We start from the raw sequence: 115,343 nt of genomic DNA, 5'->3' as shown, positions 1-115,343 counted from the left end.
GCGCCACCGAATGGGCATGCGCGATCCGGTCCTGCGCCTGCTGCGTCCAAATCGGGTCGTTGCTCAGCAGCTCAAGCGCGGCCCGCACGAGGCCTGCATTAAAGGGCGACGGGGCGGTGGCAAAAATGAACGGGCGCGCGCGATTTATCAAAGTGTCGATCATCACACGCGGACCGCAGATCAATCCGCCCGCAACACCCAGACCCTTGCCGCAGGTGTGCAAGGTCAGCACATCCGCGTCCAGCCCATGCGCCAGCCCCCGGCCCTGTGGACCAAAGACGCCCGTTGCGTGGGCCTCATCCACCACCAGCACCGCATCGTGGTCCCGCGCCAGCGTTGCGAAATCGACCAACGGGGCCAGATCGCCTTCCATCGAATAGACACTTTCGACCGCAACCCAAACTTGACCCGAACCACCGTCGGTGCGCCATTGCGTCAGAACCCGACGCGCATCGGCCACGTCATTATGAGCAAAGCCCCGTGTGTCGGCACGCCCGGTGCGCATCCCTTCGAACGCGCTGGCATGGATCAAAGCGTCATGCAGGATCAGATCCCCCGCGGCGGGGAGGCTGGAAAAGATGGCCTGATTGGCCTGAAACCCGCCACCCATGAAAAGCGCGGCCTCGGCCCCGAAAAAACTTGCGGCGAACTGTTCCAAAGCCTCGTGCTCGGGGTGGTTGCCGCGCAACAGGCGCGACCCGCCCGACCCCAACGGCACCCCGCGCGACAACGCTTGCTGCGCGGCCTCGGCCAATTCGGGCGACTGCGCCAGCCCCAGATAGTCGTTCGACGCGAAATCCAACCCCCGGCGCGGTGACAACACCCGCCGACGATGCCGGTTGTCCAGCACCTCAAGCATCGAGGACAAGCGCGCCGCAACCGTCATTCGGCCGCGTCAGCCCGGCTGTCCTGCGCCGCGACCTCGGCCTGAAGCCCCAGCTTGGCAAAAAGAACCGCGTCGGTGTCTTCCTCAGGGTTTTCGGCGGTCAGCAGCGTTTCGCCCACAAAGATCGAGTTCGCACCGGCAAAGAAACACATCGCCTGCAGCTCATCGCTCATGTCGCTGCGCCCGGCAGACAGGCGGACATAGGATTGCGGCATCATGATCCGCGCAACAGCGATCACCCGCACAAAGTCAATCGGATCAATCGGCTTGGCATCGGCCAGCGGTGTATCCTGCTGCGGCATAAGCATGTTGATCGGAACCGAATCCGGCACAGGCGCCATGTTGGCCAGCGTCACCAGCATATCCATGCGGTCCTGAACGCCCTCGCCCATGCCCAGAATGCCACCCGAACACACCTTGATCCCCGCCTCTTGCACCCGGTTCATCGTGTCGATCCGGTCGGCAAAGGTCCGGGTGGTGATCACTTCGGAATAATAACGCTCGGACGTGTCGATATTGTGGTTGTAGTAATCCAGCCCCGCATCACGCAGTTGCACCACCTGCGTGTCACTCAGCATGCCAAGCGTCATGCAGGATTCCATCCCCATGTCGCGCACGCCTTCGACCATGGCAACCAGCGCAGCCATGTCGCGGTCTTTGGGCTCGCGCCACGCGGCCCCCATGCAGAACCGGGTCGCGCCGCCCTCTTTCGCCTTACGGGCCTCGGACAGAACCCGCTCGACCTCGATCAGTTTCGAGGCCGACAGCTTGGACCCATTGCGCGCCGATTGCGAGCAATAGGCGCAGTCCTCGGCGCAGCCTCCGGTCTTGATCGACAGCAGTTTCGAGGTCTGGACCTTATTGGGATCGAAATTGGCGCGATGCACTGTCTGGGCGCGAAACAGAAGATCCATCAGCGGCAGATCATACAGCGCCTGAGCCGCGTCACGTGTCCACGAGTTTGGTTGGGTCTGCATTTTATCTATAATCTTTCGTGTAACCCGAGATTGCGGTCATTTTTTATCGATAACTTTTGTGGTTGCAATATTTTTCACTCAAACCAAGTCAGGGCAAATGGACGCGGGCATCGTAAAAATGCGAGCGCCCAATATGCGCACGGGCAGTCAAATCACCGCTGTTTTTGCTGATAAGCTCGTGAGGCTGAACGATCTGCATATTTTTCCGAATGATACGCAATTTGACGCCGGGCCGGCTTGGATAGGCTGGTGTCACATAAACCCGCCCCAAATTTCCGGGCGACGTAAATTTCCAAGCAAGAGGACATCAGCCATGAGAGTATTGAAAATCCTAACATTGGGCGCAGCGATGGGTGTTGCAGCGCTTGGGATCAGTCAGTTCAGCACATCGGTCAACGCGCAAGTGTCCGACGACTGGCAGCCTCAATGGACCGAGGATGGTCAACTGGTTCTACCGACAGGCTACAGGGAATGGGTGTTCCTGGGCTCACCCCTGACGCCGAACGCACTAAACGGCGGGCAGGCCGGGTTCCCGGAATACCACAATGTTTACATGCATCCGACGGCCTATGCTCAGTACAAGGAAACCGGGGAATTTCCCGAAGGCACTATCTTGTTGAAAGAGCTGCAACTGACCCAACCCGGCGAGGAAGCGGACGGATCGCGGCTTGAGGTGTCGGGACAGGGTTATTTCCCGGCCGGGTTCAACGGCATCGACATCGCGGTCAAGGATTCCTCGCGCTTTGCGGAAAGTAACAACTGGGGCTATTTCAACTTTGGCCACCATGCCCCACCCTATGCCGAAACCGCCGCCTCCGCCCCAATCGAGGCCTGCGCCTCGTGCCATATCGACAATGCGGACGAGGATATGGTTTTCACCCGCTTTTACGCGATCCTCAGCGCGAACTAAGCGGATCGACCTCTGAACGCCATCGCGTCAGGTCGGCGCGGTGGCCAATAGGTGGCCAAAACATTCGCACCCCAAAAACCTCTCTGGACTTTCACGTGTCACATAAGCTCATTCTCGTCGCCTGTTTTGCCGCCTGCCCCGCTCTGGCGCAGATGGGCGCTGTCGTCGATCACTGCGATGCCGAACCAGCGCCGCGAGTGGATTGGCACGGCTGTGATTTTGCGCATCAGGATTTCTCGGGCTTGGATCTCAGCCACGCCAACCTCAGCGGCGCAAAACTGACTGCAGCCAAGCTGCGCGGGACCAACCTGTCCCATGCCGATCTGACCGGCACCATCCTGATTGGCGCGGATTTGCAACAAGTCAATTTCGCGGGCGCGGACCTGCGCGGGGCCTTCATGACCAAAGCCCAATTGGGGGGCAACAATTTCGAAGGCACCAGATTTGACGGGGCCTATTACGACGACGCGCGACAATGCGCCGTTGGGTCCGTTGGCAGTTGCAAGTAAACAGACCGCCATGATCTCGCGCCGCCAATGGATGCGGGTTGCGGGCTGTGCCATGCTGTCGGCACTTGCCCGTCCGGCGCAGGCCGATGCGCCGCAACTCGACCGTCACCCGGCCCCAGAGGTCGGCTTTTTCGCCAATGCCTGTCTGATCGAAGGCCTTCAGAGCTGTGTGTTGGTCGACGCAAATCTGAACGTGAGCGAGGCGCAGGATCTGGCGCGTCTGGTCCGCGAAACCGGCAAACCTTTGACCCATATCGTGATCACGCACCCGCATCCCGACCACTATCTGGGCCTGCAATTTCTGGGGCCACAGTTTCCACAAGCAATTGTCGCAAGCGCAGCACAGTCTTTGACATTCATTGAAACCGCGGCCTTGGACTGGCCCAACAGGGGATGGCCAAATCCGAGCGGATTGCTGGCATGTTGACCCGCTACCCCGATCACGTCTTCCCTTTGGCTCTGCATAACAGCATCCTTGCCAACTAATCCTGACGCTATGGCAAAAGGCAAACGCGCAGGGACCGATAATGGTTTACTTGCGGGGCGGATGTGACAAAGGTCCGACATGACACCATCAGCCCCAACAGATTCGCACGACCAGGCCACAACTCATTCGTATCTGTCTGCGCTTAGGGCGACGCTGGGCGAAGCCGCCGTCCTGACCGGTTCAGATATTTCCGAGACCTACACCCGAGACTGGACCCGAGACCGGCACGGACAATGCCTGGCCGTTGTCAAACCCACCACTTCAGCCGAGGTGTCGCAGGTCTGTGCCCTCAGCCACGCCACAGGCATCGGTATCATCCCCCAAGGGGGGCATACCGGTCTGGTCGGAGGCGCGCAGCGCAATCGGGGCGATTGCATTCTGATTTCCACCCAACGCATGACCGCAATCGAAGAGATCGACGCCGACGGCATGACATGCACGGTGCAGGCGGGCGCCGTCCTTGAAACAGTGCAAACGACCCTAGGCGAGCAGGGTTTCCAGTTCGGTGTTGCCATCGGCTCTCAGGGCAGCGCTCAGATCGGGGGGCTCATATCCACGAATGCGGGCGGAGTGAATGTCCTGCGCCACGGCATGATGGGTGCTCAGGTTCTGGGGTTGGAAATGGTGCTGCCCCATGGGCAGATCCTGTCGTCGATCACAGGATTGCACAAAGACAACCGGGGGCCGGACCCGTTGCGGCTTGCTATCGGCGCCGAAGGGGTATTTGGCGTGGTCACCCGTGCCTGCCTGCGCATTCTTCCCCGCCAGACACATAGCGCCACCGCATATGCCGGCTGCGCCTCGATGCAGGGCGCGCTGGATCTGCTGCGGCATATTCGCAGCAACGGGCACGAGGTCCTGTCGGCCTTTGAAGTGATGTCCCAAAGCTGTATGCCATTGGCCCAATCCGTTGACCCCTCGATGATCCTGCCGGTCGATGCGCCCGTCCATGTGCTGATCGCGTTTTCATCCGCGATGGACCTACCGCTGCAAGACCATCTGGAGACACTTCTGGCCTCAGCATTTGAGCAAGGGGTGGTGCAGGACGCCGTCATCGCGCAATCGCGATCTCAGGCCGCCCGGTTCTGGTCCATCCGCGAAGGGCTGGTCGAAGGACAGATCAAGCGCGGCTACCACGTGCGCAGCGATGTGTCGGTTCGCTTGGGGCATGTGCCCCAAGCCGCGGTCGCGCTCGAAACCATGCTGGCTGAGGAGTTTCCGGGCTGGATACCGCAGACCTACGGCCATTTGGGCGACGGCAACCTTCACTTTAATGCCCTACCCCCGGAGTCCAAGTCCGAGGAAGAGGCGCGCGCCGTCGGAAAGACCATCGAAGCGCGCATATTTGACATTGTCACAGAGCTCGGCGGCTCATTTTCAGCAGAGCACGGCATTGGCCGCACCAAGGCCGGGTGGTTCCGAAAAACTCTTCCTGCACGTCATGACCTGTTGGCTCAGTTGAAATTCACGCTCGACCCTAAAGGCATCATGAACCCTGGATGCCTTCTCGCCGAAAACCCGACGCATCCGCCCGACCGGGAAGATCCTAAAACAACCGGCACAGGCAGTCCTGCAACAAGGTGAGGCCCTCCTGGGCCTCACCTGAGATAAGCACGCGATTGCGCTTTCGTTATTCCAACAGACCCTGCTCGCGGTAATATTTGAGCGCTCCGGGATGAATGGGCGCGGACAGGCCCGCTGAAACCATTTCTTCTTTGGTCAGATTTGCGAATGCCGGGTGGAACGTACGGAAGTCGTCGAAATTCTCAAAGATCGATGACACCAGCGCATAGACCGCCTCGTCCGAGACCTTGGCCGAGGTCACAAGCGTCGCGCCGACCCCGAACGTGTCCACATCCCCGTCGGTGCCGCGATACATGCCTCCGGGAATGGTCGCTGCCCGGTAATAGGCGTTGTTGTCGATCAACCCGGTCACGGCGTCACCGGTCGCCGGAACCAGTTTGGCATCGCAGGTCGTCGCGGCTTCGGTCAGGTTGCCGGACGGGTGGCCCGCAGTGATGATGAACGCGTCAATCTGGTTGTCGCAAAGGGCGCTGGACTGTTCCGCCGATTTCAGCTCGGCCGCCAGTGCAAACGTATCCTTTGTCCACCCTTTGGCGTCCATCAGCACCTCCATCGTGCCGCGCTGGCCCGATCCCGGATTGCCGATATTAACCCGCTTGCCTGCCAGATCATCGAAATGCTCAATCCCGGAATCGGCGCGAACCATCACGTTGAACGGCTCGGCATGGACCGAGAATACCGCGCGCAACTCTTCGAATGGACCGGCCTCTTCAAATTTTGAGGTGCCGTTCAGCGCGTGGAACTGCCAGTCGGACTGGGCCACGCCAAATTCCAGTTCGCCCTCGCGGATCGTATTGATGTTATAGACCGAGCCACCGGTGGATTCGACCGTGCAACGCACCCCGGTTTCCTTGCGATTCTTGTTCATCAGACGGCAGATTGAGCCACCGGTCGGATAGTACACACCGGTCACGCCGCCAGTTCCAATGGTCACGAATTCTTCGGCCTCAGCGGCCACGGTGCCAAGCGCAAGCGTCAGGGTCGACGCCAAAATCAGTTTCTTATTCATAATTTCCTCCCTTTGAGATTGTCTTGAGTGTCGTTTGGTCAGGTTGGTTCAAGCTGGTCCTGATAGCCGAACAGCGCGGGCAAACCGCCCGTGTGCAGCATCACGACCTTCTGGCCCTTGCGGATCGCGCCGCTGTCCAGAAGCCCCAAAAGCCCTGCAAAGGTCTTGGCGGTGTAGACCGGGTCCAGAAATATGCCTTCGGTCCGGGCCATAAGCTCCAGTGCCGTGCGGGTCCGGTCCCCAATTTGACCATAGCCGGGGGCAAGCGCACCGTCCCAGACGTGGATGTCTTCCTTCACCAAAGCCGGGTCAAAACCCATCAACGCTGCCAGCTTGCCAAGAACTTTCTCCATCCGGGTCTTCTGCTGGGTTTGGTCGCGGCGGACGCAGATGCCGTAGACTTGCGCGCCATGACCTGACAGGCGCAGCCCGGTCAGGAACCCTCCATGGGTCGCGCCACTGCCGGAAGGCACCACCGCCACATCAAATTCCGCCATCTGATCGGCCAGTTCCGCGCCGCCCTGCACATAGCCCAAGGCCCCCAGCGGTGGGTGATCGACGCCAAGATGAATGACATAAGGTGTTCGCCCTTCGGCCCTCAGGCGCGCGGCGCGATCGTGCAACGCATTGTCCGCTCCGACCTCGTCCTCGCCCACCGGAAAGTGCATATGCTCGGCCCCCAGAATCTGCGCCAGCAGAACATTGCCCGAGCGGTAATAGGCCGGCCCCATCCCCGGTACGCGTTCTTCCAGTTGCAGCACCGACGTCATACCCAACCGCGCCGCAGCGGCGGCGGCAGTGCGCACAAAATTGGACTGCACCGCGCCCGTGATCAAAACCGTGTCAGCCTTCTGATGCAGGGCTTCGCCAAAGTAGAATTCAAGCTGCCGGGTCTTGTTGCCGCCAAAACTCAACCCGGTCAGGTCGTCGCGCTTTAACCACAGGTCGATGCCCAACCGGTCCGACATCCGGTTCAGCCGCTCGACCGGAGTGACTTCAGTCATCAACCGGACGCGGGGAAATTCGGTCAGTTTTCGGTCAATCTGCATGTGCATGGTCATCCTGTGTCATCCCATCATCCAGGCCCGTCGAATGAGGGCCACGCAGGCCAGAACCGAGATCACCCGGATCGCCTGCCCAATTACGCGTTGCGGTAACTTCGGGCCAATCAAACGACCCAAAACGCTGCCCAATACCGTCGCGGCGGCAAAAGGCACCAACCACGGCGCACCAGCAAAGGCCGTCCAATCCAGCGCCAAATGCAGCGCAAAGGCGCTGCCATAGGCAACCAGAGCGACGGGTTGCACCAGTTTGCGGGCAGCTTGCGGCGACCGGCCCACCGCCAGCAGACCAAGCACCATCAACGGCCCCGGCGTGGCCGCCCAGACAGTTGCCAGGCCGGACAGACCCGAAATGGTGCGGAATCCTGATGGTCCGATGTTCTGCCCGAATGGGATCAACGAAGTTGCAACCCCAATCAGCAGCAGCGCGGCGGTCAAAAACAGAACCGCGCGTTCGGACAAAAGCGGATAGATCAGCAGCCCCAGCGCGATCCCAGCCAGGCAGGCCAGAACCGCGTCCCGCACAAGCCCCCGGTCGCGCCGCCAGACCTGCGGGTCGGTGGCCACAAGCGACACAAGCGTGTTCAGCATTAACAGCACCGGCACCGCCGTCGCCGTGCCCAGCAACACCATCATCACCGGGGCCACCACGATGCTGAAACCGATCCCGACCCCAACCTGAAGCCCGGCCCCTAAAACGATGGCAATCAGCAAGATCAGCAAATCAGCCGACACGGGGCAAGGTCCTTTCTGCGGTTCGCAGCGATGACCCTATCGCTCATCTACTATGATGAAAAATCATCTTATTGTATTTATTGATGCTCAAATGTTATCAATTTGCATGCGCATTACCGCCCGCCAGATTGAGCTGTTTCAGATGGCCTACCGCCACAGGTCCACCCGAAAAGCCGCCGACGCCCTACACATCTCGCAACCTGCAATCAGCCGCGTTGTGGCCGAGCTCGAGGTTGAGATGGGCGTGGCCCTGTTTGACCGCGCCGGACGAAAATTCGAACCCACCGCCGCGGCGCATAGTTTGCAGCAGGCGGTTCAGAAACACTATCAAGGGCTGGATCGCATCCGCGACACCGCCACCCAGATCGCCCTTGGGACCGGAGGGCATTTGCGCGTGGCAACAGTTCCGGCCGTGGCCGATACGCGGGTGGCCATTGCAGCCGGACGGATGATGGCCGAGTTTCCGGCCTTGCGCGTGGATGTGGTCGTTCTGAATGAAAGGGCTGGTCTTGCGGCCCTACGAGAAGGACGGGTGGATTGTGCGGTCGTCTCCTCGGACCCCGGAGACCCCAACCTCGCCTGCACCCGCCTGACCGATCTGGACCCGGTCGCAATCGTGCCGCGCACCGATGCGCTGGCCGACAGAACCGAGGTTTCGGCGGCTGAACTGGCGACAAGACCGCTGATCACGCTGACCCCGCACAGCCCATTTCGACGCGCGGTCGAGATGATGTTCGACCGCGCCGGCACATCGTTTCAGGTCCGGGCCGAGGCCGAGACACAGACCGCTCTGGTCCATATGGTGGCGCAAGGGGCCGGGTGCGCCATTGTCGATGCAAATATCCTGCGCAGCTCGGATACCGCGGCCGTTGCGACGTTGCGCCTAACATCGCCCCTAAGCTGGCCGACCCGAATTGCGACCTTGTCCGCGTCACAAGACATCCCCGGCCTGCGCCGGTTCACCGCAGCGGTTCTGGACACCCAAGCACCCGGATCGTCACCCTAGATTCCGATCATAGCGGGCTCGTCTTCGACGACGATAAAGTGGTTCGCATCCAGATCGGCAACATCGACCCCCTCCAGCAACAGGCTGGAATCATCGGCATATTGCAAAAGCGCACCCTCGCTGGTCTGGATTAAATCGACCATGGGGTCGTAGGTGTCCTGATACCCCACATTGATCACTACGGCGTCAAAGTTGAAGTCGAAATCATCCACCACATCATGACCAAATCCGCTGACCCCGTCCGCTGAGGCATTACGCGCAACACCAACCATATCGTTACCTTCACCGGTACTGATCGTGTCATTGCCCATATAGCCAGCAATCAAATCGTCCCCGGCGCCGCCCTCAAGGATATCATCCCCGGCGCTTCCAAAGATCAGATCGTTGCCAGCGCCAGCTTTGACCGTGGCCGCCGCGCCAGCGGACAGATCAATATGGTCGTCCTGCGCGGTCAATATGAGGGTTTCAAAATTGATGTATTGCGCCTCGGTCGCGCCCTGTTCGACCAGATACTGAGGGTCCTCGGGATCGAAAACGAAATCATAAGCCAATTGCACGCCTTGTGCCCTGCCCGAGAAGTCCAGCGTATCGACCCCGTCGCCACCATCTACCGTGTCCAGCCCGCTCCCGGCAAACGCGATATCGTCGCCGCCCAGCAGATCAACACTATCCCCGCCCGCAGTGCCGACCCAAACGTCATTTCCTTCGGTGCCCACGGCGGACCCTCCGATCAGGGTGACGTCTGCGGTGCCACTATTGTTAGACGAGTCCACCTCATTCTGGGCATCCGCCACCAGAATGACCTGATAGTCCCCGGCGGAAAGACCCGCATCCAAACTGGCCGATCCCGTGAGAGTCGCCGAACCTCCAGCCGTCAGAGTGGCCGAACCGCTCCAGATCACAATATCGTCGCCTGACACAGTACCGTCCGTCGACAGATAGGCCGTGAAGCCCGTATTGATTGCCGGGTCAGAGCCCAAGTTCGAGACGTCAAAGCTGAAATCAAGCTGCCCGCCTGTCGGGCCAGACAAATATCCCTCGGGTCCCAGATCCAGATCCGAGGACGCGGCGATGCTGAGCATTCCCACCGACAGGTCCACTACGGGCGCGGGCGGAGGGGTCAGGGTGACGGTATGCACAATGGTGTTGTTGTCAGGCTGCGTATCGGTCGATCCGTCATCCCATTCGACGACGCTTATCAGGTGATAGGTGCCCGGCGCGAAGCCTTCGGGCAGCCAATGCGTTCCAGTCACATTTGTCGTCATCTCGGGATCGGTGCCGCCAGTGATCACTGAAATACGCTGATCATCTTCGGAAATCGTTGCATCGGTCGAGATATAGGTGGCGACCGTATACCCCGACACATCCATGTTCGAGGCGTCCTGAATGACATAGTCGATCTCGATCCGCGCGCCGCCGTCCAAATCAAGGTCCGATCCGTCGCCAACCGAGGCCGAAAGCAGTTGCAAATCGGTGCTGGGAGCCTCGACTGTGATCTGAACCCACTCTGTCAGGTTGTCGGTCTCATCCTCTTCGGTCAGGGCGTCGCCACTGTCCACGCGTACCGCAACCCAATAGGTGCCGGGCTGCAACGCGCCGGGATCAAGCGTGAAGGAAACCGAGTCGCTGCTGCCGGTCGCCAAAGCACCCAATTGTACCGCGTCAATTGTGTCGATGATCGCCCCTTCGTCCGGAGCGGTGGCAATCACAAGGTCAACACTGGACGCAGTAGCGTCGATCACACCGTCGGAAGCGATCGAAACGCTCACATCCGTCACCTCACCCGGCGACAGCACGGTGTCCTCGACTTGCACCGCCTGCGCGCTCAGATTGGCAAAACGAGGCAATATCACATCAGAGGCTGTTTGGGTCATATCCGCAAACTCGAACAGCTCGACATCAGACAGGGTGTCTGTCCCCTCGGGTCCCGAGATCTGTATGCGCCCGTCATCCAGCAGCGTGACCTCATAAGCATCGCGCCCATAGGCATAGACCGCCGTGTCGGTCCCGCTGCCACCCAGGATCGTATCATCGCCACCGCCGCCTGTCAGACGGTCGTTACCACCTTTGCCGTCCAGCACCTCATCCGCGCTGGTTCCGGTCAGAGTGTTGTCGCGCTTGTTCCCCGAAATGACATTGCTGCCACCCTTGTTTGGCTTAGGCATCGAAAATCTCCTGCACAAATCACTTTGAGATTTTAGGTGCCAAGGAATTGCGTCAACAATTTGACGTTGTGTGATATGTAGATATGATTAATCTTAGATTGTATTTTGACATGCTAATGTCTGTGCTTTTTGCGCCTTCCCCGGCCCAAACAGTTTCTCTCATTCTCGGAAAACGCCTTGTTTTGTGCATGCATTTCCTTTGAACTGCTGAATAGACAGGCGACCAATATGACGGCTTCCCGGTTTTCTGGTCTCGCCACGTGGGAGAGCACATAAATGACCCGATCCGAGATCTTGCAGGTTTTGGCAGATTTAACGGCCCGGATGCAGGACGCCGACGATCTGACCACACGTCTGCAAGCCGCCGGGTTCAGCGAAGATGAGATCGCGCTGACCCAACAGCTCACCACCCAATGCGCGGGTATTAGCCCCAGCTCCGAAAATGGCGCGGCAGAACAGACGCTGGCCCGTCTGGTGGATGCGATCAACACCATCCCCGAGGGGTTCGCCCTTTACGATGCGGATGACAGGTTGGTGCTGGCCAATCAAACATACCGCCAGATGCTGTATCCGGGACATGAAGATGTAATCAAACCGGGAATGAAGTTTGAGCAGGTCGTCCGCAAAGCCCTTTCGCTGGGCGTGATACAGGACGCAGCCGGTCGTGAAGAGGAATGGCTGACCAAGCGGCTCAAGCGCCACTTCAACCCTGAAGGCACCCAGATGCAAAGCCGCGCCTCGGGCGGGTGGATCAAGATCAGCGAGCGCAAGACAAGCGACAACGGGATTGTCGCTATCTACAGCGATGTCTCGGACCTGAAGAAGGTCGAGGCCCGTAACGCCGAACTGGCGCAGATCCCCGAGGAAAACCCCAACCCGGTCATGTGCATTAGCAATGACGGGGTGCTGATCTATGCCAACCGCTCTAGCGACCCGCTGCTGGACGCGCTGGACCTTAAAGTCGGCCAGCGGGTCGGCCCCGACTGGCTAAAGCGGGTCGAGACAGGCCTGCGCCAGAACGAACGACAGGATTTCGAATGTCAGGCGGGCGGGATGGTCTATGCCCTGCTGCTCTGGCCCCTGCCCGATGCCAAACATGTCAACCTCTACGGCCGCGATGTCACCCAGTTGAAACAGGCCGAGAACAGGATGCGTGAACTGTCCCGCATCCCCGAGGAAAACCCCAACCCCGTTATGCGCATCAGCGCCGACGGCAAACTGATCTACGCCAACCGCGCCAGTGCGGCGCTGATCTCGGCGCTTCAGCTCAAGGTGGGCGACCGGGTCGGCACCGGATGGCGCAGGCGCGTTGCCAAGGGCTTGCAAGAAGATCAACGCCAGGATTTCGAGTACGAGGCCGGCGGCTTGATTTACGCCCTGCTTCTGTGGCCCGTGCCCGATGGTGGCTATGCCAATATCTACGGGCGCGACATCACCACTCAGAAACAGGTGGAAAGCGAATTGCGCGTAGCCCGCGACATCGCTGAGACGGCAAACAAGACCAAAAGCACCTTCCTAGCCAATATGAGCCACGAGCTGCGCACGCCCCTGAACGCGATCATCGGCTACAGCGAGTTGATGCTGGAAGACGCCATTGACCAGAATGATGAGGCCAACCTCAGCGATCTGACCAAGATCCAATCCGCCGGGAAGCACCTGTTGGCCCTGATCAACGACGTTCTGGACCTGTCCAAGATCGAAGCGGGCAAGATGGAGTTCAATCTGGAATCCTTTGACATCTGCCAGATGGTCATGGATGTGAGCACGACGGTGCAACCTTTGGCCGAGAAAAACGCCAATGCGCTGGAAATCTCGTGTCCCGAGGATATCGGCGAGATGGTATGCGATCTGACCAAGGTCCGGCAGGCCCTGCTGAACCTTCTGTCCAATGCCTGCAAATTTACCGAAGACGCAAAGATCGCTCTGACTGTGCAGCGCACGGATGATCCCGATCTGATCGAATTTGCCGTCACCGATCAGGGCATCGGCATGACACCCGAGCAAGTCGAGAAGGTTTTCGAGGCTTTCACCCAAGCTGATTCCTCGACCACCCGGAATTACGGCGGCACCGGGCTGGGGCTGTCGATCACCAAGGTGTTCTGCGAACAATTGGGCGGCGATATCGGCTGCACCAGCACACTAGGCGAAGGCTCGACTTTCACTATCCGCCTGCCGGGTGTCTGCCGCGATCCCGCAGCCAATCTGCTGCACGGGCCGGGCTATACCGGGGGCGATCCGAACAGTGATCCGACTGCGCCGCTGATATTGCTGGTCGACGATGATCCTACCGTGCATGATCTGCTTGGGCGGCGTCTGCGCCGCGAAGGATACCGGGTGCTAGCCTCGACCAGGGGTGAGGATGCGCTGGAATTGGCGCGCAAGACCCGGCCTGACGCGATCACGCTGGACGTGTTCATGCCCGAAATCGACGGTTGGGCGGTGCTGTCCAAACTCAAGGACGATCCCGAACTGGCCGAAATTCCGGTGATCATGCTGACCTTCGCTGATGACCGGTCCCGCGGGTTGTCGCTGGGCGCAAGCGAGTATCTGGGCAAGCCGATTGACACGGTCGAATTGCTGAACGCCCTGAAACAGCATTGCTCCGCCCAACCCTCCACCCGCGTACTGGTGGTCGAGGACGAAGCCGCCACGCGCGAGATGATCTGTCGTGTTCTGGCCAAAGAGGGCTGGCAGATTGATCAGGCCATAAACGGGCTGGACGCGCTGAACCAGATGTCGAAATCCACCCCGGATGTGATCCTGCTGGACCTGATGATGCCCGAGATGGACGGGTTCGAATTTCTGGCCGGAATGCGCAAGAATCCCGATTGGGGTGAAATCCCCGTCATCGTGGTGACTGCGAAAACCCTGTCGAACGAGGACCGCGCGCGGCTGAATGGCTCGGTCCAGACGCTGATCAGCAAGGACGGGGACGAGGTTGAAACCATCTTGTCCCAGTTGAACGCCATCCTGCCAAACGCGCGAACCGGGAACCGTTAGATCATGCGCCCCGAGCCCGACAATGAAACCCAGCGCGCCAAGGCGGCGTGGCTGGCCAATCTGCGCCAGAGCCTGATCTCACCGGTCAGCGCCATCGTGGGATTCAACGAGCTGCTTCAATCCGAGGTCGACCGGCAGGCGCTGTCGGACGTGGCCTCGGATCTCGACCGGATATCGAAGGCCACCGCCGATCTGAACACACAGGTGGATCAGCTTTTGCACCCCGAAACGGCGATGAAACTGACCGTAGGCGGCGATGAAAGCGTGCAGCGTTTGCGTCACGACCTGCGCACGCCCATGAACGCAATCAAAGGCTACAGTGAAATGCTGCTCGAGGATCTGGACGATCTGGATGCAAGCCACCTTCAGGGTGACCTGGTAGGCCTTTTGGACCATACCGACGCTCTTTTGCAGCAAATCGACCATCTTGCCGCCCTGTCCGATGATCCGGCAGGCAATTCGGCGGACATCCCCAACGCGCCGCAGGACACTGCCGCGATGTTCGCCAACTTGGCCGACAGCATGCGCTCGATCGACCCGATTGCCGAGACCGAGCTTTTAACTGGCAACATCCTTGTGGTTGATGACGTCGAGGCCAACCGGGCGCTGCTGGCCCGACGGCTTCAGCGCGATGGTCATCAGGTCTGGACCGCCGATGGCGGTTATTCGGCGCTGCAAATGGTGTCCATGCAACCCTTCGATCTGGTCCTGTTGGACCTGATGATGCCTGACATCAACGGGTTTGACGTGCTGGCCCGATTGAAAGAGGATGACGCTCTGCACGACATCCCGGTCATCATGATCTCGGCGCTGGACGAAATAGAAAGCGTCGCCCGCTGTATCGAAGCCGGGGCCGAGGACTATCTGCCCAAACCCTTCAACCCTGTTCTGCTGCAAGCGCGTATCAACGCCGCGCTGGAGAAGAAACGCTGGCGCGTACGCGAACGTCACTATCTGGATCAGATGGAGGCGGAAAAGCAGAAATACAAAGACCTTCTGCACAGCATCCTACCCCAGAAAATCGTGACGCGCCTGAACCAAGGCGAAGCGACCATCGCCGACCGACACAGCGATGTCACTGTCCTGTTTTCCGACATCGTGGGCTTTACCGAGATGTCGGCCAAGCTGCCCCCGGCCCATGTGGTGTCTTACCTGAACCGCATCTTCTCGGGCTTTGACCGGACCGCGACGGAACTGGGCGTCGAGAAGATCAAGACTATCGGAGATGCCTATATGGTCGCCGCCGGTGTCCCGGATCACCGCGATGACCACGCCGAGGTGATTGTCGAGATGGCCCACAGGATGCTGGCGCAAGTCGAGGCGCTGAATCGCGAGGTCGATCATCCAATGCATATCAGGATCGGCATCCACAGCGGGCCGGTGGTTGCGGGCATTATCGGCTCGCACCGGTTTCTCTATGACATCTGGGGCGACACGGTGAATGTTGCCAGCCGTCTGGAATCAACCGGTGCACCCGGTCAGGTGCAGGTGTCTGAAGACACCGCGTGGCGGATCGCACACAGGTTTCAAGTCTCGGACCCGATCGAGACCCGCATCAAGGGCAAGGGTCAGGTCAGAACGCACTTCGTCACGGGGCGCAAACCGCCAGCGAAATAGCCGGACTTGTCAGGAGGCATGCACCAGCTTGTCCATTTTTTCCAGCAGTCGGCTTAGCTCGACCGGTTTGGTGTCGAAATCATCGCACCCGGCCTCCAGCGCCTTTTCCCGGTCGCTGGCCATAGCATGCGCCGTCAACGCAACAACCGGAATCGCCGCCGTCTCGGGCGTGGCCTTGATGCGGCGCGTCGCTTCCCAGCCGTCGATCTCGGGCAAGCTCATATCCATCAGGATGATGTCAGGGTTTTCCGAACCCGCCATCGACACACCCTCTAACCCGTCTTTTGCAACCACGACCTCATAGCCCTTGCGCTGCAAACGGCGCGACAGCATATCGCGGTTCATCTCGTTGTCTTCCACCAAAAGAACTTTAGTCAAAATTTCCCCCCGCGCAGCCGCGCTTTTTGACTGTGAATAATGCCGGCCAGCCACAAAGCCCCCGTTCACTCGCCTCCCCCGCGGCTGAACTACCCTAACCTCGCCGGTGACTGCATTGTCTCATCAATTTATTTTCGTGCAACGGGTATTTCGGAGGAGATATTCAATCCTTTGCGACTATTGCTTTCGCAACGCGGATTTCGTCCACCAAAGGTCACATGCCTTCGCTGATAATTTGGTCGCCAGACCGATCCCGACCAACTGGCTTTGCGCCGGTTGTTCGATATCGCCAATGTCAATGTCGCGCCCGGCCACCTGCACCAAAAGACCCGACCCATCCAGGCCCCTCAACTGCCCTTTGACCCGGAATAGCCCCTCGGGGCGGGCACGCAGGGCGGCTTGCAACGCCGCCCGGTCAACAGGATCCGGGCCGGTGAACGACCATTTGGTATAGGCCGGGTGCGGAGTCTGCGGCAGATCAATCGGACCCTGCGGCGCGATCAGCACTTGTGTGATGTCCAGATCCTGCGTCCGGGTCAGCACCGCTGTGGTATTCAGGCCCGACAGGGTTTGTCGCAACGCAGGGGACGGGTCACATTTGCTGACGGCAATAATATCGCCGCAGGCGATCTGCCCTAGAACCTGAGGCGCAATCAAAGGATCAGCGCACAGCGCCTGCACCTGCTGACCGTCCACAACCGTCACGATCCCTGCATAGTCCAGATCAGGCTCCGCCTGCGCCACGTTTGCAATCCGCGCGGGGTCGGCGATGCCGCTGGCCTCGATGATCAGATGATCGGGCCTTGGGCGACGGTCCAGCACATCGCCAACCGCCAGAAACAGATCAGCGCCCATGGTGCAGCACACACAGCCATTGGCCAGCTCTATCGTGTCCTCTTTGGCCGAAACCAGCAGGTCGGCATCAATGTTGATCGCACCAAAATCATTGACCAGCACAAGAATGCGCAACCCGTGATCGCCTGACAGAATCCGGTTGATCAGCGTTGTCTTGCCCGCTCCCAGATACCCTCCGATCACCGTCATGGGCAGCGGCGTCATAGCCGATGCACCTCACCGCCCAGCACCGTGCCCAAGACGGCGACATCTTTCAACGCGTCCGGGGCCACTGCGGTCGGATCCGCGCCCAACAGTACGAAATCAGCGCGCTTTCCGGTTTGGATCGAGCCGATCTCGGCATCCATTTTCAACGTCTGCGCCGCGCCCTGAGTGATGGCATAAAGCGCCTCCTCGACCGAGATACACTGCGCCGGGCCCAACGTCTGGCCGCTCATGGTGCGGCGGTTCACGGCGCACCACGCGGTAAACAGCGGCCCCATAGGCGTCACCGGCGCATCCGAGTGAATGGCGGTGATCACCCCCGCATCCAGACAATCACGCACCGCATCCATCGACTGCGCCCGATCCGGGCCGATGGTCAGAGCCGTGTGCTGATCGCCGAAATACCACAGGTGATTGGCAAAGATGTTGCAGGCAACGCCCAGCTCAGCCGCGCGGCGAAACAGGGCGGCATCCATCATCTGGCAATGCTGCAACACGTGGCGCGCACCCGGCCACGGATGTTTGCGCGCCGCCGCCTCCAACGCGTCCAGCGTCACCTCGGCCGCCTCATCCCCGTTGACATGAATATGCATTTGCAGCCCCTGGCGCTGAATCTCTTCGCACAGCTGGAAAATCTGGTCGGGCGCGGTGTTCCACAGCCCGTTCGGCTGCCCGCCCACGTAACCCGGCGCCCGCACACGCGCTGTCCACCCCTGAATGGACCCATCCGTCATCAGCTTAACCGCGCCTAGCCGCAGCTTCTCGGTCGACCGGTCGCGCATCGCCCGCGCCTGTGCCGCAATCTCGGCCGGGGTGCCGCCCATCGCCCCCAGCGCAGGGACCAGACGCACCGGGAAATCCGACCGCGCCGTCGCAGCGGCCAAACGCGCTACATCCTCATCGCCCAGCGTGGCAAACAGATCGGTCACGGTGGTGACGCCCGCGCGCTTGCAGACCTCGCCATAAGACCGCAGTGCCGCATCGGTCTGCGTTAGGTCGCGAAAGTCAATCCCCGTCCGGCGCATGACGGGAAACATCGCGGCCATTTCCTGCAACTCTCCGGTCGGCTGACCGTCCGACCCCTTGATAACGCCCTCGACATTGGTGGCAGCGTCATAGCCCGCCAGCGCCAGCGCTGCGCTGTTGCCGCAGAGCAGGTGAAAATTCGAAAAGATGATAACGATGGCACGCGTGGTGCTGACTTGATCCAGATGATGGCGGCTGAGCCGCTCCGAGGTCAGGAAAATCGGATCGAACCCCCAGCCGATCAGCGGCTGATCCGGAGCCAGGGTCGCCTCGAACTCTGACAGCCGCGCAATGACCTGATCAATCTGCGTCATACCTTTGTGCATCTGACCCTGCGGGTCGATCCGGTCGTGATAGCCGCAATAGGCATAGTCCCACATGGCCCCGGCCATCATATGCGCATGGCCTTCGACAAAACCCGGCATCAACACCGTGTCAGACAGATCGACATGGGCCTCGGCCCCGCCCCACGGGTCCGCGCAATTCGGTCCGCCTACCGCCAGAACCCGCCCGTCGCGCACCGCCACATGGCTGGCGCGCGGCTGGTTTCTGTCCATCGTGACCACGGATTTCGCATGGAAAAGAAGCGTTTTGCCCATGTCCTCCTCCTCTCGGGTCTCCTACAGCTAGCCAAGCTTGGTCACTTGGAAAAATAGAATTAGTATCAGAGTATCATACAAAAAATACAGGAATTACCCGTGCGCTTTACCCTCAAACAGCTTCAGTATTTCGATGCGGCCCTGCGCACCGGTTCGATCGCGCGGGCCTCGGTCGAGATGAATATCTCGCAATCCTCGATCACGGCCGCCATCGACATGATCGAAAGCACGACCCAGGCCGAACTGTTGCGGCGGATGCCCGCCAAAGGCATTGTCCCCACCGACAAAGGCATCGAGATCGGTGCTCGTATCCGCACCTTTCTGGAACAGGCGCGCATCTTCGAATCCGATCTGCTGACCCTAACCGGAGATCCAGCTGGCACTCTGCGTCTGGGCTGCTATGCCCCCACCGCGCCTTATGTTCTGCCACCGATCCTCAAGCGCATTTCGCAGGATTTCCCCCAGATCAGGGTCGAGATTAAAGAGGGCGACATGCTCAGCATTGCCGAAATGCTCAACAGCGGCGTGGTCGATCTGGCCCTGACCTACCGTCGCGCCGCGCCCAAGGCGCAGCCCTTCTTGCCCATGTTCAAGGCGGCACCAATTGCGATGATCCCCGATGTCTCGCCCTTGGCCCAAAAGGACCAGGTGGCGCTGTCCGATCTGGCCGACCTGCCGATGATCCTGCTGGATCTGCCTGGCGCCCCGGATTATTTCGAGGCACTGTTCACCACCGAAGGGCTGCGCCCGCGTATTGCCCACACCACCAAAAGCTCCTCGGTTCTGCGCGGGATGGTCGCGGCGGATCTGGGCTATGCCATTCTGAACATCTGCGGGCCGCTGGACCGCAAAGGTCAGAACGGCTATGTCGCGCGGCCGATTTCAGGGGATCAGGATGCGCCTTTTTACGGGGTAGCCTATACCGGCGCGGGCAAACGCTCGGCCCTGGTGCGCAAGGTGCTGGAAACCTGCCGCGAGATCTCGGATCAGGGCGGGTTTGATCACCTCCTGACGCAGCCTGCGCCGTACGCGGCGCAATAAACCCAAAAAATGCAATAATACCCCCAGAAAACAACTGTTTTCTGCATCAATGAGGATTGGGTAGCGTTTCCCTGTCCCACTCACAGATCCGAGGGATCAGGCTTTAGCTGCCTGACACTCTTTGGCGCGCTGGGATTTGCAGAATTCTACCGCCCCGTAATAGGCTTACGGAATATCAACGAAATCGGGGCGGCAAACGGCAAGATCAAACAACAAGAACGCACCAACCAGGAGGACTTCATGAAACTTTGGAACTTGAAAACGGTGACGATGCCGGTACTGGCACTCGCACTCTCCGCCACATCCGCACTGGCCGCTGACATCACGATGAATGTCGGCTTTGGCGCGCCAGAGGAATCGCTCTATGGCCGGTTCGGCAAGATTTTTCAGGAAAAAGTGGCCGAGCACTCGGACGGTGCAATCGAAGTTAAACTGCGCTGCTGCAACCAGATCTCCAGCGAGGACGAGGCGTTCAAGGCCATGCAGCTTGGCACGGTTGATGGGTTCTTTATCACCGCCAACAACGTCTCGCCCCATTGGCCGCTGATGGATGTCACGGTGCTGCCCTATATCTTCCAGAACGCCGAACATCTGGACCGGGTGCTGAACGGCGAAGTCGGACAGCAGATGAAAGATCAGTTGCAAGCCGATACCAGCGTCCACCTGCTGGCCTTTGGTCCGGCGCTTTATCGGGACTTCTACAACTCGGTGCGCCCCGTGAACACCATGGCGGATATGGAAGGTCTGAAAATCCGCGTCCCCAAGAACGAGGTGATGATAGCCACCTTTGAAGCCTTTGGCGCAAACCCAGTGCCGCTAGCGTGGTCCGAGACCCCCACCGCGCTGCAAACCGGCACCGTGGATGGTGGCGACAACGGTACATCCTTCATTCGCGACATGAAGTTCTTCGAGTTTGAGCCGCACCTGGTCATCCTCGAGCATTTCGTGGCCTTCGCACCTCTGTTCGCGTCGGACAATTTCATGAAGAAGTTGAACGATGAACAGCGTGCCCAGATCATGGCCGCCGCTGCCGAGGCCGGGGCCGAATTTGCCGCTCAGGTCGCGACCGAAACCGAAGAGGTCCGCCAGTGGCTGGTTGACGAAGGCGGCATGGCCCGCACCGACCCGGATCGCACTGACTTTATTGCCGCGGCCCAAGGCGTGCAGCAGGAGTTCGCGGAAAAACGCGGTGATGATTTCATCGCCTTGGTGAACGCCATTCAGGCCGCCGCCCAATAAAAAAAACCGGGGCGCCACAAGGCGCCCTTTTTTCGGCCCGGCAAGCGGACGAGGGACAAAATGGCTGCACTCAAGTGGCTCGAACGGCATTTCGAGGAACTGATCTGCTGCACCTGTTTGGCGGTGATCGCCGTGGCAGTCTTTGCGCAGGTGGTGGCGCGCTACGTGTTTCAGGTGGCGCTGCACTGGACCGAGGAAACCGCCGCCATGTGCATGGTCTGGGCGGTCTATATGGGCGCATCGCTATGTGTGCGCGAGCGGTTCCACATCCGCATTATGGTCGCGGTACAGGCGCTACCCACCGGCTTCGGCAAGATCGTCATCTTCATCGCAGATATCTTCTGGGCCTTCTTCTGCCTCTTCATGCTGCGGATCAGTTGGGATTATCTGACCGTCTTCTGGCGCTTTCCCGAAACCAGCCCCAGTTTGGGCATCAACCAATTCTACCCCCAAACCATTCTGGTGATCGGCTATGGGCTGATGCTGATCCGCCTGGCGCAGACCTATGTCAATTGGTGGCGCGACGGGCGCAACGGCCTGCCCGGAATGCTGGATGAGGAATGGGAAGCAACCACCAAGGATCAGGAGCATCAGATATGAGCGCCCTGATGATCCTGGCCATCGCCTTTGTGGTGCTGACCGTCATGGGCGTGCCGCTCTTTGTGTCGGTCGGTCTGACCACGGCGCTGGCGCTGTATCTGATCGACATCCCATATACGCTGATGGCGCAGACCGGCTATGGCAGCCTGACCCCCTTCCCGCTGCTGACCATTCCGCTGTTTGTGCTGGCTGGACGGTTGATGGAAGTGGGCGGCATGGCCACCCGCATGATTTCGATCGCGACCAATCTGGTGGGGGCCTATCGCGGCTCGATGGGGCTGGTGACAGTGTTTGCCTGCATGTTGTTTGCCGCACTTTCGGGCTCAGGCCCTGCCACCACGGCGGCGATTGGGTCTGTAACCGTGCCTGCAATGAAACGCGAAGGCTATGACGTGCCCTTCGCTGCCGCCATCACCGCCAGCGCAGGCGCCTTGGGCAGTCTTATCCCGCCTTCGAACCTGCTGATCATTTACGGGCTGGTGTCTGAAACCTCGATTCCGCGCCTGTTTCTGGCGGGGCTCATCCCCGGTGTCATGGTCACGATCCTGCTGATGATCACCACCTATATCGTCGCCCGTAGGCGCGGATATGGCGGCGACGGCGAGAGGTTCTCATGGGGTCCATTCCTGCGCGCGGCTTGGGACGGGAAATGGTCCATCGGCGCGCCGGTTCTGATCCTGGGCGGCATCTATGGCGGGGCCTTCACGCCGACCGAAGCTGCAGGCGTGGCGGTTTTCTATTCACTGTTCGTGGGCTTCTTCATCTACCGCGAACTGACCCTGAAGAAGCTGATCGAAGCGCTGCGATTTACCTCGCTGCTGACCGGCATCCTGATCCTGCTGACGCCCACGCTGGCCTTCGGGCAACTGACCGCGTTCTATGACGTGCCCACGGCCGTGCAAGACGGCATCACCTCGATCACCGAGAACAAATTCCTCGTCCTGCTGCTGATCGGCGTGTTCTACATCTTCATCGGCACCTTCATGGAGTCGCTGGCTCAGATCGTCCTCTTCACCGCTGTGTTCCTGCCTTTGGTCAGCTCTCTGGGCGTTGATCCGGTGATGTTCGGTATCTTCACCGTCATCACTTGCGAAATCGGGTTCCTGACACCTCCCCTTGGCGCCAACCTGACGGTTGCGGCGCGGATCTCCGGGATATCCATCGAACGCATATCCGTCGCCGTCCTGCCGTTCATCCTCGCCTATATCATCGGCATGGTGATCCTGATATTCTTCCCCGACCTCACCACCTTCCTGCCCGACTGGCTGTACGGAGAAGCGAAATAGGAGGCACCCATGTTCGATCTTGTTCTCAAAGGCGGCACCATTGTCGATGGTACGGGACAGGACGGCTATTTGGGCGACGTGGCAGTCTCAGGCGAGACCATCAGCGCCGTCCTGCCCGCCGGTGAGTTGACCGGGCAGAAGTCCGCGCAAGAGATCGACGTCTCGGGCCTGGTCGTCGCGCCGGGTTTCATCGACATGCACACTCATTCCGATTTCACGCTGATCGCTGATGGACGCGCGGAAAGTCAGGTGCATCAGGGCGTCACGACCGAGGTGATCGGCCAATGCGGCATCAGCTGCGCGCCCGTTAACAGCCCCGGCGATATCAGCCGCGTGGCCCCGTGGTACACCGATCAGGCCAAGCATGACACATGGCTGGGTTTCGGCGACTATTTGGATGTGCTGGATCGCACAGAGCTCGGCGTGAATGTCATGGCCTTTGTCGGCCACGGCACCGTGCATCGCGCGGTTCTGGGCGATCAGCTTCATCCGGGCGAGGCCGAAGACGTCACCGAAATGGCCCGGTTGGTCGATCAATGCATGGACGAAGGCGCAGGTGGGTTCTCCTCGGGTCTGGAATATTTCCCCGGCAGCCTCGCCTCGCCGGAACATCTGGTGCCGATGTGTGAGGTCGCGGCCAAATACAAACGCCTCTACGCCACCCATGTGCGCAACCGGGATACGCACTACGATCTGGGCTTTGCCGAAGCTATCGCCACGGCACGCCAATCCGGCTCCAAGCTGCAGATCAGCCATATCCAGCCCAAATTCGGCGCGCCGGACTATGCCATGGACCACACACTGGAAATGATCGACCTGGCTCGCCGCCACGACGTGGACATCGCCTTTGACGTAATCCCGCATGACTGGAACCATACCCTCATGGCGGCGATCCTGCCGAAATGGGCGCAGGCAGGGTCCGTGGACGATGTGCTTGCGCGACTGGCTGACCCTGAATCCCGCGCGCGGATCAAGGCCAACCCCCAACCCATGTGGTTAATCGTCAAGGCCGAGAAATGGTCGGACATCGTCTTGCTGAACGCCACCGTCAACAAGGACATCGTCGGCGCCGACTTCGCCGAGATCGGCCGGATGCGCAATTGCCACCCCTATGACGCAGTGCTCGATATCCTGATGGAGGAAGGCGAGAACCTGATGGCCTGCATGTGGTCGTCCAAATCCTTCCGCAACTCGGATGTGGAACTCTGTCTGGAACAACCCGAATGCGCCGTGATCTCGGACACTGTCGCCATCGCCAATGAGGGCGTCCTGAAGGACCACATTGGCTCGCTATCGGGTTACGGCTGGGCCGCTCGGTTCCTGCAATACTACGTGCGGGACAAGTCGACGCTGTCTCTGGAACAGGGGGTGGCCAAGCTGACCTCGATCCCCGCCAATCGGTTGGGGCTCAAGAACCGCGGGGTTTTGGCCGCAGGGCAACAGGCCGATATCTGCGTGTTCGATCAGGTCAATATTGCCAGCAACGCAACCGCGAAACACCCCCGCCGCTATGCCTCGGGCATTGCACATGTGCTGGTGAATGGGGCATTGGCGATGCGGAACGGCCTGCGCACATCCAGCAATTCCGGTCAGGTTCTGCGTGATTTCAGTGCCTCTGGTTAGCCCTCCTGTTCAGCTGCTGGATTCGATCCGTACTTTTCTGATCTCGGGCGCGATGCGGCTATAGGCGGCCAGCAGACGCTCGGACCAGTTGCGATGGATATAGTCCGCCTCGAACCGCGAGGGGGCGACAAGGGTTACGGTCCCCCCTGCCCTCTCGGCCTCGATCAAATGGCGAAACCAGCTGGCCCAAAGCTCGGGATCGCGCCCGTGCAAAATGGCCTGAACCTGCGTCCAGATATCTCCATCGCTTTCCTCGGGCGCCGGAGGTTTCACTTTGAACGGCACCACATTTGTGCCGGGCTCGGGCGAGTGTGACATCCGCGCGACAAAATCCGCGCCAATCGTCGGCCAAACCTCGGACGTGTCGATCATCACCTGTTTGAGGTCCAGCTCATACACCGCCACCCTGCCCCGCGCGGCGGGGCGTTTGACCGCAATCCAACCCATAGACCGCAGCTTGGACATCTCACGTTTGACGGTGCGCTCATTCACCGACCATAGCCGCGCAATCTCTTCCCGCCCGATCGACAGCTCATTCGTGCGCCAGTTATACCGCGTGGTGATCAACGCAATGATGCGTAGTATACTGCGTTGCCGATGCTTGTCGCTTGACAAAGCGTGCACCGTCATCGCGGACAGGATATCATATTTTATGGCGGGCGCATTTAACCCAACCGGTTTTGCAACCTGCATTCCAATCTTACCGCTCTGTCTGCCTCGGGCGGAGTTTCCACCCCTGTTGCGCTGTTTGCCAACGCTTTTCGTCTTGATGCCCTGATTAGCGTCCAAAGCGACGATTCTGTCAAGAGAAGTTTGATTTGACCCGGTTTTTCAGCAACTCAAACCCAATTTCAAAAAAGAAAAATGGTGAAGTATTGGTGATGGGGGACATTCTGGTTGTCCCCTTAAGTAGCATATTTGTCCCCCCAAATCGACCGATAGAGAGTCTAACGCCCCCCTAAATATAGCGTCCTGCCCTATTTTCCAGAGGCACTGCGAATCACCGCGATTCGGGTCCTGAAGGACGTTGATTTCCCTTGTTTATGTTACCCATGGGTAAGATCGTGATCTGAGTATATTTTCTTTTGCTTAAAGTGCAAATAGGGCGTAAATAGTGAAATCATAAAAAATAGCGTCCATAATAGTGAGACCCGAGGCATGTATACGCACGAAGACCTGAACGCATTGCGGAACCAGTCCCTTAAGTTGCAGGGCTGGATTCGGCAGCAAACCTTTAGTCCTGAGATGGAGAAGACTCTTCGTCGTTTTTCCAGCTGGGAAGTGTCCGAGCTGATCTTTCGCATTAACCAGTCGACCTTTCGGGGCAAGCTGGCTGCGGATCCCTCGCTGCCGGGTGGTGAGGTGGAACCAGACGGCCGGCAACGCTGGTTCAGCCTGGAAGAGGTGAATGAGCTCCGCCGGCGGCTCAAGGTGAACCGCAAATCTCTTATGCCGCCCCGCCCCGTTGGTAAGCGCGCGATACGTGCGGCGGTGGCAAACTTCAAAGGCGGCGCTGGTAAGTCGACCGTTGCGCTTCACTTGGCTCATGCGGCGGCGCTGGATGGCTACCGCGTGTTGGTGGTGGATTTCGATCCGCAAGCCACTTTAAGCCATTCCATGGGCCTGACCGATGTGGCCGAAGATTTCACGGTCTGGGGTATTATGGCCCGCGATCTGATCCGCGAAACCGAGCGTATGAACAACCGCCCCGTCGCTGCTGAATCAGGCACCGCCCTGCCCCGCCGCGAATTGCCGCCGTCGATCACGGATATGGGCCTGGGCGATCTTCGGATTGGGGATTTCATCAAGCAAAGCTCGTGGTCGACCATTGACGTTGTCCCCTCCTGCGCCAACGCCGCCTTTGTCGAGTTCGCCTCGGCCCAGTATCGTCACTTGAACCCAGAGTGGTCATTCTTCGCGGCTGTGTCGCGTTATCTGGATCAGATCCCCGATGATGCCTATGACCTGATCCTGTTCGATTGCCCGCCTGCGATTGGGTATCAATCCATGAACGCGGTGTTCGCGGCAGACATGCTCTATATTCCCTCAGGGCCAGGCTATTGGGAATACGACTCGACAACTTCTTTCATTGGCCAGCTGGCCGAAGCGCTTGAAGACCTTGCCTACGGTTTCGACAAGACCTTACCCACGGGTAAGATTGGCTTGCCCAAGACATTCTGTGAAATGCGCTTTCTGCTGACCCGGTACGAGCCAGGCAATGCGCTGCATTCGGCCATGTTCGAGGCGTTCAAGAAAGTATTCGGTGAACATGTGGCCGAGCATCCGGTTGAAATGACCCGTGCGGTCGAACAATCCGGTCGGTTCCTGAGTTCGGTCTATGAGATGGACTACCGCGAAATGACGCGCGAGACATGGCGCAGGGCGCGGTCTACATTTGATAACGTGTACGAGGAATTCCGGGGCGTGATGCTTTCGGCCTGGGACCAATTGGAGGATGACGCATGAGCCGCAAACGCAGAATGTTCGACATCGACATGCCTTCCATGGAGGATATCCCGGTTGGCAAAGTTCCTGACAAGGTCTTGGAAAAACGCCGCGGCCCGATGGCCGCCGCGATCTCGGAAAACGCCGAAGCGTTGCGCGGGCAACAATCGACAGAGGACACCATACGCGCCGAAAACGATCGCCTGGCCCATGAGCTTGTTCGTCTGCGGTCCGAAGGTCTGGTGACTGAGCATGTACTTCTGGCTGATGTGGTAACTGAAAAGCTGACCCGGGATCGCAAGGACGGCCCGGATCCTGAATTGGACGAGTTGAAGGATTCGATCCGCGAAATCGGATTGTCGAACCCAATCCGGTTGGAGCGTCGGGCTGATGGTCGGTACGAGCTCATTCAAGGGATGCGGAGATTGTCTGCCTATCGAGCTCTGTATCAGGAAACCGGCAATGAAGTGTATGCGGCTATCCCGGCGGGCATTTCGGAAGGCGCGGATCTGAATGACAGCTACCGTCGCATGGTAGATGAAAACCTGATCCGCAAGGATATCTCATTTGCGGAAATGGGTGCATTGGCGCGGGCCTTTGCCGAGAACCCTGCGAATGAATGCCCGGACGTGGACAAGGCCGTTGCGCTTTTGTTCAAGTCCGCCAGCTACACCAAACGCAGCTATATCCGATCTTTCGCCAGCCTGCTGATGATGCTGGACAAGGTGCTGATACATCCTAACGATATTCCGCGCAATGTCGGCGTTGAGCTGAAACGTAAGTTGGATGCCGATCCCGGTTTGGCGCGTCATGTGAGCACCAGTTTGATGAACGAACCGGATCGCGACGGCGCGCGCGAGGTTGCTATTCTCCGCTCGTTTTTAGAGCCGACAGCTGACAACCCCAAGAAAGTGCCAGGTGCAAGCGGTGGAAAGACGCGGCGAGCGAAGACTACGTTTCAAGTTTCGGGCAGGGCAGGGGTGGCGAAGTGCTCGGCCTCAAGCGGGCGAATTGAACTGCGCTATAATCTGGACTTCACTCGGGTGAACCGTGCCAAGCTAGAGCAAGCGATCGCCTCATTGCTGGACGAGTTGCAGGAAGACGACGACCTTACCCACGGGTAAGGTCAGCAACATGCTAACAAACAGAAACGCCGGGCTAGTGTCTGGCGTTTTTCGTGCGCCATTTTTAGAGCGGGTTTTCCCATAAGCTGTTTTGGACTTGATGGTAGTTGGCAGAGAATCTTGTGGCCGAGCCCAGGCACATGATGCGAGCTTGGGATTGGATGCTTGGAACGCAATGACTGGGTCTGTCTACAAAGGAGGGGTTCGTGGACCCAGTAAGCACAGCGGTCGGTAGGGCAACGGCGCAACATGTAAGGGCAGGGGGGGGGCTGCAGGAGGTGGACACAAGGGGATGTATTGGAGTCAAATCCTTATTTAGTAGGCTTGAATGCCGCTTTGGCTGTCTAGTTCGTGACGAGGATAGATTATGTGCTCAATCATGTAGTGCGCAAAAAGTCTTTATTATGATCATTACAAGACTGGTTGGCTGACGCAAAACACAAACTCGATCAGGAGTATCAGGTGCATACTTATGGGTCTTGACGCTCATAAGAGCTACGAGTGCCAATCGCTGGGATCAGTTTCTCGTTGGCAAAAAGATTGCTATCAAATGAGAACGACTTAACGGTTCCGATCATCCGAATGTGGGAATAAATGCGCTTAGCTCTTTTCATTCTCTTTCCGATTATGTTTGTCGGTTTGGTTGTTTTTCTGATCTTTGGTTTGAAACCGCCCAACAATATTAAGCTGGCTGCTGGCATAAACGGCGGCGGATACTGGCAAGTTGGACAACTCTATAAAGCAGAACTTGCACGTGACGGCATTCAGGTAATTCTGGTTGAAACCGAGGGGTCCGTTGAGAACATTCAAAAACTTGTTTCCGGCGAAGTGGACGCCGCTTTTGTTCAAGGCGGTCTCGAACTACCTCAGGACGAAAACTTACAGTCCCTGGGTGCCATTTTTCTTGAACCCATGGTGGTGTTCCGTGGAACGTCTAGTTCAGTTGGGGCCAATGCAGGCGAATGGGGAGACATACGTTTAGCAGCAGGAACCAAGGCGTCTGGTACTCGCGCCGCTGCTTTATCGCTAATTGAGGCCGCAGGTTTGCAAAATGTCGGCATAACCCTAGTCGATGCCGGGGGAAACGATGCAATAGAGGCGTTGTATTCCAACGAAGCGGATGCAGCGTTGTTTGTCGCACCCCTCGATGCGCCTTATCTTATGGACGCAATTTTTGATCCAGAAATCGTTTTCGTTCCCATGGCTTTGGTCGATGCTCTGGCATTGAAACTTTCAGGCGCAAATTCGGTAACTGTACCGGCAGGATCAATCACACTGGACCCTCCGAGGCCGCCGGAGGATGTCAAAATCTTAGCGTTGAGGGCTTCACTTATCGCCGCTTCCGATCTTCATCCTGCAGTAACCGATAGGTTGGTGAATGCAGCGAAGAACATTCATAGCGAAGCCACTATTTTGCAAAGTGCGCGCGAGTATCCAAACACAGCTTCACCGCCTGTGCCACTAAACAAAATTGCGACAGAACTCATAAATTCTGGGCCAAACTTTTTGCATGGCGTCTTGCCATATTGGATCGCAGCGCAATTTGGCAGTGTATTGTTGTTGTTATTGCCTTTGTTGTTCTTAGTTCCTTTTCTGCGGATCGTCCCGTCTGGCTACGTTTGGTTTCAAAAGCGTAGGGTCTGGCGTTTTTACCAGCGCATCGCTGCGCTTGAGGAAGAACTCAGCAAGGCACAGACTTTGGCTGAGGTGGAAGAAGTCGCCAATAAATTCGAAGAAGTGGACACCGCACTTGCAAATCTGAACCTGCCGCTCGCATATCGCCAGGGGGCATATGATGCACGTTTGCACATAGACCTAATTCGACAGGAGATTACGCGCCGTCGAAACGCGAAATTGATGGGCCCTCAGCAATAGCAGGCAATGCGCTAATATTTCTTTTTGATTTGAGCTTTCGATACGGTCTTGCGCTTTAGTTAGTGCGGATATGGTTGCTTTGGGCTCACAGGTAGTACCCGAGCAAACGCGGCAATCCAGGAAAACCCCTTCGCACTCCGCTGAGGTACAGAGCCGAAGTTTAGAGCGTCGTTTCCGTTTGAGTGTCATCTCAACATTCGTGGTCGGACAAGGCACGGGCGTATACTATCGTCTACTGCGCGAATTGCTGAAACGGTAAGAGCCCGGACATAATTCGCCCGTTTTTGAGCATACTGGTGCGTGTTCATCGCTCTGTGACGCAGCGTAGGCAGAATTGCCCCGCAATCGTCTTTCCCGAATCGAGGAAAAGGCGCTATGCTGCGCTGCAGAAAAAGGCGTGCTATGTTTCGATTGGACGGATACAAAGCAGTTGTTATCGGTGTCGCAAACGATCAGTCGATTGCGTGGGGATGCGCGCGTGCGCTTCATGCACAAGGCGCAGAGATCGCGCTGACTTATGTAAACGAAAAGGCCAAACCATACGTCGTCCCGCTGGCTGAAGAGGTTGATGCAAAAATCTGTCTGCCGCTGGATGTGCGGGATGCAGACCAGACAAACGCCTTGTTTGATGCAATCCGGGCGCAATGGGGCCGGATTGACACTCTTGTGCATTCTATTGCCTTTGCGCCACGCGATGATCTGCACGGAAGGGTTATTGATACCTCGGCCGAAGGGTTTGGGGTGGCCATGGATATTTCTGTTCATTCGTTTCTGCGCATGATCCGCATGGCCGAACCGCTGATGGTGCGTGGCGGAACATGTATGACGGTCTCGTTTCTTGGGGCGACTCGGGTTGTTGAAAACTACAATATCATGGGGCCGGTGAAGGCCGCTTTGGAAGCCTCGGTGCGCTATGCCGCTGCAGAACTGGGGACCAAAGGCATTTCGGTGCACGCTCTGTCGCCTGGCCCTCTGAAAACCCGCGCGGCCACCGGGCTGTCCGATTTTGATGCACTGCTGAGCGCCGCTGCCGAGCGTGCACCCACCCATCAGTTGGCGACCATCGAAGATGTCGGTGCCTATGCCGCGTTTCTTGCAAGCCGCGAGGCGTTCAACGTGACTGGCGGCGTACACCCCATCGACGGTGGGTACAGCATCGTCTGAGGAAGGATTGACCTATGGCCCGGAATTCAATTGCGAAAGAAAATGCGTCGCACCCTTCAACCGGTGAAAAAACCACAGCGACCGTAAACAGCAACGTGCTTGATGCGATTTCTGGTGTGCTTGATCAATCTGGTATGCAGTACCAAATTTTGTCGCAAGCCGCTACTAATCAGGCACAGAAAATAACTGAGCACCATTCAAACCGGTCTACGAAATGGTCAAACGAACTGCGAGATCTTGCGGTGCAATTCGCGCAGACGAAATCCGTAGGTTCGGCATGGACGGACTATATCAAGGATGCAGGTCAGCGCGTCGCCCTGACGATGGACGTCTTGCGCGAGCGCGGAGACGTTTTCCTCGAACATGAAGCGGCCGGTTGCCCGCCAGTGCTTGTCTATGACTACGAAGTGATGGTTGACGGGAGGGAGCTCGACCGGCCCTGCAACTATCAGCTTTTGCGCATTGTTCCCCCGCAAGGGATCAACATAGACGATCACAAACGCCCCTACATCATTATTGATCCTCGTGCTGGACATGGCGGTGGTATAGGTGGGTTCAAGTCCGACAGCCAGGTCGGCGTGGCGCTGGCGAAGGGCCACCCGGTATACTTTGTGAGTTTTGGCCGTGACCCGGTCGAAGGACAGACACTGGCGGATGTGATGCATGCCGAAGCTGGATTTGTTCGCACCGTCAGCGCGCGTCACCCAAAAAGCCCGCAACCTGTTGTGACAGGAAACTGCCAGGGCGGCTGGGCGACCTTGCTGATGGCGGCCTGCAACCCCGATCTGACCGGGCCTCTGGTGCTCAATGGTGCGCCGGTCGCACCTTGGTCGGGTGAAGTTGGTGAAAATCCAATGCGCTACAATGGTGGGATGCTTGGCGGTACATGGCAGCCGATGCTCTGGTCAGATTTGGGGAACGGCAAATTTGACGGTGCCAATCTGGTGATGAATTTCGAGCAGCTAAATCCCAGCCGCAACTACTTTGGCAAGTATTTCGACCTGTACCGCGATCCCGAAGCCGGCCGTCAGCGTTTCATCGATTTTGAGCGTTGGTGGGGCGGTTTCTTTCTTCTGAACGAGGCCGAAATTCGATGGATTGTCGAACAACTGTTCGTTGGAAACCGGCTCGTCAAGAATACCGCACAACTGGAACCCGGAGTTCCCGTAGATCTTAAGGCGATCAAAGCGCCGATTTTTGTCTTTGCAAGTCATGGCGACAATATCACGCCGCCGCAACAGGCTTTGAACTGGATCGCTGAAACGTATGCGGACGAAGAAGAGATACGAGTACGCGGCCAGCGCATTATTTACATGCTTCATGATGAAGTGGGGCATCTGGGCATTTTTGTTTCCTCCAAGATTGCGCGCAAAGAGCACACAGGCCTCGCCTCTACACTTGAAACAGTCGAGGCAATGGCACCCGGTCTTTATGAAATGGTCATTGATAACATCGAAGGGGACGGGGTCGAAAAATCCTTCGAAGTTCGGTTCGTCGATCGAACGCTTTCAGATGTCGCTGCATTGGATGACGGTCGCCAGGATGAAACCAGCTTTGCCGCCGTGGCGCATATGTCGGAAGTGCAAGCGGGTGCCTATGAAACCTTTGGTCGCCCAGTCGTGCAAACAATGTCGACACCGGTGACAGCGCAGGCTTTGCGCGATGCGCATCCGCTGCGCGTACAGCGTTCGTCGATGTCTTCGAACACAGTTATGGGGAAAGGGATCGAGAAACTGGCGCAGGACGCCAGAGCGCAGCGCGCGCCAGCCGATGCTGACAACCCGTTTCTAAAATGGGAAAAACTCACCGGTGAATGGATCGAGCAATCGATGGATTTGGGCCGTGATTTGCGCGACGCATGGTATGAGGCAACCTTCTTCGCCACTTGGGGCGGGCCGTTCGCAACTTGGTTCGGGCAAGAGTATTCCAAGCGCCGAACCCTGCCGGACCCAGCGTCTTTGCGCAATTTGCCAGAGGTCAACACGGTGCTTGCGCATATACGGCAAGGAGGTCTGCCCGAAGCGGTCATTCGAATGCTGATCTTATTGGCCGACAGCCACAAAAGCTTTCGCGCTGAGATTCTGCACCGCTGGGCGCATATCTTTCGGCACGAAGCGCCGTTCAAATCCATTTCGGTTGTAGAACGTCAACGTATGTTGCACGAGCAGACTCTGGTCGCCACTTTCGATCCGAAGGGTGCAGTCGAGACGTTGCCTTATCTGTTGCCTGACGAGGAGCAGCGCACTGAAGCCGTTGATCTGGTCAAACGCATCATAGGGGAAGTCAAAACACCTTCCAAAGAACTTGAAGAGATGGCCAACTTGCTTGTGCGCGTTTTGGACTATCGTCCTGATGCTGAAACGGGGCCAAAGGCAGCGTCGCAGAGGTCAATGGCAAAGTCTTGAAAACGCATGGCGACACAAAATCCAATCAGAATTGAACTGATTTCATTGCTTTAGGCCTGCAATCTCTATTAGCTTGGAGGCAACCGGATTTACCAAATCAATATTAAACCCTCCGAGCGCACTGGTTCGGTGGGCAGTTTGAAGGTGAAAAGAAAAATAAACTCTTAATCATGCGACTTAGGGTAGGCGATGTCTCAGAGTCTCTTGAAATATACTCGTGTTCTGGAAATTGTTGGGGATACGATCAAAGTTAGGGTTCCGTTGGACGGATCGGCTGAAGCAACCGTTAGGTTCAACGATCTGGCGGTGATCGAAACCATCGACGGACACAAAACGCTGGCGCAGGCGATTTTCATCGACCGGGATGTGGTGACGCTGCAGGTGTTCTCGGGCACCAAGGGTATCTCGACCGAGGCGACTGCCACTTTTCTGGGTCATCCTATGCAGACGCCCTATTCGGCCAATATTCTTGGCCGCGTCTTTGACGGGGCAGGGGTGGCAATCGACGGTGGGCCGGATCTGTCATCCGAGCCGCGGATCGAGATTGGCGGGCCGACCGTAAACCCTTCGGAACGTGCAGTGCCCAACAAGATGATCCGCACGGACGTGCCGATGATCGACGTGTTCAATACTCTGGTCGAAAGCCAGAAAATCCCGATCTTTTCGGTCTCGGGCGAGCCGTTCAATGCCTTTCTCAGCCGGATCGGCATTCAGGCGGATGCGGATATCGTAGTCTTTGGCGGGCTGGGGCTGATCTTTGACGACTATCACACGTTCCGGACGTCGTTCGAGGATGCGGGCGTGTTCTCGCGCACGGTGATGTTCGTCAATCAGGCGATGGACCCGCTGGTTGAACGGCTGCTGGTGCCCGATATGGCGCTGGCGGTGGCCGAGAAATTCGCGGTCGAGGAAGGTAAGCGGGTATTGGTGCTACTGACCGACATGACCGCCTATGCCGACGCGATGAAAGAAGTGGGAATCAGTCAGGAACGCGTGCCCTCGCAGCGCGGCTATATGGGCGATCTCTATTCCCAACTGGCGCGGCGGTACGAGAAGGCATGTGACTATGCCAAAGGCGGTTCGGTCACTGTACTGACTGTCACGACGATGCCCGGCAATGACGTGACCCATCCGGTGCCGGACAACACGGGCTATATCACCGAGGGGCAGTTTTACCTGCATTCGGGGGTGATTGACCCGTTCGGCAGCCTGTCACGCCTCAAGCAGAACGTGATCGGAAAGACCACGCGTGAAGATCACGGGCAGATCATGAACACGATGATCCGGTTCTATTCCGAAAGCCGCGATGCGGCGCAGAAACAGGCGATGGCCTTTGATCTGTCGGATTACGATCATCAGTTGCTGAAATTCGGCGCGCTATTCCGGGCGCGGTTCATGGATATCAACGTCTCGATCCCGCTGGAGGACGCGCTGGATCTGGGGTGGAAGACGCTGGCCGAGTGCTTCCAGCCCGAGCAGTTGCTGATGAAGCAGGCCTTGGTCGACAAGTATTTCCCAAAGGATACCGATGGCGCGGTTGCAGCTGAATAAATCGTCGCTGGCCCGCCAGCAGACTCAGCTGAAAAGCTATGAGCGGTTCCTGCCGTCGCTGGACCTCAAACGCCAGCAGTTGATGGCGGAGCGTGCCAAAGCCCGCGAAGATGTCCAACGCCTTCAGCAAGAGGTGCATGATCTGGCGCAGCAGGTCGGGGAAAAGCTGCCGATGCTGGCGCAGCAGGGGGTCGACCTGGACGGGTTGGTCGAGTTGAAGGATTACCAGTTGAAAGAGGTCAACGTGGTCGGCGTCAAGATGCCCGATCTGGACCGAATCGAAGTTGCCGTGCGACCCTATTCGCTGTTGGCCAAACCACATTGGGTCGATGCCGCCGCCAACCTGTTGCATGACATGATCGAGGCGCGGCTACGCGTGAAGGTCGCCGAAGAAAGGGTGCGCATTTTCGACAAGGCCGTGGCCACGATCACGCAACGGGTCAACCTGTTCGAAAAGGTTCTGATCCCACGCGCCAAGGCCAATATCAAGAAAATCCGCATCTATCTGAGCGATGAGCAGATGCAGGCGGTTGTGCGCTCGAAAATCTCCAAACGCAAACATGCGCAGGAGGCGCTGACATGAGCGTCGCGCGGCTGAAGAAACTGTCCCTCGTCGGACCCGCCGCGCATAAGGGCGACACGTTAGAGGCGCTGCAAGGGCTGGGCTGTATGCATGTACTGCCGCTGGCGCCTCCACCCGCCGAGCCGGAAAAGATCAGCGAACGGGGTGCGCATGATGCCTATAAGGCGCTGCGCTTTTTGACCGACGTGGCCGACCCGCGCCGCCAGATACAACGTGACCCTGCGTTCGATATGGACCAGTTCGTGCGCGACGTGCTGGACCTGATGCAGCGCACCCGAGAGGCAACAGATCGGCGGGATTTTCTGGCGCACCGGATTGGGCAAGTGCGCCCGTGGGGGGATCTGGATTTTCCGCCCAATGACGTTCTGGCGGGCAATCGGCTGTGGTTCTACCAACTACCGGTGAAACACCGTGAGGCGCTGTCCGAGGTCAAACTGCCCTGGGCCATTCTGGAACAGGATCACCGATATATCTACGCGGTGCTGATCGCGCCCGACGATCCGGGCGACGATATTCTGCCGGTACCGCGCACCCATACCGGGTCACTGCCGATTCATGAGCTTGAAGCGCAGCTGGAAGAGGCCGAGATCGCCATTGAGGCGCTTGAGGCGGAACGCATCGCCCAGACCCGTTACCTGACCCTGATGCGCCGAAACCTGTCGGCGGCGGAAAGCGCGGCGGAACTGGCCCACGCCACACAGAAGGTCCGCGACGAGGGCGCGATGTTTGCCCTGCAGGGCTGGGTGCCCGAGGATCGTGTGGATGCGGTGCTGGAGATGGCGCAGGCCCAAGATGCTGCTGTGCTGATCGAAGAACCGGGCCCGGATGACGCCCCTCCGACGCTGTTGGAGCAGCCCGAAAACCGCAGCGCAGCGGTCGATCTGGCGCTGTTCTACCAGATCCCGGGTTACAGGGACTGGGACCCCAGCATCATCGTTGCGGCCTCGTTCGCGATCTTCTTTGCGATGATCGTGGCGGATGCGGGCTATGGCGCGGTGATCCTGCTGGGCCTGCTGGCCTTCTGGAAAAAGATGGACAAGTCCCCGGCGCAGCGGTCGTGGCGGCTCTATGGTGTGATCATCGCGGGTGCGACGGTAATTTACGGTGTCATGGTTGGCAGTTATTTTGGCGCGTCCCCGGCAGAGGGGTCGATCTGGGCGCGGCTCAAGATACTGGATCTGAACAATTTCAACGCGATGATGATGATCTCGATCGTTGTCGGCGTGTTCCATCTGGTGCTGGCCAACGCACTGGCCGCGCGGGCGGCGTGGGGGCGGCGCAGAGCCATTGCCAATCTGGGCTGGATTGCCGTGCTGATCGGCGGGTTCGTTCTGTGGCTGGCTTACATGAACGACGGCGCGACATTGCCCGGAGCGGTGCTGATGGGCGCAGGCTTTCTGGCGATCCTGCTGTTCACCAGCGAGCGTCAGATCACCAAACCCACCGATTGGCTGTGGCGTCTGATCGACGGGCTGCAGGGGCTGGCGGGGGCGATGGGGGCGTTTGGCGATGTTCTGAGTTACATGCGCCTGTTCGCGCTGGGGCTAGCCTCGGCCTCGCTGGCGATCACGTTCAACGATCTGGCGGTCCAAGTGATGCAGGCGCTGAAAGGGCCGGGCATCCTGTTTGGGCTGCTGATCCTGATCGCCGGGCATCTCCTCAACTTCGCCCTCGCACTGATGAGCGGCGTCGTCCACGGGTTACGTCTCAATTACATCGAATTCTTTAAATGGGGTCTGCCGGATGAAGGCATCGTCTTTCGCCCGTTCGCCCGCAAGGAGGTTCAGGAATGAATGAGCTTGTACTGACATTGGGTTGGCTGGGAATCTATGCGCCCATGGCTTTGGGTGCGGCGTCCAGCGCCATTGGTTGTGCCATCGCGGGGCAGGCCAGTATCGGCGCGATGACCGAGACCGAGGGCGGCTATGGCCGGTTCATCGGTGTCTCGGCCTTTCCGTCGACGATGGTGATCTATGGCATCGTGATCATGTTTACGCTGAACCGCGAAGTGACCCCGGAAAATGCGGGCGGGCTGTTCGGTATCGGCATCCTTTCGGGGATTGCGCTGATGTATTGCGGCATCTGGCAGGGCCGGGCCTGTGCGGCGGCGATCAATGCCACGAAGGAGAAACCTGAGATCTTCGGCCTGTCGCTGGCCCCTGCGGCGATCATAGAAGGCTTTGGCGTTTTTGCCTTTGTCTTTGCCTTGGTCATTAGCGCGGGGATCAGCTGATGGCACAGGACGGAATGATCTCGCACGGGGTCGATGCGCTGATCGACAAGCTGCGCAGCGACGGTGTCGCGGCGGGGCAGGCGGATGCGGACAAGTTGCGTTCTGAAGCCAAGGCCGAGGCGGCGAAGATCCTCGCCGATGCCAAGCGCGAAGCGGATGAGTATCAGAAAAAGGCGCGCACCGAATCCGACAATTACCGCGCCGCCGGGGAAGAGGCGCTGAACACCGCCATGCGCGATGCTGTGCTGACGATGAAGGCCGGACTCACTGACCGGTTTCGCGAAGATGTCGAACGCCTTGTCACCAAAGAAATGGCTGATCCCGAGATGCTGAAACAGATGATCCTCGAGGTCGTCGGGCGCGCTGCCGAAGGGGCCAAGCTGGACGGTAAGGTGCAGGTGATCCTGCCCGCTAAGGTGGCCACACAAGAGGATATCAAGCAGAACGCTGACGATATCCAGTCGGGCAAGCTGACGAAATACGTGCTGGGCCTGACCGCCGACATGCTGCGCGAACAGGTGGAGCTGCACGCTGCTGACGGCACGCAGGACGGTATCCGGGTGCGCGCCGAGGATCAGGGCGTGGTGCTGGACCTGACTGACAAGGCCGTGGCCTCCTTGCTGATGGAGCATCTTCAGCCCCGGTTCCGTGCCGTGCTTGAAGGGGTGATCCGCTGACATGTCGGACCCCGACGCCTATATCGCGCTAATCAGCAGCCTTCCCGGCTCAGAGCGGTTGTTTATCGCCAAACAGCCCCCAATCTCGCGCTTACGGCTAAACCGGCGGCTGCGCGCGTTGACGCCTGAGGATGCGCAGGTGCTGCGGGTGTTGGAGCATGCCCTGAATTGGGGCGACTACGATATGGACGTGACGGACATTCAGGCCGTCGAACGGTGCAAGGCCGCGCTTGCTGATATTCCGCAGCCGACTTTGCAGAAACTGTTTCAGGAGCGGATGGATTTGCGCACAGCCGTAGCCGCATTGCGCCTTCGCAAACAGGGTGGCAGTCCGCCTGCCGGAACCTTCGGCATGGGCCGCTGGGCCCGCCACATTCCGGCAAACTGGAGCGATCCGACCTTCAAGCTTGAGACCTCGATGCCGTGGCTCAAGGAAGCGCATCAACTGCTGGAGGCCGAAGACCCGCTGGGTCTGGAACGGCTTCTGCTGTCGGTCAGTCACAAGCAGCTCAAACGCCACGCCGCCCGCCATCTGTTCGATTTCGAGGCTGTGGCGATTTACGTGCTGATCTGGAATATTTTCGACCGCTGGGCGCAAAGCAATGCGCAGGATGCGGCAACGCGATTTGAAAAACTGGCACAACAGGCCATGGCCGACGTCGCCGATATCGACTTTGAGGGAGCCTACGCATGACCGCCGCAACCCCCGTCACGCAAACCGCCACTGCCCGCGTTGTCTCGGTGCAAGAGGGGCTGGTGCAAATTCAGGCCAACGCAGATGCCTCGGGCGCGCCGGGGCAATTGGTCAAGAACGAGGTGGTCTTCATCCTGCCCACGCGCCCAGGCCCCGGTGGTCGTCAGGAACGTCTCAAGGCCGAAGTGCTGCGCGTGCGCGGGGATACAGCGGATGTGCAGGTCTATGAAAGCACCGACGGCGTGGCCGTGGGCGACCCGGTGGAGCAATCTGGCCAGCTGTTGTCGGTCGAGTTGGGGCCGGGTCTGCTGGGTCAGGTATTTGACGGGTTGCAATCGCCGCTACCCAAACTGGCAGCGGATTTTGGTACTTTCCTGCCGCGCGGCGCGGATGTGGCCCCGCTGGATACGCTGGCGAAGTGGTCGTTTACACCTTCGGTCAAGGTGGGCGACACCGTGACAGCGGGCGACAGCATCGGCACGGTGCCCGAGGGGCGGTTCGAGCATAAGATCATGCTGCCGTTTAACTGGGTTGGCAATTACAAGGTCGTCTGGGTCCAGAAAGGGGCTGCCACGATCCACGACATCGTGGCCCGGCTTGAGGATGCGCAGGGCGGCGAACACACGCTGACCCTGTCACAGAAATGGCCCGTCCGGAGGGCGTTGCCGGAAAACATCCTGAAGCGCGCCTTGTCTGAACGTCTTTACCCGACCGAGCCGGTTCTGACCTCGCAACGCCTGATCGACACGTTCTTCCCTATCGCGCGCGGCGGGACGGCCTGTATTCCCGGCCCGTTCGGTGCAGGCAAGACCGTGCTGCAGAACCTGATCGCACGGAATTCCAAGGTCGATATCGTGATCGTTGTCGCCTGCGGCGAGCGGGCGGGCGAGGTGGTGGAGACCATCGCGGAATTCCCCAAGATGACCGACCCGACCTCGGGCGGCAGCCTGATGGACCGGACAATCATCATCTGTAACACCTCGTCAATGCCGGTCGCTGCGCGCGAGGCGTCGATCTTTACAGGCATCACACTGGGCGAATATTACCGCCAGATGGGCTATGACGTGCTGCTGATTGCCGACAGCACCAGCCGCTGGGCGCAGGCCATGCGCGAGACTTCGGGCAAGCTGGAGGAAATTCCGGGTGAGGAGGGCTTCCCGGCCTACCTGGAAAGCTCGATCAAGGGGCTGTACGAGCGCGCAGGCGCGATGAAGACCAATGACGGCGCGTTGGGCAGCCTGACGCTGATTGGCACCGTGTCCCCCGCCGGGGGCAATTTTGACGAACCGGTCACGCAGTCGACGCTGTCTACGGTCAAGTGTTTCCTCGGCCTGTCGTCCGAGCGCGCTTACAAGCGGTTTTACCCGGCGGTGGACCCGATGCTCAGCTGGTCACGATATCTGGATCAGCTGTCCGACTGGTATGACAAGAATGCCGAAGCTGGCTGGACCGGCAAGGTCCGCGATCTGCTGGCGCTTATCGAAAAGGGCGAACAGGTCGATCAAATGATGCAGGTGACGGGCGAAGAGGGCGTCACGATCGAGGACTTTGTCACCCAGCAAAAAGCACTGTTTGTGGACATGGTTTATCTGCAGCAGGACGCCTTTGATCAGGTGGACGCAACCGTCCCGCTGGAGCGGCAGAAGATGACCTTCAAGCTGGTCTATGGCGTGACCCAATCCACCGCAGATTTCGCCGATAAAGCCGAAGTACGTCAGGTGTTTACGCAGCTGACAGGCTTGATGAAGAACTTCCACTACGCGGCCGAAAATACACCTGAATTCAAATCAACTTGGGCACAGATTGAAAGCCTGTGCCGGGAAAAGTTCGAAGTGTGACACGCCAAAAGCCGGCCCCTTAGACAGCTACTATTGTGAGCGAGCCGGTGGCCGATGCCACCGTCAACGCAGCTGAGGTCGACGCGCGTGTCGATCTGTCATCGGGAACGTTCGATCCGGATAACGTGAACAGCTAGCCCGCAAAAAACGGCTTTTGTCTGCGCATGCAAAATTGCGAGGGCTAAATTTCACAAATCAGTTACATCTTTTTGGGTTTTTAATGATCCAAGTCAAAGTCCTGTTTGATTTTGCTTTGCACATTTCACGCAACAGCTTGCAACGAACCCGGCCGGACCGAACGGAAGATCATCGGGCACGCAGGCAGCTTAGCTTTCATTCTCGGTATTTTCAGAGGATCGTTTAAATGAAGTTCAAGTTCCCTACTGCATACACCATTCTCTTTGCTTTGATCGCAGTGGTTGCGATCGCCACTTGGTTCGTGCCCGCCGGTCAGTATGACCGAGTCGCAAATGAATAGCTGGGCAAGGATGTCCCGGTTCCAGGCAGCTATCAGGTAGTTGACCCGCAGCCGCAGGGCTTTTTCGACGTGGTTCTGGCACCGATTGCGGGGTTCTACAATCCCGCCACCTATGAGGCTCAGGCCATCGACGTTGCGCTGTTTGTTCTTGTGATTGGAGGCTTTCTGGGGATCGTGGCCCATACCGGAGCCATTGACGCAGGCATCGCCAAAGCGATGGCAAGGATGGAGGGGCATGAAAAGTGGATGATCCCCATCCTGATGGCGTTGTTTGCTGCAGGCGGCACCATCTATGGCATGGCTGAGGAATCGCTGGCCTTCTACACCCTGATCATTCCGGTGATGATTGCGGCGGGTTATGACGCCGCTGTAGGTGTGGCGATCATCATGCTGGGCGCGGGCGTGGGTACGCTGGGGTCCACCATCAACCCCTTTGCCACCGTGATCGCTTCGGACGCGGCGGGGGTACCGTTCACCAATGGGATCATGCTGCGCTTTGGACTGCTTGCGGTCTGCTGGCTGGCCTGTGTCGCGTTTGTCATGCGCTACGCGGCGCGGGTCAAAGCCGACCCTCAGCTGTCGATCGTCGCCGACAAACGCGAAAGCAATGAAACACATTTCCTCAAAGGCAAACGCGAGGGCGATGCGCCTGTCACCTTTACGGGCACCCATGGTGTAATCCTTGTGATCTTTGCAGCCAGCTTCGGCGTGATGATCTGGGGCGTATCCGTCGGAGGTTGGTGGATGGCCGAGATGTCGGGCCTGTTTCTTGTGGCCGCCATCGTCGTCGGGCTGATCGCACGGATGGGAGAAGAAGAGTTCACTTCGACTTTCGTGGATGGCGCGCGTGATCTGTTGGGCGTGGCGCTGGTGATCGGGATTGCACGTGGCATCGTTATCGTGATGGATGCTGGCAGTATAACGGACACGATCCTGTATTGGGCCGAGGGTGCAGTGAACGGGTTGGGTCAGGTGGCTTTCATCAATACCATGTTCGGGCTGCAGGGGCTGTTGTCTTTCCTGGTGCCGTCCTCATCGGGTCTGGCGGTTCTGACCATGCCGATCATGGCGCCACTGGCGGATTTTTCGAACGTGGACCGTTCTTTGGTCGTCACGGCCTATCAGTCCGCCAGCGGTCTGGTGAACCTGATCACGCCGACCTCGGCTGTGGTGATGGGTGGCTTGGCGTTGGGACGTGTGCCCTATGAACGGTGGTTGAAATTCACCCTTCCGCTGCTGGGTGTACTGATCGTGATCATCATGGTCGGTCTGAGCCTGTCGGCAATTGCGTAAGGCTGTCCGATGACCTCTTCTGATACCCCACGCGCTCTTGGGTTTTGGATGTGTACCGCCTTGGTGGTGGGCAATATGATCGGGTCGGGAATTTTCCTGCTGCCGTCGTCTCTTGCAGCGTTTGGGCCGATCTCGATGGCGGGATGGGTTCTGACCGCCGGAGGAGCCATCGTCCTGGCGCTGATCTTCGGACGGCTGGCGCGCCTGTCTTCTGATACCGGTGGGCCATATGCCTATGCCCGCGAAGGCTTTGGGGATTTTGCAGGGTTCATCATCGCGTGGGGCTATTGGATCGCCCTTTGGTCGGGAAATGCCGCCGTGGCCGTGGCCTTTGCTGGATATCTCAGCGTTATGGTCCCTGCCGTGGGCCAAAGCGCATTGGCCGGATTGGCCGCGGCACTGGGGTCGATGTGGTTGCTGACTTGGATCAACGTGCGCGGCGTGCGTGAAGCGGGGATCATTCAGGTCGTGACCACCGTGATGAAACTGGCTCCGCTGCTGGTGCTGATCGTTTTGGGCTTTGCATATGTAGACAGCGCTAATTTCAAACCGGTGAATGTCAGCGGAATGTCCAACATCTCGGCGATTTCAACTTGTGCTGCGCTGACACTGTGGGCCTTTGTGGGGCTGGAATCGGCGACCGTCCCGGCAGGTGAGGTCAAAGATCCCAAGCGCACCATTCCCCGCGCCACGATCCTTGGCACATGCGTGGCGGCTTTGATCTATATCGCGACAACCTATGTGGCGCTCGGTGTCGTGCCCTCGTCACTTTTGGCGGGAAGCAATGCGCCGCTTGCCGATGTCGCCACGGTCATGTGGGGCTTCGGTGGCGCTGTCTTTATCGCCATCGGGGCCTGTATCTCAACCTTTGGGACGCTGAACGGTTTTGTTCTTCTGACTGGTGCCCCTAGGCGCGGCCCGCGACGGGTTGTTCCCGGCCTATTTCGCGCGCCTGTCCCGCTCAGGTACACCGGCCTTTGGGTTGATCGTGTCCAGTCTTCTGGCCAGTGCCCTCATTGCCATGAATTACACACGGTCGCTGGCCGAGCAGTTCGAATTCATCATCCTGCTGGCCACGCTGTCGACCCTGATCCCCTATCTGCTATGCGCCCTGGCCGAGATCATGATCCGTGCGCGTCGGGGCGACCACATCCGGCTGTCACCCAACATCCTTATCCTTGCCACGTTGGGCTTTGCCTACGCGCTCTGGGCGATCTACGGCGCGGGTGAGGATGTGGTTTTCTGGGGCGTTCTGCTGCTTTTGGCAGGTCTGCCCATCCATGTCTGGCTGCGCTTGCAGTCCGGCAAAGCAACACCGAAGGAGACATCATGACTGGATTTGGAGCCCATTCCGAGATTGGCAAACTTCGCAAGGTGATGGTGTGCGAACCGGGCCTTGCCCATTCCCGCCTGACCCCGGGCAACGCAGCCGAGCTTTTGTATGATGACGTTCTATGGGTGCACAAAGCCCGTGCCGATCACGCTGATTTCCGCATGAAAATGGAAGAGCGCGGGGTCGAAGTGCTGGAATTCCACGCTTTGCTAGAGACGACACTCAAGGACAAAGATGCCCGCAACTGGGTGCTGGAACGGCGGATCACGGAAAATCAGGTTGGCGTCGGCATGCTGACTGAGTTGCGCGGATGGCTTGATGAAATGCCAGCCAAAGAACTGGCCAGGTACCTGATCGGCGGCATCGCGGTCGAGGATATGCCCTTCAAGCCCTCGGGCATGTTCGGCAGCTACCTTGGCCCTTTGGGATTTGTGATCCCCCCAATCCCCAACACGCAGTTTACCCGCGACAACAGCTGCTGGATCTACGGCGGTGTGACGGTGAACCCGATGTATTGGCCCGCGCGGCGGCCTGAAACGCTGCTGGTCACCGCGATTTACAAGTTCCATCCTGATTTCAAGAACGGGGATTTCGAAATCTGGTGGGGCGACCCCGACGAAGATCATGGCGCGGCCACGGTCGAGGGCGGCGATGTCATGCCCTGGGGCAATGGCAGCGTGTTGATCGGTATGGGCGAACGCACCAGCCCGCAGGCGGTGGGTCAGGTGGCACGCGCGCTGTTCGCCAAGGGTGCGGCGGAACGGGTTGTGGCCTGCCAGATGCCACGCAGCCGGGCGGCCATGCATCTGGATACGGTGTTTAGCCATTGCGACCGCGAAACCGCGACCGCTTTTGTGGATGTCTGTAACGAGATCCAGTGTATCAGCCTGCATCCGGGCAACAAAGAGGGCTCGATCGAGTTCCGGCGTGAGGACAAACACCTGTTTGATGTCGCGGCAGAGTGCCTTGGCATCAAATCGCTAAACATCGTGCAGACCGGTGGTGATGCGTTCAATCAGGAACGCGAGCAATGGGACGATGGCAACAACGTGGTCGCGCTAGAGCCCGGCGTGGTCGTGGCCTATGACCGCAACACCTATACCAACACGCTGCTGCGTAAGGCGGGTGTCGAGGTGATCACCATTTCCGGGTCCGAACTGGGCCGTGGACGTGGCGGAGGGCATTGCATGACCTGCCCGATCTGGCGCGACCCCGTAGATTATTGAGACTGATGACGAAAAGGAGACGAAGACGATGGCATTTAACCTCAAGGGCCGCAGCTTCCTCAAACTGCTCGACTTCAACCAGCGCGAACTGCGCTATCTTTTGGACCTGTCACGCGACCTGAAACGTGCGAAATACGCCGGATCCGAGATTCAGCACCTGAAGGGCAAGAATATCTGCCTGATCTTTGAAAAGACCTCGACCCGGACCATGTGTGCCTTTGAAGTAGCGGCGATGGATCAGGGCGCGGGCGTCACCTATCTTGGGCCCTCGGGGTCGCAGATCGGGCATAAGGAAAGCATGAAAGACACCGCCCGCGTGCTGGGCCGGATGTTCGACGGGATCGAATACCGTGGCTTCGGTCAGAATCTGGCCGAAACGCTGTCCGACTATGCGGGTGTGCCCGTCTATAACGGCCTGACGGATGAGTTCCACCCGACCCAGATGCTGGCCGACCTTTTGACCATGCAGGAATATGGCGAAAAACCCTTGCATGACATCAAATATGCCTATGTTGGTGACGGGCGCTCGAACATGGGTCATTCGCTGATGATCGCGGGCTGCATGATGGGTATGGACGTGCGCATCGGCGCCCCGAAAGAGCTGTGGCCCTCGGACGAATTCCGAGGTCCTGCCGAAGAGGCCGCCGCGCGCTATGGCGCCAAGCTGACCATCACCGACGATCCGAAAGAGGCGGTGGACGGCGTGGACTTTATCCACACCGATGTCTGGGTCTCGATGGGTGAGGCGGCCGAGGTCTGGGAAAGCCGGATCAAGGAGCTGACACCTTATCAGGTCAACAGCGATCTGATGGCGGCGGCAAACAACCCCAACGTCAAGTTCATGCATTGCCTGCCCGCTTTCCACAACACGGAAACCAAGGTGGGCGAGGACATCCATCAGAAATTCGGCATCACCGAAATGGAAGTGACCGAAGAGGTGTTCGAAAGCCCCGCCGGGATCCAGTTCGAGCAGGCGGAAAACCGGATGCACACCATCAAGGCGGTTCTGGTCGCCACATTAGGGAGCTGAGTCATGCGCATTGTCGTCGCCCTTGGAGGCAATGCGCTGCTGCGCCGCGGTCAGGCCTTGACCGCGGAGAACCAGCGCGAAAACACCGCCATCGCCGCCGAGGCGCTGGCCACCATCGCCGAAGGCAACGAGCTGATCGTGACCCATGGCAATGGCCCACAGGTCGGCCTGCTGGCGCTGCAAGGCAATGCTTACAAACCGGACGAAGCCTACCCGCTGGACGTGTTGGGGGCCGAGACCGAAGGCATGATCGGCTATATGGTCGAACAGGAGCTGGGCAACCGCCTGCCGCAGGAAACCCCTCTGGCCACGCTGCTGACCATGATCGAGGTCGACGCCAAGGACCCCGCCTTTGACAACCCGACCAAGTTCATCGGGCCTGTTTATGAAAAGGCCGAGGCCGAACGGCTGGCCTCTGACAAGGGTTGGGACATCCGTGCCGATGGCGACAAATGGCGGCGGGTGGTCGCCTCACCCCTGCCCAAGCGGATTTTCCAGATCCGGCCGATCAAATGGTTGTTGGAGAAACAGACCGTGGTGATCTGCGCCGGTGGCGGCGGAATCCCCACCGTCTATAACGACGCGGGTACGCTGGAGGGGATCGAAGCGGTGATCGACAAGGATCTGGCCTCGGAACTGCTGGCTCGCGAAGTGGGGGCGGACCTGTTCATTTCAGCCACCGATGCGGACAGCGTCTATTTGGACTGGGGCACAGATGATCAACGTGGCATCAAGACGGCAACACCTGATGCGATCGACGCCTATGATTTCGCCGCAGGCTCAATGGGTCCCAAGGTGGATGCCGCGGTTCAGTTCGCCCGCTTGACCGGCAAATCCGCCGCCATCGGCGCCCTGGCTGATCTGGCTGGGATCGTGGCCGGTACCAAGGGAACGACCATCCGCGACGACGCTGGTGAAACCGTGTTTCACTAACAGGGAGACGTCGCAAGCAAAGCAGAACGGGCCGTCGTGCCCGTCAATTGGCGTCCGAGTGTTTCGGCACATTCGGGTTTTCTTGCCAACCCGCGGCTTTCAATTGCGACAGCACAGCGCTCGCGTGATCGGGATTGATGTATAGCCTGTTCAGCGCGACAGAAGGATGAAAATCGGGCCAAATCTGTGCCAGTTCTGAAAGAAGCACTTTTGCCATATCTGTCTGACCATCAGCTTGATAGGAGGCGGCTTTGAAAAGCAGTGTCAACTCACTGACGGGACCTCCGGAAGCAATGGCCGTATCAAAGGCGGAGATAGCGGCTTCGTAGTTGCCCAAATGGAAACTCGCGACGCCAAAAATGTTTTGATGTGCGTGATTCAATCCCGCAGCTCTGCGTGGCTGTTCCGGGTCAGAAATCATCTGAGCGGATTTAAAATCACCTGTCAGTAAAAAGATCACCGCGCTGAAATCCAAAACCCGCGCATCCATGTCGCTGAGTTTGAAAGCCCGATCCGCTAATTCTTTTGCGGTTTCCAAATCGCCCGAAGCAAAAGCCAGCCATGCTTGAGACGAGATTGACCAACCATTCGTCGGGTCAAGATCGACCGCCTTTTGTGACATCTGCGACGCTTCGCGAAGCATCGCCTGCCGCCGGGTTTCTTCCGGGGACAGAATAGCCAGAGTTGACAGGCTGTGCGCAGCACCTGCATAGCCGCCTGAATACTCGGGATCGATGCGGATGGCCTCTTTGAACATTTGCGTGGCCGAATTCTGATGATCTGTATCCGCTATGGGAAACAAAAGTTCGCTGGCCTTTTGCGACATGTTGGCAGCCTGCAATGTTGCCATTGATTTTGCCGCCAGAGCCAGCCGTTCCTGCGCAGCATTGCTTGCGTTTTCTGTTTCTGAGGGTTGCGGCGTTTCCTTAAAAGACATCCAGAATACAACTGCCAAACTGACGATCGCGCCGACCATCAGAATGGGCCAGAGCGCTGACATTCGTCTTCCCTGAGCACGCGCATGTTGTGGTCCTGGCCGATCTGCCTGCGACCGTGCTTCGAACCGCGGCGTATAGTGGCCTTTGTCGATATGGATATGCACTGGGTCATCCGCACCATCCGCGCCATAATATTCCGCGAGCGCCCGTCGCAACCTACGCGCATCAACCCGAACAACGTTGTCGCTGCCCTTGGTGGGGTCGCGCCCATAAACATCCTGCGCGATAATTTTGCCGACAATGGCTTGCCCCCGACCGTGCAGGCTTTCGTCGACAACGTAAGTCAGAAAGTCCTGCAACCGCGCCGAGGCTGACAACTGCGGGCTGTTGAGAACTCTGGCCAACGCCTCTCGGATCTGGGCTTCGGCCAAAGGCTCGTCACGCTTTTCCATATTCGATGCGCCGCTCATCTCAGAGTCGCTTAAGTCAACAAAAACAAGTTTCTAAACCGGTATGAAGTCACGGCTTCACGTCGTATTTCACCGTATAACCCCTATCGGGTCCTTTCAACCGCGCTCATGCTGCCATGCATGGCTCTGCATATTGACAGATCGGAACTATACCCTTCGACGGTCGAATTGTACCTGCCGGACCGGCAGGTGCTTATCACGCAGCTTCGGCAATCCAACGTAGTTTTCGCCGAAATCTGCCGCGACTACGAGCTGCTGGCCGGTGACCTGAACGCTCTGATCCGATGCCGTCCCAGCTCGCATCCGGGAACACAGGCCGAACGCGACCTTCTGCTTGAAAGCCTGCAGGGGCTGGTCCGCGAAATCGAAACCGTACTTGAACGCAATCTTGGGGGCTGAACGCCAGCCGCGCGGATCCGATCAACTTATTGGAAACAGCATAGAGGAAAGGGAAATTGAAATGAAATTTAGTCTGGCAATCTGTGGCGCAGCGGCAGCTGTGCTTTCGTCGGATGTGGCGGCTCAGCCCATCATCCACGACGCCGAACATTACATCCTTCATGCTCAGCACGGCGAGCGGTGGGCGACCGAAGATGCCGCGCTTCAGGAAAAACTCGATGCGCTTGCGGCTGAACACGGCACCAAACCCAACATCATCCACATCATGTGGGACGACACCGCCGTGGGCGAGGTTGGCATCCCCGAAATTCAGGCCGTGCGTGGGTTCGAGACCCCCAATATGAACCAGATGGCGGATGAAGGGATCAACTTCATGCGCATGTATACCGAACCCGCTTGCACCCCCACGCGGGCAGCATTTCAGACCGGTCGCTACGCCGTGCGCAGCGGGATGCACACAGTGTCCTTCCCCGTTGAATATTCAGGCATGGATGCTGAGGAGGTGACCATTGCCGAGGTCCTCTCGGGTGCCGGGTACAACACCGCGTTTTACGGCAAGTGGCACCTGGGGGATACCGAGTTCTCATACGCCCACAACCAGGGTTATGACGAGGCCTTGTTTACCCCCTACAATCAGGTTCCGTCGATGTGGATACCGCAGGCCGAGGTCGGCAACGTGATCACCGGCCTCTATCCGGACTTCTATGGTGAAGACAAATATGACATCGACAACTCCTGGCAGCCGTTGGGTCAGGTCTGGACGCTTGAGGGAACCAAAGGCGGCGAGACGCTGGAATGGGGCCCGCCGCCCAATATCGAGAACTATTGGGATATCGAAACAGAAGCGCAGCGCCGGACACTGGCGTTCATCGACAAGAGTGTCGAGGAGCAAAAGCCTTTTTTCATCGCTTATCACCCGATCCTGGCGGCATTTTTTCCTGATCCGCGCAAGACGCAGAAAGACACGGCCAACAAGAACCTTGCGCAAGAAGGTCTGGTTGCAATCGATCAATTCGTGGGAGAGTTGTTTGACTATCTCGAGGCCAAGGGCATCGCTGAAAACACGCTGGTGATCGTGATGGCCGACAATGGTCCATTCATTCACTACGGGCCGCGTGGCATGGTCGAGACGCTGTATACAGGCGGTAAGGGTGACTTTACCGAAGGCGGTGTGCGGGTTCCGGCAATCGCGAAGTGGCCGGGTGTGATTGAGCCCGATCAGATCGTGGGGGACATCTTGCATGTCAGCGACCTTTTCACCACCTTCGCGCGCCTTGGAGGTGCGATGGATGCCATCCCAACCGACCGGGTGATCGACGGTGTCGATCAGACCTCGCTGTTGCTGAACGGAGACGGCTTCAGCCGCCGCGACTATGTCATGATCTATCAGGGCCCCAATCTGTCGGCTGGCGTCAAGGGCCGGTTCAAGCGGGATTGGAAAAACGCAACTCCCGGCCTGTCGAAGAACGAGTTCTATGATCTCTATACCGACCCGCGCGAGAAAACCGGCGAGATGATCGAGCAGTTCCACATCAAGTCGATGTTCAATCGCCAACGCGCTCGGCACGAGTTGTGGATGGACCAATATCCGAACCGTCCCGATCCAACTCCGGGGCCTGCCCTGACGGGTATCGCAAACGAACGGCTCGAGACGCGGCAGCTTTATACCGCGCCAGTCGAGGTCGAGAATTTGCCCTTCACGCCCGAGCAGATCAACAACTATCCGCGTCCGTTCTCGGATAGTGACATGTAACGCCGCTGGTATGGGTCAGAGCCCCAACGGGCTCTGACCTTTTCAAGCTGGAAACAGGTTTCTCAACGTGATTTTGCAACTCAGCACCCCTGGAGTTCTATCGCTTTTAATAAACGATCATCCGGCGCTTGCTGAAATCCGTCATCAGTTTCATCGAGTGAGATTTTGCAGGCACGTTGCAGGGCACCTTTGTGCTGACCCAGTACTTTTTGTATCCCACCCGGCTATTTCCAACTTAACTCTGGTGAATTTGTATTTGTGTGTCCGTCGATATGGATTTTGAAAACCCTGACGTCGTGCCCGTTGCTTGCAGCGGGCCTCGACAATTCGAGATTGAACCCATCGCTGGGTGATCGAAAACGTCAGATCCTCAAGGACTTTCATCTGGTTGCGGTCGGCTGGACCAGAGGATCAACAGCAGGAAGGAAATGTTGAGGGCAACGTTTAAGGGCGCTCCGACGATGACCGAGCCAGTGCTGTCGGTGCAAAACCAGACCCATGCGGTGATCTGTGCCACTTTGGCTGCGGCGGCAGGGGATATCGGCACAACGTAGGTTCCCAACGCCCATTGCATCGCGCCTAGCCCGGCCGTCAGACCGCCAACAATTGCAAGCAACAATGGCGCTGGGACCGTGATTTCGGCTGCAACCGAGTGGATCGGCCAATACGCCACTGTCAGAAAGATATGCGCCAGACTGTGCAAGGCAGGCAGTGCGGTCAATGTAAATAGAACTCCGGTGGCGACCAATGCCGTGCCGGACCGTCGCATCGCGATGTGTTGTGGGGTCATGACGCCCTCCTTTCGATGGTGTCCTTCATGCGGTCGGGGCGGGTCGAGATCAATTACGTCAGAGGTAAGTGATTTCTACCTGCAGGGTCACTAAGGTGGCACCATGACCCCGTATTCCAGTTTGCTGAAAGAATGGCGGAAGCTTCGGCGGATGAGCCAGCTTGACCTGGCGACCGAAGCCAATGTCAGTGCGCGACATATATCCTTTCTCGAAACCGGTCGGTCCCGGCCCAGCCCAGATATGATCCTTCATCTTTCGGACGTTATGGATGTACCTGTCGACGCCAGAAACCAGATGCTGCAGGCAGAAGGTTTCGCCGCCCGTTTTGCCAAAACTCCCTTTGACGACGCCGCCATGGCCCCGATCCGCGATGCTGTTGAATGGACACTGAAACAGCATGACCCCTACCCGGGGATTGTGCTGGATCGGGTTTGGAGGATCGTCAGATTGAACAAAGCGGCCGAGCTTCTGTTTACACCGCTTGGGATCGAAACCGGGCAAAGCCTGTTGGCGCTTGTTACAAGCCCGGTCATGGCCGAGCTGGTAGAAAACTGGCCCGAGGTTGCGCATCATACAATGCTGCGTTTGCGCTCGGAAAGCGCGAATGCTGGCGGGTTGCCCGAATTGGACGCTGCGGCCAAGGCGCTTGCGCCCTATGCAAGCATCCACAGGGATATGGTTCCCGGTCCAACGGTTCCGGCGATCTATCGTTTTGGGGAGCAACGGGTGTCGATGTTTGGGACTGTTGCGCAATTCAGCACCGTGACGGATGTCACTCTGGATGACTTGAAGATCGAACTGTTCTTTCCATCCGACGAAGCAAGCGCAAGTTTTCTGAGGGAAATCTCAAGTCCGAGACATGGCGGGTAGAATACGGTCGAGCGTCTTGACGGCGCACCCCTGATCAAATGATCATCGGTTCACTGTCATGGGGTGCCCTGAAGGAAAACCGATGGAAGTGTTTGGTAGTGAAGCCCAGCGACAAATGTCCACCACGGGCGAGCATCTTTTGCATCTGCTGGGGGACGACCCTCGGTTCTGTAGCCATGGGCGGGGTATTCAGGTTTCCAATGAGTATAGCGAGGCATTGGATGATGCCTATGCAATGGCCCGGATCCTTGGTGTGACCGCGATAGAGAGCATACCACGCCCTGAGGTTGCGAAAACGCTGGCAAAAATTAAAAGCCAGGGTTTCAAAACAGATACGATAGCCTGCTATCTGGGAGGACTGAATTGCGTTGACATCGCGCGCCACGTTGTCGAGACGCGGACGCTGCCCGAAGATTTGACCGTGCGCGTGATTGATCGCGACTCTCCGCCGGAATGGCTGGAAGCTTTTGCCGAAGTTGCATTGAGCCACGGAGTTTTGCCTCCGATCGGACCGGTTATGCGTGGAGTGTCCCGGCCCGGGTTTGCCATGGTCGCCGTTGACAGGTCGGGTGCACCGGTTGCAACCGCGGGCTCGGTTCTGTGTCATCCACCCAGCAGCCCGTTGCATCGTCGCGCGCAATGGGGTCAGCTTTCGACCAAACCCCAGCGTATGGGCGAGGGGATTGCGACAATCTTGGGTGCAATGGCTCTGATACACTCTCATGATCAGCTTGGCGCCACCGGGTTCAAGACGGGCATTGCGCCCGGCAATGTTGCGTCTGCCTATTTGTGTGAAAGGCTTGGATTGCAGGACAGCGGCAGCGACATTGTCGCGATCATTGACCCTAAGCTTTTCGCAGAAGACCGGTTGACCAAATGAGCCGTGCAAAAGGGAAATGCAGTATTCTGTCACCAACACGTGAAAGGGCCCGGCTGAAACGTTTTTGAAAACCAATGTGGGGCGCAAAATTGTCGCACTGGCAAAGCTTAGAAACCTTGGGCCCGCACCTGTGATGCCGCAGAAATCAAACCCGACAGGTCAGGCCTGAGTGAACAAACCCCGGAGTCGCAAAATGTCAAAGTCCAATCAGATTAAGAAAATTCAAACGCAGGGCGTGCACCACATCACGATCAACGGAGCGGACCGACAGACGTCGATTGATTTCTGGGAAGGGGTTCTGGGAATGCCGTTCATTTTTGATCAGCCGAACCTCGACAACCCTAACGAGGGGCATCTGTATTTTGACCCCGGCGATGGGCGCCTCATCACAATTTTTACCAATGAAGACCGGAAACCGGATGCGACCCCTGTACCAGAGGCCATCGGGTCTTTGCATCATCTCGCGTTCAACGTCAGCCAAGCCACATTCTGGCAAGTGTCAGCGCGTTTGGATGCGCGGGGCGTTGATAACACGGGTCCCGTCGATCGGGGCTTCATGGATTCGATCTATTTCCGCGATCCGCTGGGGCTCCGTCTTGAAATTGCAAGCTATAGGTTCGAACCGCCCGAAGGCTGTCGCCATGCTGATGTACTGCTAAAAGCGCATAAACTTCGCGTCGCGCGCGGGGATCATCACATCAACCGGGAACATCTGGCAGATGCAATCGAAATGCTGGTTGAACAGAGTCAAAATTCGCTGTCGGCGGATCGCTCTGTGCGCAAGGGATACTGAGGATCTTTGGCCTTTCGTACTAAAGAGTGAGGCGGTGATCCGGTAGGGTTCTGAAGCCGCCAGAATTGGAAAGAAAAGACCGGGCTTGCGTTGAAGCCCGGTCTTTTCTTTGGTGCCGCGGGGTCAGATCCTGCCCGATAAGGTCAGGAAATCTCGCCCATGCAGAGGTATTTGATCTCGAGGAAATCCTCGGTCCCGTATTTCGAGCCTTCGCGGCCCAGACCGGATTGTTTGACACCGCCGAAGGGCGCGACCTCGGTCGAGATCAGACCGGTATTGATGCCTACCATGCCCGATTCCAGCCCTTCGGCCACGCGCCAGACGCGCGCCAGATCACGGCTGTAGAAATACGAGGCCAGACCGAATTCGCTGTCGTTGGCCATGGAGACGACGTCGTCCTCGTCCTCGAACTTGAACAGGGGCGCGACAGGGCCGAAGGTTTCATCCTTTGCGACCACCATGTCGCGGGTCACACCGGTCAGAACGGTGGGTTCAAAGAACGTGCCGCCAAGGTCCGAGCGTTTGCCGCCCAGCGTGACCGTTGCACCCTTGGACACCGCGTCCGAGATATGTTCCTCGACCTTGGCGACGGCCGCGTCATTGATCAGCGGGCCGGTGGTGACACCGTCACCGAAACCGTCGCCCACGTTCAGGGCTTTGGTCTTCTCGGCCAGCTTGGCGGCGAATTCGTCATAGACGCCCGCCTGCACATAGATGCGGTTGGCGCAGACGCAGGTTTGGCCGTTGTTGCGGAATTTGGCGATCATTGCACCATCCACGGCAGCGTCCACGTCGGCGTCGTCGAACACGATGAACGGCGCGTTGCCACCCAGTTCGAGGCTCATCTTTTTGATCGTGCCTGCCGCCTGCCGCATCAGGATCTGGCCAACACGGGTCGACCCGGTGAAGGTGATCTTGGCCACCTTGTCATTGGTGCACATCTCATTGCCCACGCCCGAGCTGTCAGTGCCGGGGATGACGTTGAACACACCTGCCGGGATGCCCGCACGTTCGCCCAGAACAGCCATCGCCAGCGCAGACAGAGGCGTCAGCGTTGCCGGACGGGCCACAAAGGTACAACCTACAGCCAGTGCCGGACCAACCTTGCGGGCAATCATGGCGTTGGGAAAGTTCCACGGGGTGATCGAACCGACCACGCCCACAGGCTGTTTCAGAACGACAATGCGTTTGTCACGCTGATGGCCGGGGATGACGTCGCCGTAGACCCGCTTGGCCTCTTCCGAGAACCACTCGATGAAAGACGCCCCGTACAGGATCTCGCCCCGCGCTTCGGCCCAGGGTTTGCCCATCTCGGCGGTCAGGATCGTGGCTAGATCGTCGGCGTTTTCCACCATCAGATCGAACCATTTGCGCAGGATTGCGGCGCGCTCCTTGCCGGTTTGCGCGGCCCATTCTTTCTTTGCCGCATAGGCGGCGTCCACGGTCTGCGCGGTGCCTTCGATGCTGACATCGGTCACATTGGCGATCAGATCGCCGGTGGCAGGGTTGTAAACGGGAAAGGTCGCTTCACCCTCAACCCATGTGCCGTTGATATAGGCGCGGGTTTCCAGAAGGCTGGGATCTTTCAGCTCCAGCTTGGTCACTTTGGTATCCAGCATGTTCAGGCTCCTTTGGCAGCGTCGACCGAGGCTTCGAGGATATCCATCGCCTCGGCGAAGATCTCATCCTGCACCGTCAGCGGTGCGAGGAAGCGGATTACGTTCCCATATACGCCACATGTCAGCAGGATCAATCCGCGCTTAAGCGCCTCGGCCCGCACGGCGTTGGCCATCTCGGGGTTTGGTGCGCTACCGTCGGTGGTGTTGAACTCGGTCGCGATCATGAAACCGGGGCCACGAATGTCGACGATCTCGGGTGTACGGGCGCGGATCGATTCCAGACGTTGTTTCAGACGCGAGCCCAGCTCGTTTGCGCGGGCGCACAGGTCCTCTTCTTCGATCACGTCCATCACCGCATGGGCGGCGGCGATGCCCAGCGGATTGCCGCCATAGGTGCCGCCCAGACCGCCGGGTTGCGCCGCATCCATCAGGTCGGCGCGACCCGTGACCGCGGCCAACGGCAGACCGCCCGCCAGACCTTTGGCCATGGTGGTGATGTCGGCGGCCACGTCATAGGCTTCCATCGCGAACAAATTGCCGGTGCGGGCAAAACCCGTCTGCACTTCGTCTGCGACCATAACGATGCCGTGTTCGTCGCACAGGGCGCGCAAGCCGCGCATCAGTTCGGCCGGGGCGGGGTAAAAGCCACCTTCACCCTGAACCGGCTCGATGATGATGGCAGCAACGCGGCCCGGGTCCAGATCGGCCTTGAACAGTTTGGTCAGCGCGCCCAGCGAATCCTCTGTCGAGGTGCCGTGCAGCTCAACCGGGAAAGGGACGTGATAGGTGTCGGGCATCATCGCGCCGAAGCCGGCCTTGTAGGGCTGCACCTTGCCGGTCAGCGACATGCCCATGAAGGTGCGGCCATGGAAGCCGCCACCAAAGGCGATCACGGCGGGGCGGCCGGTGGCTGCACGGGCGATTTTGACGGCGTTCTCCACCGCTTCGGCACCGGTGGTCACAAAGACGGTCTTCTTGGTGAAATCACCCGGCACCTTTTCGTTCAGACGCTCGGCCAGACGGATGTAGTTTTCGTAAGGCAGAACCTGATGGCAGGTATGAGTAAAGTTCGCGGCCTGCGTCGTGACCGCCTCCATCACCTTGGGGTGGCAATGCCCGGTATTCACAACGGCTATGCCTGCGGCGAAATCGATGTAACGCTTGCCTTCGACGTCCCACACCTCGGAGTTCGCAGCGCGGTCCACATAGACCTGCGTCTGCATTCCCACGCCTTGCGCGATCGATGTGTTGCGGCGTTCAGCAATCTGAGCATTCAGCATATTGCGTCCTTTCGGGTTGTCGGGCGCGCGCCCGTAAATCTGATCGCGTGACTGTAGTAGCCACAGGTTTGAGCGAAAGCCTGTTTCTTGCCAACCATAAGCCCTTGATTTACGGTCCCTGCACCCCTCAAGTGATGCGGATAGTGAACATGAAGAACGCCAATCAGGATGATCTGACCCTTGGATTGCGCCTGCGCGCCCTGCGTGAACGCGCGGGTCTGTCGCAGCGGGCGTTGGCCAAAAAGTCGGATGTGCCGAACTCGACCATCTCGCTGATCGAGTCGGGCAAGATGAACCCCTCGGTCGGAGCGTTGCGGCGGATTTTGCAGGGTATTCCGATCGGCATGTCCGACTTTTTCTCGTTCGAGATCGAGGCCGAGCAGACCGTGTTCTATGCTGCAGAAGACCTGACCGAGATCGGCAAGGGCGGGCTGTCGCTGCGGCAGGTGGGATCGAACTTGCACGGGCGCGCGATGATGATCTTGCAGGAAACCTATGATCTGGGCGCGGATACCGGCCGTGTAATGTATGGCCACGAGGCCGAAGAGGGCGGCGTGGTGGTCTCGGGCCGGGTCGAGGTTACGGTGGGCGATCAACGCAAGGTGCTGGGGCCGGGGGACGCTTATTATTTCGACAGCCGCACCCCGCACCGGTTCCGTCAGGTTGGACCGGAAAAATGCCGGATCGTCAGCGCCTGTACCCCGCCGACTTTCTGACCGTCATCGCGGATGTATCCGCACTATGAACCATAGTGTTGCAATGAGTGACCAGTTGATCCACAGTATGATTCATACTGCGGGATTTTCCCGCATGTCTCATCGGGCGCTCCCCCGCCCAATTCGGAGATTTGAGATATGAAAAAGAAGCCTGCCACTCTACCGCGCGGCTATCGCACCTGTACGGCATCGCTGGCTGTTGCGGACGTGCCTGCGGCGCTGGCCTTTTACGAAAAAGCCTTTGACGCCAAGATTCAGGCCTTTGATGCGGATGAGGCCCCCGGCTTTGCCGCCATCAAGATCGGCAACTCGATGCTGTTCGTCACTGCGGGTTGGGGCGCACATGTTCCGACAGTTGCGGGCACCGTTACCCCGGTGGGCCACCACATGTATGTCGAAGACGCGGATGCCGCGCTGGAGGCCGCTTTGGAAAACGGCGCAACCCTGATGGCCGAGGCAGTCGACACCTATTGGGGCGAACGTTGCGCCACGGTTGCCGACCCGTTTGGCCATATCTGGACACTGGCGACGCGGATCGAAAATCTGAAGTCTGAAGATATCAGCGAGCGCCGCAGGGCCCTGTTCCGCGCCATTCAGGATCAGGATGCTGAAGCTGTGGTCGAGACCACTGAGCCGGCAAACCAGACCGTGGCCGCGTGATCCGTCATATGCTGATCTACAGACGGATCGTGGGGTGCCGGAATGGGTGTGTTCATTAACAGGCCAATCATGAACGACGTTCCCTTTCCCACTTTCACGATCCGCCAGAACGACTTGGCCATCCTTGCCGCTGAGAACCGGATCGGAGACTATCCTGTCGCCGTGCGCACTGCGCGCGAGGTGGTTAGCGGCGGCTTTGCCAACCACTCGGCGCATCCCAACACCTGGACGGTCTATTTTTTGGTCGACGGTCAGTGGGCGCTGGTGGAATCCACGCGCGGTCTGCGGCGGGAATGGTCCAGTCTGGACCGGTTGGAGAAATGGCTGCGTAGTTGCGGGTTCCGGTTCTTTTGGGTGCGCAACGATATCGACTTTGTGGAATCCCCCGGCGAGGAGGAGGCCGACTAAATCACCCCCTTGCGGATCGTGGGCTTGCACCAATCCGTGCTTTCATGTTCCGATGAAGAACGCCGGACCACCTCGGCGGTCGCAATCGGCAAGAAGAAGAGACAAACAAGATGACCCCTTTTGCGATAACCGGAATTCAGATGCATGTGGGCGCGTTGCAGTCGAATGTAGATGCGATGCTGCACCGGATCGACATCATGATGGCGCGGTTTCCCTGGACCCAGATGGCGCTGTTCAGCGAGTTGGCCCCCTATGGTCCGCTCGACCGGTTTGCCCAGCCTTTTCCCAATGACGATCTGTCGCGTTTTCAGGACGCTGCGCGTCGCTATGGAATTTGGCTGATCCCCGGCTCGATGTTCGAAAAGCGCGAGGACGGGCGGATTTTCAACACCTCGGTGGTGATCAACCCCGAGGGTGAGATCGTTTCGAAATACTCGAAGATGTTCCCGTTCAAACCCTACGAACAGAGCATTTCATCCGGCACGGAATTCTGCATTTTTGACGTCCCGGATGTGGGTCGGTTCGGCCTGTCGATCTGCTATGACATCTGGTTCCCCGAAACCACTCGCCACCTGACCAGCCAGGGGGTCGAGGTTCTGTTGCATCCGGTGCTGACCGGCACCACTGACCGTGAGGCCGAATTGTCGATTGCAAAGGCCACCGCGGCGCAGTTCCAGTGTTACGTGTTCGACGTGAACGGTCTGGCCGCTGGTGGAGTGGGGCGGTCGCTGGTGGTTGATCCCTCGGCCACGGTGCTTCACCAGTCGGCGGGGCAAGAGGACATCTTCCCCATCGAGATCGATCTGGACCAGGTCCGCCGCCAGCGCGAGGTCGGGCTGAAAGGTCTGGGTCAGGTCCTCAAAAGCTTCCGCGACCGCGAGGCGGATTTCCCGGTTTATGACCGGGCCAGCGGAGCAGATGCCTATTTGCACACGCTGGGGCCGCTGCGCATCCCGCAAAAGGGCGATGTTGCCGGTGTTGCCGCTTCCGACCCCAGAACAGCGCTGGGATACAACGAAGATACCTCGACCAAGCCCGATAATCTTTATCTCTACAAAGGGCGCTCAGGCACAGACTGATACCAGCGCAGCTTTTCGGGAATTGCAGAAAGGACATTGATCTCATGCACGGCTTATCCGACAGCGAAAAGCTCCACACCATCTCGGACTATTACAGCGCCTCGCAATTGCGGGCGGACAGGTGGAGCGCGCTGCGGGAAACAGCCGAATCTCTGGATCAAAACGCCGGTGATTCTGATCGGGACAGGGCGCGCCGTCTGCTTCAGGCACTGGCCCCTATCGAGGTTTATTTCGCGTTTCCTGGCGCGTCGGCCTTTGACTATTTGCGCAGGTTGCTGGACCATGGCAATTTCGGCGATTTCTCGACCGCCGTGCGCCGGGTCTCGCGCGCGCTGACATCGGGGGCGTATCGGCGTCGCTCGATCCCTCTGATCGCGGATGAGACCGAGGGCGACGAGTTCGAGGATGAAGCGGCTCAAAGCCACGAAGCCCGTGCGCTGGGGCGACCCTATTTCGAGGTAATGATCGTCGACAATGTCAACGAACATCAGGAACGGTTCCTGCAATCCAGCCTGCAACGGATGCGCCGCAGCGAAGACCCGTTCATTTATGAGACCGTCGTGGTGCCCAGCGTCGAGGATGCGCTGATTGGCGTTCTGTTCAACCAGAATGTGCAGGCCGTGATCGTTCGTCCGGGTCTGAGCCTGAAGTCCAAGAACGAAACCAACGTGTTGGGGCGCTATATCAGCCTGTACGGCGAAGGCGCAGATCTTGATGCGCTGTCCCCTTCGGAATACGGGCCGGAAACCTGTCGCCGGATTGGAATGCTGCGCCCTGAGCTGGATGCCTATCTAATCACCGACCGTTCGGCCGAGGATATCGCCGGGCTTGATCTGGGCCTGTGCCGACGGGTGTTCTATAATCAGGAAGATTTTCTGGAACTGCATCTGAACATCCTGCGCGGGGTGCAGCGGCGGTTCAAAACCCCGTTCTTCACCGCGCTGAAAGAATATTCCAAGCAACCCACCGGCGTTTTCCACGCCATGCCGATCAGCCGCGGCAAGTCGATCAGCCGTAGCCATTGGATTCAGGATATGGGGGCGTTCTACGGGTCGAACATCTTTATGGCCGAAACCTCGGCCACATCGGGCGGGCTGGATTCTCTGCTGGAGCCACGCGGCCCCATCAAGGAAGCGCAAGAGGCCGCCGCCCGTGCGTTCGGATCAAAACAGACCTTCTTTGCTACCAACGGTACCTCGACCTGCAACAAGATCGTGGTGCAGGCGCTGGTGCGCCCTGGCGATATCGTTCTGGTCGACCGTGACTGCCACAAATCGCACCATTACGGCATGGTGCTGGCGGGGGCGAGCGTAGTCTATATGGACAGCTACCCTCTGCACGACTACTCGATGTACGGTGCGGTGCCGATCCGCGAGATCAAGCACAAGCTGCTGGCCCTGAAAGCCGAGGGCAAGCTGGATCAGGTGCGCATGGTGCTGCTGACTAACTGCACCTTTGATGGCATCGTCTACAACGTTCAGCGGGTGATGCAGGAATGTCTGGCGATCAAGAAAGACCTTGTGTTCCTGTGGGATGAAGCCTGGTTCGGTTATGCCCGTTTCGCACCCAACACGCGCGTGCGAACGGCGATGCGCTCGGCCAATATCCTGCGTGAACAGTTCCGCTCTGCAGACCATTCCGAAGCCTATGCAGCCCAACAGGTCGAGCTGGAGGGCGCGGATGATGAGACCCTGCTGAACACCCGTCTGATCGCCCCGCCGGACGCACGGGTGCGTGTCTATGCCACGCAATCCACACACAAGACGCTGACCGCGCTGCGGCAGGGCTCGATGATCCACGTCAACGACCAACAGTTCAAAGGCGCTGTGGAAGAAGCGTTTCACGAAGCCTACATGACGCACACCTCGACCTCGCCCAACTATCAGATCATCGCTTCGTTGGATGTTGGCCGCAGGCAGGTCGAGATCGAAGGTTATGAGTTCGTCCAGCGTCAGGTCGAAAGCGCCATGGCGATTCGCCGGGCGGTCACGACGCATCCGCTGCTGAAGAAATACTTCAAACTGGTCACTGCAGGCGACATGATCCCCGAGGAGTACCGCGAAAGCGGTATGACCAGCTATTTCGATCCCGATCAAGGCTGGGCGGACGTTTGGGATTGCTGGGCGAAGGATGAATTTGTTCTGGATGCCACCCGGATTACCCTGCATGTGGGCGCAACGGGCTGGGACGGTGATACGTTCAAGACCAAGATCCTGATGGACAAATACGGCATCCAGATCAACAAGACCTCGCGCAATACCGTGCTGTTCATGACCAATATCGGCACCACGCGCAGCTCGGTCGCCTATCTGATCGAGGTGCTGGTCGAGATCGCCAAGGAGCTGGACGATCTGATGGACGATGCGTCCAAGATGGAAAAGCGCGCCTTCGACAAGCGTGTCCGCAACCTGAGCGAACACGTCCCGCCACTGCCCGACTTCAGCCGCTTCCATGATGCGTTCCGCTGTGTTGAAGGCACCGAAGCGGGCGATATCCGCACCGCGTTCTTCCTGTCCTATGACGAGGACAATTGTGACTACGTGGAACCCGATCATGACATGCTGGACCGGCTGGAGGCGGGCGAAGAAATGGTCTCGGCCACCTTCGTGATCCCGTACCCGCCCGGCTTTCCTATTCTGGTACCGGGGCAGGTGATCAGCCCGGAAATTCTTAAATTCATGCAGGAACTGGACGTGTCGGAGATCCACGGTTTCCGCGCCGATCTGGGCCTGCGCATTTTTACCGAAGACGCTTTGAAATCAGTCAAGAAAACATAAGGGACTGGGAGGACCATATGCCTAAGAAGGTGCTGAAGAACATTTCGGAAATCCGCCGGTATTTCCACACCAACAAGGACCCGATCTATTTCGTGTCGGCGACCAATTTCAACTTGTTGGGGTTGGATGAGTGGGTGATGAACTTCACCTATATCTGCTACATGGATTGCTTTGACGGGCGGCATCCTAACGTGTTCGTGCCATCTGAGATGCCGCATGACGAATTCCAGTCGATCGAAGACATCAACAACTATCTGCTACAGCACAAAGAGGTCATCGACCTGGTCAAGCGGCGCGGTGGCAAGCCCAAATTTGTGTTCCTGATGTTCGATGAGACGACCGAGAAACTGGTCAAGGAACTGGGTGGTCAGCTTTGGTTCCCCAAAGCCAAGCTGCGCACCAAATGCGACAACAAGATCGAAACGGTCCGCATCGGCAACAAGGCGGGTGTGCCGTCGGTGCCCAATACGCTGAGCGTGGTCAAAAGCTATGATCACCTGAAGAAAATTTGCGACAAAGCCGGGTTGGGGCATGATCTGGTGCTACAATCGGCCTTTGGCGACAGCGGCCACACCACTTTCTTCATCAAATCCGAGGCGGATTTCAACAAACACAAGGATGAGATCGTAGGCGAGGGCGAGATCAAGATCATGAAGCGGATCGATTGTCGCGGTGCGGCGATCGAGGCCTGCGCGACGTCCGAAGGCACTATTGTGGGACCGCTGATGACCGAGCTCGTGGGCTTCAACGAACTCACCCCCTATCGCGGCGGTTGGTGCGGGAACGAGATATTCTCGACTGCCTTCCCACCCAAGGCGCGCGAACAGGCGCGGCAGCTTACCTTCCAGTTTGGCGAGGAATTACGCAAATCCGGTTATCGCGGCTATTTCGAACTGGATTTCCTGATCGACAAGAAAACCGATGAGCTATGGCTGGGCGAGCTGAACCCGCGTATCACTGGGGCCAGTTCGATGACCAACCATGCGGCTTTTGCCCATGCCGACGCGCCGCTGTTCCTGTTCCACCTGCTGGAATTTTCGAAGAAGCCCTTCGAGTTGGATGTCGAGGAACTGAACGCCCGTTGGGCCGACCCTGACATGATCGACAGCTGGTCGCAGATGGTGATCAAGCATACCGATGACAGCGTCGACCGCATCACGCAGGCCCCGCAATCGGGCATCTACAAGATGCTCGAAGATGGCCGTGTGGTGTTTGACCGCTTCGACTATCACCGCCGCGCAGTGGGAGAGAATGAGGCGTTCTTTCTGCGCATCTCGAATGTCGGCGACTACCGCTATGAAGGGGCCGATCTGGGCATTCTGGTGACGCGGGGACGGTCAATGACCAAGGGGTTCAAGCTGACGGACAAGTCGAAAAAGTGGATTCACGGCATTACGTCGGCCTACGCCGCCGAACCGCTGCCAGCCGCGCAGCCGATGGAAGATCCTGCGTTCAAAATCATGTAGAAGGCCTCATGGCGCTTGTTTTTCGCTCAATCGACGAGGAACAGCCCGGTCCCAAGCTGGCCGGGCTGTTTGCCGAATACTGGCCCGCCTACCATAAATGGTGGGTGCAAGAGGGGTATTCGGCGCGGCCCACCTATCGCGATTGCTTGCGCGCGTTGCAAACGCACATGCCCGAGATCCTGCCGCTATATGAAGAGGTGGTTGAACTGGTGGGCGGCAGCGACAGTCAGGCGCGGTTTCTCAGCTTTTATTGCCCGCCCAAATATCTGTCGGGGTGTAGCCAGGCGATCTGGCGTGGCAAGACACCCATTTTGGTGCGCAACTACGACTACCACCCCAAAACCTTTGACGCTGCATTGTTGAAAACCCGCTGGGGCGGGCGCGGCGTGATCGGGATGAGCGATGGCATTCTGGGCCTGCTGGATGGCATCAACGATACCGGCCTTGCGGTCTCATTGACCTTTGGCGGTCGGCGCGAGGTGGGCGACGGCTTCGGCGTGCCGCTGATCCTGCGCTATGTGTTGCAGACCTGTGAGACCACGGCACAAGCGGTAGATGCGCTCTGCCGCATTCCCTGCCACATGAGCTATAACGTCACCGTTCTGGACGCGAAATACAATCACAGCACGGTCTATCTTGCCCCTGACCGGCACCCTCAAATCTCAGATGTGCCGGTGGCGACAAACCATCAGGGGCAGGTTGAGTGGTCCAAACATGCGCGGTTTACCGCAACGGTCGAACGGGAACGGTTTCTGCTGAACCGCCTGAACCAGCACCCCGAAAGCGAAAAGCGTTTCATCGACGCGTTCCTGCGCCCGCCGCTTTATTCCACCGCCTTCAAATCCGGGTTCGGGACGCTTTATACAGCCGTCTACCGGCCCGCGAAGAAACAGCTGCAACTTCTGTGGCCCGGCGCTGCATGGGACGTGTCTTTTGACCTGTTTGCGGAAGATGATCTGACCTTGTTGCTGCCCGATGCGGCTGAAGCGGTGGTTTGACGTCAGGTTTACGGGCCGTATCCTCAGGGAAGACACTGTGTGTTTCGACATTAAGTGCCAGTAATGCCCGGGCTAGATTCGCGTTCTGGCTCGATCCGTTACAATCGGATGCGCTTCCTTTTCCGGAACTGCAATTTCACCCAGGCGAATGCGATCGGGTTTAGCTGAGCAACGTAGCCAGCCCTCCACCGGCTGCCTTTCGCATTTCGGTAATGAGATTTGCGTTCGCCAACGCGGGTCAAGCTTTCTCCGGTGGTATCACCCACACCTGAAAATATGCGGACCTTGTTGAAGCGGGCGGCATCGTGGCGGTGCGGTTTGCTTAGAAACTGTCGAAGATCCTTTTCGTCCCTTGGATCGGCATATTTAGCGAGCACATCGATGGGTATGGCCGAAGTGACCGACTTGATGGCACGCAGCGCGCCATCCTGAATCTTTTTGGCGCGTTGGAGGTTTTCAGCTTCTGCCGTACTGACGTCAGACGTCTTCCAAGCGATTTCGCCCTGCGGTTTTTCCTGTAGACCCAGAACGCTGCCATGATCGGCAGAAAAGAAGAATTCTACGATATCGCGGAAGTCTTCGACCCAAGGATACATGAACAGAGGAAGGCCATTGGAGGCGGCGAAACTTTCGTACTCCAGCCCATTTCGGCGCAGAATAGAGGCAGCCTGAGCGCTCGTGCCAAAATAAAGACCCAGAACATGTGCGTCCTTGCCGATAATCTCATCAATAGACCGCTGTAAACTGCCGCGCCACCCGACGTCGAAGATGGCTGTATGTGTGCCTTCAGGGAAGACCGAGCGGTAGTAGTTGGACAGGACCTCCTTTTCATGCGCGAAAGATTGATAGAAAGCGTCAGGGTTTTCACGCAACAGGTTCAGGATGGTGCGGCGGCGCTCTTTTGTCAGTTCGTCCGTGCCGGATAGGCCGGCGTCTGTAAATAGAGATTTCAACAGCGGGCCTGCGGAAATCTTCCCGAGAAACGCGTCGAGCGTTTGCGAACCCTCAAGCGTGGCATGCAACATTCCCGCGATTGTATCAGGGTCTAACTCGGTAAAAGGAAGGGTCAACAAACGCCGGGAAGCAGCAACATATTGAGTTTCATATCCTCGCGGCCAAAGCAGATCGAAAACAGCTTTTGGAAACATCCCATCTCGTGCCAGAAACGCGAGCCGCGAAATGCCCTGTTTGTCCATTTCCCGCTTTATCCAAATCAACAGCGATGTAATGAGCGGAGCAATCATCAAGGCGCCAAACGCTTCAAGATACTGGTCGTCGGACAGTTTTCGAAAGTCGACATTTTCCGAGTCGTAGTGATGTGTTTCCAAGTAGTTGGCGGTAAAAATCTGTGAGATCGGCTGCGTTCCATTCAGCAGACTAGTGTGTCGCCGGGGTTTTGGAGATCGCGTTGGCAGGTCTTTGCTGGCCAGTAGCACATGCGATATGAACCCTGCCTGCGTCGCCATTTTCCCGTCTGCATGGCGGTTGTCGCCAATGTGGAGGATCTGGTTGCGGGGTACATCAAAATGCGCTGCGACGTCGTCAAACAGGCTGCCCGTGTGCTTGGTCTTACCCTGTTCACCGGAGACGAAGACGCGCTCCCATCCGGTTATACCCTTTTGCGTCAGGAGATCTTCCAACTCGTCTTTCGGCAGGTACATGTCCGAGGTGATCACCCAACGCGACTTACTGTCCTGAATACGTGTCAGAAGTTTTCTACCCAGGCTCGTCACATGCAACAGATCGCGTTCAGTCCGAAGTTCCAGCTGTTTGATCTTGTCAGCCTGATTTTTTGTGCAATTTGTCAGTTGCGCGAAACAGGCATAGATCTGATCCAGCGTCACGTCTTCGATCCGCTGTGCGGAAGCATCCTCTCGCGCCATTGCCTCGGCGCCAGTGCGATAGTCCTTGAAATGTTGGGTAGCTAGGAGGACCTCAGGGTGGTCCGCCATGAATTCGAACAGATCAACAGGAGACTTGCAGTGGCGGAACAGAAGCGTGTCGAAAATATCGACCGATAGAAAATCAAAGGAATCGACGCGTTCGAGCAGTTGATCGCTTGGAGCCAAGTTGTTCATACCTGTTATTTAAGTTCGAGCCCTGTTGAAGGTGGCAACCAATTGAAACCGGGATCTGACCACCGCATTTTATCGCGGAAATGCGCCGGCCTTCAATGTATCGGTCCGCTCAGGTGCCGAGCCCAAGTAGTTTTTCCGCAGGCTCGTAGGTTAGTTGAACCTGCGGGAATTATCTTATTTTGGACGACAGACCACTGCATCATGCACATGCCCGAAGCCTTTAGGAATAATCTCGACGACTTCCACGAATTTTGACCAGTGGTTTTGAATGTACTGGGGTGTATGGCCAATATCGCGATAATATTCCGGGTCGGTTACGTCTGCGATGTCTGGGTTCGGGTCGGGTGCGTCTACGATGCCTTGCAACATGTAGTGTTCGACCGCGTAGGGGTTTTTCGACCACTCGGCGGTAGACACGCTATACGGGCCGTGAACAGACAGAACCATCAAGCCACGGGTTATGCGCGACAATTCTTTGAGCCAGTGATTTTGGTCAGGTTCTGCAAGATGGGTCAGCACACTATGAGAGTAGACCAGATCGAATTGATCGTCATCGTAAGGTGTTGCGCTGTATGGATCGAGCACTGTGTAGTCCCCGAACGGCATGTTCTCCTTGCAATAGGCAATATTGACAGGGTCAACGTCAGCGCCAAACAAGTTTGGTTTCAATATGTCGGGGATATGTCTGGCGATGCGTCCGCAACCGACGCCCCAATCAAGTGTAACGGTGTCCTTGGTTAGCGGCAGTCCCATAACCTCGCTGATGTTCATGACAACGGTCATGTCTTCTATGCCGCCTGAAATAAACGACTTATTCAGCGCATCCGGTTCAGATCCATCTGTGCCCACGACACAGGGATTATACTTACCCTGTATCCTGCCAATATTGTCGCGCGACGGTATGGGGGTTTCGTAGTCAGGAGCAATGTCGACATTGGGTGTCCGAGCCAGCGGCCATGTAGCAGCAACCGCGCTCCAGTTCCCTACGATCGCCTTGTGTAGATTCAAGGCAAGTTCCGCAGGTTGCGCTGGATAAAGCGAACCGTCACCTGTCAGCGCCTGTTTTAGCTCGCTAACTTGTGCGATCAATTCGTCAACGCTGCGCTTGATGTGTTTGTTTCGAATCCGCGATTTCATAGGGTTTTTCATCTTACGGTGCCTTCCGTGTGCTCTACCGGCTATGCCACAACATTCTGAGTATCAAAATCGGGTAACTTCCGAAGCTGACCTGCAGAAATCCTGGGCCAGTTTCCGCAAATTACTCAGTTTCTTTTACTGCATGGGTCGATCTGTCCAGATCGTTCCACGTTTGGTCTTTCTGCGAAACTTCCTGAGCTGCCATAGGCCAATTGATGCCGATCGCCGGATCATCCCAACGCAGACCACGCTCACTTTCCGGCGCGTATGCCGCGCTGACCGGATAGATGATTTCCGTGTCATCAGTAAGGCTCATGAAGCCGTGGGCAAAGCCTTTCGGCACATACATCATCTTGCGATTCTCAGCGGTAAGTTCAGCGCCGAACCATTGACCGAACGTCTTTGACCCATCCCGAAGATCGACGATGACATCGAAGATCGCACCTTTTACGCAGCGCATCAGCTTGACCTCGGCGTGGGGGGGAAGTTGATAATGCATACCCCGCACTGTGCCCTTCGACATGGTCAATGAATTGTTGATCTGCACGAACTTTCCGACAAGGCCATGTGCTTTGAACTCGTCCTCGCAGAACATTCGGGCAAAGAAGCCGCGGTCATCGCCGCGTTTTTCCAGCTCGATCAGGTAAGCCCCTTCAAGCGGGGTCGGGGTGAACAGCATTTACAGCGACCCCCAGCGAAGATCACGCGACAAACGTCCGCTGTCGATATGCGCACGCAGTGCGTTCAGTCGGATGAAAGACGAACTGCGGAAATCAGTGTCGCCAAAGCCGAAATGTTCCAGCCCTGCGCGCAGACGTTCGATGGATTGCTCGAGCGTCACTTGCGGGATGGACTCGGGGGCCAGCGATTTGAACAGCGCGAAGTCAACCTGGTACGAGCGTTTGTCGGGCGGCGCGTCGGTATTGATCTCGACCACGGTGCCGGGGAATTGTGCTTTGACCTTTTCGGCCAGCTCAGAGATACGCACATTGCTTTCGTCACGTCCGGCATTCACGGCCAGGAATTTACCGCCATTCGACGTTTCGCGCAGAGCTGCCCATTCAATGGCGCGAGCCATGTCCTCGACATCGATCAAGGGCCGCCACGGCGTTCCGTCGCTGAGAACGACGATCTTGTTGGTAGCCATGGCGCAGGCCACGAAGTCGTTCAGCACTAGATCCAGACGCAGCCTGTCGGACATGCCGCAGGCAGTTGCGAACCGCAAAGAGGTCAGGGTCATGTCGCCCAGATCGGCCTCTTGCAGGTCAAGCTCGGTGCCTATTTTGGACCGGGCATAGGCGGTTTGCGGGGCGGTAGCGTCGGTTTCCTTGCGCGGGCCGCCCTCGGCCGCGCCGTACATGGAACAGGAGGAGGCAAAGACGAAATTCGATACGCCACATTCGGCGGCAAGCTTGGCCAGCCGAACGCTTGCGGCGCGGTTGATGTCATGGGTGACTGTTTCGAATTCTTTGCCCATGGGGTCGTTGGAAACGGCGGCCAGATGGACCACCGCGTCGCAGCCCGCAAGATGGTCAGCGGTGATGTCGCGTGTGTCGCCATAGTGCTGTGTGTCATACACGATTTCGGGCAGGAAATCGGACCCGGTCAGCGAATGCGAGAAAAAGCCCGCGTCATACCCGACCAGATGCAGGTCCGCGTGTCGCTGTTTCAGAAAACGCCCCAGAACGGGGCCGACATAACCTGTGTTTCCGGTCACTAGGATTTTCTTAGACATGCTACGTCACCACACTTTCCATTTTGCTTCGTTGTTGGACCAAAGACGGTTCAAATGCTCCTTGTCCCGCAGGGTATCCATGGGTTGCCAGAAACCATGGTGGTACCAAGCCCGCAACTGATCGTCATTTGCAAGGTTTTCCAGAGGTTCGCGCTCCCAAACCGTGAAGTCATCGTCGATATAGTCCACGATTTTCGGAGAAACGATGAAATATCCGCCATTGATCCAGCCGCCGTCGCCAACCGGCTTTTCCTGAAACCCGAGCACCTTCTCGTCTTGAAGGTCCAGTGCGCCAAACCGCCCCGGAGGCTGAACGGCGGTGACGGTAGCCAGTTTTCCGTGTTGTTTATGGAATTCGATGGCAGCAGTGATGTTAACGTCAGCGACGCCGTCCCCATAGGTGATGCACACGGCCTCGTCATCTTTGAAATACCGCGAAGCCCGCTTGATCCGGCCACCAATCTGAGAGTTTTCGCCGGTTTCGACCAGTGTAACGGTCCAAGGCTCGGCTCGCATTTCATGGACGGTCATGCTGTTTTGTTTGATGTCAAAAGTGACGTCGGCATTGTGCAAGAAATAGTTTTGGAAATACTCTTTGATAAAGTAGCCCTTATATCCCAGGCAAATAACGAAGTCATTGATGCCATGGTGGGAATAGGTTTTCATGATATGCCACAAGATCGGTTTGCCCCCGATTTCAACCATCGGCTTTGGGCGCAATCCGGTTTCTTCTGCAAGGCGCGTACCGAACCCGCCGGCAAGAATAACAGCCTTCATTTTTCTATCTTTCAGTTCCTGGGTGTTTGGATTTATTGAACGCAAATAATTTCTTCTAGTATTTATTGTGGTTTACGCTTCCCAAATGCTGCTGCCCTTTGCAACAAGTATTCCATTCCTACTTTTGTTGCGTTGGCGCGTCCTTTTGATTGACGGCCGAGTTCAGGCGATCCAGAGCGTCGGCAATTTCCTTTTGCTGCATATCTATCTTCGAAAGCTGGTCGACAGCCACCGCCTGCCGCTCGATCAGATAACTTTGTCCGGCTAACATGTGCCTCATCCGCATTCGGTTGCGTTTTCGGCTCTGGGTGAGGCGTCTCCAAGTTCTGACAAACCAGTTTTTATGCCGTTCCTGAGCATGGTGCAGCGTAGGTGTTGCCGAAAAATCTGGCTGATCGGCAATGCTTGCATCCCACATGACATGGTCTTTTTCAGGGCGCGCGGGCAAACGCTCGAGCTTTTCGATCAGGCGGCCATAGGTTTGCTGGCTATCATATTCAGCTGCAATTTCGCGCATCATGGCTGATTTTTCGCTGACAAGCTCCGGGCGATCCGTAATTTGCCGGAATATGGTTTTATACGATTCCGTATCTTTGGGTTTGCAAACGAACAACGCGTCGGGATGCCTGGTCGAAAAATCATCCCCGGACGTGTTGATCACTGGAATGCCGAAATACATGTAGTCCAGAAAGCGCATTCTGTAGCTTTGCCACGCCTCGAGCGTGTCCTGGCTGACATTGATCCCAACATCGGCGATGCTCAGATAGTCTTGGACATGTTTACCGCCCTCGTCCCAGTCTTCAAACAGGACAAGGTGTTTACCCAGCTTATCCCGGTACTTGTCCAGAATGGCACGGAATTGCGCGACGTATTCGTCGTGATCGCGGTTAAAAGGCTGCACAATTCCCATCATGTAGAGCCGCAGCCTATGAGACGGGTTTTCGACAGTAAATTCGCAGAACGCCTGGAAAAAAGTGTTGAAGTCTGTCCATTTCCAAATGCCGCCGGAATTCAGAACCATGATGTCATCGGGCTCTAGTCCCAGTTTCTGCCGCAGTTCCTGCCGATCAGGGGCCTGTCGCTTGACCTCATCCACGATCCCTTGGGGTGCGATCAGGATACGATCTTCGTAAGGAAACCGCGCCAGCAGGTGCAGCAAGGAAAACAGCACCTGCTTCATACGGATATTTTGGGTGACGTAATAGTCCACATGATAGCGGGCCGCGGTAATCACCCGCCGCAAGTAGTCGTGCGTAAACAAGCCGGGATCTTCAACCCAATGCAAAGCGGGCATAATGGCGATGATCTTGGCACTGGGAAATGTCGGCTTGATGTTGAGAGCGTCGGGGAAAACGCTCACGACAAAATCGACTTCCTTGTTGTTAATATCTGCGGTTTCGCACACATAGTTGGGGTAGGCGCTGACTACCTTCACGCGGAATTTCGGATCCGTAGGTTCCTGCGCTGAGGCCAAGAATACAGTGTGACCGCGTCTGAGCGCTTCGTGCACAAATTGAAACAGGTTCTTGTCGTGGCTGTAGTTCAAGGCAAGCGGTTTGCCGTTTTCCAGCTTTGGAAACTGGATGTTGTCCAGCAGCGCGAGAGTTGTGAGCGTGTGTTTTTGCGACATTTACTTTGCCAGTCTCAATGCTTTGCGTTTTGATTCCCACACTCTTTCAAGACCTTTACGAAGACTGACGCGAGGGGACCACCCCGGAACGCGCGACAATTTGCGATTGGGCTCCATTATTTCATTCGGACGATACGGGCGTTCGCCCCATTGGATGGGGGGTGCTGCCTCCGTGATCTCGCCGATCAATGCTTCGAGATCGCGAAGCGAGTGATGCTCACCTGAAGACACACCATAGACTTCCAATTGGTCCAGCGGGTCGCCTGCCGCGCGCTCGGTCGCGGCGACAATCGCAGCCGCAGCATCTTCGACGTAGACGAGGTCCATTTTCTGAAACCCCGGCGACATTTTCAGGGGCTCTTGCGCGACGACCGCGTTAAAAACAAGATCGACAACTTTGTTGCGCCAATCTGATGGGCCGTAGTTGTCAAACATTCTAAGGGAAATGACATTCAGCCCGTTCTTTGCGAAAGGAACCAGAATATCTTCGGCGGCCTGCTTTGTCGCTGCGTAGTAGTTGAACGGGTCATAGATGTTTTCCGGCGACGAAGTTTGCCAGCTTGTGCCGCATACCACCATGCCCTTCGCCCCGCAGCGCGCCGCGCTTTGGGCCAGAAGCGACGGCAATAGCGTGTTGACCTCGAGCATCGCGCGTATGCCCTCTTCGTCTTCCTTGGCCCGAGAAATGGCCGCGATATGCACGATTACATCAGGCGAAAAGGCTTCGACCTGCGCGCAAATATCCTTCAGTTCTGGTTTCAGGATCAGTGTCTCAACGGTCGCGGAGCCATCTGCGAGAAGGTCGTCAACAGAGGTAGATGATGCCCGTTGCAAGCTGCCTATGTGAAAAGGTTTCTCCGCCAATTGGCGTAAGACTGCTTGCCCCAGAAAACCGGTTCCACCCGTCACCAATACTCTCATCCTGAGCCTCATTCCGCATTCGTCGGGTAGGTCACTCGCACACTAAAGTGACATTTACCAGACACTAGCACATTGGATTTGAACAGGGGCAAATGCAGTGGAGCGAGACAAGCGGAAAATCGCCAGTTTCGAATGGGTTATTTAAGGGGTCATTGCTTGTGTTTATGTCGATTGACTTCTAGCGTGCGGGCTGACTTAACCGCACACAACAGCTATTTTGGGCCGTGAGCTTTTTTGGCCTCCGACGCCTCACTAAGGATCGCATTTGATGGAAGTATTTTCGACAAGCCCAGATTATATGACCTTCGAGGTCAGGGATAGAACAGCGCGTTTCGTCCGGGTTTCTCAAAATCAGGATATGCACTTCCATGCCGCATTTTTCCGCCTAGACCAGGTTCTTGACCTGTCAGGCGGAAAACAGTGGGTTGAAGTGTCGTTCTCATGGTTTGGGCGCCATGATCAAAGCGGCGACATGCCGCCTGTTTTCGAAGCTTATTTGGAGCACGGCGCCCCTGAAAATCGAAATTTCAACGCGGCTTCTCACCCGCGGTTACTGGATCATGCTTGGGGCCGCGAGACCTTGGTTTTCGAGCTGGATGGGTCCGAAGTGGATCCGATCATTGGCCTTCGGTTCAGCGACCCGCGTATAACCCTGATGACGTTCAAAGCGTTAAATCTATCGGTGCAATCCAGTCCTCAGGCACCGACGCCGCAGCAGTTGCAAACGCAGTATGCTCCGTTTGTAAAAGACGGCTGGTTTCCTGATCCATTCATGCAGGCGCTGCATGATGTTGTCCGGCTATATTATACGCCGGTGCTTGAACGCGGCGGTGACGCTATCGACATCGGGGCAAACAAAGGGTTTCACACCCATGCCATGCGCAATGCCATTTGCCGACCGGACCAGAAGCTGATTGCAGTCGAACCGCACCCGACGCTGCATCGCGCGTTGCAGCAAGGTTTTGCGGGCGACCCGCAGGTCGACATTACCAATGTGCTTATCGGGTCTCGGGCGGCCAGCGATGTCAGTTTTACCTATTCCGAAACTCATCACGAGCTTGGCTCCGCGCGCCCAAATTACATTGAAGAGTTCTTCCCTGATATCGAGGATGATTTTGAAACCATCCGTATGGATATGCTGAACGTTGATGTGCTGGTCGATCAGTTCGGCCTGACACCTGGTTTCATCAAAATCGACGTGGAAGGGTTCGAGCTTGAGGTCCTGCACGGTGCTCACAAAACGTTCGAAAACTTCCGACCCGTTGTAGCGTTTGAGTTCAATGTCACGAGTTCACCCAATAACAGCTATCTGCTAGCCGATATGTTTGACCATTTCGACTATGTGATTTTTGATTGCTTTGGCAACCGGCTGGGGGCCACGACCTGGTGCAATCCCAGTATCGCTCCGATTGACCGCGTCGCCATTCCCGCTGAACAGGCCGAGGCCGTGATGGCTGCAGTACAGGGGCCTTTGGACCAGCATTGGCGAGAGTGGCAGCAGGCGCAGAAATCACCCGGCTAACGCAGTTCGGCCTCAGTGTTGCCGCCATCGACGGTAAGGACGTGGCCGGTGGTACGCTCGGACAGTGCAAGGGTCACGAAACCGTCGGCGACGTGGTGAGCCTGAACTTCGCGGCCCAGAAGATTTCCGCCCATATAGGTGTCTTCGCTGACACCACGGGCGGAGGCGCGTTCCTTGATGAAATCGTCCGTTAACAGGCGCGAGCGGATGCGGTCGGCATTCACCCCGTTCACGCGAATGCCCGCACCGGCCAGTTCCAAAGTCAACTGGCGCATCAGGAACATGGTGGCCGCTTTCGGTGTGCCATAGGCCCCGAAATTCTTGCCGGGATTGACCGCCTGTTTTGAGATGTTGAACAGAATCTGCCCGCCGCGTCCCTGCGCCTGTATCACGCGGGCGGCGGCGGTGGCAAAATTCTTGTGGGCAAAGAAATTCAATTCGAACGCCTGCCGGAAGGCCGCATCGTCCAGATCCAGCAAAGCCCCCGACGTGGCTGTGCCTGCGTTTGAGATCAGGATGTCTAAGCCGCCAAAGGCGAGGATCGCTGCGTCCATCGCCCGCTGGGCCGCACCGTCCGAAGTGATGTCTTCGGCATGGGCGACGTGCCACCGCCCAAGCTGTCCCAGTGCCTGATCCAAGGCCTGCGGGTCCTTGTCGATCAGCACCAGGTTGGCCCCCTTGGCGGCAAAGGCTTTGGCCGTGGCCAGCCCGATCGCGCCCGCACCGCCCGTGATCATAACGACTTTGCCCTGAAACGGCGGTGGCGTTCCCTTGCCCAGCTTGGCCTGTTCCAGCGACCAATACTCGCAGTCGAACATGTCCTTTTCGCTGATTGGATAGAACCCGCCCGCATCTTCGCCAACGGCGCGCACGCGGATATTTTGCTCGGCCAGATCGGCCGCTGCTGCTGCTGCTTTGGCGTTTCCGCCCATGCCGACGATGCCGATCCCTTCGATCCAGGCATGTTTGGGATCAGGGGTCAGCAGGGTTTTGGGTTCCTTGGCGTGCGGAGCCTGACGGTTGAAATAGGCGCGATACTCGTCGGCAAAACCTTCGACCTTGGCTTTGATGGTCTCGCGGTTGGCTAGATCGGCGCGGCGCAGCACCAGCGGGCGGCCCTTGGTGCGGATCACGTGATCGGGTGAGGCCATCCCACGTGTGGCCAGCGCGTCGATATCGGGGCGGGCCATGAAGGTATGGGTATGATCGCCGTTGCGCAGATCAAAGATGGGCATCGCGTCGTCGCGCTCGGCATTCACCTCGGCGATGACACCGCGCAGCATAGGCAGAACCTGCAAACTCTCAGCTGGACGGCGTTCGCCGATAGGGGTGACGCCCGTCAGGCCCAGATAGGCGGCGACCTCATTGGTGTGGCTGACGATCTTGTCATAGCTTTCCTGCGCCGTGTCACCGAAGGCAAAATGCCCGTGTTGCAGCAGCAAGAGCCCCTCGACGGCAGGGTTGGCGTCGTAGACATCAGCGGCCGCCTTGGCCAGATCGAAGCCGGGCATGATATAGGGTACAATGCCCAAACGATCGCCGAAGATCTCGCGGCAGATCTCGGCTGCGTTAGGCAGGTTAGCAAGGATCAGGAAAGGTGTCGCGTGGGTGTGGTCAACATATCTATGCGGCAGGAACGCATGCAGCAGCGTTTCGACCGACGGGTTGGGCGAGGTCGAATCCAGCAAGTTCGAGCGTTGGTAGTTGACCATGTCTTCGTCGGAAAGGGTTTCAAGTTGCCGGGCCTTCAGCAAAGGATCAAGCCAGACCCCTGGCAGACCCGGTGCCTCGATCGTGTCCAGATCCCAGCCCGAGCCTTTGACATGCAGCACCTGGCGCTGGTCGCCGAACAGATCAGGACGCTCCAGTTTAACCGAGGTATTGCCGCCGCCATGCATTAACAGGTCGGGGTTCTGGCCGATCAGGCGCGAGGTATAGACACGCTCTGCCAGTTCCTGATCGGCGGGGTCATCGCCCGCCGCCGCGCGCCATTCCTGTGCTTTTGCCGCGTCGTACCAGTTTTCAATCATCGGTGTTCTTTCGGTTTGCAGTCTGTGGGCTTTCAATGTGCTTTGTCGGGGAACAGACCCGCCAAGCCTTGGGCGCTGGCGTCGCAAATGCCGCGTTCGGTGATCAGGCCGGTGACCAGCCGGTTGGGGGTGACGTCAAAGGCCGGATTGCCGCCGGGTGTGCCCTGCGGCGTGATCTGAACATCGCCGATCTGACCCTGTTGCAGACCCTGAATAAGGGTAATCTCGGCCTCGGGGCGGTCTTCGATGGGGATTTCGGCGACCCCGTCTTGTAGTGACCAGTCGATGGTGGGCGAGGGTAGGGCGACATAGAACGGCACGCCGTTGTCATGGGCCGCCAGCGCCTTGAGATAGGTACCGATCTTGTTGCACACATCGCCGCGCGCGGTGGTGCGGTCGGTGCCGGTGATGACCAGATCGACCAGCCCGCGCTGCATTAGATGCCCGCCTGCATTGTCCACCACATAGGTGTGCGGGATGCCATGTTCGCCCAGCTCCCACGCGGTCAGGGTGCCTTGGTTGCGGGGGCGGGTTTCGTCGACCCAGACATGGATCGGAATCCCTTCGTTATAGGCGTGGTACATCGGGCTGGTGGCCGTGCCCCAATCGACCGTCGCCAGCCAGCCGGCGTTGCAATGGGTCAGAAGGTTCACTGGCTCGCCTGCGGGCTTCTTCGCGGCGATCTCTCTGATCAGGGCCAGGCCGTTTTCACCAATGCGGCGGTTGATTTCGATATCTTCCTCGAACACCTCCTGCGCCAGCGCCCAGGCGGCCTCGGCCCGGTTTTCGGGGGGCAGGGGCAACAGAGTCGCGCGGCACCGCGCCAGCGCCCAGGCCAGATTGACCGCAGTGGGCCGCGTCGCGTTCAAAACGGCGCTGGCGTGTTCGAAATTGTCGTCCGAGGGGTCTCGCGTCATCGCCTCGGCCATGCCAAAGGCGGCGGTGGCCCCGATCAGAGGCGCCCCGCGCACCCACATGTCGCGGATTGCGACCTCGAAATCTTCCAGCGCGGACAGTGTAACCACCTTGAAGTCATGCGGCAGCCAGCGTTGATCAATAATCCGGACCGCACCGCTTTGTGCATCGCGCCAGATCGAATGGTAGGGAACGCCGCCGACTTTCATTGCCTATCCTCCTGGTTGTGTCGTGCCCCCGAGGGCCGTGTCCCCGCCGCAACAGGCCCAAAACGCGCCAGCCCTTCGAAATGAGGATTGTAAACCACGGGCGCAGCGGGTCGGTTGACGAAATGAGACATGCAAGTTGTTGGCGATTGGCCCGGCATTGTCAAACCCTTGCAAGGTGAAAAGATCGGTGGATTTCAGCAGCCTATGGTTGTATCGCCACAATTCCGGGGCAGATTGGGTTGCACATCTTAGCTATCCGGTCTCTGCTACGGCAAACCGATTTGTAGGAGAGCACCATGCCCCAATCCCCCGACACAAACCGCCGTATTGTTCTGGCTGAACGTCCCAAGGGCCAGCCAGACGAGAACACTCTGCGGTTAGAGACAACCGATGTCCCGACGCCCGGGGCAGATGAAATGCTAGTGCGCACGGTCTTTCTGTCTTTGGACCCCTATATGCGTGGACGCATGAATGATGCAAAATCCTATGCCGAGCCGGTGGCGATCGGCGGTGTTATGACTGCGCAGGTCGTGGGACGGGTCGAGCAGTCGAACCTTCAGGGCTTTGCGGTTGGCGATTATGTCCTGAACATGAGCGGCTGGCAGGATTATGCGATCTCGGACGGGGTGCAGGTGGTCAATCTTGGTCAATCACCAGACAACCCGTCCTGGGCGCTGGGGATTTTGGGGATGCCGGGCTATACGGCCTACGCCGGGCTGCTGAAAATCGGTGAGCCAAAACCCGGTGAGACCGTCGTTGTCGCCGCAGCCTCAGGCCCGGTGGGGGCGACTGTGGGTCAGATTGCCAAGCTGAAAGGCTGCCGGGTGGTCGGCATTGCGGGTGGGCCCGAGAAATGCGCGCATGTGGTGCAAAATCTGGGATTTGATGCTTGTCTGGATCATCGCTCGGATGATCTGGCTGGACAACTGCGTGATGCCTGCCCGGATGGCATCGACGTCTATTTCGAGAATGTCGGCGGCAAGGTGCTATATGCGGTTCTGCCCTTGTTGAACCCGTTCGCGCGCGTTCCGGTTTGCGGCGTCATGGCCTGGTACAACCTGCCCGGTCTGCCCGAGGGGCCGGATATGGGCCCGGTGATCATGGGGACGTTGTTGCGGATGAAGGTACGCATGCAGGGTTTCATCATTTTCGACAATTTCGGCCCCGAAGTGTATCAGGAGTTCGTTCGCGATATGACCGGCTGGCTAAAAGACGGCTCGGTCACTTACAAAGAACACTTGGTCGAGGGGCTGGAAAACGCGCCTGAAGCGTTCAATCAGCTATTGGCCGGGGGAAATTTTGGTAAAATGGTCGTAAAGGTGGGCTGATCTGACAGCCTCTCATTTTTACGCGCCGCCCCGGACAAATCGGTCTGCCGGGGCGGTCGCGGGTTAACTTGCTGCCGCCAAAAGCGAGGCGTTGCCACCGGCAGCGGTGGTGTCAATACACACGTGACGCTCAAGCTGGCAGCGATCGCCAAAATCCGCGTCATTGATCAGCGGGATCAAAGCACCGGGTCGCTGCGCCAAGGCCGTGCGGATGGCCCGAAGCTGAGCCTCTTCTCCCCAACAGACAACCGCATCGAAGCCCGAAATCGAGCCTAACACAGCGGGTTCCAGTACACCGTCCACCGTGTTCGGACCCGTTGCGCCGGGCGCAACGATGACGGCGGAACAGCCATGCGCCACAGCGATTTCGCGCTGCGCCTGCGCGGCCTCAAGCGATGGGCCAAGACACAGGATGATGCCACGGCCATAGGTCGACAGCGTGTTCGACTCGCCCGTCGGTCCTGGGAGCTGTTTCCGTTTCAACGCGATACGCGGTGGGCGTTTGGTCGCCGTCATGACAGCCTGAACGGTGGCCTGATCGGCGGTCTGTCCCATAGCCCCGGCAAGGCTTTGCGTCGCAGGTTTAGTGAAGCGTTTAACGTAAGACGGACCGCCCGCCTTAGGTCCTGTGCCCGACAATCCCTCACCCCCGAAGGGTTGGGACCCCACGATCGCGCCAATCTGGTTGCGGTTGATATACATGTTGCCGACGTTCAGTTGCGACGTAACCTGTTCGATCCGGTCGTCGATGCGCGAGTGCATTCCGAAGGTCAGGCCAAAGCCGGTGGCATTTATCGCAGCGACCACCGCGTCCAGCTCCGACGCCTTGTAGGTGGCCACATGCATGACCGGGCCGAACACCTCTTTTTCCAGATCAGCAATACCCGATACACGCAGGACGGTTGGGGCCACGAAAGTGCCGTCTGTCGGAGTATCCAGTTGTTTCAACACGTGTCCCTGCGCGCGGGCGCCTTCGACATAGGCTAGAATTTCACCCTGCGCGCCGTCACTGATCACTGGCCCGACATCGGTGCGCAAGTCCCATGGGTTGCCCACGACCAGCTCATCCATCGCGCCGTATAGCATCTCGAGGAATGGTTCGGCCACGTCCTCTTGCACGTAGAGCAGCCGTAGCGCAGAACAGCGCTGACCGGCGGATTGGAAGGCCGAGGCGACGATATCCTTGATCGCCTGTTCCGGCAGCGCCGTGGAGTCCACGATCATCGCGTTCAGCCCACCAGTTTCGGCGATCAAAGGGGCCTCGGGGGCGATCTGATCAACCATGGCGCGGTTGATCGTCTGCGCCGTGTGGGTCGAGCCGGTAAAGCACACCCCTTTGATCCTTGGGTCCGACGTCAGCCGTGTGCCCACGACCGAGCCGCGGCCCGGCAGCAGTTGCAACGCCGTCTTCGGAACCCCGGCTTCATGCATCAGGTTGACGGCGACCCAGGCGGTGATGGCCGTTGGGTCCGCCGGTTTGGCCAGGACACCATTGCCAGCGGCCAGCGCGGCGGCGATCTGCCCGGTGAAGATGGCCAGCGGGAAGTTCCACGGTGAAATGCAAACCATCACACCGCGCGCAGGTCGCGTAACTTCGGTGCCGCGCACAGCATAGTAGCGCAGGAAATCGACCGCCTCGCGCAGCTCGGCGATGGCGTCCATCGGGGTCTTGCCCGCTTCGCGGGTGAGGATGGCAAAAAGCTCTCCGAAGTTCTGCTCATATAGCTCGGCGGCGCGAAACAGGGTCTGGCGACGCGTTTCAGCATCCGCGTTCCACGGGGCCGCCGCGCCAAGTGCCGTTTCGACATCCTCGACCGATGCCTCAGCCACCACACCCACCTTGTCCGCGTGATCGGCGGGATTGAGGACAGGGCGGTCTGTGGTGTTCTGCGACGCGCTCTCCAAAAGCGGCCCAACCTGCCAGAACTTTGCGCGAAATGGCGCGCGCGCCTGTTCGATCTCGGCCAGATCGTCGGTGTCGTGCAAATCCCAGCCCCGTGAATTCGGGCGTTCGGTCCCATAAAGGTCGGCAGGCAGCAGAACAGCCGCGTTAGAGCCTGAGTCGAGCGCATCGAACGGGTCGGCGGCGACGATTTCCGGGGCCACGGATTGGTCCACGATCTGGTTCACGAACGAAGAGTTCGCCCCGTTTTCCAGCAAGCGCCGCACCAGATAGGCCAGAAGGTCCCGATGCGCCCCGACCGGCGCGTAAATCCGGCACCGAGTGCCGCTGCCTTTCAGGACCAGATCATGCAGGCTCTCGCCCATGCCGTGCAGGCGCTGGAACTCGAAACTGCGCGTGTCTGTGGCCATGTCGAGGATCGCGGCCACCGTATGGGCGTTATGGGTGGCAAATTGCGGATATATACGATCTGTCATGCCCAGCAGTTTCTGGGCGCAGCAGATATACGAGATATCGGTGGCCGCCTTGCGAGTGAAAACCGGGAAGCCGCCCAGCCCTTCGACCTGTGCTCGCTTGATCTCGGTATCCCAATAGGCACCTTTTACCAGACGCACCATGATTTTACGGTCCAATTCAGCAGCCAGCGCATGCAGCCAATCCAGAACATAGGCTGCGCGCTTGCCATAGGCCTGCACGACCACGCCGAACCCGTCCCAGCCCGCAAGCGACGGGTCGCGCAGAACGGCTTCGATCACGTCAAGGGACAGATCCAGCCGATCCGCCTCTTCCGCGTCGATATTCAGGCCCATATTGGCGGCCTTGGCCTGTTGTGCAAGTTGCAGCGTCAGGGGCACCAGCTCCGCCATCACCCGGTCTTTTTGCCCGACCTCATAGCGGGGATGCAGCGCCGAGAGCTTGATCGAAATGCCGGGGTTTTCCCGAATGTCTTGCGCGTCGCATTCCCTGGCCAGCTTGGCGATGGCGTCCGAATACGCGGCCAGAAACGCCTTGGCGTCGTGGGCTGTCAAAGCAGCCTCGCCCAGCATGTCGTACGAATAGGTATAGCCCTCGGCTTCTTGTTTCTTGCCGCGTTCCAGTGCTTCTTCGATGGTTTCACCCAGCACGAACTGCGCGCCCATTTCCTTCATCGCCCGCGCCACCGCGACCCGGATCACCGGTTCCCCCAGCCGTTTCACCGCCCCTTTCAGGGTCGCAGCAATGCCGGTGCCATCCTGCAGAACCTTGCCCGTCAGCATCAATGCCCAGGTGGAGGCGTTGACCAGAGACGACGACGATTGCCCTAGATGCTGCCCCCAGGCCGAAGGTGCGATCTTGTCCTCGATCAGCGCGTCAATCGTATCTGCGTCGGGCACCCGTAGCAGCGCCTCGGCCAGACACATCAGGGCCACGCCTTCATTGGTGGACAGGCCATATTCGGCCAGAAAGACTTCCATCAGGCCGGGGCGGCTGTCGTTGCGGATCGCGCGTACAAGATCAGCCGCGCGATTCTGGACCACCGCCCGCCTTGCTGCGTCAATCGGATTGCGGCTTGTCAGGTCCCGCAATACCTCGAATTCTGCCCGCAGGTGGTTGTGTCGAAGGTTCAGACGAATATCATGTAGCCCAGTCATGTTCTTTCCAATCCGCGTTCGATTTAAATAATCTTACCAAATCGCCGAAAGTTATGTTGACTAAAGCTTCAAAATAGGCGTGTTTATTGACCAAATTTCCTATTTAGTTTTGGCGATTGAGACCGTGTTAATAGAGAAAAATAGTCAATTAGACCGACATGACCTGAAAATCCTACGTATTCTGAGCCGTGAAGGCCGTATTCCGGTGACGGAATTGTCGGCGCGGGTCGGATTATCCAAGACACCTTGTCAAGTGCGGATGAAACGTCTGATCTCGGAAGGGTATATACAGGGGTTTCGCGCGATTCTGGACCCATCGAAGCTGGGGGTCGAACAGGTGGTCTTTGTCGAGGTTAGCCTGAAAATCACCACCGAAGCGGCTTTGACTGAGTTCAATGAAGCTGTGCAACGAGCGCCCGAGGTCGAACAATGCCACATGATTGCGGGTGCCTTTGACTATCTGCTGAAACTGCGCACCAAGGATATGCGCAGTTACCGTGAGATTTTGGGCCGTGTCGTGTCCACGCTCCCGCATGTGGACAGCACCTCGACCCATGTGTCGATGCAATCGGTGAAAGACTGAGCCGCCCGACAGCGTTCATTGATGCAGTGCATCAATGATCTGTCGTGGCATTACCAGATCGCGGAAAGCGCGATGGATGGTTTCATCCGCTTCACTCAGCGGGGCACCACCAAGGTTGAAGCTGAGAAACCCGTGGGGAAGGCTGAGCGCCAGATAGAATTTCTTGCCCGAAAATGCCGCTGAGCAATAGTCGCGCCCACCTTGGTAGCGTTTGGCGATCTCGCTCAGCGTATAAGCGAATTCGGGTTTGACGTATTGTTCCAGCTGGTGCGGGTCGTCGGTAAAAACCTCAAAGATCTTCTCGGCATCCTCTAGGCCAAGATCCCAGCGATGTTGGGGCAAGACGTTGCGGCTTGCCCAGCTATACAGCTTGTTTAGGGTCTCACCGAAGTCCTTGACGAAGACCGTGCGTGGCAATGCGGCCGGGCAGTCGATTTCCAGCACGATGCCCGAGAACAGGGTTCTGGTCTTTCGTTTGTTGTCGCTGTCTCTGGAAGTGTCCGAGCAGCTCATTTGCAGCAGTTTGTAATTAGTGTCCCGCCAGGTGCCGCTGATCGCGTGATTTTCGCGCACGCGTTCGGATTCAGGTATGATTTGCAATGAAACCAAGCGCCCAATCGGAAGGAAGCTCATAGGTACGTCCGAGTGCAGCTCCATATGCCCTAGGAATTTGCACAGGATGGGGCGAATGTATTTCGAAACATCGGAACTGACTTTTCCGCCTCGTTCCAGATAAAGGATCAAGGCCGCGGCCCCGCCGAAAGCAAGTGGAAAAATCGCAAAAAGAGGATGAATGTAATACCCGCCTAATCCGGCCAGTACGACGGCAACAACGCCAGAGAACTTGATCCAGAACATACTGCGCGAGACGGCGGCCTGACGTTCAACTTCTTTCTCGCGTAGGAATGGGGCGATCTGCTGGTCAAAGATCCGGGAAAACCCGGTCTCGAACGGGGCAGATTCGACAAACTGGTATTCTGACATCGTTAAATCCTGACCAACAAACTACGAGTTTGGCGCAGATGCTAGCGATCCCTTGACCGCCAGAATATCCCCAGACGTGTATCATTTGTATCGGATGTGTCCGTCTTAGCCATGTTCGCGCAGGCGACGCCATTTTCGACACAGAGAAGCGCCTCGCTGGACCTCGAGGCGCGATCTGATGCGCTATCGCAGGCCCAGTTTGGACAAAAGCCGGTTGCGTTTCATCAGCCACCATCCGGCCTCGACGGGCCATAGGGCATGGTTCCGGTCGGCCCCTAGTGCAGCGGCGCTGCGCAGGGGCCAGTTCGGGTCGTCCAGCAATTCGCGGGCCACGGCGATCATGTCGGCGTCGCCCTTTTGAATCACCGCGTCGCACACCTTGGGGTCCCACAGGAAACCGACTGCCATTGTCGGCATATCCGCCCAGGACCGGACTTGTGATGCAAACGGCACCTGAAAGCCTTGTTCGATGGTCATCCGCTGTGGGCGATCCTTGCCGCCGATCCCGCCCGAGCTGCAATCGATCATGTCCACCCCGGCAGCTTTGAGCGCCTTGGCGATGTCAACCGTGTCTTCGACGGTCAGGCCGCCGTCCACCCAGTCCGACGCCGATAACCGAAAAGCCAGAGGATAGTCCTCGGGCCAGTTTCGTCGGATTTCACGTGCGATCTCGACGGCAAAGCGCACCCGGTTCTGCGCACTTCCGCCCCAATGGTCCGCCCGCTGGTTGGTGATCGGAGACAGGAATTGATGCACCAGAAAACCATGGGCTGCATAGACCTCGATCATCTTGAACCCGGCCGCCTGTGACCGTCTGGCCGCTGCACCGAAGGCGGCGATGACGTCTTCGATATCGGCCTGGGTCATTTCGCGCGGGGTCGGCCAGCCCTCGGCATAGGGCAGGGCAGAGGGTGCCATTGCAGGCCAAGCCGCTTCCTTGCGCTGCGTGGCGTCTTCATCATTCAGCGGAGTTTCGCCGTGCCAGGGACGCCGCTCCGAGGCTTTGCGCCCCGCATGACTCAGCTGAATGCCCGGCACCGCGCCTTCGCGCGTGATGAAATCGGCGATGGGTTTCAGCGGGGCAATCTGGGCGTCTTCCCACAAACCCAGATCGCCGGGCGTGCGCCGCCCGTCACGGGTGACGGCGGTCGCTTCGGCATAGATCAGCCCCGCACCGCCCATGGCAAACCGGCCCAGATGCACCAGATGCCAATCATTGGCGCAGCCTTCATTCGCCCGATACTGGCTCATCGGTGAGACCGCGATACGGTTCTTGAACGACACAGATCGCAGGTCAAATGGACTGAACAATGAGGGCATTCTGGTCTCTCCGACTGTGATTTTCCGTCAACCTAGCGAAACCGAGCGGGCAACCCAAATAGATAATCTGTTAACGACGCCCGCGCCCAGTTTGACCGGCCCCGCCATCCTTGCGCATGGACAGGCCGATGCGTTTGCGTTTGACGTCCACTTCCACGACCGAGACTCTGACGATCTGACCGGTCTTTACGACCTCATGCGGATCTTTGACGAAGCGGTCGGCCAGTTGACTGATATGCACCAGCCCGTCCTGATGCACGCCGATATCCACAAATGCGCCGAAAGCCGCGACATTGGTGACGGTGCCCTCAAGCCGCATACCAGGTTTCAGGTCGGTGATCTCATTGACCCCTTCCGCGAAAGAGGCGGTCTTGAAACTGGGTCGCGGATCGCGGCCGGGCTTTTCAAGCTCGGTAAAGATGTCCATCACGGTGGGCAGGCCAAAGGCATCGTCGGCAAAACGCCGGGCTTGCAGCCCTTTCAGGGCGTCTTTCTGCCCCATGATTTGACGAATGTCGCGCCCGCAGGCGGCCACGATGCGGCGCGCCACGCCATAGGCCTCGGGGTGGACCGAAGAGGCGTCCAACGGCTCTGATCCGTCTCTAATCCGAAGGAATCCGGCGCATTGCTCGAAAGCGCGTGGGCCAAGGCGCGCGACGTTCAGCAGGTCTTCGCGGCGGTCAAACGCGCCGTTCACGTCCCGATGTGCCACGATCGCGTCGGCCAAACCCGGACCCAAACCCGATACGCGCGACAGCAAGGGGGCCGAGGCGGTGTTCAGATCGACACCGACCGCGTTCACCACATCCTCGATCACAGTATCCAGCGATTGCGACAGACGGTGCTGGTCGACATCGTGCTGGTATTGCCCGACGCCGATGGACTTGGGTTCGATCTTGACCAGTTCCGCCAGCGGGTCTTGCAAACGGCGCGCGATTGAGACCGCGCCGCGCAGGGACACGTCCAAATCGGGAAACTCGCGCGCGGCCAGTTCCGAGGCGGAATAGACAGACGCGCCCGCCTCTGAGACGATCACCTTGGTCGGGGCTTTCACCGCGCTTGGCAGCAGTTTCAGCGTATCAGCGACAAAGCTTTCAGTCTCGCGGCTGGCGGTGCCGTTGCCGATTGCAATCAGGTCAATGTCATGGGTCGAGATCAGCTTGAGAATGGCGGCTTGCGCACCGCGCAGATCGTTTTTGGGCTGGAACGGATACAGGGTGTCGGTGGCGACAAGCTTGCCGGTAGAATCGACCACCGCCGCTTTGACGCCGGTACGGATACCGGGATCGAGCCCCAGCGTCGCCTTGGCCCCGGCGGGGGCGGAAAACAGCAGATCTTTCAGGTTGCGGGCGAAGACCTGAATCGCCTCATCTTGGGCGCGGCTTCTGAGGTCGGCCATCAACTCGACCATCATCGACAGAGACAGTTTGACCCGCCATGTCCACCCCGCAACCTTGCGCAACCAAAGATCGCCGGGCGAATTGGTCCGCGTGCCCAGATGGGCGGCAACCATCGCCTCGGCCCGCGCTGCGCCGGTTTCGGGGTCGAGGGCAATATCGAGCGTCACGATCCCCTCTTTCGAGGCGCGCAGCATCGCCAGCGCCCGGTGCGAGGGTGTATCGGCCCAGCGTTCGCTGTGGTCGAAATAATCGCTGAACTTGGCCCCTTCGGTCTGCTTGCCGTCGATTACTTTTGCGGTCAGCAGGGCCTCGCGCTGCATGAAGCTGCGCAGCTCGCCCAATAGGGCGGCGTTTTCGGTCAAACGTTCGGTGATGATGTCGCGGGCACCGTTCAGGGCATCTTTGGTCGTGGGCACGGCGTCAGACACATATCCCCCGGCCAGCGCCGCGGGATCGGCAGAACGGTCGGCCAATATCGCCTCTGCCAGCGGCTCCAGCCCGTTTTCGCGCGCGATCATCGCCTTGGTGCGCCGCTTTGGTTTGTAGGGCAGGTAGATGTCTTCCAACTGCGCTTTGGTCTCGGCCCCGGCGATGGATTTGGCCAGGTCGTCGGTCAGTTTACCCTGATCACGGATCGAATTCAGGATCGTGTCACGGCGGGCATCAAGTTCGCGCAGATAGTCCAGTCGTTCAGACAGGGTGCGTAGCTGGCTGTCGTCCAACCCGCCGGTCGCCTCTTTCCGGTAGCGGGCGACAAAGGGGACCGTGGCCCCCTCGTCCAGCAGTTTGACCGCTGCGCCCACCTGATCGGGGCGGGCGTTGATCTCGGCGGCGATGGTGCGTGCGATGCGGTCCAAGGGGGTCTCCTGCAACTGGGTCGGAGGGTCTTCTTAGCCACAGGCACCGGCAAGGGAAAGAGGCCGAATTCTAATGGGCCAGAGCCAGCAGATCGTCGTGCAGCGTTTTCGAGATTTCCGCATAGCCCCGCGCCCTGTTGCGCGCCCGCGCGGCATAGCGACGTTGCGAGGGCAGGCGCGCGCCCTGACCCGTGATATCGGCAAACAGACGCTCGGCGCGGGCATCGTTTTCGTCCACGCGGCCGCCGCTGAACTGGGCGGGGTCGAAAGCCAGGATGATCTCGCCATGATAAGGTGCGCTGCTGGTGCCGTCGGCATAGGCCAAGCTTTCCAGACTGGTCAGATCGTCGATCAAGGGCCCAGCCAAAAGCTCGATCATGATCGACAACGCCGACCCCTTATAGCCGCCGAAGGTCAGCATCGCGCCTTCCATCGCAGCATGTGGGTCGGTTGTTGGGTTGCCGTCCTTGTCGAGCGCTACGCCGTCGGGCAGGGGTTTGCCTGCGCGGCGGTAAAGCTCGATCTCTCCCCGTGCAAAGGCGCTGGTGGCAAAGTCGAAAGTGAACGGATCCTGACCCTGACGCGGCCAGCTAAAGGCCAGCGGGTTGGTGCCCAATGACCCGCGTGTACCTCCGGCCGGGGCGACCCAGGAATGGCTGGGCACCATCGCCATCGCGGCCAGCCCGGCAGAGGACAATTGTTCAACCTCGGGCCAGAGGGCTGAGAAATGGAAACACCGGTTGATCGCCATGGCGGCGATGCCGTGCGTGCGCGTTTTCTCGATCAGGTGGGGCAGGGCCTCATGAAAGGCCAGCAGAGAGATCCCGCCGCGTGCATCGACACGGACAATGGCGTTGTCCGAGGGGGTGATGACAGGCGCCACATGGCCGTCAACCTTGCCCGCTTTCATCGTCTCTGCGCACATAAGCAAGCGAAACAGCCCGTGCGACTGACAATCGTCGATCTGGCAGGTGGTCAGCAAATCCGCGATGGCGTTGCAATGGTCCGGGCCATAGCCTGCGTTTTTCAGGATGGTCAGGCTGAGCCCGTGGATCTCATCCAAAGTCAATTTGACCGTGTCGCTCATGCCCCGCCTTCCTTTCCCATGGAGTCATGCACAGGAATAGCGCGGCGGGGCAGGCGAAGGAACAGCTTTCCGGCGTTAGCCTTCCGATTCCGATTGCAGATAGGCGATGACGTTGGTGATATCGTCGTCCTTCTTCAGGCCGGCGAACTGCATCTTGTTGCCGGGCAGGGTGCCTCTGGGATCGGCCAGAAACGCCGACAGGGTTTCCACATCCCATACGATGCCCGAATTCTTCACCGCGTCCGAGTATTTGAATCCATCAGAATGTGCCGCCGAGGCGCCAACAATCCCGTGCAGCGAGGGGCCTACGCCGTTTTTGCCTTCCTTGATCTGGTGGCAGGCTTTGCACTTGCGAAAGACCTTTTTGCCCGCCTTGATATCCCCATCAACTGCGGCAACAGCGGCGACCTCAACCGGAGCAGCGGTCCCGGCATCGGCTTTTTGCTCGTCCATGTTGAAAAACAGGCGTGCGGTGATGGGCACGGTCCGGGTGATGCCGGGAAGGCTGGCCAGCTCCATCAGCTTGTCGACCCCGGCATTTACGCCCGCGTCTTCGGTGCTGAGAAACACCATGTCGTTGGTCGAGACCATCACGGATTTCTCAGAAACCCGCAGGACGAACATTTCAGTATCAAACTCAACATCCGTGCCGATCAGCGACAGTGCCGCTTCGACATCAACGACTGCTGTTTGACCGACGGCCAGCGCCTTCACCTCGTCCATATCGATCTGGGCGGTCAAAGTCGCCGTACCTGCATTGCGAAAGACATGCTCGATCATGCGCTCGTTGCGGATGTCTATATTCGTCTCGACCGAGGACAGGTCGATCTCGATCTCGGCCTTGCCATCGGGGCTGACATGGCCCGACAGGTTGGTGAAGGAATTGACTTCGCCCACGGTGTCTTTCTTGATGGTGCCATAGGCCAGGTGCGAGCCTTCGGGCGACAAGGTCCAATGTTCAGCCAAGGCCGGGGTTGCAATAATTGCCGACGCAATCGTGACTGCTTTCAACATAAGTTTCATTTCATTCCTCCACAGGTTATGACATTCCTGACCTCGCGGGCCCGATCCGTGAATGTTAAACACACACAGGTCACTATTTATTCAATGGGTGGTGAAATTAGTTCCGAACAGGCCGTGCGCGGCGCGATACAGACGCATTCGAAACGCGTCTGGCGCTTTGGGCTTGCCTTGTCCGGAGCCTCTGATGTGGCGGATGACTTGCTGCAATCCACGTGCCTGCGTGCGTTGGAGCGTCACCATCAGGTGATTTCGCATGATCGATTGGACAGTTGGCTGATGACGATCTGCCGCTCGATCTGGTTGAATGAGGTGCGCTCGCGCTCGGTCCGCAAGGCGCAGGCGTTGTCGGTGACGCCCGAGGCGGAATTAATTTCACATGATTCCGATTCCGAAACGAATATTTTCGCGGCTGAGGTGTTTACCCAAGTGATGCAACTGCCAGAAGCGCAGCGCGAAACGGTAATGCTGGTCTTTGTCGAAGGCTACAGTTACCGCGAAGCGGCGGCGATGCTGGACGTTCCCATTGGTACGATTATGAGCCGGTTGTCCAACGCCCGGCAGAAACTTAAAACCGTGATGCAGCAGGATGCTGCAAGCGCCGTTCGACGGAGTGGCAAATGAAGTTTTCCGATGAGACGCTGACAGCGTATCTGGAAGGCAATGTGGATGAGGCCGAGGCAAACGCGATTGAAACCGCGGTTGCGGCCGACCCCGAGCTGGAAGCGCGCCTGATGGCGCTGGATCCGTTTGCACCGGTTGTGCAGGCGGTGTTTGAAAACGTGCCTGCCGAGGCACCGCAGGTCGATCTGCCTGAACCGCAGTCGGCTGTTCCTGTTCACCATTCCGGAAGCCCGTGGCGTTTGGTGGCTGTCGCCGCTTCGGTTGCGGTGCTGGCGGTGTCGGCAACCTTCTGGAGCACCCGGCCCGAGCCGCTGGGCTGGGCCGAACAGGCGGCGATCTACCAGTCGCTATATGTGCCCGATACGATTGCTTCGCTGGACAATTCGGCTCAGGTGCTGGACGCGCAGTTCGAATTGGCCGAGGCCGAGCTGGGACGGTCGCTGAACCGCGACACGCTGGAAGCCCTGCCGGGGATGGAGCTAAAGCGCGCGCAGGTTTTGTCGTTCAACGGAAAGCCGTTGATTCAGGTCGTGTTCGCAGATGAACAGGGGCAGCCCTTTGCCTTCTGCATCATACGTCAGGGCGAAGGCGCCCCCAGCAAGGCCGTGAAGCTTGCCGAGTTGAGCGGTCTGGCAACCGCGACATGGTCCGAAGGAGGCTATGGCTATATGCTGATTGGCAGTAGCCCTCAGACCCCACTGAAGGGACAGTTGGACATTCTGACCACAGGTTTCGCCAGCTAGGTCCGCAGCCACAGAAACACCTTGTGAACCGGTGGAAATACCCGAAATATGTCGGGTATGACCACGAACCCTGCCATGCCTGATCCCGATGAGGATGACGAAACGCTGGGCCCCGGCAGTATCTATGATGTCGACCCGCCCGAGGATGACGATCTGTGGTTTCTGCCCCCCGACGAAGAGCCCGAAGAGGATTTTATCCTGCCCGGCCCAAAGGCCGATCGCAGGCTGTTGTTCGATCCTCGGGATTGGCGGGCGGCGCAAGCCGAGCTGTCCCTAGAATTGGCAGATCTGGCGGCCACATTCGGTGCCTTGGATGAAAGGCTACGGGCTGGTCCCAAAGGCTGGACGCATCGTCTGGCATTGATGGACGTGTCTGATCTGGGTTGGTGGACTGGTGACCGGATCGGTGTGGATCGCTTGGCGCTGTGGACCGGGTTGCGGATCGGCGCGACCGGTGATGACGTACAGGCCTTGTTTCGGTCCGGCTGGGCCGTGCGGCGTCTGACATCGGGTGCTGGACCGTCCGAGGGTGGATGGGCCACCGGGGTGACAGCCTTTCTTGACCGGATGGCGCAGGGGATCGACGAAGTGCCCGAGGCCATTGCCGACCTGGCCGAGGTGATGGGGCATGCAGACGGGCTGCACCCGGTCACGCAAGCCGCGATTGCTTTTCATGCGTGGCGTGCGGTTTCACCCGGCGTCGGGCACGACACCGAAGCAGCCATCATCGCAGCACGCCATGCGGCCACGATGGGTCGGGGCGGCGCGCTTTTCATGCCATTGGCCCTGTCAGGCCCCGGCGCTTTGCGTGGCATGGGTGATACCGGGGAAAAGTTGGGCGCGTGGTATCGGGGTCTTGGGCAGGCCGCCTTGGCCGCATTGTTGCATCTGGACCGTGTCAGCGCCTGGGATAACCGTGCCCGCGCCGCGACCGACGACCTGAGCGGACGAACCCCACCCAAACTGATTGAAGCGCTGACAGCCTGGCCCATGGTGTCTGCCCCGTTGGCCGAAGAGTTGACGGGTGCCTCGCGCGCGGCGGTTCAGCGCAATATCGACAGGTTTTCGGATCGCGGCTTGATCCGTGAAGTGACCGGGCAGGGGCGTTACCGCGTCTGGACTGCCGCGCTGTGATCCATGATCCACTCCCGAAACCGCCGTGCCGCAGGGCGCAGAGTTCGGCGGGACGGATAGATCAAGTGATAAGCTTCTTGCCCCGGTACCTCGATCCCGTCGAGGCATGGAACCAAGCCTGACAGAGCTACAATACGGTCTGACGCAGGCGCTCGGGCAAGCGCAATGCCCGCGCCTGCCGCCGAAAGCTCGGCCGCGATAAGTGAGTTGTCGGCAAAGAAATACCGCGCCTGACCCGCGGGCAGGCGTAGCGTTTCGAACAGATGTGGCCAGCTTGCCCGGTGGGTCGAGACCTCGATCAGGGTGAAGTTGAACAAATCCTGCGGCGTGTCGATCTGCGCAGCCAATTCGGGCGGAGCCACGGGATACAGCCTTTCACGCACCAGTTCATCGCTTTCCGTGCCAAAGAGGTTTGGATTGCCAAACACGATCTGAAGATCGGTGAAACGATTGCTGAAATCAGCGTCCAGATTGCCGGTCGACAGCGACAGGTTGATATGGGGATTTTGCGTGTGAAAATTGGGCAGATCCCCGGCCAAAACCCCATGAGCGAACAGAAGAACCGACTGCACGTAAAGCCGCTGTTCGCGTGTTTCACCGAACAATCCGGTCGTTGCGGTTTCCAGCATCAGCAGTGATTGCTGCACCGATGGCAGATAGGCGCGTCCGGTCTCGGTCAGGGTGACGGAATGCGCATGGCGGTGAAACAGAGGGGTGCCCAATTGCGTCTCGAGAGCCTTGACCTGTTGGCTGACGGCGGCGGCGGACATGTTTAATTGGGCTGCCGCGCGCGCAAAGCTTTCGGTTCGCGCGGCGGCCTCGAACACGCGTAGCCAATTCAGGGATGGAATACGGCCTGCCATGGCAGTTAGACTAAGCTGAACTTAGCCTGACGGGCAAGAACCTGTGCTCTGCCATTAATGACGCATCAACTAGGCTGCAATCACATGCAGTAAGGAGGAGCGCGCATGTCTGACCCTGTCTCAATGGCTCAAACCGCCCTGACGCCCGAACAATCCGCTCAGTATTGGGAGGATGGGTATTTGTTTCCCCTGACCGTTTTCACGGGCACGGAAACGACCGCCCTGCGGGCCGAGTTCGAACAGATTGAGCGGGAATGGCTGGATGCCGATCTGCCTTTGCCGTTGAACACCTATAAGCGGGTCAATTCGCATCTTGTAATGCCTTTGGCCGCCCGCGTTGCCATGGACCCCCGTATTCTGGATCTGGTCGAGGGCGTTTTGGGCCCCGATATCATGATCTGGTCAGCCGAATTTTTCGTCAAGGAACCGCGGACGGCGCACACAGTCGGTATGCATCAGGACCTGACCTATTGGGGTATGGGCGAGACGCCGGATCAGGTTACGGCCTGGATCGCGCTGTCGCCTGCGACGCCTGAAAGCGGCTGCATGGATTTTGTGCAGGGCAGCCATAAGAACCCGATCCTGCCGCATAACGACACCTATTCTGACACGAACCTTCTGTCACGCGGGCAAGAGATCGCCGTGGAAGTGCTGGAGGAGGACAAAACCCGGATAGAGCTGTCGCCGGGGCAAATGTCGCTGCATCACGGTTTAACGATCCACGGGTCAGGACCGAACAGCTCGGACGACCGGCGCATCGGGTTGGCGATCCGGTATCTGAACCCCAATGCCAAACAATTGGTGGCCGAAAAGGACTATGCCATGCTGGCGCGTGGGCGCGACGGGCAGAGCAATTTTGTTCCCGTTCCTCCGCCCAACAGTTTGTTTTCAGCAGAATCGCTGGCTCTGTACGACCAGGTGCGGCGCGACCAGAGCAAGGCTTTGGCCGAGGGCGCGCAGGCGGATGTGCCGCTGTACGGTTAGCGACCGACCCCGGAATAGCTCTCGAACCCGGCCTTCAGGGCCATGTCGCGGGAATAGATGTTGCGCAGGTCGACCATTCTGGCCGAGGTCATCGAGGCCGCCATATCGCCGAGGTTCAGGGCGCGGAACTCGTTCCACTCGGTCAGCAGCACGACCGCATCCGCATCCTTTGCGGCGGCATAAGGATCGTCGAACCAGTCGACACCGGGCAGCAGGGCCTCGCCTTCGGCGCGGCCTTGCGGATCGACGACGCGGACACGGGCACCGCCCCCGATCAGGGCGGGCACGATGGTCAATGAGGGCGCGTCGCGCATGTCGTCGGTGTTGGGTTTGAAGGTCACGCCCAGCACCGCGATGGTCTTGCCATTGAAACTGTCGTCGCAGGCATCCCGGATCTTGTCGATCATCCGGTTTTTTACACCGTCATTGACCCGAATGACCGTCTCGGTGATTTGCATCGGATAGGCGTGATCCTGTCCAATCCGCGCCAGCGCGTTGGTATCCTTTGGAAAGCATGATCCGCCATAACCGGGGCCAGCATGCAGAAATTTATTGCCGATCCGGCCATCCAGACCGATGCCGCGTGCCACTTCCTTGACATCACCGCCCACACGTTCGCACAGGCCCGCGATTTCGTTGATAAAGGTGATCTTGGTCGCCAGAAACGCATTGGCCGCGTATTTGATCATCTCGGCGCTTTCCAGATCGGTTGTCAGGATCGGAAAATCGCGCAAGTAGAGTGGGCGGTAGATATCGGCCATCACCCCGGCGGCCCGGTCGTTTTCGACACCGACAACCACCCGGTCGGGCCGCATGAAATCATCAATGGCGGCCCCTTCGCGCAGGAATTCCGGGTTCGAGGCGACATCGAATTCGGCCTGCGGGTTGGCGGCGGCGACCACCTGTTGAACTTGACGGTTGGTGCCCACGGGAACAGTGGATTTCGTGACAATCACGGTATACCCGGTCAGCGCATTGGCGATCTCTTCGGCGGCGGCCATCACATAGGTCAGGTCTGCATGCCCGTCGCCGCGCCGGGTCGGGGTGCCCACCGCAATGAACACAGCGTCCGCCCCATCTACGGCAGCGGCGAGGTCGGTGGTGAAACTCAACCGTCCCGAGGCGACGTTCTTGGCCATCAGCACGTCCAGACCGGGCTCATAGATCGGAACTTCGCCCGTCTGAAGCATCTCGATCTTGCCTTCGGCCTTGTCTACGCAAATGACGTCATGGCCAAAATCCGAAAAACAGACCCCCGACACGAGCCCCACGTACCCTGTGCCGATCATTGCAATACGCATGTATCAATATCCTTCTTCGGAAACCGCCTTGTGGCGCATTCATTCAGGAAAGTTTCGCCGGTTTCAATGCCCAGCCGTGACCTTGGGTTGCATTCCGGGGTATCTTGCTGTTTCTGAGTCTGCGATCAAGCAGATAGAATGTGTGGAATGGACCGATGACAAAAACAGCATTAATTACCGGCATCACTGGGCAGGATGGCTCTTACTTGGCCGAGTTTTTGCTGGAAAAAGGATATGAGGTGCATGGTATCAAGCGCCGTGCCTCGTCATTTAACACGCAGCGGATCGACCATATCTATCAGGACCCGCACGTGCCGAATCCACGCCTTCATCTGCACTATGGCGATCTGAGCGACACGTCGAACCTGACCCGGATCATCCAGCAGGTGCAACCGGATGAGGTTTATAACCTGGGAGCGCAATCCCACGTGGCGGTCAGCTTTGAGTCGCCGGAATACACTGCCGATGTGGACGCCATCGGAACCCTGCGCCTGTTGGAAGCGATCCGCTTTCTGGGGCTGGAGGAGAAAACCCGGTTCTATCAGGCCTCGACTTCGGAGCTTTACGGTCTGGTTCAGGAAATTCCGCAGCGTGAGACAACGCCGTTCCATCCGCGCTCACCCTATGCGGTGGCCAAGCTTTATTCTTATTGGATTACGGTGAACTACCGCGAAGCCTATGGCATGTATGCCTGCAACGGAATCCTCTTCAATCACGAAAGCCCACGCCGGGGCGAGACGTTTGTCACCCGCAAGATCACGCGGGGGTTGGCCAATATCGCGCAGGGTCTGGAAGAGTGTCTGTATATGGGCAATATCGACAGCCTGCGGGATTGGGGTCACGCCAAGGACTATGTGCGTATGCAGTGGCTGATGTTGCAGCAGGACACGCCAGAGGATTTCGTGATCGCAACCGGGGTGCAGTATTCGGTGCGTCAGTTCATCGAATGGTCAGCGGCCGAACTGGGCGTGACGCTGGCGTTTTCGGGCGACGGCGTGGATGAGATTGCCACTGTGGTCTCGGTCGAAGGCGCGGATGCGCCTGCATTGAAGGCCGGGGAAGTTGTGATGCGGATCGACCCGCAATATTTCCGCCCGGCTGAAGTGGAAACTCTGTTGGGCGATCCGTCAAATGCCAAAAACAAACTGGGGTGGGAACCCGAGTTGACCGTTCAGGAAATGTGCGCCGAAATGGTGCGTGAGGATTTGAAGACCGCCAAACGCCATGCCTTGTTGAAAGAGCACGGGTATGACTTGCCGGTCAGTCTGGAAAATGGCTGAGGAGCGGGGCATGCGAAAGATCTATGTTGCCGGACATCGCGGCATGGTCGGTGGCGCGATCCTGCGTCGGTTGCAAGGCCGTAAAAAAGCAGGTGAAGCGCTTGAGCTCATCACCCGCACCCATGCCGAGCTTGATCTGACCGATCAGGCGGCAGTTCGCGACTTCATGCAATCCGAACGCCCCGATGTGGTGGTGCTGGCCGCCGCCAAGGTTGGGGGCATTCATGCCAACAACACCTATCCAGCGGATTTCATTTACGAAAACCTGATGATCGAGTGCAATGTGATCCATCAGGCTTTTGCTGCAGGGGTTCAGACCCTATTGCAACTGGGCAGTTCCTGCATCTACCCGCGCGCGGTTCCGCAACCCATGCGCGAAGATGCCCTGCTGACTGGCGTGCTAGAGCCGACAAATGAACCCTATGCGGTCGCCAAGATCGCCGGGATCAAACTGTGCGAAAGCTACAACCGGCAGCATGGGGTCGATTACCGCTCGGTCATGCCGACGAACCTTTATGGGCCGGGTGACAATTTCCACCCTGAAAACAGCCACGTACTGCCCGCCCTGATCCGCCGCTTTCACGAAGCCAAGCGCGACGGGCTGGACGAGGTGGTGATCTGGGGCACTGGCAAGCCCCGGCGCGAATTCCTGCATGTTGACGATATGGCCGAGGCCTCGTTGTTTGTGCTCGACCTGCCGCGCGAAATTTACGAGGCCAATACCCAGCCGATGCTGAGCCATATCAATGTGGGCTGTGGTGAAGATATCTCGATCGCGGAACTTGCCGCACTGGTGGCGCGGACCGTGGGGTATGACGGGCGGATTTCACAGGATAGCAGCAAGCCGGACGGGACGATGCGCAAGTTGATGGATGTCTCGCGACTGGCCGACATGGGATGGCGCGCGCGGGTCGGGCTGGATGACGGTATTCGCGAAACCTATGCGTGGTTTCTGGATCAGTCTCAGACGCAAATCCGCGCAAAGTAACCGCCCGACAGATTGCCGGGCGGCCTTAGGATCAAAACCAGCGACCGATGGCGACAGCGCCGGGGGCGACCATGGCTGCGCCTGAGGTGAACGATTGCACCTTATAGCTGACCTGCGTCGTGCTTGGGGTGCCCCACGCAGCAAAGCGGTTTGTGTCGCCGCCATCACCTGACAACGCGGGAACAGAACCCGCCGCAAAGGGCATCGGGAAGGTCCAGGTGGCTTCGGCGCTGGTGAACCCCCCGCCTGTCGCCGTGGTGCAATCCGTCGGGTTTAGCCGGGCTGTGCAAATTTGGGTGCCATCTGCAAAACGGACATAGTCGCCATTCACGTTTGAACCCCGTTCGATCACTGCGCCAGTTGGAGTGCCTGCGTTTTCTTGCACCGAGCCCAAAAGGTTGCCGGGACCATAACCATAATCTGCCCGCATCAACCGGCCGGTTGTGGTGTCACTGGCGTTTTGCTGGATCGCGGTACCGGATGCAGTGCCGGTTGCGGGGTCCAAAGCCAACGCGTCGCTCCAGTTGCTGCCATCCGGGGATACTTTGATCGTAAACCCAGTGGTTCCGGTCAAACCCATCTCGGCATGACCTGTCCATTCCGACTGGAACAGCAGCGACGCGGTCTCGCCCGCCGCTGCCTTGTTGATCTTCAACTGATGACCCGCGCCATCATGGCTTAGCAACGTAGCATTTGCCCGCACCGCCAGCTTGTTGGTGTCATCATACGATGTTCCAATGCCCACACCTTCTAGATTCTGCGTGCCCGCCGGGGGCGCGATCCAATTCGACCCGTCCCACAACTTGAGGACACTCGCACCCTGATCCCAGGCGCGCCATCCCAAGCTCGGGTCAAAAAACACCCAGCCATTGTCCAGCCATGCAGCCAGCTTCCCGCCTTGTCCCGCCCAATCGCCGGTGGGCGCGGCACCCAAAGCGTGGATGTCACCTTGCGCGGGCGTCGCGGGCGGGGTAACAGCATCGGTTGCGATAAGGCTGAGTTGCACGACCAGATCCAGATGGCGCAGAGCTTCGTTGTGGGTGACATGCTTTTGCGCCTGCGATGGCTGGATAAATGGCAGGTTCAAACGGGGTGAGTTCTGTGACATTGGGCGCGCCCTCCTGTGGTTGTCGGTCCGGCATTCACTGCGCGCCACAATGAGATTAAGCGCATGAATCCCGTGTGACCGGCACGCACGGCGGCGAAACCAGCTGGTAACTTCCAGTTTGCAAGCAGATGTTGGTTAGTCGCGGGCGTAGATGTCTTCGTATCGGATGATGTCGTCCTCACCCAGATACGAGCCTGTCTGCACCTCGATCAGAACCATCGGAACCTTGCCCGGGTTCTCCATCCGATGGACCGCGCCCAGCGGGATGTAGACCGATTGGTTTTCCGAGACCAGACGCACCTCGTCATCAATCGTGACTTTCGCCGTTCCTTCCACAACGATCCAGTGCTCGGACCGATGGTGATGCGATTGCAAGCTTAGCGCGGCGCCGGGATGCACGTGGATGCGTTTGACCTGAAAGCGGTCGCCGATCACCAGGCTTTCGAACCAGCCCCAGGGGCGATGATCCACCGGCAGGGATTCTGCCTGCTTCGCGCCCTTTTCCTTCAGGGCGGCCACAGCTTTCTTCACGTCCTGCGCCCGATCCATACTGGCCACAAGAACGGCGTCTGGCATTGCAATGGCGATCATGTCTTGTACCCCCAACGCGACTACTTCCTGCGCCGAGGATTCCGAGCGGATCAGCACGTTCTGACAGTCGATAGCGGTCGCCTCGCCTGCAGTTGCGACCCCTTGCGCGTCTGGTTCTCCCAACTCGTGAACAGCGGACCAACTGCCGACATCGGACCAGCCTGCGGCATAGGGCACGACGCTCAGGTTCGGGGCTTTTTCCATGACGGCGTAGTCGATCGAGATATCTTCGACCTGCGACCAAGCCTCGGGGTCAAGGCGCAAGAAACCAAGGTCCGTTTTGGCGTTCGAGACTGCTGCGCGCACAGGGTCCATCAATTGGGCCGCATGGCCTTCAAAGGCTGCGATGATATCGCGGACCGCAAACAAGAAGATGCCCGAATTCCACAGATAACTGCCATCCTCCAACATCGATTGTGCGCGGGCCAGGTCGGGCTTTTCAACAAACCGTTCCAGTGGAACAGCTTGGCCCTCACCGGTCGGTGCATGGCTGAGTTTCAAATAGCCATAGCCGGTTTCGGGGCGGTCGGGCTGAATACCGAATGTGACCAAATCACTGCGAGTGGTGATGGCGTCCACACCGGCTGCAACGGCCGTATGAAATGCCAGTTTGTCCGGAACCACATGATCGGACGGGGCGACCAGCATCACCGCATCAGGGTCGCTGGCGTGCAGATAGAGCGCGGCGGCCAGAACCGCCGGGGCGGTGTTGCGCCCTTCGGGTTCGATCAGAATGGGGCCGGGATCAATGCCGATTTCCGCCAGTTGTTCGGGCACCACAAAGCGAAAAGCATCATTGGTCAGAATCAATGGCTTGGCATAAGGGGCATCCGCAGGGCCACGCATCCGCTCGGCACAATCCTGCAACAGGCTTGTCGCGCCGATCAGGGGCACGAATTGCTTGGGATAGCTCTTGCGCGACAAGGGCCACAGTCGAGTCCCCGCCCCACCGCAAAGAATCACGGGATAAATCGTAGTCATCAATATCTGCCTATTAGCGCGTCGCGCCTATATTGCGCGTCTTGCGATCAAAGGAAAGAGTGGCCGATTACTGGGCCGCCTGATCCGTCGCAACAATGTCATGCAGGTATTCGCGCAGATCGTCGCGCAGATCCGGGCGGGCCAGAGCAAAGGCCACGGTGGCTTGCAGGAACCCGGACTTGGAACCGCAGTCGAACCGCTGGCCTTCAAATTTGTAGCCAAAGACGGGAACTCCGTTGCCGATATCTTCTGCAATGGCGTCAGTCAGCTGGATCTCACCGCCGCTGCCTTTCTTCTTTTGGTTGAGGTTGTAGAGAACCGACGGCCCAAGAATATAGCGCCCGATCACAGCCAGATTCGACGGGGCTTCTTCGGGTTTTGGTTTCTCTACCATGCCGCGCGCGCGCACAACCGATCCGATGTTTTCACCGACATCCAAAACACCGTAAGATTTTGTTTTCTCTTGCGGAACTTCCATCGCGGCAACCATGTTGCCGCCGGTTTCCTCATAGGCCTCGACCATCTGTTGCAGGCAAGGCTTGTCCCCGGCAATCACATCGTCGGGCAGCATCACGGCAAAGGGCTCATCCCCGATCAGGCGGCGGGCGCACCAGACTGCGTGCCCAAGACCAAGTGCTTTGTGCTGACGAATATAGGCAATTGCGCCGCTTTCCATATTGGTGGCATTCAGCGCTTCCAGCAGGTCATCCTTTCCCTTGGCTTTCAATTCCTGTTCGAGGATGTGGTTGTGATCAAAGTAATCTTCGAGCGCGGATTTCCCGCGTGACGTGACAAAGATGAATTCCGTAATTCCGGCTGCCCGGGCTTCGTCGATCGCGTATTGAACCAGCGGGCGATCCACCAGAGTCATGATCTCTTTTGGGACGGATTTCGTCGCAGGCAAAAAGCGGGTACCAAGTCCCGCGACCGGGAAAATTGCTTTGGTGACCTTGCGTGCCATAGTACCTCTCAAGTTCAATCTATAGTGCCGGAAATTCCGTCAGGTGCCCACGGCGTGTTCATAGGCGGTGCGGCCGGAATGTACAACGTCAACACTCGTATCAAATAACCAATCGCCGACAAGCGTGCCACTCAGACGGCAGGAAGTCAAAACGATCCGATGTCAAAGGTGCGCGCCGGGCGAATGAGTTCCAACGGTTTGGAAACAATCTTACTTATTTGAGTTAAACTAGTGCTGAATTATTAGTTAATCTTGCCTGCAAATTAAGCAGGGTTTGAATACGCCCGAAGTCAGCTTTCTGACTTCGGGCCGGGTATCACCCATTGGCCATGATGGCGTCAAGCGGGTCGTGTTCGGCGACAAAGTGGTCAGGACGAACTTCGCTGAGGCTGGGAACATAGTCGGTCTCACCGGCAGACAAACGGCTGGGCAAAAAGCGCAGCGCGGCTTTGGGGTCCATGGGTGAGGGCAGCTCTCCTGGCAGTTTCAGCCGCTGACGGGTGCGTTCCACATCCGGGTCAGGGATCGGAACGGCCGAGATCAGCGACTTGGTGTAAGGATGGATCGGGTCCGAGCAGATCACCTCGCCATCGCCTAGCTCCACGATCCGACCCAGATACAGCACCATGATCCGGTTCGACACGGCGCGTACCACCGACAGATCGTGGCTGATGAAGATCATCGACAGACCGAACTCCTGCTGTAACTCGCGCAGCAATTCGACGATCTGCGCCTGAATGGACACGTCCAAGGCCGAGACTGCCTCATCGCAGATGATCAGCTTGGGTTTGTTGATCATCGCGCGCGCGATGCCGACCCGCTGGTTCTGACCGCCCGACAACTCGTGCGGATAACGGTTGATCATGTTGGCATTCAGGCCCACACGTTCCATCATTTCGCTGACCATCTGCTTGCGCTCGCGGTCCGTCAGATCGGGGCGATAGGTCTTGAGCGGTTCGGCGATCGATGCCGAGATTGTCATGCGCGGGTCAAGGCTGGCCAGAGGGTCTTGAAAGACGATCTGCAAGTCCTTGCGGTACTTGTTCAACTCGGCGCGCTTCAGACCCACAATGGGGTGGCCCAACCAACTGACATTTCCACCGCTGGGTTCGATCAGTTGTAATACGGCGCGCGCCAGCGTGGACTTGCCGCAGCCGGATTCGCCCACAACGCCCAGAGTTTCACCCTTGCGGATGTCAAAGCTGACGCCATCGACAGCCTTGAGCGGCACTTTGCGGCCGAACAACCCGCCTTTGACGTTGATCGGGAAATGCACCTTGACGTCATCGACCTTAAGCAGCGGTTCTTCGATCTTCTCCAACGCCTTGGGCGCATCGCCCGCATCAATGCGCGGCATCGCCTCGAGCAGGGTGCGGGTATAGTCGTGCTGCGGGTCACGGAAGATTTCGCGGGTATCTCCGGCCTCGACAAATTCGCCCATGCGCATGACCTGAATGCGGTCGCACATACGGGCGACTACGCCCATATCATGGGTGATCAGGGCAATCGCGGTGCCTTCGTCCTTTTGCAGGCGCACCATCAGGTCCAGAATGTCGGCCTGAACGGTCACGTCCAGCGCCGTGGTGGGCTCATCCGCGATCAGCAGCTTGGGATTGCACAGCATCGACATGGCGATCATCACGCGTTGGCGCATCCCCCCGGACAATTCGTGGGGGAACTGGTCCAGTCGCCGCGCGGCCTCAGGGATACGGACGCGGTTCAGCCAATCCAGACAGCGGGCCCGCGCCTTCGCGCCTTGCAACCCTTCATGCACCTGCAGAACCTCGCGCATTTGCTGGCCGATCCGAAGATGCGGGGTTAGCGCGGTCAAAGGGTCCTGAAAGATCATACCCACGTCCGAGCCACGGATCTTGTTCAGGCGGTTGATCGGCAGGTTCAGGATTTCGGTGCCGTTCAGAGTGGCCGACCCCATCGCCCGTCCCGCGGGCGGCAGCAAGCCCATCGCGGCCATGAAAGTCTGGCTTTTGCCCGACCCGCTTTCGCCCACGATGCCAAGGCATTCGCCAGGGTTGATGTCGAAACTGATGCCTTTGACGGCCTCGACCACGCCATCGGGGGTGTCGAACTGGACCTTCAGGTCTTTTACGGAAAACAGGCTCATATCAGCGATCCTTCGGGTCCAGAGCGTCACGCAGACCATCCCCGATGAAGAACATCGTGATGATGATGGCGACGTAGAAAGTCAGCGGGAACATCAATTGCCACAGGGTGCCATACCCCATGGTTCCGGCCCCTTCCGCGATCAGACGACCCAGCGAGGTGTAAGGTTCTGAAATCCCCAGCCCAAGGAACGAGATAAAGCTCTCGGTCAGGATCATTTCAGGCACCAGAAGCGAGGCATAGACGATCACAACGCCCAGCAAGTTGGGCAGGATATGGCGGTACATGATGGTAAATTCGCTGACACCTGCGGCGCGGGCGGCCTCGATAAACTCGCGGTTTTTCAGGGTCAGGGTCTGACCCCGTACAATCCGCGCCATGGTCAGCCAACCAACCGCACCAAGTGCGATGAACAGCATGAAGAAGGATCGACCCGCCACGACTAGCAGCAGAATAATCACCAAAGTTGCCGGGATCGCCAGCAAGATGTCGACAAAGCGCATCATGACGCTGTCGGTCCGGCCACCGATATAGCCGGCGGCGATGCCATAGCAGGTGCCAACGATCAGCGCTGTCGCTGCACCGATCAGACCGACCAGCAGCGATGTGGTGGTGGCCTGAATGACGCGGCTGTACAGATCGCGCCCCAAATCATCGACGCCAAAGAAATGGCCGGTTTCGACTGAGGGCATACCCATGCCCTGCACGTCACCCATAACGTTCCAGTCGATCTCTTCATTGTTCCAGACCGCAAAGTAGGGCCCGATAAGGGTGAACAGAACGATCAGCGCCAGAATGATTAAGCTGGCCATCGCGGCCTTGTTGCGCACAAAACGCATCCGTGCGTCTTGCCACAGTGAACGCCCCTGAATGACCGTGTAATCGGTGATATCTTCGGCCAGATGGGCGGCTTTTTGAGATTTTCCAAGCATGTTTCGCCCCTTAGTACCGGATTTTCGGATCGAACCAGGCATAGGCCAGGTCGGTCAAAAGGTTCACGATGACGGTCAGCGCGCCATAGAGAATCGTGACCCCCAAGAGCACCGCATAGTCACGCGACAGGGCCGAGCCGACATAGGCTTGCCCCAGACCTCCGGTCGAGAAATAGATGTCAACGAAGACCGAACCCGTCAGAACATAGACGAAGACCGGTCCCAGATAGGACACCACCGGCAAAAGCGTCGGTTTCAGCGCATGGCGCCAGATTACGGTTCTGGTGGGCAGGCCCTTGGCCCGCGCGGTACGGATGAAGTTCGAGTTCAGAACCTCAAGCATTGACGACCGTGTGATCCGCGCGATCGAGCCGATATATGAGGTCGCAAGGGCGATGACGGGCATGATCAGGTATGGCCATTGCCCTCCGTTCCAGCCACCGCCCGGCAGCCAACCCAGCCAAAGGGTGAAGGTCAGGATCAGGATCGGGCCCATGATGAAGTTCGGCAGCGCCTGTGCCGCAATGCCCAGGCCGACGGCGAAATAGTCGATCCAGCTATTGTGCTTGATGGCTGCCGCAATCCCCAGCCCCACACCAATCGTGGTGGCAAACAGGAACGACAGGGACCCATAGGTCAGTGAGATCGGGAAACCTTGGGCGATGATATCATTCACATCGCGATCCTTGAACTTGAAGGATGGCCCGAAATCGAAATGCACCACGATGTTATACAGATAGTCCCAAAGCTGCTTCCACAGCGGCTGGTCCAGCCCATAGCGTGCCTCGATATTGGCCAGAACCGCGGGCGGCAGGGGCCGTTCCGAGGTAAAGGGCCCACCGGGCGCGAAGTGCATCAGAAAGAAACTGGCGACGATCAGCAATAGGATCGTCGGAACGGCGACCAATAGCCGCCGGATAATATAGGCAAGCATTTCATGCCCCCAATTATTGGCTGTGCCCCAAAGCGGTCCTTGGGGCACAGCGGGATCTAAAGGTGATTACTCGGCTGTTTTGTAGAGGTTTTTGGAGTACCAGTTCTGCTCTACGTTATTGACCGGCCAGTTCCCCACATCGCTGTCCATCATATAGACGCCAGCATAGTGATAGATCGGGATGACGGGGGTCTCTTGCGCGATGATACGCTCGACCTCGGTATAAAGCGGCGCGGCATCGTCTGCGGTTTTGGCAGAGGCCAGCAGTTCATCAACTTTGGCGTTGTTGTACTTGCCGTCGTTATAGCCCGAATCGGACTGCAACAGGTCCAGGAAGGTCGAGGCTTCGTTATAGTCGCCACACCATGCGCCACGGGCCAGATCGAAGTTCTGGTTGCCGCGCTCTTCCAGGAACACTTTCCATTCCATGTTGGCCAGCTCGGCGTTCACGCCCAGTTTCTGTTTCCACATCTGGCTCAGCGCCACGGCAACTTTCTTGTGCGCTTCTGACGTGTTGTAGACCATCTCGAAGCTCAGCGGATTGTCTGCGCCATAACCAGCCTCGGCCAGCAGTTCTTTGGCCAGTTCGTCCCGTTCAGCTTGCGACATCGACGCCATTTCGACGTCCGGAACGGTGAAGCCTGCGGTTGCTTCGGGTGCGAAAGTATATGCCTGCGGCTGACCGCCTGCCATGATGTTCTCGGTGATGATCTTACGATCTACAGCAAGCGACAGGGCCTGACGGACATTCGGGTCTTTGAACGCTTCCGGTCCACCTTCGGACAGGTTGAACGTGTAATAGTAGTTGCACAGACGCGGGAAGCTGATCGCCTCTTCCGGGTGCTCTTTTTGCAGGCGCGGGAACTGGCCTGCGGGCACTTCGGTGCGGTCCAGTTCACCGGCCAGATAGCGGGTCAGGGCCACGTTTTCGTCGTTGATGACCAAGGCCACGACTTTTTCGATAATCGTGTTGTCGTTGTCCCAGTACATCTCGTTGCGCTCGCGAACCGAGCGTTCCTGCGGCAGATGCTCGGTCAGAACATAAGCACCGTTCGACACGATGTTGCCGGGCTTGGTCCAGGCGTCGCCGAATTCCTCAATCACTTTCTGCGGGGCAGGGAAGGTGGTCGCATGCGTGGTCATCTGCGGGAAATAGGACAGCGGCGCGCTCAGCTTTACTTCCAGCGTGTGGTCGTCGATGGCCTTGACGGCCAGATCGTCAACCGGCTTTTCGCCTGCGATAATTTCAGACGCGTTCTCGATCGACATCAGCTCCATGTACCACGCATAGGGCGAGGACAGCGCGGGATCGACGGCACGTTTCCAGGCGTAAACGAAATCGCCAGCTGTAACCGGATCTCCATTGGACCATTTGGCATTGTCGCGCAGGGTGAAGGTATAGACGTCCTTGGCATCATTGGTGGTGAAGCTGGTGGCAACACCTGGCACCAGATTACCGTCTTCGTCCTGGTTCATCAGACCTTCGAACAGATCGCGGACGATCTCGGCGCCCGAAACATCCTCAACTACCTGCGGATCAACCGAGCTGTGCTCGTCCAGAATGCGATAGGTGAACGTCTGGTCATCGGCTAGCGCTTCGCCCGTGGTTGGGTGGGTTCCGGCGGCAAAAGCCGCGCCGGTGATCATAGTCGAGGTCAGCAGACCTGCTAGAGATGTCCGAATATACTTGTTCATATTGTTAACTCCCGTTTTTTGATGGCAAGGCGCACGCAGCCGATCAGGGTGGCCCGTTGCCACCTTGATTGCCCGACCAGAAAGCGGCCCGGAACAGGTTCAGATTTTGCTTTGTCAGATCGCAATGAACACCGCGTCACTGGGTTTCGGTTTGCAGTCAGGAATGTTGTTGCGAAAGTCGCCTTTCACTGGGGCAGACGTTGGCATTATTTCAAAAAAGGTTAAAGCCTTTGCCTGCAAATTAGGCAACCTTAGGTGGATTGTGAATGAAACCGAGAGGTCGCAGGCAATAAAATGGCGAAACTTCACGTGTTCTTGACACTTTCGTGAAGCGCGAGGCTTGGACTTGACCTGAAGTCTTTGCATTTCCCTCACGTCACCTGATCCAAAAATGCGAATCGCTCCTGAATCCATCTGTCCGTCTTGTGATCCGGCAATCAGGCGCTCGGGCCTTGGCACCGCGCACGACAGAGTATAACAGGGCGCATCCCGGTCGCAGCCTACCCGGGTATCAAAACAAGGGTTCAAAATATGAAAACGATCGTAATCTGCTCGGGCGGGCTGGATTCGGTATCTTTGGCGCATATGGTTGCGCAGGATCACGAATTGGCGGGCCTGATCTCTTTCGACTATGGCCAGCGTCACCGCAAAGAGCTGGACTATGCTGCGCTTTGCGCGCTGCGCCTTGGTGTGCCCCATGACTTCATCGACCTGCGTTCGGTTGGAGCGGTTCTGACCGGCTCGGCCCTGACCGATGATGTGGATGTGCCCGATGGGCACTATGCCGAAGACAGCATGAAAGTGACCGTGGTGCCCAACCGCAACGCCATCATGCTGACAGTTGCATTCGGTGCCGCCGCCGCCCGTGGGGCAGATGCGGTGGCCACCGCCGTGCATGGTGGGGATCACTTCATCTATCCCGATTGCCGCCCTGCCTTCACCGAAGCCTTTGAGGCAATGCAGAAGCTGGCGCTGGACGGCTATGCCGACGTCTCGCTGTTCACGCCGTTCGTGCATCGCAGCAAAGCCGATATCGTGACCGAGGGCGCGCGTGTGAACACCCCCTTTGCCCAGACATGGTCCTGCTACAAAGGCGGAGACAACCATTGCGGGCGCTGCGGTACCTGTGTCGAGCGGCGAGAGGCCTTCCATCTGGCCGGTATCCCTGACCCTACAACCTATGACGACCCTGATTTCTGGGTGGCAGCCACGGCACAGAAGGAAAGCGCCTGATGTATCGGATCACCAAGGAATTCCACTTTTCTGCCTCGCACCAACTGACCCATCTGCCCGACGATCACCAATGCGCGCGGATGCACGGGCATAATTATGTGGTCGAGGTCGAACTGGCCGCCAAGGACCTGAACGCTGACGGGTTTGTCCGCGATTATGGCGAGCTGAAGCCGCTCAAGACCTATATCGACGAGACGTTTGATCATCGCCATCTGAACGATGTGATGAACATCCTGACCACGGCCGAGAATATGGCGCGTCATTTCTATGACTGGTGTGCTGCCCGTTGGCCGGAAACCGCTGCCGTGCGGGTCAGCGAAACTCCTAAAACATGGGCCGAATATCGCCCATGACCCGCCTGCGCATTGCCGAGATTTTCGGCCCCACGATTCAGGGCGAAGGCGCGCTGATCGGGGAACCTACTGTATTCGTGCGCACCGGCGGATGTGATTACCGGTGCAGCTGGTGCGACAGCCTGCACGCGGTTGATACTGCCTATCGTCATGACTGGGCGGCGATGACCACGGATGCGGTTTGGAGCCGAGTGCGCGACCTGTCAGGCGGGCGGCCTTTGACCGTGTCGCTGTCGGGTGGCAATCCTGCCATTCAGGACTTTGCGCCCCTGATCGCGTTGGGACGGACAGAGGGTTATCGGTTCGCCTGCGAAACGCAGGGCTCCATCGCAAAGCCGTGGTTCAACGATCTGGATACGCTGGTTCTGAGCCCCAAACCGCCCTCGAGCGGGGAGACGGTGGATTGGGTCGCGTTCGACGCCTGTCTGACGGCTGCTGGAAACGGCCCCAAAACGGTGATGAAAATCGTGATCTTTGATGAGCGTGACTACGCTTGGGCCCGTGCCGCGGCGGATCGCTATCCGGCGCTGCCACTGTATCTACAGCCGGGTAATGAGACGGTCGACCCCACGCAGCCCGTCGATCCGCAAACCCTGTCGGATCGACTGCTATGGCTGGTCGAGAAAGTCACCGCAGATGGCTGGTTCACCCCTCGGGTGTTGCCGCAACTGCATGTCCTTTTGTGGGGCAACAAACGCGGGGTCTAAAACCCCATCAGGAGAAGACAATGGAAACCATCTACAGCGACCTGACCCAATTGGGCGGGAAAACCGAACTGCCGACCTCGCCTGAGACTGCAGAACTAGAGCGCGTGCAGAACCCGCAGGCCGATATCGACTATTGCGTGCGGTTCACCGCGCCCGAGTTCACCTCGCTGTGCCCGATGACGGGGCAGCCGGATTTTGCACATCTGGTGATCGACTATGTGCCCGGCGAATGGTTGGTGGAATCGAAGTCGCTCAAGCTGTTTCTGGGCTCGTTCCGCAATCACGGCGCGTTTCACGAAGATTGCACCGTGTCCATCGCGCGCCGTCTGGTCGACTTTCTTGACCCGCGCTGGCTGCGGATCGGCGGGTACTGGTATCCGAGGGGCGGTATTCCGATTGATGTTTTCTGGCAGACGGGGGCCATACCCGAGCATGTCTGGATTCCCGATCAGGGCGTGCCGCCCTATCGTGGGCGCGGCTGACACCGCTCGCTTGGGTCGGGCGAAAATCCGACCCGAAAAAGCCTTGAGTAATCGTGTGACTCTGCCGATAGTTGACCCAGATATCGGTATAAGGGCTTTTGGGTGTGAGGTATTTCAATTGGTCGCGGGTGCTCGTGCTGGTTGTGCTTGCACTTGTGTCCGCGCAATCCGTTTTTGCCAGCGACAGTTTTCTGGACCCGCAGGGGCCGATTGCGGCCGTGCAGAAAACCCATCTGCTGCGCGCAACGGCCCTGATCCTGATTGCGGTGATCCCGGTGTTGGTGCTGGTACCCCTGATCGCCTATCGCTATCGCCGTCGCCCCGACACCTCTGCCGCTTACCGACCCAAATGGGATTTCTCGGGGCCTCTGGAATTTGCCATGTGGGGTGTGCCGGTACTGATCGTGGCCATCCTGTCGTTCTACTTGTGGAAAGCGACGCATCGGCTTGATCCCTATGCCGCGCAGTTTGGAGATCAGCCTGCCGTGAACGTTCAGGTTGTGGGGCTCGACTGGAAATGGCTGTTCATCTACCCCGATCATGGCATCGCCAGCGTGGGAGAGTTCGGCATACCCGTGAACCAGCAGGTGGCCCTGACCTTGACGACCGATACGGTCATGCAATCCTTCATGATCCCGGCGCTGGCAGGGCAGATTTACGCGATGCCCGGCATGACAACCAAATTGCTTCTGGTGGCCGACACCCCCCGGACCATGCAGGGCGAAAACACCCAATATAACGGCCGTGGGTTCACCAAGCAGAAATTCGTGACGCAAGCGATGCAACCGGGCGATTTTGAGGCCTGGGTCAACAGCGTCCGCACCCATGGCATTCCGCTGACCGATGAGACCTATCAAACATTGGCCATGCGCACCGACCGCGATGAGGTACAGGCCGCGTTGGGTACGCCGCTCATGCCGCTCAACGCGCTGTATTTCACGCTTGAGGAGGGGGATTTGTTCCACTCGATCCTGCACCGATATCACGGTGGGCAACCGCTACCGACAGATCAGCAACCCGGAACTGCAACCTATGGGCAGGAGGGTGCGCAATGACGTCGGAAGCAGGAGGGCTGATCGGGCGGTTAAGCTGGGATGCGTTCCCGATCGTAGGTCTGATCCAGACGCCAAACGCCAATGAGATCGTGGCCAATGCGGCCGCAGCCGTCGTGCTGGTCGGGGTGGTTGCCGTTGTAGGGCTGCTGACATGGTTCCGCCTGTGGGGGCCATTGTGGCGTGATTGGCTGACCAGTGCGGATCACAAGAAAATCGGTATCATGTACATCGTCTTTGCGATCGTCATGCTGGCGCGTGGGGTGCTGGAAGGCGTCGTTATGCGCGCCCAGCAGGCTGCGGGGCCGGGGGACGGCTTCCTTGAAGCCGAACATTTCGCCGAGCTTTTCAGCACCCATGGCACGATCATGGTGTTCTTTGTGGCGGTGCCCTTTGTGTTTGGGGTCGCGAACTTTCTGATCCCCCTGATGATCGGCGCGCGTGATGTTGCCTTTCCGGTCATGAACCAGATCGGCTTGGGCCTGACGGTTTCTGCCGGGATGATGTTGATGGTTTCGCTGGTGGTGGGCGCTTTCTCGACCGGAGGGTGGACGGCCTATCCGCCCTATACCGGCGCCGCGTTCAACCCAGGGGTCGGGCCGGATTACTGGATTTGGGCGATTGTCGTATCGGGGATCGGCACCACCCTGACAGGAATCAACTTTGCGGTGACGATCTACAAGCTGCGGGCGCCGGGTATGACCTTCATGCGGCTGCCGATGTATTGCTGGACGATCATTTGCAGCTCGATCCTGATCATCTTTGCAATGCCGCCTTTGGGTGTGGCCGCCTTGATGTTGGCGGCTGACCGGTATCTGGATTTCCACTTTTTCACCAATGACCTTGGCGGCAACATGATGAACTACGCCAATCTGTTCTGGCTGTTCGGCCACCCCGAGGTCTATTTGTTGGTTCTGCCCGCCTACGGGATCTATTCCGAGATTTTCGCCACCTTTTCGGCCAAACGGCTTTACGGTTACAACTCGCTGGTTATTGCGACTATGTCGATTGCGATCCTGTCCTTTACCGTCTGGCTGCACCATTTTTTCACCATGGGGCAAAGCGCGCTGATCAATGCGGTTTTCGGGATCGCCACGATGCTGATTGCCATCCCGACCGGTGTGAAAGTCTATGACTGGATGGCGACGCTGTTTCGCGGGCGCATCCGGTTTTCGGTGCCGATGCTTTACGGTTTGGCCTTCCTGATGCTCTTTGTGATCGGAGGGCTGTCGGGTGTCATTCTTGCCAATCCGACCATCGACTATCAGGTGCACAATACTCTGTTCTTGGTGGCGCATTTCCACAATGTGCTACTGCCGGGGGTGCTGTTCGGGCTGTTGGCCGGGTATAACTATTGGTTCCCCAAGGCCTTCGGATTTCGCCTGAACGAAACATGGGGCCGGATTTCGGTGGCCCTGTGGACGGTCGGGTTCATGCTGACCTTCCTGCCGCTTTATTTCGTGGGGCTGATGGGGATGCCGCGCCGGTCGTTCAGTTGGGAAGACCCCAGCTTTCACCCTTATATGATCGTGGCTGCACTGGGCTCGCTGGTCATTCTGGCCGCACTTCTGTCGGTTGTCGCGCAGTTGTGGGTCAGTATCAAACAGCGTGAAACCACACGCGTTCCTGTCGGGGACCCATGGGACGCGCGCACGTTGGAATGGTCCATCCCGGCCCCGCCGCCGCCCTATAATTTCGCCGTTATCCCGCAGGTGACAGACCGTGACGACTTTGCCGAAGCGAAAGAGCGCGGCGCGGCCTATCCAACGCCGGATGCCTACGAGGATATCCTGCTGCCGCGCAACACAAGCATCGGTTTCATCCTCTGCGTGCTCAGCGGGGTGTGGATGTTCGCACTTGTCTGGTGGATCTGGTGGCTGGCGGCGCTGACTACCGGTCTGATGCTCGTGTCCTTCATCGCCTGGACGTTCAGAACCGATACCGAAGAAGTTATCTCAGCCGAACAGGTGCGCAAGGAACACGAGGCCTGGCTGGATCTGGTCCGCGCAGCGACCCCCGTTGACCGCGATCACGAATATGCGTCGGAAAACCGCGGTCTCGCTCGCCCCGATCTGGAGGTGGCGACATGAAACGCGCGCCCACTCACAGCTATCCGGGCCTGAATCTTGGTCGCCGCCACCCCGGCGCGGACAAGGCCAGTGAGGTCGTCTCGTTCGGGTTCTGGGTCTTTCTGATGAGCGATCTGGTTTATTTCGGCCTGATGTTCGCCATCTACATCACCATGATCGACGCTCAGGCCGGTGGCCCCGGTCCGCATGAGCTGTTCGATCTGACCAGTATTTTCGCCCAGACGCTGATCCTGCTGACCAGCAGCCTGACGGTCGGGCTGGCAATGCTGGCGCTGAAATACAACCTGCCCCGATCCCGCATCGTGATGTGGTTCGGGATAACGCTGGTCCTTGGCCTCAGCTTTCTGGTGCTGGAACTGCGCGACTTTATGGCCATGGCAGAGAAGGGCGGAGTACCCCAGCGCAGCGGCTTCCTGTCGGCATTCTACGGGTTAGTCCCGCTACACGGGCTGCATGTTGCGGCGGGGTGTCTGTGGTTGGTCGTGCTGGGCATACAGCTGCGCGTCTTTGGCCTGACTGATGTGCTGATGTCCCGCGTTGTGCGTCTGGCGCTGTTCTGGCACTTTCTCGACCTGATCTGGATCGGCATCATCACTATCGTCTACTTCGGAGGGCTGACCTATGGATAACCTCACCGAGATGCACCGGCGCGAACGCAGACGCTATGTTGTCGGTTACGGCGGTTCATTGGTGCTGACGCTGATCGTTTTCATCATTGCCTATGTGTTCGGCATTAAAACCACGGGCGTCTACCTGACGATTGGTCTGTTGGGCCTGGCCCAACTGATCGTGCAACTGGTGTATTTCCTGCATATTGATCGCCGCCGCAGCAGCCGCGAGGATTTGGACCTCGTGCTGTTTTCAACGCTTGTCCTGTTGATCATCATCGTGGGCACGGTCTGGATCATGGGCAATCTGTCGGTGCGGATGCATACCTATCCGATGTAGCCCGCCGGGGCCGCAATCAGTCACTGCGTCAGCCACATTCCCAGTACTACCGCCCCCCAGCACAGGGCAAGGCTGAACGCGATGTTGCCAGCGGCCAACACAAGGGTGCGTTCTCGTTTCAGGTCCAGCGTTTGATAGGCAAAGCTGGAAAACGTGGTGAAGCCGCCGCAGAATCCGAATACCAGTCGCCGCGCCTCCTCCCCCATCTCGACTGGCCCGCCGAGAACCCCTATCCAAAGCCCCAGCAACAGGCTGCCCAGCACGTTCACAAACAGCGTTGCAATCGGCAGATCGTGCCGCAGCCGCAAGGCGATCCAATGGCGCAAAACCGCTCCCAACCCTCCGCCGAGGCCAAAGATGGCGTGCAGATAGGCTTCGGTCATCTGGCCCCCTTCACGCCGTGAACGCGCCGCCCGACTGCCTCACCCAACAGGGCTGCGGCAAGGCCAAAGACAATCTCGGACGTGGCAGCATAGACCGCGCCCCATGGGCTAGTTGAGGCGATCGCGGCCAGATCGGCCACGAAAGAGGAAAAGGTGGACAGCCCGCCGCAAAACCCCACAGCTCCCAGATGCAATACATGCGCATGAACCCG

The 115,343-nt window shown here is 58.3% G+C and carries 98 protein-coding genes and 2 pseudogenes (2 of these 100 only partly in view); 60 read left to right on the top strand and 40 right to left on the bottom strand.

All coding sequences use genetic code 11. The annotated features are described in order from the left end of the window. A protein-coding gene (locus ACR0CA_RS07980; RefSeq protein ID WP_480898177.1) for an 8-amino-7-oxononanoate synthase crosses the window boundary here: on the bottom strand, positions 1-886 show its 5' portion. The gene continues 248 nt to the left of window position 1, outside the view; 886 of the gene's 1,134 nt are visible here — the first part of the coding sequence; its start codon is at positions 884-886; its stop codon lies off the left edge, out of view. Then, the gene (bioB, locus tag ACR0CA_RS07975) at positions 883-1,863 is read right to left on the bottom strand and encodes a biotin synthase BioB (protein ID WP_480898174.1); all 981 of its coding nucleotides are present in this window, start codon (positions 1,861-1,863) and stop codon (positions 883-885) included. Before bioB ends, ACR0CA_RS07980 begins: the two co-directional genes overlap by 4 nt. Positions 1,864-2,176: 313 nt before the next feature. Here bioB and ACR0CA_RS07970 point away from each other — a divergent pair, with 313 nt between their 5' ends. The 4 genes from ACR0CA_RS07970 to ACR0CA_RS07955 all read left to right on the top strand — a co-directional run bounded on the left by ACR0CA_RS07970 (position 2,177) and on the right by ACR0CA_RS07955 (position 5,353). Continuing rightward, a complete protein-coding gene (locus ACR0CA_RS07970; RefSeq protein WP_480877032.1) occupies positions 2,177-2,773 on the top strand; it encodes a cytochrome P460 family protein in 597 nt (198 codons plus the stop codon). A gap of 95 nt (positions 2,774-2,868) precedes the next feature. Further along, entirely contained in the window at positions 2,869-3,282 is a 414-nt protein-coding gene (locus tag ACR0CA_RS07965; RefSeq protein WP_480898171.1) for a pentapeptide repeat-containing protein, read from the top strand. 10 nt (positions 3,283-3,292) lie between these two features. Then, positions 3,293-3,709: an MBL fold metallo-hydrolase gene (locus ACR0CA_RS07960; protein WP_480898168.1), complete on the top strand. Its 417-nt coding sequence runs from the start codon at positions 3,293-3,295 to the stop codon at positions 3,707-3,709. A gap of 138 nt (positions 3,710-3,847) precedes the next feature. Then, on the top strand, positions 3,848-5,353 hold the full coding sequence (locus ACR0CA_RS07955) for an FAD-binding oxidoreductase (protein ID WP_480898166.1): 1,506 nt from the start codon (positions 3,848-3,850) through the stop codon (positions 5,351-5,353). A gap of 46 nt (positions 5,354-5,399) precedes the next feature. On the opposite strand, the gene ACR0CA_RS07950 is transcribed toward ACR0CA_RS07955, so the two are convergent. Genes ACR0CA_RS07950 through ACR0CA_RS07940 form a run of 3 tightly spaced genes read right to left on the bottom strand, consistent with a single transcriptional unit; the run spans position 5,400 to position 8,158 of the window. After that, positions 5,400-6,362: a TAXI family TRAP transporter solute-binding subunit gene (locus tag ACR0CA_RS07950; RefSeq protein ID WP_480898163.1), complete on the bottom strand. Its 963-nt coding sequence runs from the start codon at positions 6,360-6,362 to the stop codon at positions 5,400-5,402. Positions 6,363-6,400: 38 nt separating this feature from the next. Beyond that, positions 6,401-7,423, bottom strand: a complete 1,023-nt coding sequence (locus ACR0CA_RS07945) for a D-cysteine desulfhydrase family protein (protein ID WP_480898161.1) — start codon at positions 7,421-7,423, stop codon at positions 6,401-6,403. A gap of 6 nt (positions 7,424-7,429) precedes the next feature. Continuing rightward, the gene (locus ACR0CA_RS07940; RefSeq protein WP_170773190.1) at positions 7,430-8,158 is read right to left on the bottom strand and encodes a TSUP family transporter; all 729 of its coding nucleotides are present in this window, start codon (positions 8,156-8,158) and stop codon (positions 7,430-7,432) included. 91 nt (positions 8,159-8,249) lie between these two features. On the opposite strand from ACR0CA_RS07940, the gene ACR0CA_RS07935 reads away from it, so the two are divergent. Further along, on the top strand, positions 8,250-9,164 hold the full coding sequence (locus ACR0CA_RS07935; protein ID WP_480898159.1) for a LysR family transcriptional regulator: 915 nt from the start codon (positions 8,250-8,252) through the stop codon (positions 9,162-9,164). On the opposite strand, the gene ACR0CA_RS07930 is transcribed toward ACR0CA_RS07935, so the two are convergent. Continuing rightward, a complete protein-coding gene (locus ACR0CA_RS07930; RefSeq protein ID WP_480898157.1) occupies positions 9,161-11,329 on the bottom strand; it encodes a CARDB domain-containing protein in 2,169 nt (722 codons plus the stop codon). The genes ACR0CA_RS07935 and ACR0CA_RS07930 overlap by 4 nt on opposite strands. Before the next feature lie 276 nt (positions 11,330-11,605). On the opposite strand from ACR0CA_RS07930, the gene ACR0CA_RS07925 reads away from it, so the two are divergent. Both ACR0CA_RS07925 and ACR0CA_RS07920 read left to right on the top strand, forming a co-directional pair. Continuing rightward, positions 11,606-14,329 carry a response regulator gene (locus tag ACR0CA_RS07925; protein WP_480898156.1) on the top strand — a complete coding sequence of 908 codons (2,724 nt, stop codon included), beginning with the start codon at positions 11,606-11,608 and terminating at the stop codon, positions 14,327-14,329. 3 nt (positions 14,330-14,332) lie between these two features. Beyond that, positions 14,333-15,946 carry an adenylate/guanylate cyclase domain-containing protein gene (locus tag ACR0CA_RS07920; protein ID WP_480898153.1) on the top strand — a complete coding sequence of 538 codons (1,614 nt, stop codon included), beginning with the start codon at positions 14,333-14,335 and terminating at the stop codon, positions 15,944-15,946. A gap of 9 nt (positions 15,947-15,955) precedes the next feature. On the opposite strand, the gene ACR0CA_RS07915 is transcribed toward ACR0CA_RS07920, so the two are convergent. From ACR0CA_RS07915 to ACR0CA_RS07905, 3 genes are all read right to left on the bottom strand, one after another. Continuing rightward, on the bottom strand, positions 15,956-16,324 hold the full coding sequence (locus ACR0CA_RS07915; protein WP_480898152.1) for a response regulator: 369 nt from the start codon (positions 16,322-16,324) through the stop codon (positions 15,956-15,958). A 177-nt stretch (positions 16,325-16,501) separates the two neighbouring features. Then, positions 16,502-17,383: a CobW family GTP-binding protein gene (locus ACR0CA_RS07910; RefSeq protein ID WP_480859233.1), complete on the bottom strand. Its 882-nt coding sequence runs from the start codon at positions 17,381-17,383 to the stop codon at positions 16,502-16,504. Continuing rightward, positions 17,380-19,008, bottom strand: a complete 1,629-nt coding sequence (locus tag ACR0CA_RS07905) for an amidohydrolase (protein ID WP_480898149.1) — start codon at positions 19,006-19,008, stop codon at positions 17,380-17,382. The genes ACR0CA_RS07910 and ACR0CA_RS07905 overlap by 4 nt, the downstream gene beginning before the upstream one ends. A gap of 99 nt (positions 19,009-19,107) precedes the next feature. Between ACR0CA_RS07905 and ACR0CA_RS07900 the strand changes: the two genes are divergently transcribed. The 5 genes from ACR0CA_RS07900 (at position 19,108) to ACR0CA_RS07880 (ending at position 24,797) form a co-directional block, all read left to right on the top strand. After that, a complete protein-coding gene (locus ACR0CA_RS07900; protein ID WP_170785672.1) occupies positions 19,108-20,049 on the top strand; it encodes a LysR substrate-binding domain-containing protein in 942 nt (313 codons plus the stop codon). A 240-nt stretch (positions 20,050-20,289) separates the two neighbouring features. Continuing rightward, positions 20,290-21,288: a TRAP transporter substrate-binding protein gene (locus tag ACR0CA_RS07895; RefSeq protein WP_170773205.1), complete on the top strand. Its 999-nt coding sequence runs from the start codon at positions 20,290-20,292 to the stop codon at positions 21,286-21,288. Positions 21,289-21,348: 60 nt separating this feature from the next. Beyond that, on the top strand, positions 21,349-21,888 hold the full coding sequence (locus ACR0CA_RS07890) for a TRAP transporter small permease (RefSeq protein WP_480551158.1): 540 nt from the start codon (positions 21,349-21,351) through the stop codon (positions 21,886-21,888). Next, positions 21,885-23,174: a TRAP transporter large permease gene (locus ACR0CA_RS07885; protein ID WP_170785678.1), complete on the top strand. Its 1,290-nt coding sequence runs from the start codon at positions 21,885-21,887 to the stop codon at positions 23,172-23,174. Before ACR0CA_RS07890 ends, ACR0CA_RS07885 begins: the two co-directional genes overlap by 4 nt. A gap of 9 nt (positions 23,175-23,183) precedes the next feature. After that, positions 23,184-24,797 (top strand): N-acyl-D-amino-acid deacylase family protein, encoded by a 1,614-nt coding sequence (locus ACR0CA_RS07880; protein ID WP_480898147.1) that lies wholly within the window; start codon positions 23,184-23,186, stop codon positions 24,795-24,797. A 9-nt stretch (positions 24,798-24,806) separates the two neighbouring features. On the opposite strand, the gene ACR0CA_RS07875 is transcribed toward ACR0CA_RS07880, so the two are convergent. Continuing rightward, positions 24,807-25,490 carry a DnaA N-terminal domain-containing protein gene (locus tag ACR0CA_RS07875; protein WP_480898144.1) on the bottom strand — a complete coding sequence of 228 codons (684 nt, stop codon included), beginning with the start codon at positions 25,488-25,490 and terminating at the stop codon, positions 24,807-24,809. A gap of 465 nt (positions 25,491-25,955) precedes the next feature. On the opposite strand from ACR0CA_RS07875, the gene ACR0CA_RS07870 reads away from it, so the two are divergent. The 18 genes and pseudogenes from ACR0CA_RS07870 to arcC all read left to right on the top strand — a co-directional run bounded on the left by ACR0CA_RS07870 (position 25,956) and on the right by arcC (position 47,679). After that, positions 25,956-27,263, top strand: coding sequence for an AAA family ATPase (locus ACR0CA_RS07870; RefSeq protein WP_170773215.1), 1,308 nt, complete (start codon positions 25,956-25,958; stop codon positions 27,261-27,263). Continuing rightward, entirely contained in the window at positions 27,260-28,366 is a 1,107-nt protein-coding gene (locus ACR0CA_RS07865) for a ParB/RepB/Spo0J family partition protein (protein WP_480898142.1), read from the top strand. The genes ACR0CA_RS07870 and ACR0CA_RS07865 overlap by 4 nt, the downstream gene beginning before the upstream one ends. 594 nt (positions 28,367-28,960) lie before the next feature. After that, a complete protein-coding gene (locus ACR0CA_RS07860) occupies positions 28,961-30,241 on the top strand; it encodes a TAXI family TRAP transporter solute-binding subunit (RefSeq protein WP_480898140.1) in 1,281 nt (426 codons plus the stop codon). Between the two features lie 402 nt (positions 30,242-30,643). Beyond that, positions 30,644-31,405: an enoyl-ACP reductase FabI gene (fabI, locus tag ACR0CA_RS07855; protein ID WP_170789888.1), complete on the top strand. Its 762-nt coding sequence runs from the start codon at positions 30,644-30,646 to the stop codon at positions 31,403-31,405. Between the two features lie 242 nt (positions 31,406-31,647). After that, positions 31,648-33,810 (top strand): DUF3141 domain-containing protein, encoded by a 2,163-nt coding sequence (locus ACR0CA_RS07850; RefSeq protein ID WP_480898138.1) that lies wholly within the window; start codon positions 31,648-31,650, stop codon positions 33,808-33,810. A 189-nt stretch (positions 33,811-33,999) separates the two neighbouring features. After that, positions 34,000-35,361 (top strand): V-type ATP synthase subunit B, encoded by a 1,362-nt coding sequence (locus tag ACR0CA_RS07845; protein ID WP_480503653.1) that lies wholly within the window; start codon positions 34,000-34,002, stop codon positions 35,359-35,361. Further along, complete coding sequence (locus tag ACR0CA_RS07840; protein WP_480898137.1) at positions 35,339-35,944, top strand: V-type ATP synthase subunit D; 606 nt, start codon at positions 35,339-35,341, stop codon at positions 35,942-35,944. Before ACR0CA_RS07845 ends, ACR0CA_RS07840 begins: the two co-directional genes overlap by 23 nt. Beyond that, positions 35,941-37,737: a V-type ATP synthase subunit I gene (locus ACR0CA_RS07835; protein WP_480898134.1), complete on the top strand. Its 1,797-nt coding sequence runs from the start codon at positions 35,941-35,943 to the stop codon at positions 37,735-37,737. Before ACR0CA_RS07840 ends, ACR0CA_RS07835 begins: the two co-directional genes overlap by 4 nt. Then, positions 37,734-38,177 carry an ATP synthase subunit C gene (locus ACR0CA_RS07830; protein WP_480898131.1) on the top strand — a complete coding sequence of 148 codons (444 nt, stop codon included), beginning with the start codon at positions 37,734-37,736 and terminating at the stop codon, positions 38,175-38,177. Before ACR0CA_RS07835 ends, ACR0CA_RS07830 begins: the two co-directional genes overlap by 4 nt. Further along, positions 38,177-38,854, top strand: coding sequence for a hypothetical protein (locus ACR0CA_RS07825; protein WP_480898129.1), 678 nt, complete (start codon positions 38,177-38,179; stop codon positions 38,852-38,854). The genes ACR0CA_RS07830 and ACR0CA_RS07825 overlap by 1 nt, the downstream gene beginning before the upstream one ends. A gap of 1 nt (position 38,855) precedes the next feature. After that, the gene (locus ACR0CA_RS07820; protein WP_480898127.1) at positions 38,856-39,548 is read left to right on the top strand and encodes a hypothetical protein; all 693 of its coding nucleotides are present in this window, start codon (positions 38,856-38,858) and stop codon (positions 39,546-39,548) included. After that, positions 39,545-41,386 (top strand): V-type ATP synthase subunit A, encoded by a 1,842-nt coding sequence (locus ACR0CA_RS07815; protein WP_480898125.1) that lies wholly within the window; start codon positions 39,545-39,547, stop codon positions 41,384-41,386. The genes ACR0CA_RS07820 and ACR0CA_RS07815 overlap by 4 nt, the downstream gene beginning before the upstream one ends. Before the next feature lie 364 nt (positions 41,387-41,750). Further along, positions 41,751-43,157: pseudogene (locus ACR0CA_RS07810) on the top strand (YfcC family protein). A 9-nt stretch (positions 43,158-43,166) separates the two neighbouring features. Next, positions 43,167-44,042 (top strand): annotated as a pseudogene (locus ACR0CA_RS07805) (amino acid permease); the annotation flags it as partial. A gap of 16 nt (positions 44,043-44,058) precedes the next feature. Next, positions 44,059-44,490, top strand: a complete 432-nt coding sequence (locus tag ACR0CA_RS07800) for a hypothetical protein (RefSeq protein ID WP_480898123.1) — start codon at positions 44,059-44,061, stop codon at positions 44,488-44,490. Further along, positions 44,487-45,716, top strand: coding sequence for an arginine deiminase (locus tag ACR0CA_RS07795; protein ID WP_170789896.1), 1,230 nt, complete (start codon positions 44,487-44,489; stop codon positions 45,714-45,716). Before ACR0CA_RS07800 ends, ACR0CA_RS07795 begins: the two co-directional genes overlap by 4 nt. A gap of 28 nt (positions 45,717-45,744) precedes the next feature. Next, positions 45,745-46,746 (top strand): ornithine carbamoyltransferase, encoded by a 1,002-nt coding sequence (gene argF / locus ACR0CA_RS07790; protein ID WP_170785704.1) that lies wholly within the window; start codon positions 45,745-45,747, stop codon positions 46,744-46,746. 3 nt (positions 46,747-46,749) lie between these two features. Continuing rightward, on the top strand, positions 46,750-47,679 hold the full coding sequence (gene arcC / locus ACR0CA_RS07785; protein ID WP_480503663.1) for a carbamate kinase: 930 nt from the start codon (positions 46,750-46,752) through the stop codon (positions 47,677-47,679). A gap of 43 nt (positions 47,680-47,722) precedes the next feature. Here the strand turns inward: arcC and ACR0CA_RS07780 are convergent, their stop codons facing one another. After that, a complete protein-coding gene (locus tag ACR0CA_RS07780; RefSeq protein WP_480898120.1) occupies positions 47,723-48,679 on the bottom strand; it encodes a tetratricopeptide repeat protein in 957 nt (318 codons plus the stop codon). 21 nt (positions 48,680-48,700) lie between these two features. Between ACR0CA_RS07780 and ACR0CA_RS07775 the strand changes: the two genes are divergently transcribed. From ACR0CA_RS07775 to ACR0CA_RS07765, 3 genes are all read left to right on the top strand, one after another. Next, positions 48,701-48,991, top strand: a complete 291-nt coding sequence (locus ACR0CA_RS07775) for a hypothetical protein (protein ID WP_170773247.1) — start codon at positions 48,701-48,703, stop codon at positions 48,989-48,991. A 216-nt stretch (positions 48,992-49,207) separates the two neighbouring features. Further along, the gene (locus tag ACR0CA_RS07770; protein ID WP_170789900.1) at positions 49,208-49,486 is read left to right on the top strand and encodes a hypothetical protein; all 279 of its coding nucleotides are present in this window, start codon (positions 49,208-49,210) and stop codon (positions 49,484-49,486) included. 61 nt (positions 49,487-49,547) lie between these two features. Then, the gene (locus tag ACR0CA_RS07765; protein WP_480898118.1) at positions 49,548-51,239 is read left to right on the top strand and encodes a sulfatase-like hydrolase/transferase; all 1,692 of its coding nucleotides are present in this window, start codon (positions 49,548-49,550) and stop codon (positions 51,237-51,239) included. A 370-nt stretch (positions 51,240-51,609) separates the two neighbouring features. Here the strand turns inward: ACR0CA_RS07765 and ACR0CA_RS07760 are convergent, their stop codons facing one another. Next, positions 51,610-52,029: a hypothetical protein gene (locus tag ACR0CA_RS07760; RefSeq protein WP_480898116.1), complete on the bottom strand. Its 420-nt coding sequence runs from the start codon at positions 52,027-52,029 to the stop codon at positions 51,610-51,612. Between the two features lie 103 nt (positions 52,030-52,132). Between ACR0CA_RS07760 and ACR0CA_RS07755 the strand changes: the two genes are divergently transcribed. From ACR0CA_RS07755 to ACR0CA_RS07745, 3 genes are all read left to right on the top strand, one after another. After that, positions 52,133-52,900: a helix-turn-helix domain-containing protein gene (locus tag ACR0CA_RS07755; RefSeq protein ID WP_480876945.1), complete on the top strand. Its 768-nt coding sequence runs from the start codon at positions 52,133-52,135 to the stop codon at positions 52,898-52,900. An 82-nt stretch (positions 52,901-52,982) separates the two neighbouring features. Further along, entirely contained in the window at positions 52,983-53,780 is a 798-nt protein-coding gene (locus ACR0CA_RS07750; protein ID WP_480898114.1) for a hypothetical protein, read from the top strand. A gap of 211 nt (positions 53,781-53,991) precedes the next feature. After that, positions 53,992-54,573: a VOC family protein gene (locus ACR0CA_RS07745; protein WP_480898269.1), complete on the top strand. Its 582-nt coding sequence runs from the start codon at positions 53,992-53,994 to the stop codon at positions 54,571-54,573. 143 nt (positions 54,574-54,716) lie between these two features. Here ACR0CA_RS07745 and ACR0CA_RS07740 read toward each other — a convergent pair whose 3' ends face one another. Both ACR0CA_RS07740 and ACR0CA_RS07735 read right to left on the bottom strand, forming a co-directional pair. Beyond that, positions 54,717-56,192: an NAD-dependent succinate-semialdehyde dehydrogenase gene (locus tag ACR0CA_RS07740; RefSeq protein ID WP_480898111.1), complete on the bottom strand. Its 1,476-nt coding sequence runs from the start codon at positions 56,190-56,192 to the stop codon at positions 54,717-54,719. A 2-nt stretch (positions 56,193-56,194) separates the two neighbouring features. Next, the gene (locus ACR0CA_RS07735; protein ID WP_480898110.1) at positions 56,195-57,472 is read right to left on the bottom strand and encodes a 4-aminobutyrate--2-oxoglutarate transaminase; all 1,278 of its coding nucleotides are present in this window, start codon (positions 57,470-57,472) and stop codon (positions 56,195-56,197) included. A 149-nt stretch (positions 57,473-57,621) separates the two neighbouring features. Here ACR0CA_RS07735 and ACR0CA_RS07730 point away from each other — a divergent pair, with 149 nt between their 5' ends. The 7 genes from ACR0CA_RS07730 to ACR0CA_RS07700 all read left to right on the top strand — a co-directional run bounded on the left by ACR0CA_RS07730 (position 57,622) and on the right by ACR0CA_RS07700 (position 65,576). After that, entirely contained in the window at positions 57,622-58,188 is a 567-nt protein-coding gene (locus tag ACR0CA_RS07730; protein WP_480503670.1) for a cupin domain-containing protein, read from the top strand. A gap of 138 nt (positions 58,189-58,326) precedes the next feature. Continuing rightward, on the top strand, positions 58,327-58,848 hold the full coding sequence (locus ACR0CA_RS07725; RefSeq protein ID WP_480898107.1) for a VOC family protein: 522 nt from the start codon (positions 58,327-58,329) through the stop codon (positions 58,846-58,848). A 69-nt stretch (positions 58,849-58,917) separates the two neighbouring features. Continuing rightward, positions 58,918-59,256 (top strand): hypothetical protein, encoded by a 339-nt coding sequence (locus ACR0CA_RS07720; RefSeq protein ID WP_170789907.1) that lies wholly within the window; start codon positions 58,918-58,920, stop codon positions 59,254-59,256. Positions 59,257-59,366: 110 nt separating this feature from the next. Then, the gene (locus tag ACR0CA_RS07715) at positions 59,367-60,335 is read left to right on the top strand and encodes a carbon-nitrogen hydrolase family protein (RefSeq protein ID WP_170773267.1); all 969 of its coding nucleotides are present in this window, start codon (positions 59,367-59,369) and stop codon (positions 60,333-60,335) included. Positions 60,336-60,379: 44 nt separating this feature from the next. Continuing rightward, positions 60,380-63,112 (top strand): aminotransferase class I/II-fold pyridoxal phosphate-dependent enzyme, encoded by a 2,733-nt coding sequence (locus tag ACR0CA_RS07710; protein WP_170785719.1) that lies wholly within the window; start codon positions 60,380-60,382, stop codon positions 63,110-63,112. Between the two features lie 17 nt (positions 63,113-63,129). Beyond that, positions 63,130-64,578 carry a biotin carboxylase gene (locus tag ACR0CA_RS07705; RefSeq protein ID WP_170785722.1) on the top strand — a complete coding sequence of 483 codons (1,449 nt, stop codon included), beginning with the start codon at positions 63,130-63,132 and terminating at the stop codon, positions 64,576-64,578. Between the two features lie 8 nt (positions 64,579-64,586). After that, entirely contained in the window at positions 64,587-65,576 is a 990-nt protein-coding gene (locus ACR0CA_RS07700) for a C45 family autoproteolytic acyltransferase/hydolase (protein ID WP_480898104.1), read from the top strand. A gap of 98 nt (positions 65,577-65,674) precedes the next feature. On the opposite strand, the gene ACR0CA_RS07695 is transcribed toward ACR0CA_RS07700, so the two are convergent. From ACR0CA_RS07695 to ACR0CA_RS07665, 7 genes are all read right to left on the bottom strand, one after another. Beyond that, complete coding sequence (locus ACR0CA_RS07695) at positions 65,675-67,654, bottom strand: HAD-IA family hydrolase (protein WP_480898102.1); 1,980 nt, start codon at positions 67,652-67,654, stop codon at positions 65,675-65,677. 174 nt (positions 67,655-67,828) lie between these two features. Then, positions 67,829-68,803: a class I SAM-dependent methyltransferase gene (locus ACR0CA_RS07690; protein ID WP_170789911.1), complete on the bottom strand. Its 975-nt coding sequence runs from the start codon at positions 68,801-68,803 to the stop codon at positions 67,829-67,831. A gap of 109 nt (positions 68,804-68,912) precedes the next feature. Then, positions 68,913-69,470 (bottom strand): dTDP-4-dehydrorhamnose 3,5-epimerase, encoded by a 558-nt coding sequence (gene rfbC, locus ACR0CA_RS07685; protein WP_480551217.1) that lies wholly within the window; start codon positions 69,468-69,470, stop codon positions 68,913-68,915. After that, positions 69,471-70,526, bottom strand: a complete 1,056-nt coding sequence (locus ACR0CA_RS07680) for an NAD-dependent epimerase/dehydratase family protein (protein WP_170773282.1) — start codon at positions 70,524-70,526, stop codon at positions 69,471-69,473. A 6-nt stretch (positions 70,527-70,532) separates the two neighbouring features. Next, entirely contained in the window at positions 70,533-71,303 is a 771-nt protein-coding gene (gene rfbF, locus ACR0CA_RS07675; protein WP_170773284.1) for a glucose-1-phosphate cytidylyltransferase, read from the bottom strand. Positions 71,304-71,421: 118 nt separating this feature from the next. After that, positions 71,422-72,738 (bottom strand): glycosyltransferase family protein, encoded by a 1,317-nt coding sequence (locus ACR0CA_RS07670; protein ID WP_480898099.1) that lies wholly within the window; start codon positions 72,736-72,738, stop codon positions 71,422-71,424. Between the two features lie 195 nt (positions 72,739-72,933). Further along, positions 72,934-73,854, bottom strand: a complete 921-nt coding sequence (locus ACR0CA_RS07665) for an NAD-dependent epimerase/dehydratase family protein (protein ID WP_480898097.1) — start codon at positions 73,852-73,854, stop codon at positions 72,934-72,936. 472 nt (positions 73,855-74,326) lie between these two features. Between ACR0CA_RS07665 and ACR0CA_RS07660 the strand changes: the two genes are divergently transcribed. Beyond that, positions 74,327-75,376, top strand: coding sequence for an FkbM family methyltransferase (locus ACR0CA_RS07660; RefSeq protein ID WP_480898094.1), 1,050 nt, complete (start codon positions 74,327-74,329; stop codon positions 75,374-75,376). Here the strand turns inward: ACR0CA_RS07660 and ACR0CA_RS07655 are convergent. Both ACR0CA_RS07655 and mtnA read right to left on the bottom strand, forming a co-directional pair. Then, the gene (locus tag ACR0CA_RS07655; RefSeq protein WP_480898093.1) at positions 75,373-77,406 is read right to left on the bottom strand and encodes a bifunctional aldolase/short-chain dehydrogenase; all 2,034 of its coding nucleotides are present in this window, start codon (positions 77,404-77,406) and stop codon (positions 75,373-75,375) included. The genes ACR0CA_RS07660 and ACR0CA_RS07655 overlap by 4 nt on opposite strands. Positions 77,407-77,438: 32 nt before the next feature. Then, positions 77,439-78,530 (bottom strand): S-methyl-5-thioribose-1-phosphate isomerase, encoded by a 1,092-nt coding sequence (mtnA, locus tag ACR0CA_RS07650; RefSeq protein ID WP_480898092.1) that lies wholly within the window; start codon positions 78,528-78,530, stop codon positions 77,439-77,441. A 296-nt stretch (positions 78,531-78,826) separates the two neighbouring features. On the opposite strand from mtnA, the gene ACR0CA_RS07645 reads away from it, so the two are divergent. Next, a complete protein-coding gene (locus ACR0CA_RS07645; protein ID WP_480503687.1) occupies positions 78,827-79,858 on the top strand; it encodes an NADP-dependent oxidoreductase in 1,032 nt (343 codons plus the stop codon). 63 nt (positions 79,859-79,921) lie between these two features. Here the strand turns inward: ACR0CA_RS07645 and putA are convergent, their stop codons facing one another. Continuing rightward, positions 79,922-83,392 carry a bifunctional proline dehydrogenase/L-glutamate gamma-semialdehyde dehydrogenase PutA gene (gene putA, locus ACR0CA_RS07640; protein WP_480898090.1) on the bottom strand — a complete coding sequence of 1,157 codons (3,471 nt, stop codon included), beginning with the start codon at positions 83,390-83,392 and terminating at the stop codon, positions 79,922-79,924. A gap of 79 nt (positions 83,393-83,471) precedes the next feature. Here putA and ACR0CA_RS07635 point away from each other — a divergent pair, with 79 nt between their 5' ends. Further along, positions 83,472-83,975 (top strand): Lrp/AsnC family transcriptional regulator, encoded by a 504-nt coding sequence (locus ACR0CA_RS07635; protein WP_480876910.1) that lies wholly within the window; start codon positions 83,472-83,474, stop codon positions 83,973-83,975. Between the two features lie 15 nt (positions 83,976-83,990). On the opposite strand, the gene ACR0CA_RS07630 is transcribed toward ACR0CA_RS07635, so the two are convergent. The 5 genes from ACR0CA_RS07630 to ACR0CA_RS07610 all read right to left on the bottom strand — a co-directional run bounded on the left by ACR0CA_RS07630 (position 83,991) and on the right by ACR0CA_RS07610 (position 90,646). Further along, on the bottom strand, positions 83,991-84,959 hold the full coding sequence (locus ACR0CA_RS07630; protein WP_480898087.1) for a DUF3137 domain-containing protein: 969 nt from the start codon (positions 84,957-84,959) through the stop codon (positions 83,991-83,993). Positions 84,960-85,142: 183 nt separating this feature from the next. After that, positions 85,143-86,279, bottom strand: coding sequence for an NADH:flavin oxidoreductase/NADH oxidase (locus ACR0CA_RS07625; protein WP_480898085.1), 1,137 nt, complete (start codon positions 86,277-86,279; stop codon positions 85,143-85,145). A 70-nt stretch (positions 86,280-86,349) separates the two neighbouring features. Further along, complete coding sequence (locus ACR0CA_RS07620) at positions 86,350-88,536, bottom strand: Tex family protein (protein WP_480898083.1); 2,187 nt, start codon at positions 88,534-88,536, stop codon at positions 86,350-86,352. Between the two features lie 70 nt (positions 88,537-88,606). Further along, complete coding sequence (locus ACR0CA_RS07615) at positions 88,607-89,623, bottom strand: Ldh family oxidoreductase (RefSeq protein ID WP_480898080.1); 1,017 nt, start codon at positions 89,621-89,623, stop codon at positions 88,607-88,609. 75 nt (positions 89,624-89,698) lie between these two features. Then, positions 89,699-90,646 (bottom strand): c-type cytochrome, encoded by a 948-nt coding sequence (locus ACR0CA_RS07610; protein ID WP_480898077.1) that lies wholly within the window; start codon positions 90,644-90,646, stop codon positions 89,699-89,701. A gap of 84 nt (positions 90,647-90,730) precedes the next feature. Here ACR0CA_RS07610 and ACR0CA_RS07605 point away from each other — a divergent pair, with 84 nt between their 5' ends. Genes ACR0CA_RS07605 through ACR0CA_RS07595 form a run of 3 tightly spaced genes read left to right on the top strand, consistent with a single transcriptional unit; the run spans position 90,731 to position 93,144 of the window. After that, a complete protein-coding gene (locus tag ACR0CA_RS07605; RefSeq protein ID WP_480898074.1) occupies positions 90,731-91,267 on the top strand; it encodes an RNA polymerase sigma factor in 537 nt (178 codons plus the stop codon). Next, positions 91,264-92,010, top strand: a complete 747-nt coding sequence (locus tag ACR0CA_RS07600) for an anti-sigma factor (protein WP_480859170.1) — start codon at positions 91,264-91,266, stop codon at positions 92,008-92,010. Before ACR0CA_RS07605 ends, ACR0CA_RS07600 begins: the two co-directional genes overlap by 4 nt. Before the next feature lie 57 nt (positions 92,011-92,067). After that, positions 92,068-93,144 carry a helix-turn-helix domain-containing protein gene (locus tag ACR0CA_RS07595; protein WP_480898071.1) on the top strand — a complete coding sequence of 359 codons (1,077 nt, stop codon included), beginning with the start codon at positions 92,068-92,070 and terminating at the stop codon, positions 93,142-93,144. Here the strand turns inward: ACR0CA_RS07595 and ACR0CA_RS07590 are convergent. Further along, positions 93,117-94,007: a LysR family transcriptional regulator gene (locus tag ACR0CA_RS07590; RefSeq protein WP_480898068.1), complete on the bottom strand. Its 891-nt coding sequence runs from the start codon at positions 94,005-94,007 to the stop codon at positions 93,117-93,119. The two genes, ACR0CA_RS07595 and ACR0CA_RS07590, sit on opposite strands and share 28 nt — an antisense overlap. 105 nt (positions 94,008-94,112) lie before the next feature. Between ACR0CA_RS07590 and ACR0CA_RS07585 the strand changes: the two genes are divergently transcribed. After that, a complete protein-coding gene (locus ACR0CA_RS07585; RefSeq protein WP_480898066.1) occupies positions 94,113-94,991 on the top strand; it encodes a phytanoyl-CoA dioxygenase family protein in 879 nt (292 codons plus the stop codon). Here ACR0CA_RS07585 and ACR0CA_RS07580 read toward each other — a convergent pair. Then, on the bottom strand, positions 94,988-96,292 hold the full coding sequence (locus ACR0CA_RS07580) for a UDP-glucose dehydrogenase family protein (RefSeq protein WP_170789928.1): 1,305 nt from the start codon (positions 96,290-96,292) through the stop codon (positions 94,988-94,990). The genes ACR0CA_RS07585 and ACR0CA_RS07580 overlap by 4 nt on opposite strands. 155 nt (positions 96,293-96,447) lie before the next feature. On the opposite strand from ACR0CA_RS07580, the gene gmd reads away from it, so the two are divergent. Continuing rightward, positions 96,448-97,572 (top strand): GDP-mannose 4,6-dehydratase, encoded by a 1,125-nt coding sequence (gene gmd, locus ACR0CA_RS07575; protein WP_480898064.1) that lies wholly within the window; start codon positions 96,448-96,450, stop codon positions 97,570-97,572. A 10-nt stretch (positions 97,573-97,582) separates the two neighbouring features. Then, positions 97,583-98,560 (top strand): GDP-L-fucose synthase, encoded by a 978-nt coding sequence (fcl, locus tag ACR0CA_RS07570; RefSeq protein WP_480898061.1) that lies wholly within the window; start codon positions 97,583-97,585, stop codon positions 98,558-98,560. A 31-nt stretch (positions 98,561-98,591) separates the two neighbouring features. Here fcl and ACR0CA_RS07565 read toward each other — a convergent pair whose 3' ends face one another. The 7 genes from ACR0CA_RS07565 to ACR0CA_RS07535 all read right to left on the bottom strand — a co-directional run bounded on the left by ACR0CA_RS07565 (position 98,592) and on the right by ACR0CA_RS07535 (position 107,883). After that, entirely contained in the window at positions 98,592-99,668 is a 1,077-nt protein-coding gene (locus ACR0CA_RS07565) for a DUF2793 domain-containing protein (RefSeq protein WP_480898058.1), read from the bottom strand. A gap of 135 nt (positions 99,669-99,803) precedes the next feature. Next, positions 99,804-101,240, bottom strand: a complete 1,437-nt coding sequence (locus tag ACR0CA_RS07560; RefSeq protein ID WP_170789930.1) for a mannose-1-phosphate guanylyltransferase/mannose-6-phosphate isomerase — start codon at positions 101,238-101,240, stop codon at positions 99,804-99,806. Positions 101,241-101,307: 67 nt separating this feature from the next. Then, positions 101,308-102,201, bottom strand: a complete 894-nt coding sequence (gene galU, locus ACR0CA_RS07555; protein WP_170773319.1) for a UTP--glucose-1-phosphate uridylyltransferase GalU — start codon at positions 102,199-102,201, stop codon at positions 101,308-101,310. 316 nt (positions 102,202-102,517) lie between these two features. Next, on the bottom strand, positions 102,518-104,323 hold the full coding sequence (locus ACR0CA_RS07550) for an ABC transporter ATP-binding protein (protein WP_480898055.1): 1,806 nt from the start codon (positions 104,321-104,323) through the stop codon (positions 102,518-102,520). 1 nt (position 104,324) lies between these two features. Continuing rightward, positions 104,325-105,254, bottom strand: a complete 930-nt coding sequence (locus tag ACR0CA_RS07545) for an ABC transporter permease subunit (protein ID WP_480898052.1) — start codon at positions 105,252-105,254, stop codon at positions 104,325-104,327. A gap of 10 nt (positions 105,255-105,264) precedes the next feature. Then, positions 105,265-106,188: an oligopeptide ABC transporter permease OppB gene (oppB, locus tag ACR0CA_RS07540; RefSeq protein ID WP_170773326.1), complete on the bottom strand. Its 924-nt coding sequence runs from the start codon at positions 106,186-106,188 to the stop codon at positions 105,265-105,267. Between the two features lie 66 nt (positions 106,189-106,254). Beyond that, positions 106,255-107,883: a peptide ABC transporter substrate-binding protein gene (locus ACR0CA_RS07535; protein WP_170773328.1), complete on the bottom strand. Its 1,629-nt coding sequence runs from the start codon at positions 107,881-107,883 to the stop codon at positions 106,255-106,257. 531 nt (positions 107,884-108,414) lie between these two features. Here ACR0CA_RS07535 and queC point away from each other — a divergent pair. The 8 genes from queC to ACR0CA_RS07495 all read left to right on the top strand — a co-directional run bounded on the left by queC (position 108,415) and on the right by ACR0CA_RS07495 (position 114,748). Beyond that, the gene (gene queC, locus ACR0CA_RS07530) at positions 108,415-109,116 is read left to right on the top strand and encodes a 7-cyano-7-deazaguanine synthase QueC (RefSeq protein ID WP_480898049.1); all 702 of its coding nucleotides are present in this window, start codon (positions 108,415-108,417) and stop codon (positions 109,114-109,116) included. Beyond that, complete coding sequence (queD, locus tag ACR0CA_RS07525; protein ID WP_170773332.1) at positions 109,116-109,469, top strand: 6-carboxytetrahydropterin synthase QueD; 354 nt, start codon at positions 109,116-109,118, stop codon at positions 109,467-109,469. Before queC ends, queD begins: the two co-directional genes overlap by 1 nt. Continuing rightward, on the top strand, positions 109,466-110,176 hold the full coding sequence (gene queE, locus ACR0CA_RS07520) for a 7-carboxy-7-deazaguanine synthase QueE (protein ID WP_480898046.1): 711 nt from the start codon (positions 109,466-109,468) through the stop codon (positions 110,174-110,176). Before queD ends, queE begins: the two co-directional genes overlap by 4 nt. 20 nt (positions 110,177-110,196) lie before the next feature. Further along, the gene (gene queF / locus ACR0CA_RS07515) at positions 110,197-110,658 is read left to right on the top strand and encodes a preQ(1) synthase (RefSeq protein WP_480898044.1); all 462 of its coding nucleotides are present in this window, start codon (positions 110,197-110,199) and stop codon (positions 110,656-110,658) included. A 134-nt stretch (positions 110,659-110,792) separates the two neighbouring features. Beyond that, positions 110,793-111,713: a cytochrome ubiquinol oxidase subunit II gene (locus ACR0CA_RS07510; protein ID WP_480898042.1), complete on the top strand. Its 921-nt coding sequence runs from the start codon at positions 110,793-110,795 to the stop codon at positions 111,711-111,713. After that, a complete protein-coding gene (locus tag ACR0CA_RS07505) occupies positions 111,710-113,800 on the top strand; it encodes a cbb3-type cytochrome c oxidase subunit I (RefSeq protein ID WP_480898039.1) in 2,091 nt (696 codons plus the stop codon). Before ACR0CA_RS07510 ends, ACR0CA_RS07505 begins: the two co-directional genes overlap by 4 nt. Continuing rightward, positions 113,797-114,429: a cytochrome c oxidase subunit 3 gene (locus ACR0CA_RS07500; RefSeq protein WP_170789937.1), complete on the top strand. Its 633-nt coding sequence runs from the start codon at positions 113,797-113,799 to the stop codon at positions 114,427-114,429. The genes ACR0CA_RS07505 and ACR0CA_RS07500 overlap by 4 nt, the downstream gene beginning before the upstream one ends. After that, a complete protein-coding gene (locus ACR0CA_RS07495) occupies positions 114,422-114,748 on the top strand; it encodes a cytochrome o ubiquinol oxidase subunit IV (RefSeq protein WP_237217442.1) in 327 nt (108 codons plus the stop codon). Before ACR0CA_RS07500 ends, ACR0CA_RS07495 begins: the two co-directional genes overlap by 8 nt. A gap of 20 nt (positions 114,749-114,768) precedes the next feature. Here ACR0CA_RS07495 and ACR0CA_RS07490 read toward each other — a convergent pair whose 3' ends face one another. Together ACR0CA_RS07490 and ACR0CA_RS07485 are read right to left on the bottom strand one after the other, a co-directional pair. Continuing rightward, a complete protein-coding gene (locus tag ACR0CA_RS07490) occupies positions 114,769-115,131 on the bottom strand; it encodes a fluoride efflux transporter FluC (protein WP_170773343.1) in 363 nt (120 codons plus the stop codon). Then, on the bottom strand, positions 115,128-115,343 hold the 3' portion of the coding sequence (locus ACR0CA_RS07485) for a CrcB family protein (RefSeq protein ID WP_170790047.1). 153 nt of this gene lie beyond the right edge of the window; 216 of the gene's 369 nt are visible here — the last part of the coding sequence; its start codon lies off the right edge, out of view; its stop codon occupies positions 115,128-115,130. The genes ACR0CA_RS07490 and ACR0CA_RS07485 overlap by 4 nt, the downstream gene beginning before the upstream one ends.

Source organism: Ruegeria sp. F12 (assembly GCF_056533885.1).
This window is presented reverse-complemented; position numbering and strand designations above follow the sequence as displayed.

Excerpts from the sequence above, each read along its gene's own strand:
- bioB (WP_480898174.1), bottom strand. The coding sequence starts at position 1,863 with ATGCAGACCCAACCAAACTCGTGGACACGTGACGCGGCTCAGGCGCTG.
- ACR0CA_RS07970 (WP_480877032.1), top strand. The coding sequence starts at position 2,177 with ATGAGAGTATTGAAAATCCTAACATTGGGCGCAGCGATGGGTGTTGCA.
- ACR0CA_RS07960 (WP_480898168.1), top strand. The coding sequence starts at position 3,293 with ATGATCTCGCGCCGCCAATGGATGCGGGTTGCGGGCTGTGCCATGCTG.
- ACR0CA_RS07955 (WP_480898166.1), top strand. The coding sequence starts at position 3,848 with ATGACACCATCAGCCCCAACAGATTCGCACGACCAGGCCACAACTCAT.
- ACR0CA_RS07950 (WP_480898163.1), bottom strand. The coding sequence starts at position 6,362 with ATGAATAAGAAACTGATTTTGGCGTCGACCCTGACGCTTGCGCTTGGC.
- ACR0CA_RS07945 (WP_480898161.1), bottom strand. The coding sequence starts at position 7,423 with ATGACCATGCACATGCAGATTGACCGAAAACTGACCGAATTTCCCCGC.
- ACR0CA_RS07935 (WP_480898159.1), top strand. The coding sequence starts at position 8,250 with ATGTTATCAATTTGCATGCGCATTACCGCCCGCCAGATTGAGCTGTTT.
- ACR0CA_RS07930 (WP_480898157.1), bottom strand. The coding sequence starts at position 11,329 with ATGCCTAAGCCAAACAAGGGTGGCAGCAATGTCATTTCGGGGAACAAG.
- ACR0CA_RS07925 (WP_480898156.1), top strand. The coding sequence starts at position 11,606 with ATGACCCGATCCGAGATCTTGCAGGTTTTGGCAGATTTAACGGCCCGG.
- ACR0CA_RS07920 (WP_480898153.1), top strand. The coding sequence starts at position 14,333 with ATGCGCCCCGAGCCCGACAATGAAACCCAGCGCGCCAAGGCGGCGTGG.
- ACR0CA_RS07910 (WP_480859233.1), bottom strand. The coding sequence starts at position 17,383 with ATGACGCCGCTGCCCATGACGGTGATCGGAGGGTATCTGGGAGCGGGC.
- ACR0CA_RS07905 (WP_480898149.1), bottom strand. The coding sequence starts at position 19,008 with ATGGGCAAAACGCTTCTTTTCCATGCGAAATCCGTGGTCACGATGGAC.
- ACR0CA_RS07895 (WP_170773205.1), top strand. The coding sequence starts at position 20,290 with ATGAAACTTTGGAACTTGAAAACGGTGACGATGCCGGTACTGGCACTC.
- ACR0CA_RS07890 (WP_480551158.1), top strand. The coding sequence starts at position 21,349 with ATGGCTGCACTCAAGTGGCTCGAACGGCATTTCGAGGAACTGATCTGC.
- ACR0CA_RS07885 (WP_170785678.1), top strand. The coding sequence starts at position 21,885 with ATGAGCGCCCTGATGATCCTGGCCATCGCCTTTGTGGTGCTGACCGTC.
- ACR0CA_RS07880 (WP_480898147.1), top strand. The coding sequence starts at position 23,184 with ATGTTCGATCTTGTTCTCAAAGGCGGCACCATTGTCGATGGTACGGGA.
- ACR0CA_RS07875 (WP_480898144.1), bottom strand. The coding sequence starts at position 25,490 with ATGCAGGTTGCAAAACCGGTTGGGTTAAATGCGCCCGCCATAAAATAT.
- ACR0CA_RS07870 (WP_170773215.1), top strand. The coding sequence starts at position 25,956 with ATGTATACGCACGAAGACCTGAACGCATTGCGGAACCAGTCCCTTAAG.
- ACR0CA_RS07865 (WP_480898142.1), top strand. The coding sequence starts at position 27,260 with ATGAGCCGCAAACGCAGAATGTTCGACATCGACATGCCTTCCATGGAG.
- ACR0CA_RS07860 (WP_480898140.1), top strand. The coding sequence starts at position 28,961 with ATGCGCTTAGCTCTTTTCATTCTCTTTCCGATTATGTTTGTCGGTTTG.
- fabI (WP_170789888.1), top strand. The coding sequence starts at position 30,644 with ATGTTTCGATTGGACGGATACAAAGCAGTTGTTATCGGTGTCGCAAAC.
- ACR0CA_RS07845 (WP_480503653.1), top strand. The coding sequence starts at position 34,000 with ATGTCTCAGAGTCTCTTGAAATATACTCGTGTTCTGGAAATTGTTGGG.
- ACR0CA_RS07840 (WP_480898137.1), top strand. The coding sequence starts at position 35,339 with ATGGCGCGGTTGCAGCTGAATAAATCGTCGCTGGCCCGCCAGCAGACT.
- ACR0CA_RS07835 (WP_480898134.1), top strand. The coding sequence starts at position 35,941 with ATGAGCGTCGCGCGGCTGAAGAAACTGTCCCTCGTCGGACCCGCCGCG.
- ACR0CA_RS07830 (WP_480898131.1), top strand. The coding sequence starts at position 37,734 with ATGAATGAGCTTGTACTGACATTGGGTTGGCTGGGAATCTATGCGCCC.
- ACR0CA_RS07825 (WP_480898129.1), top strand. The coding sequence starts at position 38,177 with ATGGCACAGGACGGAATGATCTCGCACGGGGTCGATGCGCTGATCGAC.
- ACR0CA_RS07820 (WP_480898127.1), top strand. The coding sequence starts at position 38,856 with ATGTCGGACCCCGACGCCTATATCGCGCTAATCAGCAGCCTTCCCGGC.
- ACR0CA_RS07815 (WP_480898125.1), top strand. The coding sequence starts at position 39,545 with ATGACCGCCGCAACCCCCGTCACGCAAACCGCCACTGCCCGCGTTGTC.
- ACR0CA_RS07795 (WP_170789896.1), top strand. The coding sequence starts at position 44,487 with ATGACTGGATTTGGAGCCCATTCCGAGATTGGCAAACTTCGCAAGGTG.
- argF (WP_170785704.1), top strand. The coding sequence starts at position 45,745 with ATGGCATTTAACCTCAAGGGCCGCAGCTTCCTCAAACTGCTCGACTTC.
- arcC (WP_480503663.1), top strand. The coding sequence starts at position 46,750 with ATGCGCATTGTCGTCGCCCTTGGAGGCAATGCGCTGCTGCGCCGCGGT.
- ACR0CA_RS07780 (WP_480898120.1), bottom strand. The coding sequence starts at position 48,679 with ATGTCAGCGCTCTGGCCCATTCTGATGGTCGGCGCGATCGTCAGTTTG.
- ACR0CA_RS07775 (WP_170773247.1), top strand. The coding sequence starts at position 48,701 with ATGTTGTGGTCCTGGCCGATCTGCCTGCGACCGTGCTTCGAACCGCGG.
- ACR0CA_RS07770 (WP_170789900.1), top strand. The coding sequence starts at position 49,208 with ATGGCTCTGCATATTGACAGATCGGAACTATACCCTTCGACGGTCGAA.
- ACR0CA_RS07765 (WP_480898118.1), top strand. The coding sequence starts at position 49,548 with ATGAAATTTAGTCTGGCAATCTGTGGCGCAGCGGCAGCTGTGCTTTCG.
- ACR0CA_RS07760 (WP_480898116.1), bottom strand. The coding sequence starts at position 52,029 with ATGACCCCACAACACATCGCGATGCGACGGTCCGGCACGGCATTGGTC.
- ACR0CA_RS07755 (WP_480876945.1), top strand. The coding sequence starts at position 52,133 with ATGACCCCGTATTCCAGTTTGCTGAAAGAATGGCGGAAGCTTCGGCGG.
- ACR0CA_RS07750 (WP_480898114.1), top strand. The coding sequence starts at position 52,983 with ATGGAAGTGTTTGGTAGTGAAGCCCAGCGACAAATGTCCACCACGGGC.
- ACR0CA_RS07740 (WP_480898111.1), bottom strand. The coding sequence starts at position 56,192 with ATGCTGGATACCAAAGTGACCAAGCTGGAGCTGAAAGATCCCAGCCTT.
- ACR0CA_RS07735 (WP_480898110.1), bottom strand. The coding sequence starts at position 57,472 with ATGCTGAATGCTCAGATTGCTGAACGCCGCAACACATCGATCGCGCAA.
- ACR0CA_RS07730 (WP_480503670.1), top strand. The coding sequence starts at position 57,622 with ATGAAGAACGCCAATCAGGATGATCTGACCCTTGGATTGCGCCTGCGC.
- ACR0CA_RS07725 (WP_480898107.1), top strand. The coding sequence starts at position 58,327 with ATGAAAAAGAAGCCTGCCACTCTACCGCGCGGCTATCGCACCTGTACG.
- ACR0CA_RS07720 (WP_170789907.1), top strand. The coding sequence starts at position 58,918 with ATGAACGACGTTCCCTTTCCCACTTTCACGATCCGCCAGAACGACTTG.
- ACR0CA_RS07715 (WP_170773267.1), top strand. The coding sequence starts at position 59,367 with ATGACCCCTTTTGCGATAACCGGAATTCAGATGCATGTGGGCGCGTTG.
- ACR0CA_RS07710 (WP_170785719.1), top strand. The coding sequence starts at position 60,380 with ATGCACGGCTTATCCGACAGCGAAAAGCTCCACACCATCTCGGACTAT.
- ACR0CA_RS07705 (WP_170785722.1), top strand. The coding sequence starts at position 63,130 with ATGCCTAAGAAGGTGCTGAAGAACATTTCGGAAATCCGCCGGTATTTC.
- ACR0CA_RS07700 (WP_480898104.1), top strand. The coding sequence starts at position 64,587 with ATGGCGCTTGTTTTTCGCTCAATCGACGAGGAACAGCCCGGTCCCAAG.
- ACR0CA_RS07695 (WP_480898102.1), bottom strand. The coding sequence starts at position 67,654 with ATGAACAACTTGGCTCCAAGCGATCAACTGCTCGAACGCGTCGATTCC.
- ACR0CA_RS07690 (WP_170789911.1), bottom strand. The coding sequence starts at position 68,803 with ATGAAAAACCCTATGAAATCGCGGATTCGAAACAAACACATCAAGCGC.
- rfbC (WP_480551217.1), bottom strand. The coding sequence starts at position 69,470 with ATGCTGTTCACCCCGACCCCGCTTGAAGGGGCTTACCTGATCGAGCTG.
- ACR0CA_RS07680 (WP_170773282.1), bottom strand. The coding sequence starts at position 70,526 with ATGTCTAAGAAAATCCTAGTGACCGGAAACACAGGTTATGTCGGCCCC.
- rfbF (WP_170773284.1), bottom strand. The coding sequence starts at position 71,303 with ATGAAGGCTGTTATTCTTGCCGGCGGGTTCGGTACGCGCCTTGCAGAA.
- ACR0CA_RS07665 (WP_480898097.1), bottom strand. The coding sequence starts at position 73,854 with ATGAGAGTATTGGTGACGGGTGGAACCGGTTTTCTGGGGCAAGCAGTC.
- ACR0CA_RS07660 (WP_480898094.1), top strand. The coding sequence starts at position 74,327 with ATGCCGCCTGTTTTCGAAGCTTATTTGGAGCACGGCGCCCCTGAAAAT.
- ACR0CA_RS07655 (WP_480898093.1), bottom strand. The coding sequence starts at position 77,406 with ATGATTGAAAACTGGTACGACGCGGCAAAAGCACAGGAATGGCGCGCG.
- mtnA (WP_480898092.1), bottom strand. The coding sequence starts at position 78,530 with ATGAAAGTCGGCGGCGTTCCCTACCATTCGATCTGGCGCGATGCACAA.
- ACR0CA_RS07645 (WP_480503687.1), top strand. The coding sequence starts at position 78,827 with ATGCCCCAATCCCCCGACACAAACCGCCGTATTGTTCTGGCTGAACGT.
- putA (WP_480898090.1), bottom strand. The coding sequence starts at position 83,392 with ATGACTGGGCTACATGATATTCGTCTGAACCTTCGACACAACCACCTG.
- ACR0CA_RS07630 (WP_480898087.1), bottom strand. The coding sequence starts at position 84,959 with ATGTCAGAATACCAGTTTGTCGAATCTGCCCCGTTCGAGACCGGGTTT.
- ACR0CA_RS07625 (WP_480898085.1), bottom strand. The coding sequence starts at position 86,279 with ATGCCCTCATTGTTCAGTCCATTTGACCTGCGATCTGTGTCGTTCAAG.
- ACR0CA_RS07615 (WP_480898080.1), bottom strand. The coding sequence starts at position 89,623 with ATGAGCGACACGGTCAAATTGACTTTGGATGAGATCCACGGGCTCAGC.
- ACR0CA_RS07610 (WP_480898077.1), bottom strand. The coding sequence starts at position 90,646 with ATGAAACTTATGTTGAAAGCAGTCACGATTGCGTCGGCAATTATTGCA.
- ACR0CA_RS07605 (WP_480898074.1), top strand. The coding sequence starts at position 90,731 with ATGGGTGGTGAAATTAGTTCCGAACAGGCCGTGCGCGGCGCGATACAG.
- ACR0CA_RS07600 (WP_480859170.1), top strand. The coding sequence starts at position 91,264 with ATGAAGTTTTCCGATGAGACGCTGACAGCGTATCTGGAAGGCAATGTG.
- ACR0CA_RS07595 (WP_480898071.1), top strand. The coding sequence starts at position 92,068 with ATGACCACGAACCCTGCCATGCCTGATCCCGATGAGGATGACGAAACG.
- ACR0CA_RS07590 (WP_480898068.1), bottom strand. The coding sequence starts at position 94,007 with ATGGCAGGCCGTATTCCATCCCTGAATTGGCTACGCGTGTTCGAGGCC.
- ACR0CA_RS07585 (WP_480898066.1), top strand. The coding sequence starts at position 94,113 with ATGTCTGACCCTGTCTCAATGGCTCAAACCGCCCTGACGCCCGAACAA.
- ACR0CA_RS07580 (WP_170789928.1), bottom strand. The coding sequence starts at position 96,292 with ATGCGTATTGCAATGATCGGCACAGGGTACGTGGGGCTCGTGTCGGGG.
- gmd (WP_480898064.1), top strand. The coding sequence starts at position 96,448 with ATGACAAAAACAGCATTAATTACCGGCATCACTGGGCAGGATGGCTCT.
- fcl (WP_480898061.1), top strand. The coding sequence starts at position 97,583 with ATGCGAAAGATCTATGTTGCCGGACATCGCGGCATGGTCGGTGGCGCG.
- ACR0CA_RS07565 (WP_480898058.1), bottom strand. The coding sequence starts at position 99,668 with ATGTCACAGAACTCACCCCGTTTGAACCTGCCATTTATCCAGCCATCG.
- ACR0CA_RS07560 (WP_170789930.1), bottom strand. The coding sequence starts at position 101,240 with ATGACTACGATTTATCCCGTGATTCTTTGCGGTGGGGCGGGGACTCGA.
- galU (WP_170773319.1), bottom strand. The coding sequence starts at position 102,201 with ATGGCACGCAAGGTCACCAAAGCAATTTTCCCGGTCGCGGGACTTGGT.
- ACR0CA_RS07550 (WP_480898055.1), bottom strand. The coding sequence starts at position 104,323 with ATGAGCCTGTTTTCCGTAAAAGACCTGAAGGTCCAGTTCGACACCCCC.
- ACR0CA_RS07545 (WP_480898052.1), bottom strand. The coding sequence starts at position 105,254 with ATGCTTGGAAAATCTCAAAAAGCCGCCCATCTGGCCGAAGATATCACC.
- oppB (WP_170773326.1), bottom strand. The coding sequence starts at position 106,188 with ATGCTTGCCTATATTATCCGGCGGCTATTGGTCGCCGTTCCGACGATC.
- ACR0CA_RS07535 (WP_170773328.1), bottom strand. The coding sequence starts at position 107,883 with ATGAACAAGTATATTCGGACATCTCTAGCAGGTCTGCTGACCTCGACT.
- queC (WP_480898049.1), top strand. The coding sequence starts at position 108,415 with ATGAAAACGATCGTAATCTGCTCGGGCGGGCTGGATTCGGTATCTTTG.
- queD (WP_170773332.1), top strand. The coding sequence starts at position 109,116 with ATGTATCGGATCACCAAGGAATTCCACTTTTCTGCCTCGCACCAACTG.
- queE (WP_480898046.1), top strand. The coding sequence starts at position 109,466 with ATGACCCGCCTGCGCATTGCCGAGATTTTCGGCCCCACGATTCAGGGC.
- queF (WP_480898044.1), top strand. The coding sequence starts at position 110,197 with ATGGAAACCATCTACAGCGACCTGACCCAATTGGGCGGGAAAACCGAA.
- ACR0CA_RS07505 (WP_480898039.1), top strand. The coding sequence starts at position 111,710 with ATGACGTCGGAAGCAGGAGGGCTGATCGGGCGGTTAAGCTGGGATGCG.
- ACR0CA_RS07500 (WP_170789937.1), top strand. The coding sequence starts at position 113,797 with ATGAAACGCGCGCCCACTCACAGCTATCCGGGCCTGAATCTTGGTCGC.
- ACR0CA_RS07495 (WP_237217442.1), top strand. The coding sequence starts at position 114,422 with ATGGATAACCTCACCGAGATGCACCGGCGCGAACGCAGACGCTATGTT.
- ACR0CA_RS07490 (WP_170773343.1), bottom strand. The coding sequence starts at position 115,131 with ATGACCGAAGCCTATCTGCACGCCATCTTTGGCCTCGGCGGAGGGTTG.